Source organism: Paenisporosarcina indica, assembly GCF_001939075.1.
In the GTDB taxonomy this organism is placed as follows: domain Bacteria; phylum Bacillota; class Bacilli; order Bacillales_A; family Planococcaceae; genus Paenisporosarcina; species Paenisporosarcina indica.
The window spans coordinates 576714-692056 of the sequence record NZ_MPTA01000001.1; the positions used below are offsets into that span (position 1 = coordinate 576714).

A 115343-nucleotide genomic window follows, 5' to 3' on the forward strand; every position below is an offset into this window, starting at 1 on the left:
AAAGTTTATCAATTGAACAATATTATGAGCATTTTAATTTTAATCAATATAAACCATTTGTTCGGAGAGGTATGTTAATTCATCGAATTGAACATGAATTAGAACTTGTTAAACAAATGAAAGTTACGCGTTTCCAGGAATCTTTAGCATATAGTGAACAATATCTTGGTTATTCACGAAATTGGCAAGAATTATTAAAACTAGAGCTAGAAAAGCAAAAAATAATAATGATGGATGAAATATCACATTCTCACCTACTCGATAATTCTATCCAACAATTCTTAGTTGAAATGTATGGTCTAAGATTAAAAGAGCAAGTGTTAGTCATGAGAGAAAGGTGATATTGACATGACCCAATCAAAAGAACAACGTGTACATGAAGTATTTGAAAAAATATCTGGTAATTACGATCAGATGAATTCTGTCATCAGTTTTCAGCAACATAAAAAATGGCGTGAAGATACAATGGAGCGTATGAATGTCCAACAAGGAAGCACAACGCTTGATGTGTGCTGTGGCACAGCCGATTGGACGATTTCTATGGGGGATGCAGTAGGTCTTTCAGGAAAAGTCATCGGATTAGATTTTAGTCAAAACATGTTAAACGTCGGTAAAGAAAAAGTTAAAGCATATCCTCAGATTGAATTAATTCATGGGAATGCAATGGATTTACCTTACTCAGACAATATGTTCGACTACGTTACCATCGGATTTGGACTCCGCAATGTACCTGACTATATGCAGGTATTAAAAGAAATTAACAGAGTACTTAAACCGGGTGGGATGTTTGTATGTCTAGAAACATCACAATCAGAATTACCAGTGTACAAGCAATTGTTTCGTTTTTACTTTAAATTTATTATGCCGATTTTTGGAAAGTTTTTCGCGAAAAGTTACAAAGAGTATTCTTGGTTACAGGAATCTGCGAAAGATTTCCCTGGGATGAAAGCACTCGCAAAAATGCTTGAACAAGCAGGCTTTGATCAAGTTGAATACAAACCATATAGCGGCGGTGCAGCTGCAAGACATATTGGGATCAAAAAGATTAGTTACTGAGAGAAGGTTACATGGTGGAAAAGATGAAGTTGAAGATGCTCTATTCTGATATGCGTTCAGATTTAGATCTCATCGAAATAGAATTAGAAAAAGCGGTGAATTCGTCTTCAGACTTACTCAATGAAGCTTCTCTTCATTTATTACTTGCGGGAGGAAAGCGGCTACGACCCGTTTTTGTTTTGCTTGCAGCAAAATTCGGACATTATCAAATTGAACGAATGTTGCGAGTAGCAGTACCGTTAGAACTCATTCATATGGCGTCGCTAGTTCATGATGACGTAATCGATGATTCTGAGATGCGACGAGGACAATTGACTGTAAAAGCACAGTGGAATAATCGAGTTGCCATGTATACTGGTGATTTCATTTTTGCACGTGCTCTTGAATACATAACTGAAATTCAAAAGCCTGAGGCACATCGGATTCTTTCATATACAATGGTTGAAATTTGTGTTGGTGAAATTCTTCAAATCGAAGATAAATTCAAATTAGACCAACGCCTGCAAGATTATTTCAGAAGAATTAAAAGAAAAACAGCCTTATTAATCTCATCCAGTTGCCAATTAGGTGCATTGGTTTCAGATGCGGACCCAAAAACCATCATTCATTTAAAACGTTTCGGCTATTACGTAGGGATGTCATTTCAAATCATCGATGATATTTTAGACTTTACATCGTCAGATAAAGAGCTTGGAAAACCGGCTGGATCTGATTTAATTCAAGGTAATATTACATTGCCGATACTTTTCTTAAAAGATTCACCAGAATTCAGGCCAGCCCTTGAACATGCATTGTCAGGGAATATGACGGAAATTGAACGACTCGAACTAATCAAACGGATACGCGAATCAGATGCTATTGCCAAATCGAAAGCAATAAGTGACCGTTATTTGAAAAAGGCTTTAAAAGAGATTGATGAGCTCCCAGCATCACCTGCCAAAAAATCTCTGCGTGATATTGCCCTCTATATGGGGAAACGTAAATTTTAATAAGTTGTACAAATTTGAAGACAATGGTAATATTTTTAACGGTGGATAAAACCTAATGATAGTTTGAAGGAGTGTTTTTAATGGAAAGAACGTTTTTGATGGTAAAACCTGACGGAGTACAACGTAATTTAATCGGTGAAATCGTAGGTCGTTTCGAGAAGAAAGGCTACCAATTAGTTGGAGCAAAATTAATGCAAATTACACCAGAACTTGCTGGTGAACACTATGGTGAACATAAAGAGCGTCCGTTCTTCGGTGAACTAGTAGAATTCATTACCTCTGGACCAGTTTTCGCAATGGTTTGGGAAGGCGAAAATGTAATTGCTACTTCTCGTTTGCTAGTTGGAGCTACAAACCCTAAAGAATCAGCTCCAGGAACAATTCGTGGTGACTTTGCAGTAACTGTTGGCAAAAACATCATTCACGGTTCTGACTCAGCTGAAAGCGCTGTTCGTGAAATTGGTTTATTCTTCAAAGAAGAAGAGCTTGTTTCTTACTCAAAAGACGCTAACAACTGGATTAACTAATCGTCTAAACAGTCAAATGATTTCTCATTTGGCTGTTTTTTTATATTAATTAGAAAGTATGCATTTTTCAAATATTTTCATACAATTAGAAGTAAAATTATTATACTATTATAGGTAGTAAGGAAAGAAAGGTATCCGAGAGCAATTTCGGGTATCTCAAACAGTCTTAATGTCTAGCTACTAGCGCCACTTCGCGCCTCCGCTTCAGAAAAAAAACGAAATCGGTTTTTGTCGTTTCTTCTGTCGGAGTCGAGCTAGAATGGCGTTTTTCGTTTTTCTATGTGAAAATGAAAATAATTTGTGGTATAGTGTTATTTAAAATACTTTAGCGAGTTGAAGGGGGAAAGTGTTATGCGTTATTTAACAGCTGGTGAATCTCACGGTCCACAATTGACCGCAATTATAGAAGGATTGCCTGCACAACTGAACATTACTGCAGACATGATTAATAAAGACTTAAAAAGAAGGCAAGGAGGTCATGGGAGAGGTAGACGTATGCAAATTGAGACCGATACGGTTGAAATTACATCAGGCGTCCGTCATGGGAAAACTTTAGGTTCACCTGTTGCGCTTGTTGTGACAAATGATGACTGGAAACATTGGACACATGTCATGGGAATAGAGCCATTAAACGAAGGACTTAATCCCGAGGACATTAAACGCCAGATTACACGTCCACGCCCTGGACATGCTGATTTAGTAGGTGGAATGAAATATGGTCATACGGACTTGCGAAACGTCTTAGAACGGTCATCTGCACGTGAAACGACGGTACGTGTGGCAGTTGGAGCGGTAGCCAAGCAATTGCTTTCTGAACTTGGGATCAGTATTGTCTCTCATGTAACAGAAATTGGTGGAATTAAAGCCGATCCATCTAAAGCTGAAGGGCTATCTGTTTCACAAATTCGACAAATTATTGAAACTGACCCTGTTTATTGTGTAGACGAAGAAGCATCAAAACAAATGGTTTCCGCAATCGATGAAGCAAAAGAAAATGGTGATTCGATTGGTGGAGTCGTTGAAATAATTGTCGAAGGGATGCCAGCTGGTATAGGAAGCTATGTGCATTATGACCGCAAACTTGATGCTAAACTTGCAATGGCAGTGATGAGCATTAATGCCTTTAAAGGGGTAGAAATAGGTTTAGGTTTTGAAATGGCACGTAAACCTGGGAGCCAAGTTCATGATGAAATTGTTTGGGATCAAGAACAAGGGTACAGCAGAACTACAAACCGACTGGGTGGGTTAGAAGGCGGCATGTCGACAGGAATGCCTATTGTTATACGTGGTGTGATGAAACCAATTCCAACGTTGTATAAACCTCTACAAAGCGTGGATATCTCTACTAAAGAACCATTTAAAGCAAGTATTGAACGTTCGGACAGTTGTGCGGTTCCTGCAGCTTCAGTGGTAGCTGAACATGTTGTGGCATGGGAAATTGCTAACGCGATTCTCGATAAGTTTCATAGTGATCAAATGCCTCAACTACTTGAATCGATTCATCAACATCGAGCTTACACAAAGGAGTTCTAAGCATGCACACCATATCAATCGATATGCAAGATAAACAGTACGACGTTCATGTAGGATCATCTATATATGAGACTGTATTGCCTCTTTATAAAGATCAATTACTTCGCGCTGATCATGTGGTTATATTTGTAGATGAAGTGGTTGCTAAACTGCATCTAGAGCGATTACTGAAACCGCTCCAATCAATTGTGAGCAATCAGATCGATGTGTATGAATTACCTTCAGGTGAATCATGTAAATCAGTTGAAACATTCATGGCGTGCCACTCATTCCTACTTGAGAAAGGGTGCACAAGAAAATCCATCGTGTTTGCTTTTGGCGGGGGGGCATGTGGAGATTTGGTTGGTTTTGTCGCGTCTACTTTTATGAGAGGCATCCCATTCTTCCAATGCCCGACGACCATTTTAGCTCATGATAGTGCAGTCGGTGGTAAAACAGCAATTAATCATCCCCAGGGGAAAAATATGATTGGTACCTTTTATCAACCGGATGCGGTGCTATTTGATGTATCGATATTAAGCACATTGCCACAACAGGAAATATTATCCGGCATGGCAGAAGTCATCAAACATGCACTTATTTCAGATCATGCTTGGGTAGAAGAGTTGTGTTCACTCTCAACTTTTGATGAACTTTCACCTTCGAAATATTTAACCTATTTAGTAAAAGGTATTCAAGTTAAAACACAAATTGTCGAGGCAGATGAGTTTGAACAATCTGTTAGAAAGTATCTTAATTTTGGTCATACATATGGACATGCGATTGAAGCTTCAAATGGATATGGCAAAATAACACATGGTGAATCTGTTGCAATCGGTTTAGTGTTTGCGCTTATTTTAAGTGAAAAAATTGTTTCGCTTCATAAAGGAACTGCCAGGAAACTATTTGAAGTACTTTCGGAATTTGGCTATTCATTTAATCCCGTCCTACAACATGATTTAAACACACTCCTGAGCTATATGAAACGTGACAAAAAAGCATCTTTCGGTGATCTTCATTTTGTATTACTTGAGAAAATTGGAGTACCTGTTATGAAGGTTGTGTCACTACAAGACATAATATGGGCGGATACACAATTACGAAAATGGAGTAAGGAGGGGTACAAATGATGCGAGGCATAAGAGGAGCAACAACTGTTACTGAAGATTCACCTCAACATATTTTAGAAGAAACAGAAAAACTTATCTTAACGATGGCAAGAGAGAACAATATCGAACCCGAAGATGTTGCATCAGTGATTGTTTCTACAACAACAGATATTCACGCTGCATTTCCAGCAAAAGCCGTTCGCAGTATTCCAAAATGGACTTATGTACCGGTTATGTGCACACATGAAATGGACGTACCAGGTGCAATTACGTTATGTATCCGCGTGTTGATGCATGTAAATACAGATCGTGCTCAACGTGATATTCAACATATCTATTTAAATGAAGCGATGAAATTGCGACCGGATTTAATTTCAACTAAGATGTAAGAAAGAAGAGGCGATTGACTATGAAGTGGAAAAATCAACTAACTGGAATGAAGCCTTACCAACCGGGACATTCCGTAGATGAAGTGAAAAAAATGTTCGGACTTAACGAAATAGTGAAACTTGCATCAAACGAAAATCCTTTTGGTTCATCACCAAAAGTAAATGAGTTTTTGGATAAGTTATCGACGAACCACGCAATTTATCCTGATGGATACGCAAGTGGTTTACGTCATGCATTGGCTGAATCATTAGACGTAAAAGAAAGTCAATTGATGTTTGGCAATGGTTCCGATGAGATTATTATGATCATTTCTCGTGCACTACTACAACCTGGAGTTAATACGGTCATGGCGACACCTACTTTTTCACAATATCGTCATAACGCAATTGTTGATGGTGCAGAAGTTCGGGAAGTCAAACTGAACAAAAACGGATCGCACGATTTACAAGAAATGCTCCGTCAAATCGATGAAAATACTGCAGTGGTTTGGTTGTGTTCACCAAATAATCCAACGGGTACATTAATTGAACAAGCGGAACTTGAAGAGTTTGTTCAAAAAGTACCAAAAGAGGTTTTAATTGTTTTAGATGAAGCCTATTTCGAATACATAAATGAACCAACATACAAAAATTCAACTGAGCTTGTTAAAAATCATGAGAATTTCCTTGTCATGAGAACATTTTCAAAAGCTTATGGTCTTGCTGGATTCCGTGTGGGATATGCAATTGCTCAAGAAGAATTGATCTTCCGTTTAGATCCAGTGCGAGCACCCTTTAATAATACGGTCCTTAGTCAAGCCGTTGCATTAATTGCATTACAAGACACGTCGTTCCTTGATGAATGTAAGGTTAGTAATGAAATTGGCAAAAAGCAATTTGAAGCTTTTGCATCTGCACACAATTTACACATCTATCCGTCACATGGAAATTTTGTGTTATTCGAAGTAAAAGCAGATAGTGATTTTGTATTTGAAGAGCTGATGAAAAGAGGGTATATCATCCGTAGTGGGAATGCACTTGGTGCGCCTCGTTATATTCGGGTCACCATTGGTACGCAACAACAAAATGAAGATTTCTTAGTAAATTTACTAGATGTATTAGTGGAAAATGGAGTTTTTGCATGACGTCACATGTGTTGATTGTAGGATTAGGCTTAATCGGCGGTTCACTTGCTTTAGCCATACAAAAGAATCCAAAAGTCAGTATTATTGGGTTTGATATTGATCCACACACCGTCCGTCAAGCGAAAAAATTAGGTGCCATTCATGAAATGGCTTTTAATTTAAGTGAATCGGCACGAATTGCAGATATCATTGTTTTTGCGACTCCTGTTCATACAACTGTGCAACTGATGAATGAAGTACAAAATTGGACATTGAAAGAAAACGTCATTTTAACAGATACGGGCAGCACGAAAAAAATCATCATGGAAAAGGCGAGATCACTCAGACAAAAAGGCATTACGTTCATTGGTGGACATCCCATGGCTGGTTCCCATAAAAGTGGGGTATTGGCGGCCAAGCCACATTTATTCGAGAATGCCTTCTATTTGCTGACTCCCTTGGCTCATGAAGATGAAAATCAAATCTTGAAATTAAAAGAGATTCTGGAACCGACCAAAGGAAAGATCCATCTTGTGACAGCGGAAGAACATGATCACATGACAGCAGTAGTCAGCCACTTCCCACATATCATCGCAGCGTCGCTGGTTCATCAATTATCAGGTGAAAATGAAGGATTCCCTTTTACAAGTCAACTTGCTGCAGGGGGGTTTCGGGACATTACCCGAATTGCTTCATCAAACCCAGTCATGTGGCGAGATATTACCGTACAAAATCGTTTAGAACTGATTAGCCAGCTTGAGAAATGGCAAGATGAAATGGATACCGTTAAATCATTGCTGATGAATGCAGAGCCAGCTCATATTGAACATTATTTTTCAAGAGCAAAACATGTGAGAGATGAATTGCCGATCACTTCTCAAGGAGCAATATATTCAGTTTATGACTTATATGTAGATGTTCCAGATTATCCAGGTGTTATTTCCGAAGTTACTGCGCTCTTAGCTAAACATTTGATTAACATAACTAATTTACGAATCGTAGAAACGCGTGAAGATGTGTTTGGAATTTTAGTAATTAGTTTTCAATCGGCTGAAGACCGCACACGTGGAGCGGGAAGCATCGAAGCAGAAACAAACTTCGAAACATATATTTCATAAGAAAAGCGTAAAGGGTCACCTTAGCCCGACACTGTGCTGAAAGGATGAAAGGTGAATAAATCGCCTTTCTGACCCCATAGATGTGCCCACTGGCTGGTGCTTGGAGCCAGGCAGGTAATATGAAAGAGAGGTGGTTATGAATTGAAAGATTCCATTAAACTAAGTGCAAACCAATTGCCAATACAAGGTACACTCCGAGTACCTGGAGACAAATCAATTTCCCATCGTTCGATTATGTTTGGTGCGATGGCGCAAGGTCGAACAACAGTCAGTGGCTTTCTCCTCGGTGATGATTGTTTAAGCACGATTTCTTGTTTCCAAAAACTCGGGGTGGATATTCAAGTAAATGACACCAATGTCATTATCAATAGCGATGGAATGGACAAGTGGATAGAACCGATTGAAATACTAGATACAGGTAATTCGGGCACAACCACACGCCTGATGCTAGGGATTCTTGCCGGATCAGACGTTCATGCTGTACTAGTTGGCGATGAATCAATTGCGAAAAGACCGATGAAACGTGTCATTGAACCATTGAGACAAATGGGAGCTCAAATTTCTGGGAGAAGTGGTGGGCAATTTACCCCACTCGCTATCCAAGGAACTGCATTGACTGCTATTGACTACACCATGCCGGTTGCAAGTGCACAAGTTAAATCTGCCATTTTATTGGCGGGACTACGTGCGCAGGGTGTAACGACAGTGAGAGAAATGGAAGTTACTCGAGATCATACCGAGCGTATGCTGAGTAAATTTGGAGCAGTGATTTCATCAGAAAACAGAGTGATAAAATTGCAAGGTGGGCAACAATTGACTGGGACTCATGTAGAAGTGCCTGGTGACATTTCTTCCGCAGCTTTCTTTTTAGTTGCGGGAGCCATTGCAAAAGAAAGTAGAATCCGCTTAGAGCATGTTGGGTTAAATCCGACGCGCACTGGAATCCTTGACGTACTAAACCTGATGGGTGCTAAAATGGAAGTTGAAATGAATGACTCGATAGATGATGAACCAATTGGCAGTGTCACGATTAATTCTTCCGTATTAAAAGGAATTGAAATAGGCGGAGATTTAATTCCTAGATTAATTGACGAGATTCCAATCATTGCATTGCTTGCTACTCAAGCTCATGGAACAACCGTGATTAAAGATGCAGAGGAGTTAAAGGTAAAAGAAACAGACCGCATCTCGGCAGTTGTAGATGAACTGAAAAAATTAGGTGCTGATATTGAGGGGACAAATGATGGAATGATCATACGAGGGCCAGTAACGTTATCTGGGGGGCAATTGCAATCATATGGAGACCACCGTATCGGGATGATGGCTGCGATCGCATCTGTTATAGCGACGCAACCAATCGAAATCGAACAGGCTTCGTGTATTTCGGTATCCTATCCAAACTTCTTTGAACATTTGCACATTATGTCGTCTTCTGGAACTCTCCGCTAGTCGGGGAGTTTTTTCTTGTGAATGGGATAGTCGTGATGTAGCATATGGTAAGAATAGAAAGAGATCGGGTGATAATGATGGAAATTAGTCAACAATTTATTAAAGCAATCGAAAATGGCGATATACAAACGGTCCAATCCCTAATTGAACCATTACAACTTGCAAGCGAACCAGAATTTCAATATGAAATTGCTAATATGCTCGTGCAAGCTGGCTATTTGAAGGAAGGCCAGCAAGTACTTGAACACCTACAATTCCTATTTCCGGAAGAAGCGCAATTAAAAATAGATCGAGCACAAGTGCTAATGGAGATTAATGAAGAAGATGAGGCTCTCTTGTTGTTGACAAGCATTGAAGAACATGCAGATGAATATCCTCAAGCTCTTTTAAGTTTAGCTGATTATTACCAAATGCAAGGATATTACGAAGTTGCTGAGCAAAAAATTAATCAAGCGCTCGCTTTATTGCCAGAGGAACCATTATTGATTTTTGCAAAGGCTGAATTGTTGCTTGAAACGGGAAAATATTTAGAATCTGTCCGTTTATATGAAAATTTGAAAGGACAAATGGATGAAATTGCCGGAATTCGTTTATCTGAACGCTTAGCTGAGGCGTATAGTGCTGGAGCGGCATTTGAGGATGCGATTCCCTATTACGAAGAATCTTTATCTGACCACGTGACACCAGACTTGTTGTTTGGGCTCGCATATGCTGCTTTTCAAGCTGGCCGGTATGAAATGTCTGTACGTAAGTTGAATGAAGTAAAAACATTGGACCCAGACTATTTTTCAGCCTATTTATTGTTGGCACAAGCATACAGCATGGTAGAAGACAATCAACAAGCATACGATGCAATATTAGAAGGTTTAAGACGTGATGAGTATGATAAAGAGTTGTATTTGTTCGCTGGTAAATTGGCTTTGAAATTAGGAAGAACCACGGAAGCTGAGCAACATCTACGACAAGCAATTACATTAGATCCCGAATATATGGAAGCGACAATCACACTTGTAGCTTATCTTCATGCCGCAGAAAAAGATGAAGAAGTCATTGAATTAGTGGAATTAATTTCACATAATCAAGATGATTGGTCAGCATTATATCCCTTCGCAGCCGATGCATATGCCAAAGAAGAAAATTTTCAATGTGCATATGAATTTTATTCTTTGGCATATACTGACCATAAGGAAGACCCAGTTTTCATGGAAAAATACGCTTATTTTCTATTACAAGAAGGAAAACGTGAGGAAGCTCTAGAAATAAGTAAGCAACTAGCTGTTTTGCAACCAAATGAGGAAAGATGGCAAGAAGTGATTGAATCTTTGTCTTGAAAGGAGGAGGAGTATGACCGCATCTGTTTCTGTGACGGAAAAGAAAGAATTTGTTCGTTGGTTTTTGAAACGATATCAAATGAAACGTCGGGAATGCGTTTGGATCCTCAATTATTTATTAAGCCATGATGATTTGCTTCAAAAAGTGCATTTTGTTGAGGAAGCTCATTATTGCCCTAGAGCAATGGTGATGTCTGTGACTGAATCAAATGGTGTCCCGTTTCGCTTTTACAAAGGAAACTTAATGACTGCAGATGCTGAAAAGTCTTTTCACGATTTGCGTTTACATCCAAATGAAGATATGTTTATTCAGTTGAACTTTCCAAATGTCCCACCAAGTTCGGAATATTTAGCGGTATTAGAAGAAAATCCATTTATGCCAAAATTTTTGCATATAAATGATAAAGATCGGCAGATAGCTGAAGAAGTACTGAAAATAAGCATGGATTCATTTAGAGAAGAACATATATTAAAACAAATAGATGCAGCTTTAGATGCTAATAATAAAGAAAGATTTTTTGAGCTATCTAAACTGTTACAAGTGATGAAAGAGCCATCTAAATCTTAACTTCATCGTACATACGATGAAGTTTTTTGTTGAGGGGAAATGAAGAAATGTATTGGAATTCAAAAGATATTAGTGTTTTTTTAGAACAAAAAGAATTTGTTGATACTGCGGTCATTCCATTATTACTAATTGATGGACAAGCCAGCCAACTTAAACAAAGTGCATCAAGTGCTGAATTTTTAATGGCGCTAACAGCGTTTATTGAGAAGCAATTTAAGGGTAGAATAGTATTGATGCCACCTGTTTCGTATACAAAACAGGCAAATCGTCAACTATTGGGAAATGAATGGAAAGACTTGTTGAAAGAAGCTGGTTTTAAACACTTGTTTTTTGTATCATGTGATATGTATTGGGCGACAGAAGCGAATGATTTAAACGTTATCTTTACCCCATCTATTCCATTAGAACATATGGATCAAAAATTGCGTCAAACCGTATTAGACGATCAATTAAGACAAATAATACCAGTGTTTGCTAAGCGATGGTCCGAAACGACTTAATAAGCGTCAAGAAATGTTCAAAAAGTATCGTTTGATGGCATTGGAATATTGACCTTCCTTTTTTATTGAGCTATCATAGAACTGTCCTAGTTTTACTATTTTGTACAAATATGTCCGGTTGGACTGACCTTTAAGTTAGAGGGGGGAAAAACATGAGTAACAATCGTGTATCTAGACGTCAATTCCTAAACTATACATTGATGGGTGTAGGTGGATTCATGGCTGCGGGAATGATGATGCCGATGGTGCGTTTTGCTGTCGATCCAGTATTGCAAAAAGCTGGAGGCGGTGACTTTATACCAACAGCAAAAAAAGTGGCAGATATCACTAATGTACCAGAACGCGTAGACTTTTCCTTTGAACAAGTTGATGCATGGTATACATCGGAAGTAACAAGTACGGCTTGGGTTTACAAAGAAGGCAACTCTATTATTGCGTTATCTCCAGTATGTAAACATTTAGGCTGTACAGTGAACTGGGCTGGTAGTCCAGATCATCCAGAGCAATTCTTCTGTCCTTGTCACGCTGGCCGTTATGAGAAAAACGGTAAAAACATAAAAGGTACACCACCTCTTGGTCCATTGGATGAGTTTGAAGTGAAAGAGCAAGACGGTCTGTTGTATATCGGAAAAACACGACCAAATACATTAGTTTAAGTTAGGGGGTACGACGTCAGTGCTAAATAAAATCTATGATTGGGTCGATGAACGTCTGGATATTACTCCTATTTGGCGTGATATTGCAGATCATGAAGTTCCAGAGCACGTAAACCCTGCACACCATTTTTCTGCATTCGTTTATTGTTTCGGGGGGTTAACGTTCTTCGTCACAGTGATTCAAATTCTATCAGGTATGTTTTTAACAATGTACTATACACCTGATATTGAAAATGCATGGAAATCAGTTTACTACTTACAAAATGAAGTAGCATTCGGTGAAATTGTGCGTGGTATGCATCACTGGGGAGCTTCTCTAGTAATCGTGATGATATTCCTACATACATTACGTGTATTCTTTACAGGTTCTTATAAAAAACCACGTGAACTTAACTGGGTAGTCGGCGTATTAATCTTCGGCGTTATGTTAGGATTAGGTTTCACAGGTTATCTACTTCCTTGGGATATGAAAGCGTTATTTGCAACGAAAGTAGGTATTGAAATTGCAGCATCTGTACCATTTATCGGTGGTGCAATTAAAACCTTGTTAGCCGGAGATGCAACTATTCTTGGTGCACAAACGTTAACACGATTCTTTGCGATTCATGTATTCTTCTTACCAGCTGCTTTGCTTGGGTTGCTTGCAGCGCATTTCATTATGATTCGTAAACAAGGTATTTCAGGACCGTTGTAAGTAACAGCGTCTTTGATAATTTCTAAAAGGAGGGGACACTATGCATCGCGGAAAAGGGATGAAATTTGTCGGGGATTCTCGTATACCAGCTACACGTACGTCTAGAATTCCACGTGACTATTCCGAGTATCCGGGTAAAACAGAAGCTTTCTGGCCTAACTTTTTATTAAAAGAATGGTTAGTTGGTGCTGTTTTCTTAATCGGTTATCTGATATTAACTGTTGCACATCCATCACCACTTGAACGTCAAGCGGATCCAACAGACACAGGGTATATTCCATTACCAGACTGGTATTTCTTATTCTTGTATCAATTACTTAAATATGAATTTGCTTCAGGTCCATATAACGTGATTGGAGCAATTATTGTTCCTGGACTAGCATTTGGAGCATTAATGCTTGCACCATTTATGGATAAAGGACCTGAACGCCGTCCATTTAAACGACCTTTACCAACAGGATTTATGTTGCTTGCAATTGCAGGTATCATGTTCTTAACTTGGGAATCGGTTGCTAACCATGACTGGGAAGCAGCGAAAGCTCAAGGTGAAATTCGTGAAGAAGCACAATTCGATACAACAGCCGAAGGGTATACACTTTACGAAGCTTCATCTTGTATCCAATGTCATGGTAACGCGTTCGAGGGTGGTCTTGGACCAAGTTTAGCTACTACAGCCTACACTGCTGAAGAAATTGCAGACATAGCAGTACACGGTATCGGCACAATGCCTCCAGATCAATGGAAAGGCAGCGATGAAGATTTACAAAAATTAGCTACCTTCATTGACGAATTAAGTCCAGAATAATGCTAGAAAAGAGTCAGGAAACTGGCTCTTTTTTTGTACATAAGGAGTCGTATTTTAGTGAATCTCATAATCACTCAAATTAAATTTTTATTATTTAATCGAACATTTATGTGGCTGTTGCTAATTGTTAATATCGTCGGTACGGCATATGGATATTATTGGTATAAATGGCAACTTGAGATTACTGACCCAATATTTTTAATTTTTGTTCCAGATAGTCCCACGGCAAGTCTATTTTTTTCCATTGCATTACTGGGATGGTTATTAGGGAAACATTTTAAATTAATCGAAGCACTTGCATTAATCACTTTAGTCAAATATGGATTATGGGCAGTCGTTATGAATATTTGGACTCAGTTTGAAGCGGGTCCAATTGGTTTTGTTGGCTGGATGTTAGTTGTCAGTCATTTTGCAATGGCCGTTCAAGCCGTATTGTATATGTCTAAATATAAATTCACATGGATTCATATTCTAATTGCTTCAATATGGACAATCCATAATGACGTCATCGACTATGTATTTGGTCAAATGCCCATTTACAGAAGTCTAAGTGAACATACTCAAGCTATTGGGTATTTTACTTTTTGGCTATCAATCGCTTCCATTGCACTTGCGATCTACGTCGCTAATTCGTCACCCGTTAAAAAAACCTGACAAAATGTCGCCAGGTACTTTATTTCGATTGAAAACTTCTAAGGGTCATTGTCACATCAATGTTCTCAGGTCGCTATGGATGCGTCAATATTGCCCCTTGATTTAAACAAAAAAGAGATGGATGCGGGCCAGTAGGCATCCGTCTCTCGCTTGTATCCCCAATTTGAACAGTAAGTTTTATTGTGGCAACTAAAGAGTTGTTATATACCTTTATCTAACAATTGGTCGAAGATGAAATTTCGATATCCCACGGCTCATCTTTTTACAGGAAGTGTCGATTATCTAGTACCCAAATTTTAAAAAATTGCACGAAACTTTCTAGAGCTATTAGAGATCTAACGTAATATGGTATCTACTGCTAGTAATTCGATAGACTTTAACGTATTTAGAATAGGAAAAGATTTGAACACTGGGTTCGTGGTAGTTTCAAGTCTCTTTCTCATATTTTACTAAACCAAAATAGTTGCCCAAATTCCTTCTGACATATAAAATTAGCGGTAGATAGATATAGGAGGATGGTCCATTTGGAAATTCTGATCTACTTTGCCGTAATACTGATAATCCCACTTTACGCGCAATTCAAAGTTAAACGTACGTATAAAAAATACTCGAAAGTACGATCAACTTCGGGCATGACCGGTGCTCAAGTAGCTCGTTTAATTTTAGATCAAAATGGTTTGCGTGATGTACAAGTAGTTGAAAGTCGAGGTTTTCTTAGCGATCACTACAATCCAATGACAAAAATTGTAGCTTTATCTTCACATAATTTTCATGAGGCAAGTGTTGCAGGTACTGCAATTGCAGCTCATGAGGTTGGGCATGCTATCCAGCATAAAGAGGCATACTCCTTCCTGAAAATACGACATATGTTAGTGCCTGTAGCCAATATTTCATCAAATGCATCGTGGGTTTTTGTAATGATCGGGATATTTGCACAAATGTCCGGTTTATTACTTCTAGGTATAGTTTTACTTGGTGTAGGTGTTGTCTTCCAAATAGTGACGTTACCAGTTGAATTCAATGCCTCAAATCGTGCAATGACTCAAATTGTGTCACATGGGGTTATTCGCAATGAAGAAGAACGCTATGCTCGTAAAGTATTAAATGCTGCGGCAATGACTTATGTAGCTGCAACAGCAGTGGCTGTTTTTGAATTATTGCGTTTGATTCTCATCTTTACGGGAATGAATCGAAACGAATAGAAAAAAACTCACGAGCATGAACAACATGCTTCGTGAGTTTTTTAATCTATTGGGCGTTTTTGTTCGTCAAGTGTAAAACCTTCACCCATAACATCATGTACTTCAGTTACTGATACAAATGCATGTGGGTCAATGGAATTAATAATATTTTTCAGTCTCACTATTTCATTTTTGCCGACAACACAATATATGACTTCACGGTTGTCCTTCGTGAAATGGCCATACCCACGAAGGACCGTGACGCCGCGGTCCATTTCTTCCGCAATCCGATCGGCAATTTCACCCTGGAACTCAGAGATGATGAAAGCGCCACGAGCGGCATAAGCTCCTTCTTGAACAAAATCAATGACACGTGCCCCGATGAATACAGCTACAAGCGTGTACATCATTGAGCGGGAATTCAAAAATGTCAGCCAAGACACAAATATAACGACTGCGTCAAACATAAACATTGTTTTTCCCATGCTCCAACCAAGATATTTATGTGCAAGACGGGCAATGATATCAACCCCACCAGTCGTACCGCCATATCTGAATATAATCCCTAGTCCTATACCGATAAATACTCCGGCAAATAGCGCGGCCAAAAACAAATCATCCTGGATATGAATATCGAATTCGTATATTTGGAAAATTTTCAAAAATACAGAGACAGAAACTGTTCCAATTATTGTATAAACAAAAACTTTCTGCCCAAGAAGACGCCATCCAAGGAAAAACATTGGTATATTTAATACCAAATTCATTATTGCTGGATCTAAATTGAATTCGAAAAACAAAATTAATGTTATTCCGCTAAAACCACCTTCACCTAAATGGTTTTGTATATTAAAGTGTAGGAAACCAAAGCTGAAAATTGCAGAACCAAGCATAATGAATAATACATTTTTTAGTTTAATGCCTTTAAGCATCGAACCACCCCATTTTCTAATAACTATCCTCTGGTAATTATCAATCATTTTCAGTCTTTTGACAACTGCATTCCTTATTATTAGGATAGTATGAGGAGCGTGAAACGAATGAATACTCAAAAAACAATGAATACATTACAAAAAGAGGTCGACGATTACATTGGTCAGTTCAAAGAAGGGTATTTTCCTCCATTTGAAATGCTAGCAAGGATGACGGAAGAGCTTGGTGAACTAGCGAGAGAAGTACAACATGTACATGGAATGAAAAAGAAAAAATCGACCGAAGCACAAAAGAGCATGGAGGAAGAACTAGGGGATTTATTGTTTGTTCTTATATGTTTTGCTAATGCTGAAAAGATTAATATGCAACAAGCTCATGACCGAGTAATGGAAAAATTTAAAGTTAGAGATCAGCACCGCTGGACATTGAAGGAGGAATAGATATGATACGAGTCGCAATAGGTGGCCCCCGAGGCAAGATGGGACAAGAAGCTGTACATACTGTAATGAAAAATGAGAATATGGAGCTAGTAGCAGTTCTTGATCACAAAGAAATTGGGGAATCATTAAGTGAATCACCAGAATTTCCTGCTAGTTATGATGTACCCGTATTTTTGGATTTAGAAAGTTTGATCTTTACAATTAAGCCAGATGTCTTTGTCGATTTGACAACACCTCACCAAGTATTTGAACATACCACGATGTGTTTACAACATGGTGTTCGGCCTGTGATTGGAACGACTGGGTTTACTGATGAACAATTACAATATTGTACGACATTAGCGAAAAACAAAGATTTGGGTTGTATCATTGCCCCCAATTTTGCGATTGGTGCTGTGTTAATGATGAAATTTGCATCGTTGGCGGCAGCTTATTTTCCGGATGTGGAAATAATCGAAATGCATCATGATCAAAAACTGGATGCACCTTCTGGTACCGCTTATAAAACAGCTCAAATGATTGCTGAAGTACGTCCGACACATAAACAAGGTCACGTAGAGGAAAAAGAGACATTACCTGGTGCAAGAGGGGCATCCTATGATGGGATACAAATACATAGTGTTCGTTTACCTGGCTTAATTGCTCACCAACAAGTGTTGTTTGGAGGAGATGGACAACTCTTTACGCTACGACATGATTCATTTAACCGGCAATCATTTATGTCAGGTATATCATTTTCAATAAATCAAGTAATGGACTTGAAAGAGTTAATATACGGACTAGAAAATATTTTATAAGAGATAGGTTGGTGACCTCATGAAAATTGCTTTAATTGCCCATGACCGTAAAAAAGATGACTTGATTCAGTTTGTGACTGCTTATCGAAATATATTAGCTGAACATGAGCTATGTGCAACTGGGACAACTGGACAACGAATTATTGATGAAACAGGATTGTCTGTATTGAGATACCGATCTGGTCCACTAGGTGGAGACCAACAAATAGGAGCAATGGTAGCTCAAAATGCAATGGACATGATTATTTTCTTCCGTGATCCTTTAACAGCACAACCTCATGAGCCTGATGTGACAGCACTCATACGGTTATGTGATGTCTACCAAATTCCGTTAGCTACCAATATGGGCACAGCTGAAGTTTTATTAAAAGGTTTACAAGAAGGATTTATCGACTGGCGATTATTGGAAGGTAGACGATCATAAGAAAGGAAGTGGCATCGTGAAGAAATTAAAAATCGGCGTCACATGCTATCCAACAGTAGGCGGCTCTGGGGTGATTGCAACAGAGTTAGGAAAATTACTAGCTCTGCGTGGTCATGAAATTCATTTTATTACATCGAGCATGCCATTCCGGTTAAACCGTATGGTGCCGAATATTTTCTTTCATCAAGTGGAAGTGAATAGTTATTCGGTATTTCAGTATGCTCCGTACGATATAGCTCTAGCAAGTAAAATGGCTGAAGTGATCAAAAAGGAAAATCTTGATATCCTTCATGTCCACTATGCCATTCCACATGCTGTGTGTGCAATATTAGCCCGTGATATGGCAGGACAAAACGTGGGCATCGTAACCACACTACATGGTACGGATATAAGTGTTCTGGGTTATGACTCATCGCTCACTGGTGCAATTCGTTATGGAATTGAAAAGTCAGATGCAGTGACGACCGTTTCAGAATCCTTGAAAAAACAAACCATGGATTTAATCCAACCAAATCAAAAGCTTGAAACTATTTATAATTTTGTTGATGAACGAGAGTACATGCCCCATGTAACATCAAATGTAAAATCGTACTTTAATATTCAAGAAGACGAAAAAGTAATCGTTCATGTATCGAACTTCCGCAAGGTAAAACATGTTGATGACGTAGTATCGAGTTTTGCTTATATACGAAAAGAAATGGCTGCAAAGTTACTTTTGGTTGGAGATGGACCAGAAATGAACAATATCATAAAACTTGTTGCCTATTTAGGCTTGGAAAAAGATGTGATTTTCTTGGGCAAGCAAGATAATGTGTCAGAGATTTATGCAATGAGTGATTTGAATTTATTGCTTTCAGAAAAAGAAGCATTTGGTCTAGTTTTATTAGAAGCTATGGCATGCGGTGTTCCTTGCATTGGGACAGACGTTGGAGGAATCCCTGAAGTGATAGACCATGGATTGAATGGTTTTATTGTTCCTCTGAATGATGTTGAAGCGGTTGCAGGTTTTGCATTGCAAATCCTGACAAATCCTGACTTGCACAAACGAATGAAAACCGCAGCGGTTCAAACTATCGAAAATAAATTTCATTCATCGATGATTGTCTCTCAGTACGAAAAACTATACGAGAAGGTAGTTAAGTTGCATGTCCACAACTGAGACCAAACAATGGCAAGTTGGAAAAGAAATCATTAAGACTCTTAAGCAAAAAGGATATGAAGCAGTATTTGTAGGCGGAGCTGTTCGTGATTTCGTTCGAAATAAGGTAGCGAATGATATCGATATTGCCACAAGTGCTCTACCCGAAGAGGTAAAAGCGATTTTTAAGCGTACTGCTGATGTGGGCCTCGCGCATGGTACTGTACTCGTAATCGAAGATTTTGTACCAATAGAAGTCACGACTTTTCGAACAGATGGCGAATACGAAGACCATCGCAGGCCAACTGATGTGAAATTTGTTCGCTCACTAGAAGAAGATTTAAAACGTAGGGATTTCACTATAAATGCACTTGCTATGACAGAGGATTTTCATATTATCGATTTGTTCGACGGACAACGTGATCTGGAAAATGGATGTATTCGAACAGTAGGAAACCCTTTAAATCGCTTTAACGAAGACGCCTTGAGAATGCTTCGAGCGATTCGATTTACTGCCCAACTTGGCTTTTCAATCGAATCCACTTCCTTTGAAGCAATCAAATCCCGCGCACATGAGATTTCTTTTGTATCAGTTGAACGAATATCTGCAGAGCTTGAAAAAATATGGATGAGTGCTAATTTATTTCAAGGGATTAAAAGTTTGGTTAAGAGCAATTTGGCAAGTCATCTACCGGGAGATCACGCATTTGCAAATGATAAATGGAAAACTTTAGGTAATCCACAAAATAGCTCTGTTTGCTGGGCATATTTATGTTTATTAAATAAACAACCCGTGGTAGCTCAACTTGCTAAACAATATAAATTATCCAACGACTTGAAAAACCAAATTACTCAACTTGTAAAAGCAACCCAAATTCGCTGTAATGGTTTTTTCACAATCGAGGATTTATACCAGTTTAGTGAAGACGTACTTGTACAAGCAGAGATACTCGCATCCAAATTAAAGGATGATAATGAACCTCTTCAAATTGACAAATTGGTACACCTTAAAAAATCGTTGCCAATTCAATCAATTCGTGAACTTGCGGTTACCGGTCAAGATATAATGGAATGGTTCGATAAACCTGGAGGTCCATGGTTAAAAGAAACACTCACTCAAATTGAACGTGCTGTGCTACACCAAAAGGTAACAAATGATGCTACCTATATAAAGGAATGGCTATTAAATGAATCCAATCATAAAGAATGAGATTACAAAACGACTTTTATTTGCAAATGGTCAACCCATTTCGGGTCAACAACTGGCCGACGATTTCAGCATATCGCGAACAGCAATCTGGAAACATATAAAGGAACTGGAAGATGAGGGATATGGAATTGAGACGATCAAGAAAAAAGGATATGTTCTTACTTCATCACCCGATTCATTGCAGCCTGCAAAAATCGAACAACATTTAAAGACGGAACGTTTTGGTCATAACATTCATTATCATGTAGTGTGTGCATCAACTCAGCCAATCGCACACCAGCTTGCGCAGGGAGAGGCACCCGACGGTACGGTTGTTTTATGTGAAGAACAAACAGCAGGGAAAGGTCGTTTAGCACGTGCCTGGACCTCGACCCAAGGCAAAGGCATTTGGATGAGTGTTGTGATTCGTCCGGAAATCCCACCAACAAAAGCACCTCAATTCACACTGTTAGCAGCGGTTGCTGTCGCTAGAGCAATTGAAGAGGTTGCAGATGTTCGAGCTGAAATAAAATGGCCAAATGATTTGTTGATAAATGGTAAAAAGTGTACAGGTATCTTAACTGAACTGCAAGCAGATGTTGACCGTGTTCATGCGATTATTTTAGGCATTGGTGTAAATGTGAATCAACAACAATCAGATTTCCCTGAAGAAATCCAATCAATCGCTACCTCTATACAAATGATTACAGGACAGCCTGTTGATCGAGCGAAACTCGTAGCACATATCCTGAATCACTTAGAAGTTTATTCGGATATGTATGTAAAGCATGGTTTTGCACCACTAAAAATTTTGTGGGAAAGCTACTCTTGTACGCTTGGAAAACGAATAAAAGCGATTATGATTCATCAACAAATTGTAGGGACTGCACTTGGGATTACTGATGAAGGCGTATTACAGATAAAAACAGATGACGGGGAAATTCACGGAGTTTATTCTGCCGATATTGAAATTCAAAAATAGGTATTCATGAAAAATATTGTGGAATGTGAAATTTGTTTCTGTTATAGTGTACGAGAAGGGCAGTATCTGAGTAGAACTGCACCTGAAGCAACAAACATCTAAACCTAAAAATTAATAGTATTCTGCCTTGATCTTAATCGACAGGGACGGAGGAAACCAATTCATTTACTTACAACACCCTTCTGTCCATTTTGGCCTGAAGGGTTTTTATTTTGGTTTTCTCTCCGAAAAAGAGAGGAGCTAGGAAATGAAAACGTCGACTGATTTTATCAACATGAAAAAAGAAAACAATAAAATTATTATGTTAACTGCATATGATTTTCCGTCTGCAGAACTTGCTGCGAAAGCAGGTGTAGAGGTCATTCTTGTAGGTGATTCACTTGGGATGGTTGTACTGGGATATGATTCAACTGTACTCGTTACTATGGAAGATATGATTCATCATGGAAAAGCAACGAGACGTGGGGCACCAGATACATTTATTGTCGTTGATATGCCATTTGGTTCGTACCATGGATCACTTGATGTGACCTTAGCGAATGCGGTTCGCTTGTTCCAAGAAACGAACGCTCAGGCATTAAAAGTTGAAGGTTCAGAGCAAGTAATTGATGTGATTCGATTACTGTCACGAACTGGGATTCCGGTAGTTGCCCATCTTGGACTTCTTCCTCAAAGTGCAAGCGTCTCAGGTGGTTATAAAGTCCAGGGCAGAACAGCCCTAGCAGCCCAAAAATTAATTGAAGATGCAAAAGCATGTGAAATGGCAGGAGCAATAATGTTGGTACTTGAATGTATTCCATATCAATTAGCCAAGACCATCTCAGAAACACTGACCATTCCGGTTATTGGAATAGGAGCAGGTGCTGAAACTGATGGGCAAGTTCTTGTTTTCCATGACACAGTTACTTACGGAAGTCATCATATGCCGAAATTTGTAAAAGCCTTTGCACAAGCAGGAAAAGAAATCTCTTCTGGTATTCAGCAATATGTTGATGAAGTGAAATCAGGCGAGTTTCCGGCACCAGAGCACAGATTCACCATGAAGGACAATGAATTGAAACAGTTATACGGAGGCACTGAATGATCCAGGTTGAATTAATAAAGGATTTAAAAGAAAACATTAAAATTGCGAAATCATCCAACAAGAGTATTGGATTTGTGCCAACAATGGGATACTTGCATGAAGGACATATGGCACTAGTGAATCAGGCTAGAATTGAAAATGATTTCGTTGTAATGAGCATTTTTGTCAATCCTGCACAGTTCGGACCAAATGAAGACTTAGATCGTTATCCACGCGATTTGGAACGAGACACAAAAATGGCAATAGAAGCAGGGGTAGACCTGTTGTTTTACCCGCAAGCACATGAAATGTATCCAAAAGACGGCGGGATTTCAATTCAAGCGGGACAGCTTGCAAATGTCTTATGTGGGGCTTCAAGACCGGGTCATTTCGATGGTGTCCTAAAAGTGGTGACAAAACTCTTTCATTTAATTAATCCGACACGTGTGTATTTTGGTCAAAAAGATGCACAACAACTTGCCATTATTGAGACACTTGTTCGAGATTACAATTTCCCACTTGAAATTCGAAGAGTTGAAACTGTCCGTGAAGTGGATGGCTTAGCAAAAAGCTCTCGCAATGTATTCCTAAGTGAGGCAGAGCGTAAGCAAGCACCTGCTATTAATCGAGGACTCCATCTAGGGGTCGATTATTTTATGAAGACTTTTGAAGCGGAGAAAGCGAAGCAATTAACAATTCAACATATTGAACAATTCACATCAGGTAAAATTGATTACGTTGAATTGTTAAGTTATCCAGACTTGTCGATAGAATTAGCCGATGCATCTACGATTATATTAGCCGTAGCTGTATTTTTCGAAAAAGCACGTTTAATTGATAATATAATCATTAATATTAATGAGGTGTAACCTATGTTACGTATGATGTTAAATTCAAAAATTCACCGTGCTGTAGTTACAGAAGCGGATTTGAATTATGTAGGAAGTATTACGATTGATCAAAACTTGTTGGATGCAGTCGGTATGTTGCCGAATGAAAAAGTGCATATTGTTAACAACAATAATGGTGCTCGTTTTGAAACATATATTATTGCAGGTGAAAGAGGCAGTGGCGTGATTTGTGTAAACGGTGCTGCAGCTCGTCTTGTTCAAAGAGGGGACGTCGTTATTATTTTATCGTATGTATATATGATGAATGACGAAGCGATTAGTCATAAACCAACTGTTGCGATTATGAATGAAAATAATTCTATTCGTGAAATTATTAGTTACGAACCAGAAGCGACAGTAATGTAATGAATGAAAGAGGTGCCACATTCGGCACCTCTTTTTTAATGGTGTGAATTACACGTGTACTTGGAATTTGTGATACAATTTTTCTGATAGAAGTCTAAATTGTGAGTTGATCCTATATGGTAAGTCCTACTTATGCAGTCGTCGATATAGAAACAACGGGTCATTCACCTGCAAAAGGGGATCGGATGATTCAATTTGCTGTTGTTTTTGTTAGAGACTGGGAAGTTCAATCTACATATACAACCTTTATACAACCTGGTAAAAAAATTCCGTTTTTCATTCAAGATTTAACGAATATCGCGGATGAAGATGTACGTGATGCACCGATATTCGAAGATGTTGCAGATGAAATTTTTAACATGCTTGAAAATTGCATATTCGTTGCACATAATATTAATTTTGACTTTTCTTTTATTCAAGCGGAATTTAAACGTATAGGGTATCCAACATGGAAATGCAAGAAAATAGATACCGTGGAATTGTCGCGTTTACTTTTTCCGACTTCCTTTAGTTATAAACTACAAGACATTACATTAGAACGTGGGATCCAACTTGCAAACGCACACCGTGCAGATGATGATGCATATGCCACAGCAGAACTACTTATTGAATGTAAGAAAGAAATAGAAAAATTGCCCATTTTAACACTAGAACATATTCATAAACGCTCATTCCATTTGAAATATGATATATCTTCGTTATTTTTTGAAGCTCTTCAGAAAAAGAGGAAAATGGCAAAAACTGAAGAAATCGATGTCTATAAAAGGATTGCCCTTCGTAGAAAAATAGTTCAGACAAGCAGCGAGGAAACGTCAAATACGTATCCTGAAACGAAAAACCAAAAAAGATTGTTCTTTTCACAAGGGTTACAAGATTTCAGTGAACGCGAAGGACAATTTCAAATGATGGATGCCATTTGGCAAACTTTCAATACCAATAATGAACTAGCAATAGAAGCATCTACTGGTGTTGGTAAATCCTTAAGTTATTTAGTACCAGCCTATTTTCAAGTGAAGAAACATGGCAAGAAAATCTTGATTAGTACAAATACGACACATTTAATGGAGCAACTGATTGATGTGGAAGTACCAAAATTAGAATCAATCGTCAAAGGCAAGGTAAATGTTGCTGTATTAAAAGGAGCGAGGCACTATATTGACCTGCACCGTTTTGAGGAATTATTGCGTGCTGAAGATGAATCCTATGACGACACATTTGCTATTTGCCAACTATTAGTTTGGCTAACTCGGACAGAAACAGGGGATGTTGAGGAATTAAATGTTTCAAGTGGGGGTCAATTTTTCTTAGATAAAATAAGAAAAAATGCATTTTCAGCGAAATACAAAGAAGTCAAAAACCATGATTTCCACTCATATGCATTGGCTCACAGTCGTCATGCCGACCTACTTATTACCAATCACGCCATGCTGTTTACGGATCAAAATCGGTTGGAGTCACTCTTAACGAATGATATAGGAGGATTTATTATTGATGAGGCACATCAATTCGTCCAAGCAGCAAATTCACGTGAAGAACGAATATTTTCCTATACACAATGGAAGTATATATTCGGTCAACTTGGAACGACTGACCAAGAACAATTAACTTCTTCTTTATCAAATGTTCTGCAAAATCATGGTGTTGATGCAATTCCACTTTTAGAAGAACTTGATCGTGCTTATATTCGTTGTAGCGAAAAATTTGATGAAGCAGTCCAATTGTTGGTGCAAAGTATAAAACGAAAAGGCCAAAGTAAATCGCAATCCAAACAAACGATTTTACTCGATGACTTAGAACTTGATTATGATTTGTTAAATGAAGTGTATCAACATCTGCATCGCTGGTGTAAGTTAGCACAAAGTTTGCATGAAAGACTGTCCAAAAGTTTATCAGATTCAACACATACAGAAAAGTTAATAGCAGCTGAATGGCAATATTGGATCAATGAAATGAAAATCAAAACCGGTGAATGGATCGATATTTTCTTATCAGAGCGTAGCAACTATTCTGTTTGGATTGAGCTTGATCGCCGAAGTATTCCAGGAAGTTTGCATGTCTATAAGAAACCGATTGATAGTACAAATGCAGTGAATCAAATATTCGAAGAATGGAGAGGGCAAACAGGGATTGTTTGGACATCAGGTACACTTACTGTCCCTGGGAATAGTCGTTTTATCGTGAACCAACTAGGACTTCCTGAAACGGTACCAATCAAAACGTATGCGGCCCCAAATGATTTTTATAAAGGAGCTAATTTGTTTGTCGTCGATGATATGCCTGATATTCAACATGTATCGCAGTCTGATTTTATTGAAGCTGTTGCAGATGCGGTAATTCAAACTGTACTCATAACAGAGGGTCGATGTTTTGTCTTATTTACCTCTCAAGATATGCTTAGGAAAACAGTTGAGTTGATTCAGGATACGGGCTTACTAGAAGGCTATATGCTATTTGCACAGGGAATGACATCGGGGAGCAGAATGAAGTTATTGAAGTCATTCCAACGTTTTAATAAGTCTGTCTTATTTGGAACAAATAGTTTTTGGGAAGGCGTAGATGTTCCAGGGGAAGCCTTGTCCGCAGTAGTCATGGTTCGCTTACCTTTTTCTTCACCCGAAGAACCCGTATTCAAAACTCAAGCTGAACGGTTAACCAAACAGGGGATCAATTCGTTTTCTGCATTTGCACTTCCAGAAGCAATTCTGCGATTCCGTCAAGGATTTGGTCGATTAATTCGTTCTTCAACAGATAGAGGCGTTTTTATTGTACTGGATCGACGAATTGAATCGAAGTCATATGGCCAAGAATTTATTCGTGCGTTACCGAATATTTCAGTGAAGAAAGTATCCTTAGAAGATATGGTCTTAGACCTCGAACATTGGTATAATAAGAAAGTATGAGCGTAGAAAGTAGGGTATTCAAATGGAAAGCAAAATTGAAGTATTATCAACAGTAACGGTTGACTATCAATCAGACTTGTATAAAGTTGTGGACGCCTTAAATCGAACGTTAAAAGATAAAAATTTAATGTTCGGTCTTGCACTCGATAAAGACAATCATGAGAAAGCCGTTTTTACAATTTACAAAACGTAGGGTGCTATGATGAAAAAATGGGTAATTTTTATTAGTGTATTTATTATATCTCTCAGTCTGGTTATCAGTATATTTGTCATTTGGACTGCGGGACAGCCATTTAAAGATGTAAAAGACAAAGCTGAACAAATCGCAATCAGTGAAAATAAGCTAGTTCAAGTAACTGATTCAGAAGTTTTCAATGGTAAGCACACCTATACTACAGTTAGTGGGAAAGATGAAAACGGGATCGAAAAAGTCGTATTCATACCCACAACAAATAACAAAGAACTGATCATCGAAGAAGTACAGATGAAAGATGGCATTTCAAAGAACCAAGCCATAAAAATCGTACAAGATGAATTCAAAGTCAAAAAAGTGCTACATACAAAACTCGGATGGGAACAAGACAATGCCATTTGGGAAATCACTTTTTTGAATGAAAATGACAAACTGAATTACGTTTACTTATTATTTGAAAATGGAAAATGGTGGAAACGTATTTTGAATTTGTAAAGGGGACTATTTATTATGAAACTGCAATTAGCGAATCGAGTTCATACTCTAACGCCATCGACTACACTTGCAATTACCGCAAAAGCAAAAGAATTAAAAGCACAAGGTATTGATGTGATTGGTCTTGGAGCGGGAGAACCCGATTATAATACGCCACAAAACATCTTAGATGCCGCTCTTAAATCAATGAATGATGGCCAAACGAAATATACGCCGTCTGGCGGTTTACCAGCCCTGAAAAAGGCGATAATTGATAAGTTGCAGCGAGATCAAGGTTTAACATATGAACCATCTGAAATATTAGTCGGAATTGGTGCAAAACACGTACTATTCACATTGTTCCAAGTATTATTGAATGAAAAAGACGAAGTAATCATTCCCATTCCATATTGGGTAAGTTATCCAGAACAAGTGAAGCTTGCCGGTGGAGTGCCAGTTTATGTTGAAGGTACAGCTGAACAACAATATAAAATTTCAGCACAGCAAATAAAACAGGCCATAACTGATAGAACACGTGCCATCATATTGAATTCTCCAAGTAACCCAACAGGTATGCTGTATTCTGAAAAGGAATTAATAGAAATTGCTGATGTGTGCAAAGAAGCGGACATTTTGATTATTTCGGATGAAATTTATGAAAAGTTAATTTATCATGATGCACAACATGTTTCGATTGCACAAATTTCAGACGATGCAAAAGACCGTACAATCGTCATTAACGGCGTGTCTAAATCACATTCCATGACCGGTTGGCGCATTGGATATGCAGCGGGGAACAAGCAGTTGATTAATGCCATGACTGACCTAGCAAGTCATTCTACTTCAAATCCAGTGACAACCTCGCAATATGCGGCGATTGAAGCTTATAATGGAAGTCAAGATACTGTAGAAGAGATGCGGGTTGCATTTGAATCACGCTTAGAAATTATTTATCCAAAAGTTGTGGCAATCCCTGGTTTTAGAGTAATCAAACCTCAAGGTGCATTTTATCTATTGCCAGACGTTTCAGAAGCTGCACGCATGACAGGGTACGATTCAGTGGATGCATTTGCAGAAGCCTTATTAACAGAAGCAAATGTAGCTGTTATTCCAGGTTCAGGCTTTGGAGCACCTTCAACGATTCGCTTATCATATGCAACTTCTTTAGATTTACTTGAAGCAGCTGTAGAACGAATTCATTCTTTTGTACAATCAAAATGGCAAAAAGACTTGCTGTAATTTATGGAGGAACTTATGAAAAAAATTATGATTCAAGACATGTCGAAACACCTAGGTGAAACAGTAAAATTAGGTGCTTGGTTAGCTAACAAACGATCTAGTGGAAAAATTGCTTTTTTACAACTGCGTGACGGCTCAGGGTTTGTACAAGGAGTCGTTGTGAAAGCAGAAGTTTCAGAAGAGCTATTTGCAAAAGCAAAAACAATAACTCAAGAAACTTCTATGTATGTAATTGGCGAAGTGACAAAAGATGAGCGTTCATCTTTTGGTTTTGAGATTCAAGTGAAAGATATCGAAATTATTCATGAAGCTGTGGATTTTCCCATTACTCCAAAAGAGCATGGGACAGAATTTCTAATGGACAACCGCCATTTATGGTTGCGTTCACGTAAACAACATGCCATTATGAAAATTCGTAACGAGGTAATTCGTGCCACTTATGAATTCTTCAATGACAATGGATTTTCAAAAGTGGATCCTCCGATATTAACTGGTTCTGCACCGGAAGGGACATCTGAACTATTTCAAACTAAATATTTTGATGAAGATGCATACCTATCTCAATCTGGTCAACTATATATGGAAGCTGCAGCGATGGCACTTGGAAAAGTCTTTTCATTCGGACCAACCTTCCGTGCAGAAAAATCTAAAACACGCCGCCATTTAATTGAGTTTTGGATGATTGAGCCTGAAATGGCCTTTACAGAATTTGATGAAATCCTGGAAGTGCAAGAACAGTATGTTTCTTACATTGTTCAATCAGTATTAAAAAATTGCCAATTAGAATTAGAGCGTTTAGACCGTGATGTGACGAAACTTGAACATATTCAAGCGCCATTTCCACGTATTTCATATGATGATGCGATAAAGTTATTACATGAGAAAGACTTCAATGACATCCAATGGGGGGATGATTTCGGTGCACCTCACGAAACCGCGATAGCGGAACACTTTGAAAAACCGGTATTTATCACTCATTATCCAGTTGGTATTAAACCGTTCTATATGCAACCTCACCCAGACCGTGAGGATGTAGTATTGTGTGCCGATTTAATCGCACCTGAAGGTTACGGTGAAATAATTGGTGGTTCAGAACGCATTCACGACTATGATTTAATGAAGCAACGTATAGAAGAACATGGTTTAGATGAAAAAGCATATGCATGGTACTTAGAGCTTCGTAAACAAGGTTCTGTACCACATTCTGGTTTTGGACTGGGACTTGAACGAACAGTAGCATGGATCAGTGGTGCTGAACACGTTCGTGAAGCAATTCCATTCCCACGTTTATTAAACCGTTTATATCCATAAATAGAACAATATCTAATAACAAAGGAGAGTTCAGGTATGCAACAGCAACAACCAGATCGGCTCCGTATGTGGACAGAGCAGGGAAATGTAACCATTTCCCAGCTCTTTTTTCTACATTACAAGAAGTGTGACATCCAAGATGATGAAGCATTACTAATTCTTCATATGCTAGCGTTTATTGATCAGGGAAACCATTTTCCGACCCCGGTTGATTTAGTAGAACGGTCTCATTTCTCCCATGAACAGGTGAGCCGTCATATGCAAAGATTATTCCAAAAGGGCTATTTAACCATTCAACAACGATATGATGAAAAAGGGGTTCTTTTTGAAGCATTCTCATTTCATTCGTTGTGGAATCGCATAATAGATTTATTATTGACAGAGAAAAAGGAAGAACATGAATTGACCCAAAAAGACCATGAAGGCGAGATATTCCGATTATTTGAACAAGAATTTGGCCGGTTTTTGTCTCCAATGGAAAGTGAAACGATTTCGATGTGGATGGATCAAGATAAACAGTCACCAGAGCTTATTCGTGCAGCATTAAAAGAAGCTGTTCTTGCACAAAAAATGAGTTTGCGTTATATTGATCGTATTTTATTTGAGTGGAAAAAGAAAAACGTCAAAACATTGCTTGATGTTGAAAAACAAGCGAATCAATTTCGAACAGTTCCCGAACGAACATCGGCACCTGCACAAAAAACAAATAAAGTTCCATTTTATAACTGGTTGGAAGAACGAGATTAAGGAAGTGTTTGTATGCTAACAAAAGGACAATGGGAGTATTGCTTATCTGAAATGGATCAAATGTTTCCCGATGCACATTGTGAACTTGTTCACTCAAACCCATTTGAATTGACGATTGCAACATTGCTTTCAGCACAGTGCACTGATGTGCTCGTAAATAAAGTTACACCTGGTTTGTTTGCTAAGTATCAAAAGCCTGAAGATTATTTAAGTGTCTCTTTAGAAGAGCTTCAGAATGACATCAGGTCAATCGGATTATTTCGTAATAAAGCCAAAAATATTCAAGCTCTATGTCGAATAGTGATTGAGCAATTCACGGGAGAGATTCCCGCAAATCGTGATTTGTTAACCACATTACCAGGAGTTGGTCGAAAGACAGCAAATGTTGTGTTGTCTGTTGCATTTGATATTCCTGCTCTAGCAGTCGACACACATGTAGAACGCGTGTCAAAACGCTTAGGACTTTGTCGTTGGAAAGATTCCGTTCTTCAAGTGGAAGAAACCATCATGAAAAAAACACCAATGGACAAGTGGTCAAAAACACATCATCAACTCATTTTCTTCGGTCGTTATCATTGCAAGGCCCAGAATCCTCAATGTCCAGTTTGTCCTCTTTTATCATTATGCCGAGAAGGCAAAAAACGAATGAACAAAAAGTTGGGTTCCGTTTGATCCAATTTGATCCCAAAAGGGCACTAAAAGCTCAAGTAGACGACATAGTAAGTGCGTGGATTCCATTACGACAAAGTATTCTTGATTCTCATAAACAAAGGAAAAAAGAGTCCAAAAACGACATGATGATTGGAATTAAGCTGTATGAGAAGTTAATCATTCTAGCTTCAGAAACATCAATTTTCGATGTTCATAAGATAAAAGATTATGAAGTTCTTCCGTTGAATGGAGAGGAACGCTATTTGTTTATCATTAGAAAGCCAGATCACTATGCTGCTTTTTGTCAACTAGATGAATTATTTGAAGAAACACAGAAGAAAATTGCAGGTTTACGCACTAGAAAATAAAAAAGGGCTGTCCCAAAAGTCATAGAAAATGACTTTTAGGGCAGCTCTCTTCATATTAATATTTCCAGTTATAATAATATGCTGCTTTCCGTTCCAACGTACTTTCATGTTTTGAAGCTAGCTTAGCGATGCAGAAACAGGCGGATTCGTTCCGTGGTGCGGGCGGTGAGCCCGCAGGAGTCGCCGCCTTCCACTACAATCTATAAAGTGTTTAAAAATCAAAGGGTATATACAACCTAGCTAAATGAATACAAAATTTAAAACTGTTTATGAATAATTACAATTAATGGCTAAGAAGAAATATAAAGGTAGGGAAAATTTCTTAGTGAAAGAAACAGCAGTTTTATTATATCCTCAATTCAGAGAATATGAATTAAGTGTAGCATTATCCATTTTAATGCAAGGAAATAAACCAATTGTTACTGTTGGATTAACCAAATAATTGATTAAAGGTGAGTCGGGATTATCTTGTATAGCTGACTCATGCTTTGATGAAATAAACCTTGAAGAGATAGATAGTCTATTATTACCGGGCTGTATGGACGTTATGTCTCTAATGGACGAAGAAAGACTTTTTGAGTTCCTTAAAAAAGTGACTACAAAAGAAAAAGTGATTGCAAGTATATCTAGTTCTCCTTTTCTTTTAGCAAAAGCAGGTATTTTAAGATGGAAAAAATATACTGTCGGGATGACTGAGGAGGATAAGGAGAAGGTGGGTGTATTTTGAGAAAGAGAACTATTCAGATGAAATGGTAGTGCAAGATGGAAACATAATTGCAGCAAGAGGGAGAGGGTTTATTAGATTTGGAATTTATTTAGGGAAAGCGTTAAACCTTGAATTTGATGAAAGATGGTATCAAGAATAATTTCAGATTCATATTAACTAAAAAGTTAATTAGGTGAACAAACGGTTGCCATGAAAGGCAGCTTTTTTTATTTAGTAATAATGTCGAGTACTACCTAATTGGGTGTTATGCGCTATACAAATTGGTTCACGTATTGAATCGAGGGGGTTGGGGGACGAATCAACCCGTTTTCCAACTAAAATGACAGGTATGTTGAAGAAGGATACTTTTAATAATATAGAGAAATAAGCAAAGCATGTGGATTTTCTATTTAATAACGGGATCGTTTAATTAAATAAAGAATAATTAATGATATAATTTATTTGAATATTTAATTAAAAGGGAGGTTTTACTTTGAGGAAATTATTTATTCTTGGAGCAAGCGGATTGGTTGGGAAAGCATTGGTTGAAGAATGCAAAGACGGTTTTGATATTTATGGAACCTACTCTTCATCAGCTTTGAAAATGCCTGAAGCTAATCAGTATCGATTACAGATTAATGAAATTGATAAGATGAAAGACATAGTTGAATCAATAAAACCTGACGCAGTAATCTCATGTTTGAGGGGTGATTTCGATCAACAATTGATATTTCATAAAGAGTTAGCTTTAATAATAAAAAATATAGAAAGTATATTATACTATTTTTCAACTGCCAATGTTTTTGATGGGGATTTTTCACAGCATCATTCAGAGTTAGACACTCCTAACGCAACTTCACCCTATGGGAAATTCAAAATTAACTGTGAAAATACATTGCAGGAAATATTAAATGAACGTGCAGTTATTCTTAGAATACCTCAAATATGGGGAGAGAAATCTCCGAGAATGGATATTATTAAATCTGGAATCGAGAACAATCATATTGATGTATATAGTAATTTAGAATGTAATAATCTATCCGATACGTTACTAGCAAAACAGTTAAAATACATTATGGAAAATAAACTTAACGGGATTTTTCATCTTGGTTCTGTAGATATGATGACACATGAAAGATTTATTGGAAAATTAGCTAAAAGTCTTACTTACAAAGAACTTCATTTCAACCATAGCTTGTTTCAACAAATTACTGATAACTGTTATTTTGGGTTAAAAAGTTATAGAAATGATATCCCTAAGAGTTTGCAACAGACAAACGCGGAAATTATTTCAGATTTAGTTAGTTGAGTATGGAGTATGAAACCATTGGCGTTGTCGCGCCTTCGGTTTTTTATTTTGCCTTACTGTTCTCAAACTTAATTCATCCATCTTATTTTCATTTTCTTTTCCATTGCTAACTGAAGGTAATCACTTCCTCATCCATGTGTTATGTCAACCTACTGTGGTTTTACGGAAGGATCATCCAGTCACTTGATTAACTAACGGGGCTTTTTTTGAACAAAAATGTTTAGACTATATCCCAAAAATCCCTATTTTTTATTATACTTAATCAAGAAAGAATTAAATAAAATGCAAGTGGGGTTCTGGAATGGGCTTATTTTTTGAAAAAAGGGTGAAAAAGAAAAGTTCAAAACCATTTATTATTTTAAAAATTTTACTCGTCATAATCAGCTACTTTCAAGGAAAATAAGTGAAAACATAAAAACAGGTGGAGAAAAACGACTCGTTTTTCTTCACCTGTTTCATTTTAGGAACTTATTAGACAGCCCCTTTTTTATTATTGGCTAAGTAAAAGAATGCTGTTTAACTTAGCTTTATCTTTAAGGAGTAGGCGTAGGCGCACCGTCTCCTCCAGTTTCTGGTGGAGGTGGAGGTGGAGGTGTGGTTCCATCTTCAGGATTATCAGACGAACCGCCTTCATCTCCATCATTATTGCCATTGCCATTGCCGTTGCCATTGCCATTGCCATTGCCGTTGCCATTGCCATTGCCGTTGCCATTGCCGTTGCCATTGCCATTGCCATTGCCATTGCCATTGCCATTGCCGTTACCGTTGCCGTTACCTTCACTGCCATTATTACCTTCGTCTTTACCTTTATCATCCCCTTGTCCCTCGCCATTACCTTCGTCAGGATTTTCATTCTCACTTTCATCAGGTATTTCGGCTGCTTGGATCTCAAGAGTTGTTGTTGCAGGTGAGCTTCTAATTTCATCTGCTATTGCCACCACGGAAAATGTATACGTGCTTCCTGGTGCAATACCAGTAACGATTAAGCCTTTTTCACCTGTTGTTTGAAGAACAGTAGGGCTACCGCCATCCACTGAAATGGATACTTCAAAAACTACGTCTAATTCATTGCCATCGCGTTTTGGTGCTTTGTGTTTCCAAGATAGGGTAGCTGAAAGATCGACTTCACTATAATCTGCGTTAAGTTTAGTCGGGCTATCCACTTCAATTTGTTCAAATTCATCCGAAACTTTTGTAGGTTCAGTTCCACGTACAAATAATTCAGTACGTCTTAAGTTTTCAGGCGTAAATTCACTCGCTAGACGAAGAGGGGAAGTACCAACCTCTACAGTAGCCTCTACAACCGAGTTTGGACGCTTGAATCGTGGTGTATCTTTTCCTTCAGATACGTTAGACATTACGTCTTTGAATACGTGTTGTGCAAAAAGACGTTCATCTTTATTATAGGTATTAATTGCATTTCCACGTTTTTCATACCCAGTCCAGATCGCAATGGAGTAATTGGTTGTATAACCCGCAAACCAAACGTCTGGTGCAGCACCTTCACTTAAATTATATTTGGTGAACTCTTCGGATGAATAGTTAGTTGTTCCAGTTTTACCTGCTACATCTAAGCCGGAAATGGCTGCAGCTCTACCAGTTGCTCCATTTCGATCTCCAACAACATCTCGAAGCATATCTGTGACCATAAATGCTGTTGAGTCTTTCATGGCAGGTGTTGATCTTGGTTTGAAAGTTTTTTTAGTTTCACCATCACGATAGACGATTTCACGAATCGAATATGGTTTAGAATACATGCCAGAATTGCCGAATGCAGCAAAAGATGCGGCTAAATCAATTGTATTGATGCCATTGGTAGCACCAATCGCTGCAGATTCATTTGCAATAAAGTCACCAGTAATACCTAAATTATTGACAAACTCTTTTCGATCTCCTTGATCCACTTCTTTAAAAGTTTTCACTGCTGGAATATTACGTGAACGGTACAATGCTTCACGAATCGTCATGGAACCCATGTATTTGTTGTCGACATTGTAGATTTGTTGATCTGAATTTGAGTATGTCATTTTCTCATCAACAATTGTATGTCCGGTAGACCAATCTAAATATTCGATGGCAGGTCCATAGTCCATAACTGGTTTAATTGTCGAGCCAACCCCACGGTCTGTTCGGTCTTGTGCAAAGTTCAAGCCGCGTTCTGAACCAAAATCTCGGCCTCCACCGACAGCTACTATGGCTCCGGTTTTTGTATCCAATACGGTCATACCTGCTTGCATGTTTTCAGTCGGAAAGTTTTCTCCTTTTAAAGCAGTTTCAACAGCAAGTTGAGCCTGTGGGTCAAGGGTAGTATAAACTTTTAATCCGTCTGCTAATGAGTCTCCTTCACCTTTTTGTTCAATTTCGTTTAATACAATATCTAGGTAGGCAGGGAACTTGGTTGTATTCGATACTTGACGATTTTCTTCAGCTATTAAACCCTGTGTTACAGGTATCGCCTGAGCGGTTTCCATCTCTTCTTTTGTAATTTTCCCATGCTGCTCCATTAGACGGAGGACGATGTTGCGACGCTTCTCGGCAGCTTCAGGATGTTTAAAGGGATTAAAGTTGTTCGGACTTTGTGGCATACCAGCTAACATAGCCATTTCGTGTAATTCCAAATCTTTTAATTCTCTACCGAAAAAGTATTTCGATGCAGTTCCAATTCCATAAATGTTACCTGACATCAATACTTTGTTGAAATACATTTCAAAAATCTCTTCTTTATCATATTTTCTTTCCAATTGGAACGCTAAATAGGCTTCCTGTGCTTTTCGTTTTAGTGTTTTTTCATTTTGTAAAAACGAATTTTTAATTACTTGTTGGGTTAATGTGCTCGCACCTTGAGCCCCAAAACCGTCCGTGATATTGGCAAGAATGGCTCCACCTAATCGATAGAAGTCCATTCCACTATGCTTGTAAAAACGGACATCTTCAGTTGCTAAGATTGCGTCTTCCATTTCTTTTGGAATTTCTTCGTAAGTTACGGAATCACGATTTTCTTTTCCAATAGTAGCAAATACTTCAAGATTTTTATCATAAAATTCTGATGATATGGGATCTTTTAATGACTCTTCATCTAATTTTGGAGCAGAACTTGCATAGAACGCGAATAGTCCGGCACCAAATAATAAACCAGCTAAACCGATAATAAGACAGGAAACGAAAATCCGCTTGAACCACATCTTAGTCGAGCTTTGCTTGGTTTTCTTTTGTTGTTGTAATTGTTTTCTTCGTTGTCCACGAGAGTTTACTTTTTCGCTCACGAACGTCTCCTCACTTTCACTGCTCTGCAGAATTCTCTGAGAGCATTCTTGTTACGCCTTGTAAATAGTCAATAGGAGGAAATGCTCCTGGTACTATTTCAAAGGCGTGTTGTTCAAAAGATTCGAACGGTATGGATTTCCGACCACCTTTACTCATTTCATTCCATGCAGTGATTAATGGAAGAAAAGGTAAAATAAAATAACGGTTAATCAATGAAAATCGTACAATTAAAAAGCTCAGACCTTGTTGTTCAGTAACTTGCCACATATGGGATATTTGATGTTCATGGATATTCTTTAATGGAAACGATGTTTTATTTTTTGTTTCTTTTGCTTCAAAGTCCACATGAATCCCTTGCCATATTCCATTGAAATCGGTTGTAGAAGCCGTACGATAATAGGCTTCCTTAATAACAGCTGCACTTCTGGATGGATACTCCACTTTGACTACTTGAATTGGTACAGGTTTTTTATGGATGACGGCAATCCCTTGTTGTAAATAGTATTCATTTGTTTCGTTGATCTCATCCTCTAATGTCTTTCCCCGATTACTAAAAGAATAATCCTTTTTTGTGCGATTCTCATTATACCTTTTTTCAGGTCGATAGATTTTCCCATTCGGGTATTTAATAGCCATGCTCGTCACCTCGCATATCAGTGTATCATACCTCATCATACTAGACGCGTATGTTTTCAATTAGGTTTCATTCCTTTTATGTCGAATTACAAGAAGTATTAGCTTAATCCTTCTTGTTTTGTCGTCGTTGAAGGTATTGATTCAGATATGTAGAACATCACTACAATTGGAGGGATTCGCTATGAAAAGAATTGAAGAATTAATTGAACAACTATCTTTGCTAGAACATATTTTAGAAGCTCGATTCTTACAAGAAAGATCAAATCAAACACAAATGGTAATAGACAAGGGGTACCAGCTGGGACAAGCATTAAAGGAAACAGAACAATCAATGGAATGGAATATCTGTTCGCGTAAAAGTGGTTAATCCCACTTTTTTTTGTTACTATTAAATGTAGCAAAGGAGCTGCTCCCATGACTTTAATCGAACAAACGACATTGATATTAAAAGAAAGTCAATCCTGTTTATCCCGTCATTTAGAAATGCGGGAAAAGGACACAACTCCCGATTTCTTTACGGTGGTAAAGCCCCATGCTGATCAGTGGCAAGCCTACTTACTTGGCTGGAGAGAACAAGCGAGAATTTGGATAGAAGCATACCGTCCGAAACATATGAGAATTCAACAAATTGATGCGGCTATTGATGCATTCAATCAATATGTCGTTCAATCATTTTATAAAGAGACTGGTAAAAAAAGATTTGCGCAATCCATACAATCAACTTGTTACACGTTGCAAACATTTATACACGCTATAGAGCAAGAAGGTGAAAAGATTGATCAAGAAAAAGGCAATCGCTGAACTTCTAAGTGAATGGAAACAAGACCCTGTCATGCGTGAACGCATCGTTCACTGGCATACCATCGAAGAAAAAGAGGCCATGCTATCCGACTTCCCAATAGATTTGGATTCTTCTATTAAAGAAGCACTAAAAGAAAGAGGAATTAACCAGTTATATAGTCACCAGCGTTTAGCTTTTGATATTGCAAGAGAAGGACATTCATTTACTGCAATTACACCGACCGCTTCGGGAAAATCACTTTGTTATCATCTGCCTGTATTGCAATCAATAATTGAAGATCCATCTTCACGTGCACTGTACCTGTTTCCCACTAAAGCACTGGCACAAGATCAAAAATCGGATTTGAATTTATTGATTGAACAAATGAAACAAGACATCTTAAGTTATACATATGATGGAGACACTTCTCCTGCTATTCGTACGAAAGTGAGAAAAGCAGGTCACATCGTATTAACGAATCCTGATATGTTGCATTCTGGCATTTTACCACATCATACAAAATGGGTTTCGCTGTTTGAGAATCTGAAATATATTGTAGTAGATGAACTGCATACCTATAAAGGGGTCTTTGGTAGCCATGTTGCCCATGTGTTACGCAGATTAATTCGTATATGTCATTACTATGGAAGCAACCCTGTATTTATATGTACATCCGCTACCATTGCTAACCCAAAAGAATTAGCTGAATCATTGACAAATGAAACGCATAAACTGATCGATCAAAATGGTGCACCCTCAGGTAAAAAGAACTTTGTCTTTTATAATCCCCCAATCGTTCATCCAACTTTTGGTGTACGAAGAAGTGCTATTTTAGAAGTGAGGGACATAGCAAAGGGGCTCTATAACGAAGGAATTCAGACGATTATTTTTGCGAAAAGTAGAGTACGTGTAGAAATGTTAGTAACCTATCTAAAAGAGTTAACAAAAAAGAAAATTCATGATGACACAATTCGTGGGTATCGAGGTGGCTACTTGCCTTCGGAACGAAGACAAATTGAAAAAGGACTGCGTGAAGGGTCTATCCGAACGGTCGTAAGCACCAATGCGTTAGAACTGGGTGTTGATATCGGTCAGCTGCAAGCATGTATTATGACAGGCTATCCTGGAAATATTGCAAGTGCTTGGCAACAGGCTGGTCGCGCTGGACGCAGACAAGATGAAGCATTAATCTTATATGTCGCACAATCCACAGCACTTGATCAGTATATTGTTAATCACCCATCATTTATTCTTGGTCAGTCTCCTGAAGAAGTACGCATCCATCCAGATAATTTAGTCATATTAATGGACCACTTAAAATGTGCTTCTTTTGAGTTGCCATTTAAAACAACGGATCAATACGGAGAGTTTGAAATTCAAGAACTTCTTGCTTATTTAGAAGAAGAAGGGATTTTGGTTCGTACATCTGATAAATGGCATTGGATGAGTGATCGCTTTCCTGCACATGAAATAAGCCTACGCTCTGCTTCACAAGAAAATGTCATCATTATTGATCAAACGATTCCAGCAGCGACAAAGGTAATTGGGGAAATGGATCGATACAGTGCGATGACCTTGTTGCATGAAGAAGCGATTTATTTGCATCAAGGCATTCAATTCCAGGTTGAAAAGTTGGATTGGGATGAGAAGAAAGCATTTGTCCGAGAAGTGGATGTTGATTACTTTACTGATGCCAACTTAGCAGTTGAATTAAAAGTAATGAGTGAAGATCAAGAAAACTCGTTTGAAAAAGGATCCGTGTTTTATGGAGATGTTTCCATTTTAGCGATGGCTACAATTTTTAAGAAAATACGTTTCGACACACATGACAATATTGGTTCGGGTCCGATTCAATTGCCTCCTGAAGAGTTGCATACTTCTTCAAGTTGGTTGAGCTTTGAAAGACCTCTCGGTTGGACAGATGCCATGTTAACAGATGCGATGACTGGTACAGCCACATCTATTGCTTCATTCATTCCGTTATTCGTCCATTGTGACCGACGTGATATTCATGTGGTACCGCAAGTGAAATCAATTCATGCTGAACTCCCAACATTCTTTGTTTATGATAGTTACCCTGGTGGAATCGGCATTAGTGAACGTGTCTATGAAGTATGGCCAGAACTGCTTTCTCATGTAGAACAGCATGTTAACGCATGTCCTTGTGAACAAGGGTGTCCGGCATGCATAGGTCCACAAGAATCAATCGTGGGTTTGAAAAATGAAGTGTTAAAGCTGCTTGCCTATTTGCGATTAGAAACAAAAGGTGAAATCGATGTCATATGAAAAAAACCTCTTGCAAATGAAAAAATTGATTAAGAAAAAGCCAGCGAAAGCTCAATCGCTGGCTCCTTTTGTCATTCCTCCTAAACCTAGGTATACAGAAGACTGGGAAAAAGCAGGATTAACAGTGATTGAAAATGACTTTGGCGTCGTTTTTGAGAAAAAGAAAATATATAAACCAAACCAGATCCATGGCAAATTCCAATTGAATGAAATATTTGAAGCTTTTAATTTGTGGAATTCTTTCCAGGGAGTTCATCCGATTTCTACGGATAACCACCAGGTCGTGTTTTTTGACACAGAAACGACGGGGTTAAAAGGTACGGGAACATATATTTTTTTGATTGGCAAACTTGTGTGGAAAGATGGACATTTTGAGATGACTCAACATGTTTTAGCTGATCCCAGTCATGAAGCTGCCTTTTTATTTGCATCTGAATTATGGAAACCTAATCTATCTGTCATCACTTATAATGGAAAAAGTTTTGACTGGCCTCAACTACAAACACGTTGGACATTGAATCGAGAACATTTACCGAAGTTGCCAGATCCTTCGCATATTGATTTACTCCATGCATCGAGAAGAGTATGGAGGGATGAGCTCAGTCAGTTCAAACTGACTAAAATAGAAGAAGAGAAACTGGGATTCAAGAGAGTCGGAGATATCCCTGGACATCTCGCACCGATTATTTATTTAGATGCAGTTAAAAGCGGAAATCCAGCCACATTATTAAAAGTCTTACATCATAATGAATGGGACATAATGTCGCTACTGACTCTGTTTATCCATACAACCAAACTGCTTTTACAAGAAGAGTACAAAGACACTGTTGTGACATCCACCAATATTGGAAAATGGTTTTTTGACTTAAAAGCATTTGAAAAAAGTCAAAATGTTTTTGAACAGATTACAGATCAATACGACCCAGTCCAAGCGGCACGTGCATTTTACTATTTAGGTTTTGAATATAAAAGACTTAAGCAAGTGAATAATGCGTATAAAGCTTTTGAACAATCACTTGTTCACTTACAAGATGTCTTGAAAATAAAGGCATACGAAGAATTAGCGAAAATAGCTGAGCATTTCCAAAAAGAATACGAAGTAGCTATTTGTCACGTGGAAAGTGGACTCATTCTTATTAATAACTCAATTCAACTAAATACAAACCAAAGAATACGCCTTTCAGAAGCATTTAATAAACGGGGAAAAAGAATAAAAAAGAAACAAACTATTTCCTGGGAAAGCGCAGGTTTCGACAGAAAATGAGCTGGAGAAATCAACCTCAAATCGTTCTTTATGCTATAATAAATCTATACCTGTAACTAGGGAAGGACGATGTATATGGATACGAAATTAACGCCAGAAATCATTTTGGAAAAAGAATTCAAAACTGGTCTTCGCGGATACAATCAAGATGACGTGGATCAGTTTTTAGATGATGTTATTCATGACTATGGAACTTTCATGCAAACAATTGAATCTTTAAAAACAGAAAATAAACGTTTAAAAGAAGAACTAGAGGAAGCTCCAAAGCGTCAAGTTACAGCACCAGTTTCTGGCACAACAAATTTTGATATTTTAAAACGACTATCAAATCTCGAGAAACATGTTTTTGGCAGCAAGTTGTACGAATAATAGAACATCAGTGTAATGGTTGTTTAACGCAACAATATCAAGTATAATGAGGAAACCAATTAGGAAATTCAGGTAATCGCTGCAATGCTAGACATTGTAGAGGAAAGTCCATGCTCGCACGGTTCTGAGATGACCGTAGTGTTCGTGCTTAGCCAAAAAATAAGCTAAGGCAGTGTTACAGCTGACGGCGGGAACAACACCTAAGTCTTCGGATATGGTCTAGGTTCTCTGAAAGTGCCACAGTGACGGAGCTGACTCGGAAACGTTTCAGGTGGAACGAGGTAAACCCCACGAGCGAGAAACCCAAATTATGGTAGGGGCACTCTCATGAAGGAATTGAACGGATTGAGGGACAGACTTTGTCTGTAGATAGATGATTACTACTCACTTGTACGAGGCGTAAGCCGATTGAGTACGTGATAACAAAACATGGCTTATTGGATTTTCTAATGGTTCAAAGTGATTAATCAAGCTCTCCACTAATACGGAGAGCTTTTCTTAATAAAAAAACATAAATTCAACTGAATTTTTATATGATAAGAAAGGATGAGAAAATGACAACTCATCGCTTAGTTGCTACTTCTGCAATGGGATTAGAATCCATTGTAGCTGATGAAGTAAAAGCTTTAGGATATGAAACGAAAACTGAAAACGGTAAAATTCATTTCGAAGGAGATGAACGAGCAATCGCACGTGCCAATATGTGGCTTCGTGTTTCAGACCGAGTAAAGATTATTGCTGGTGATTTTAAAGCCACAACGTTTGATCAATTGTTCGAACAAACCAAAGCAATTCCATGGGAGCAATATTTACCTGTGGATGCTGCATTTCCAGTTCAAGGGAAATCTGTTAAATCAAAATTATTTAGTGTACCGGATTGCCAAGCAATTGTTAAAAAAGCGATTGTTGAACGACTAAAATTAGCTCATAAACGGATTGGCTTTTTAGATGAAACAGGTGCTACTTTTAAGATTGAAGTGAGTATCTTAAAAGATATCGCAACGATTACCATTGATACAAGTGGTGTGGGACTTCATAAAAGAGGATACCGATTGGGTCAAGGAGAAGCACCTTTAAAAGAAACATTAGCAGCCGCTTTAGTGTACATCTCTAAATGGAATCCAAATCGACCGTTTGTTGACCCATTCTGTGGTTCCGGTACGATTGCAATTGAAGCAGCCATGATTGGTCAAAATCTTGCTCCTGGGTATAATCGCGAATTTCTTAGTGAAGACTGGCCTTGGATGTCTAAAAAGATTTGGGATGAAGTACGTTTAGAAGCAGAAGACTTAGCGAACTACGACCAACACTTAGACATTACAGGTACAGATATTGATCCACGAATGATCGAAGTTGCATCCAATAATGCAGTTGAAGCTGGATTCGCGGATCTAATTCACTGGAAACAACGTCAGTTACGTGATTTTACGACAACTTCACTTGATGGAGTCATGATTGGTAACCCTCCATACGGTGAACGTATCGGTGAAAAAGAAGAAATCGAGCAAATGGTTCAAGACATGGGAAGCATGATGGAGAAGCATCCAACTTGGTCTGTTTATATGTTGTCTTCAATGGAAAAATTTGAAGAACATTATGGTCGAAGAGCTACAAAAAAACGTAAGTTATTTAATGGATTTATCCAAACGGAATTCTATCAATATTGGGGTCAAAAGTCGCCTCGTGCATAACACATTAAACGGATAGGACAACCTATCCGTTTTCTTATCGTTTGAAAGGAGATATTTATGAAACAAACCTTACCATTCACTCTATCTAAAGACCGATCTTTTTTTGAATCACTCGGCGATTGGATGGGTGATGTCCTATATGATGAATTACCTGAAAAAGGATTTGAATGTCGGGATGAGCAAATTTTTATGGCATATCAAATTGAAAAATCATTAAAAGAGAAAAGTGTTCTATTTGCTGAAGCTGGAGTCGGTACAGGAAAAACTATTGCGTATTTACTACCTGCAATCTCTTATGCCCGCTATACAGGGAAGCCTGCCCTAATATCTTGTGCAGACGAAACTCTTATTGATCAATTGGTCAAAAAAGAAGGCGATATCCAAAAGCTTCAAGATACTTTAGGCTGGAACATTGATGTGCGTTTAGCAAAGTCACGCAATCAATATTTATGTATTAAACGTTTGGAAACAGAACAAAAAACAAATGAAGATGACTTTATTGAACAAATAGAAGATGGAATGCCGGACTTTGTTTATGGACATCAGTCCCTGCAAGCTGTTTATCCATACGGTGAACGAAGTGCTTTTCCAAATGTCAGTGATGAAGATTGGCAAAAAGTGAATTATCATCCGATACAACAATGTGGTGTATGTGACATGCGTAATCGTTGCGGTCAAACCATTCATCGACAAAATTACCGTGAAGCGGGAGATTTAATCATCTGTTCACATGATTTCTTAATGGAACATATATGGACAAAAGAATCGCGTTTGCGAGAAGGACAAATGCCATTATTACCTGATGTTTCTATGATTGTTTTAGACGAAGGTCATTTATTGGAATTTGCAGCACAGCGTGCATTGACATATGAAGTACAAAGTCAAACCCTTGTATCGTTAATCGACAAAGTAGCACAAGATGGTGTCCGTGAAAAAACGTTGCGATTAATGGAAAATCTACAAGACTTACATGATGATTTCTTTAAAGAATTACTGGAGCATTCTTATGGTGAGGATGGGGAACGACTGCATATTACAAAAACCGAAAAAGTTCTGCAAATCGGACAACAGCTAGTCCATATTGTAGATCAATTGCTTGAAGAGTTTGTATTCGAATCTGAACTGTATACGATTGATGAATACGATCTTCGTATGTTTGAAGAGTATTTAGAGCAATATGTATTTTCATTGCGATTGTTTGTTCAGAACGGGGAAGCAGTGGATTGGTTAGAAGAAAAAGATGGAATTGAGACTCTTGTCATCATGCCTCGTCTTGTGACAGATATTTTGAATGAAAAACTTTTTTCAACTAAATTACCTGTCGTTTTTTCTTCTGCAACGTTGTCCGTTAATAAAGACTTTTCATATATTTCGGATACTCTGGGTATTGATCAATTCCATTCGTTTAGTGTCCCTTCACCATTTGATTATGAAGAGGTCATGAAAATATATGGCCACTCATGTGAAATCGATACGAAAACGCAAAAAGCAAAGGCTTTATTAGCGCAATCATCAGAGCCTACCTTGATATTATTTAAAACGAAAAATGACATGGTTAATTTTGAACAATCGCTTACTTTTGAAGAGAGGCAGCGCATTGTATTTGAAGGCGAACGTGAATTATCATCAATTGTCCGTGATTTTCAGTCTGGTAAAATTTCAACTTTATGTTCTTATCATTTATGGGAAGGACTTGATTTACCTGAGGAGGCACTGACACGCGTAATCATTTTTGATTTACCTTTTCCTCCGAAAGATCCTTTGTTTGATGCAAAACGAAAATTCTCCAACAATCCTTATGAAGAAGTGGAACTACCATTTATGTTACTTCGACTTCAACAAGGAATGGGACGCCTGATTCGAACATCGGAAGATCATGGTTCGATTCACTTATTGCTTTCGGTAGATGAAATGAAATTAAGCGACACATTTAAACATGTACTTCCTGTAGAGGTTACTTGGATATAGATTTAATAGATTGCCTCGATTGTCTAAATGATTTAGACAATCGGAGTAATCTTTTTTTATTGGAAAATATTAAATTGGGGACGACCCCGAACCCAGAGTTCAAAGCTTTTCCTACCCTATATAGATATCACTGAAAAAGTTTACCATTATAGACTGGACAAAATATCCCCTATTATAACGCTTCGGCACTTTATAGATGCTTCCCCCGAGAAGCCAAGAGAAAGTAATTGTCAGTCTTTTCGCTCAGGATGCCATTTGAAAGGTGCCTATGCTGGTGTTGCATAGGTATATTGATACCATCTAATTTAGAATATGAATTTTGATAGCTTTAGAATTTCTTTTTTGTGTAGGTAGGGCATGGTCAAGAAATCAGCCAGCCATTGCGACCTGAAAAACTAGATGTGATAGTGATCCTTAGTCTTTTCTTGTAATAATTAATATATTTTTCAGTCAATATGTTAAAATGAGGAAGATCTTTGAATAGCTAAGGGGGATTGACATGGAAAATACAGAGAAGTTTTTAGAGTATGTTAAGAAAATGCAAGCGTATTCTGAAGCAATAAATCTTATCTATTGGGATTTGCGTACGGGTGCACCTAAAAAAGGGATTGACCAGCGTTCACAAGTGATTGGGACATTATCGTCTGAAGTATTTGGCATGCAAACATCAGATGAATTAGCAAAGTTGTTAGAAGAGCTTGAGAAAAACTTGAATTCACTTGATCCGATTACAAAGCGTACGTTTGAAGTGGTGAAAAAAGAATATGATAAGAGTAAAAAAGTTCCAGCTGAAGAATATAAAGCATATGTCATTTTGACATCAAAAGCAGAATCAGTATGGGAAGAAGCAAAAGAAAAATCGGATTTCGCTTTGTTCATGCCTTATTTAAAGGAGATCGTTGAAACAACTAAACGATTCATAACCTATTGGGGCGTTAAAGAAAACAATCCCTACAACACATTACTCGATGAATACGAGCCAGGAATGACGACAGAAATTTTAGATCAAGTATTTGGTGAATTGCGAAAAAAAATTGTGCCTCTAGCCAAAAAAATTGTAGATTCATCACATCAACCGGATACAACTTTCTTATTTAAGCATTTCCCTAAAGAAAAACAAAAGCTATTTAGTTTAGAAATCCTAAAACAATTGGGATATGATTTTGAAGCAGGTCGATTAGATGAAACCGTTCATCCCTTTGCGACTGGCTTAAACAGGGGAGACGTCCGAATTACTACGAAATACGATGATCATGATTTCCGTTCAGCTGTATTCGGCACGATTCATGAATGTGGACATGCCCTTTATGAACAAAACATTTCAGCCGATTTAGAAGGGCTACCTATTTCAAGCGGAACGTCAATGGGGATTCATGAATCCCAGTCTTTATTTTATGAAAATTTTGTTGGACGCAATGAGAATTTCTGGACACATAATTATGCCTGCCTTCAAGCATACGCCCCTGAGCAATTTGGGCACGTTGCAGTGGAGGACTTCTTGGCAGCAATTAATGAATCCAAGTCTTCGCTCATTCGAATTGAAGCAGACGAATTGACGTATCCTCTTCACATCATGATTCGCTATGAAATTGAAAAAGGATTATTTAATGGTGATTTAAAAGTGGAGAATTTGCCTCAAATTTGGAATGATAAATATGAAGAGTATTTAGGTGTTCGACCAACAAACGATGCTGAAGGTATTTTACAAGACGTCCACTGGTCTGGCGGTGCGTTCGGATACTTCCCATCTTACGCATTAGGCTACATGTATGCTTCCCAACTAAAAGCGGCAATGTTAAAAGACTTACCGAATTTTGATGAGTTATGTGCCACTGGTGATTTAGAGCCGATTAAATTGTGGTTAACTGACAAAGTTCATCGCCATGGAAGTATGAAAAAACCACTTGAAATTTTACAAGAGGCTACAGGTGAAGGATTAAATGCATCTTATTTAGCTGAGTATCTAGAAGAAAAATATGGACGAATCTATCAATTGGTTTAATCAAAAATAAAAGTAACCGTCATTCCTCTCAAAAGGGGACGGTTACTTTTTAATTAGAAGCGGTTTTTCCAAGGACAGCCAAAATATTCTCCTTAAATTCGGGATAAATAATTCCTTTCTCAGATATGATGGCAGAAATATATTTGGCAGGTGTCACATCGAACGCAGGATTATAGACTTTTGTATTAGGCGGTGCTATAGGAAGGTTTCCGATATGGGTAACTTCCCGTGATTGACGTTCTTCTATTGGAATTGCACTTCCGTCCGAGATGGAAAGATCAAAGGTTGAAGAAGGGGCAGCCACATAAAAAGGAATGTTAAAGGCATTTGCTAATATGGCTAAGTTTAGAGTGCCAATTTTATTGGCTGTATCACCATTTGCAGCAATTCTGTCAGCACCGACAATGATTGCCTCGATTTTTTTAGTCTGGATTGTGTGAGCTGCCATACTGTCAGTAATTAACGTGACATCAACACCAGATTGCTGTAATTCCCATACAGTTAGCCGAGCACCTTGGAACACTGGCCTTGTTTCACACGCATAAACACTAAAATCTTTTCCGCGTTCACGACCTAGATGAAATGGTGCTAATGCAGTACCATACTTTGCAGTTGCGATAGATCCTGCATTACAAATCGTCATGACAGTTGATTGACCTTCTAATAATGTCAACGCATATTCTCCGATAGTTCTACAAGATTCTTCGTCTTCAATATGAATTTGTCGAGCTTCTTTTAATAGAAGCTCCTGTGCTTCATGGACAGTTTGGGCAACCTTGATGGATAAAAGTGTTCTTTCAAGTGCCCAAAAAAGGTTGACTGCAGTAGGACGTGACTCTGCTAAATATTCCACGTCCTTTTGCACATATTCTCTGAAATCTAACATATTTTCAGTATGATGATTCATCGCTGCAAGGGCAATACCATAGGCAGCAGTTATCCCAATAGCAGGTGCTCCTCTTACTTTTAGGGTGACAATTGCATCATAGACAGATTCAATCGTATCTAGCGTCAGATAGTCAATTTCATGAGGCAATTTTTGTTGATCCAAAATAATTAGGCGGTTGTTTTTCCATTCAATTGAAACAGGAATTGTCATACTCTTTTATTCTCCAATAAAGCAATGACTTCTTGTATGGTTTTCAATTCCTGACGTCCCAAAATAAGTGTTTCACCTAACTGTAAAGTCTGTTTCTTTAACGAAATCCTTCTTTCTTTTTCTAAGATGCCATCTAAATCTTTCACATGTGCCAAACCAATCGTACGTCTTATTAATTCACATCCAGAAAAGCCAAGTGTATCGCTGAAAATTTGCTGCAAAATATGGTTTTCAAAACCTTCCATTCGAGCGTATGGGTCAATGTAATCTTTTTTCCAAAGTTCAGAGAAGGTTTTAGAGAAGGTCTCCCATGTGTTTGTGATATGTTTTAGGATGGCAGGTCGATTAGTGCTGTCTCTTGTAATTGCTTGAATGATTAGATTGCCAATAAATTGACCAACATCGAAACCAATCGGACCGTAAAATGCAAACTCAGGATCAATCACTTTTGTCTCAAGCTCACTCGCAAAAATACTTCCAGTATGAAGGTCGCCATGTAACAATGCTTGTGCTTCAGTTAGAAAACTGTATTTTAATTTGGCAGTTTCTATTTTTAGGGATTGATTATTCCATAGTGCTTGGACTTCATTCTCAAGTTCTGGTTCGAAATCATTTGAATCATGTTTAAAGAACGGATCGGTAAATACTAGATCTTCCGTAATTTTGCACAATTCAGGATTAGAAAATTCGCGTACTAATTGTTTCTTATCAAATGGATGTAGAGCAAAATCGGAAGTATAAAAGAGTGTTTTTGCCAGATATTCACCGATATGAGTTGAAAGTTTAGGGTAGGATTCACCATTGATAAGCCCTTCACGAGCTACTGTTAAGTGAGACAAGTCTTCCATGATAGTGAAGGCAAGTTCCTCATCTGTCACAAATACTTTTGGAACTAGTGTAGGGACAAACTCTCCGTGCTTTTTAAGTACATTTGCCTCAATAGTTGCTCTCTTTAGAGTTAGTGGCCAGCTCTCACCAATAACTTTTGCATAAGGTAAAGCTTGTTTGATAATCATTCTTTTTCCTGTCAAGGCGTCAGTAATTTGAAAGACGTAATTTAGGTTACCATCCCCAATCTCTTTACACATTAGTTCAGAATGTACATTAAATAAATTTAATTCTTTTATAAGATTGATAGCGGTTTTTTCATTCAATGGTTCATATGTTTTTTTGGTTAAACTTGTCATGGAATACATCCCTTTCTTAAACAATTAAAAAGCCTCCTTCAGACAGAAAGAGGCTTGAGAAATAAATTTCCGTGCCTCTTATCTTTCAGAAAACTTTCTTTCTGATGGAATTAGCACCGTGTCTTACAGGATTTTATCCTGGCGTACTTAACGCCCCGTTTCACAACGGTATTACGATCGGTTGCTGGGCGTCATAGGGCCAATTTCCCTCTGCCTGCTCTTGATAAGAGTATTTTATGAATTTGTACTGTTACTAAAAAGAATCCTAGCATTTGATGAAAAGTTCTGTCAACTAGTTTTTTCAAGAAATAAAATAATGAAAATATAATTGACAGGTAACCAAAATAATGAAATAATCGAAATTAATTTAGTGGAAAAACGAATTGAATATCAATTTTTCTTATTTAGAGTAGGTGGAGGGACTAGCCCGATGATACCCGGCAACCGATCCCATAGTGGACACGGTGCTAATTCTTGCAGCGAATGCTGAGAAATAAGAAGACGTTAGCTTATTAACCTCTTCTTATTTGAAGCGGTTTTTTTGTGCCATTTAATAGGTGTTATTGAATCAGAATGATAGTTACTAGAAGGAGAATAGAACACGATGAGTGAAATAACAGCAAGCTATCAGCTATTTGGAAGACCGGGTTCTTTCGAGAAAAAGGCAGAAGGAATAGCACTTGGCCTGACAATTGGTTCTTGGACAGACTTGCCATTGCTCGAGCAGGAACAGTTGAAGAATCATAAAGGGTATGTGGTTTCAATTAAAGAATTTCCTGATTCTTATGACCCTCAACAAAATGATGAAATAAAAGCGGTAGTTAAAATATCTTATCCAAGTGCAAACTTTTCGCCAGATTTACCTGCAATCCTGACGACTGTTTTTGGGAAACTGTCCCTGGATGGAAAAGTGAAGTTATTGGATCTGGAATTTGGACCGAAACTATTGCAGGATTTTCCGGGCCCCAGATTTGGCGTTGAAGGTATACGCAAAAAACTGGAAGTACATAACCGCCCGCTTGTAATGAGTATTTTCAAAGGTGTATTGGGCAGGGATATGGCCTATTTGACGTCTCAATTGCGTGAACAGGCACTAGGTGGGGTGGATTTGGTCAAGGACGACGAAATCTTGTTCGATAACCCATTAACTCCATTTGAACAGCGGATCTCGAGGGGGAGGGAAGTGCTCCGTGAGGTATACGAACAAACCGGACATCGCACCTTATATGCAGTGAATTTATCGGGACGGTCATCACAACTGAGAGATAAGGCGAAATTAGCCAGAGAACTTGGTGCAGATGCCATTCTTTTCAATGTTCATACATATGGACTGGACGTCCTCCAGGAATTGGCGGAAGACAAGGGAATCCAGTTACCAATATTGGCTCATCCAGCATTTAGTGGTTCTTTTACTAGTTCTGAATTTTACGGGGTATCACATCCACTCGTCCTTGGAAAACTGACTCGCTACGCAGGGGCTGATTTTTCTCTCTTCCCATCGCCATATGGGAGCGTAGCCCTGGAAAAAGAAGCTACACTTGCAATTGGTGATGAATTAACGAAAGAAACAACTGCAATTAAGAGAACTTTACCAGTTCCTTCCGCTGGCATTCATCCAGGCCTTGTCCCACTGTTAGTCAAAGACTTTGGGAATGATTGTGTCATCAATGCTGGAGGCGGTGTCCACGGACATCCACTGGGTGCTACTGGAGGTGGCCGAGCATTCAGGCAAGCACTCGACGCCGTATTGGCTGGAAAAACATTGCTTGAAGCGGCGGAAGAACAACAGGAATTGGGAATCGCCCTTGATTTGTGGGGAGGTAAATGATGAGTAAACCAATGATTTTTTGTGACTTTGATGGGACTATAACGACTCACGATAATTTAATTCATATCATGAAGAAGTTTGATCCACCAGGATGGACCAAGATAAAAGATGATATCTTGTCCGAAAAGATTTCCATACAAGTGGGAGTAAGACAGATGTTCTCCATGCTGCCTTCGTCGCTGAAAAATGAAATAATCTCGTACGTGATTGAAGAAGCGCAGATTCGTGAAGGATTTGTAGAGTTTGTTGCCTATACAAAAACACACAAGATTCCACTTTATATTGTGAGTGGGGGAATTGATTTCTTTGTCCGTCCACTTCTCGAGGAATATGGTCCATTTGACGGCATTTATTGCAACGAGGCCGAATTTTCAGGAGAAAATATAAATATTGTCTTTCCGAATGGATGCGATCATCACTGTTCAAGTCAAGGCTGTGGTTGCTGCAAGCCTTCCATCATGCGAGAGTACCTTTCTGAAGGGACTATCAGCATAGTGATTGGAGATTCAATCACAGATATTGAAGCCGCCAAACTGGCTGATATGGTTATTGCCAGAGATTTACTCATTGAAAAATGTGAGGAATATAATTTACTTTATAACCCCTTTGAAAACTTTCATGATGTCATCTCTATTCTTGAGACGCATGTGGGGGTGAAGAAATGAACACCATTACCGAGAAGTGGATGGAACTTGCCGATATAAAGGACGAATTGTCGATCCGAGATTGGTTCATGGGAACAAGCGGAAATCTTTCGATTAAGGTTAATGACAGCCCTATTCAGTTCCTGGTCTCAGCCAGTGGAAAGGATAAGAAGAAGAGGACAATGGAAGATTTCTTGCTCGTGGACGCTGAAGGGAAAGCTGTCGGCGTAACGAAATTAAAACCGTCTGCTGAAACTTTACTGCACTGTGCGGTTTACAGCACAACAAGTGCTGGTTGCAGTCTTCATGTTCATACAGTGGCGAACAATGTTATTTCCGAAAGGTATGGGGATGCAGGTAAGATTGAGTTCCAAGGACAGGAACTTATCAAGGCGTTTGACCTATGGGAAGAAGACGCTGTATTGACCATTCCCATCATTCGGAATTTTGCAGATATCCCTAGGCTGGCTGATGAGTTTCAAGCTCAGATCCATGCAGGAAAAGGGGCTGTTTTGATACGGAATCATGGAATCACGGTTTGGGGAAAAGATGGCTTTGAAGCCAAGAAACTATTGGAAGCCAGTGAGTTTTTATTCCAATATCAGCTGACATTGGATCAATTCAATCTAAAAATGAGAGGAAGAGTATAATGGCGATCATCAAAATTCAAGGAACAAACGAAGTAATTGAATCACAAAACGAGGTAGCGGTATTTCTAGAGCAGCAAGAAGTTATTTATGAGCATTGGGACATAGAAAAACTACCTGAAAACCTTCGTGAAAAATACGATTTAAGCGAAGAAGAAAAAGAAGAAATTCTGGTAGCCTTCAAAGTGGAAGTGGACGATATATCTCAACGTCGTGGGTACCAAGCTGCTGATATTATTTCGTTGTCGGATTCCAATCCAAATTTAGATGTGCTGTTAAAAAACTTCCAACGAAAACACATTCATACAGACGATGAAGTCCGCTATATCGTAAGTGGACATGGTGTGTTCATTATTCAAGGAAAAGACGAACGATTCTTTGAAGTGCATCTGGTTCCTGGAGATTTAATATCGGTTCCGGAAAACATCACTCATTATTTTACTCTAGCTGAAGACCGTAAAGTTGTTGCAATTCGTATATTTGTAACTTCTGAAGGTTGGGTACCAGTATATCAGGAAAGTGTTGAAGCTTAACTAGTATGAATAAATAGTTAGATGAATCATTCTTGTGAAGGAATATAAAAAAATAGTGTAATGTGCATAAAGATCAGGACCCTTTCATTGTAGAAATGGTCCTGATCTTTATTTAAATAGGCTCTGTTAATGGAGAAGGTTGATTAATAATGAATGCATGTGGAGAATGGGGTTCCATATATAATTTCGCACTGGATATTCATGTTAACGAAGCAGGTAAGTTCAATAATTGTCATTGGCTTTTTTACAATATGCAATTTATAGGGTGTTGCTATGAAATGGAGTTCCAACTTAAAACGATCTCCAAGTCGAGCATCGTTTTTTACATATAAAATCTTTAAATTATGCCAAAATGTAGTCCCCCCTACAACCCGATACCCCTTCTGGATCTTGACGAGAAGCTTTCCAAAAATCGTCCAAAAATCCAATAAAACTAAAAAGAATGTAAGTAATAGACAAGAAATACATGAATGGAGTAGGAGAAAAAAGAATTGATACTATAATTCCTACAAAAAGAATAATTCCAAACATTAACGGAGTGCCTTTTTTTAATTGATGATCTGAAGGAAGTTCTTTTCTTATCGGTTGAATGAGCCTAAGTTGTCTCAAAATAGCGATTAATAGCGGAGATAAAATTGAAACAACTACAAAAGAGATTAACGCTGGAATTATTTGTTCTCTCACTTTTCACTTCTCCTTTTCTCTTTTCTAACTAATAATAAATTCTATAAAACTCATTCATTACCTCTATTCCTTACAATACAATATTATAATATGTATAAAAATCAGATTTAATAGAAAACAACTAATTGCTATATAAATAGTAATTCAAGAAAAGGGCGTGTTTCATAAGTAAAAAGGCGTCTTTTTAATACACCTCTATACATTGATGGATTAGATTCTGTTAAGGCGAAAAAAATATTGTGAAAAATTCCACTTAAACTACCGGGTGCTTTAGTAAAAAAGGACAAAAAATAAAACGAGCTTGGAGATACATTTCCCAGCTCATTTTTTATGCGCATTTTTAAATCAACCTTTACATTTAACAAAGCCTTTAAATAAAAGAAAAAGTTATTTCTTTTACAAAATTCATTACATCATTAGCTATTTTGGTCACTCTATTTTTATGGATATAGTCTTGTTATCTTACTGAAAATGATCTGTAACGGAATTCCAAAACTCCCGTCTAATAAGTTAGATAGGAGTTGGAAAAATGTATTTATTATTAAAAAGGGTAATTACTACTATTTTAGTTGTGGTTTTAATAACGGGTTGTGGCGTTAGTGAGAAACAGAAAGTCTCTTTAGCAGGTACAGCAAGCCCTAAAGAGGTTTCACAATCATTTTCTGAATTCAGTCTCATAGAATCGGTAGGAGAAGATAGAATATTAATTGGATCAACGTATTATACAATCAGTGAAAAGACAAAGATGGAAAAATCAAACAAAGAGAAACTGACTATTGATGAGCTTCATGCTGGTGATCTAGTCAATATAGAGGATGAAGGGTACATCCTCGAATCTTTTCCTGGTCAAGGATTTGCAACTTCTGTTGTGCTGCAAAACGATATTGAAAGCCTGAAAGTGAGTGAATCCATTCGACACTTTTTCGAAAATCAAGAAACCGGAAATATTCTTTCAACAACGATTGAAGACGTAACGGAGCAATCAATCATATTGCATTTTTTCGAATGGGAAATTCATGGGAAGAAATATGAAGCGGAAATTGATCGTGCTGACAATTCATTTAATGTGAAAGAGATTGTGAACGAACAAGCACTTGAACAGGAGCGACGTAATAAAGAAATGGCAGCAGCCCATCCCGAAGGTAGTACATCGGGACATATAACAGAAATTTATGACAATGGATTTCGGATTAACATGGCTGACTACATATTTGCGGAAGATATACAATTTAACAATGACTTGGGAGATAAGCTAATTAAAGATCAATTCCGAATTGGCAGTTTCGTCAGCGTCGATTACGACAAGTTGGAATACAACTCAACCATTGGAAAAGGTATTTTATCTAATTTAACTTTATTAACAAAAGAAGAAAATCCAGAAGTCCGAGAATGGATTGAGATGATTATGACCGGTGACTTGTATGAGCAACCAGTCGTAATGATGAGCTATACAAACCATGAACAATCCTACTATGCAATCCGAGTGGCAGATTTAAAGGACGATACAAGGGATACATTTGAGATGAAATATGATATTGGGTCTGGGACTCATGAAACCACCGTGAATAAAGAATGAAGCAAAAATAAGTGCACAAGTATAAGTGCACTTGTTTCTTATCAAGTAGAAGTTGGTGTAGACATAAGTCATTCAAGGCTGATTATTAGATGTATGTTAACAAACAATGTATCATTTCCTTTTAGAGAGTCTAAAAGGAGTGAACAAAGATGCTTCCAAATAAAGTGAGAAAGTTTAACAATATACCATTATCTGTTCTTGACCTGTCCCCTATAAATGAAGGCAGCCATGCTGGACAGTCATTTGAAAATAGTGTGGAATTGGCACAGCATGTTGAACGATGGGGATTTAACCGCTACTGGTTGGCGGAACATCACAATATGCCAGGTATCGGAAGTTCAGCGACATCATTATTAATCGGACATATTGCAAATGCCACGGAACGTATTCGAGTCGGTTCAGGTGGAATCATGCTTCCGAACCATGCGCCACTAGTAATAGCCGAGCAATTTGGTACGCTGGAATCAATTTATCCTGGCAGAATCGATCTTGGACTCGGTCGTGCACCCGGCAGTGACCAAGCAACTGCCTATGCATTACGACGGAGCTTACAAAGCAGTGGGGATGATTTTCCAGACCAATTAGCAGAGTTGCAATCTTATTTTGATCCAAGCCAAACCGCTCGAGTTCGTGCATTTCCCGGAGAAGGACTTAAGATTCCCATTTGGTTACTTGGATCTAGTGGCTTCAGTGCACAACTCGCTGCTCAAAAAGGATTGCCTTTTTCCTTTGCTAGTCATTTTTCGAGCGATTTCACAATACCTGCTCTTCAGATTTACCATCAACATTTTACGCCATCCAATGTTTTAAAAGAACCATATGCAATGCTTGGTGTAAATGTGATTGCAGCTGAGACTGACGAAAAGGCAATGTGGTTAGCAACATCACAACAGCAACAGATGTTTAGTCTTATGCAAGGTAAACCAACACAATTCAAACCCCCAATAGATGACATTAATGCTACCTGGACACTACAAGAACAAGCGACTTTCCAAAAAACATTAGCCACAAATTCAACAATTGTAGGGAATCCTGATACGGTCAAACGAAAAATGGAAAGCTTCCTGAACCAAACCAAAGCGAACGAGCTAATCGTAAATTCGGCGATTTTCGATCATGAAGACCGAATTCGGTCATATGAAATTATAGCGAGTATGATGACTTAACATATATAAATGGAAAGGGGCAGAATGTTTTTATTCTGCCTATTTTTTTGTGCGTTTAAGAAACTTTTAAAAACAGCCCCATTGATTTTCAACCCAGCAATAATGGCTATTGTTGTTATAGCTAATTTTACCTACCATCATGAAGTGGTTATTTTTACTTATTTTCGCTTATGGTAAATATTATTAAAACGATATTACTGATACTAATATTTAATGATATGTCTGATTAGTCAGATATTTAGGTTAATTTAAATTATTTAACTATACTATTAAATTTTATTTTTATAAATTTCCTTATTAGGTATTTACTCACATTTTGAAAGTATGTTGACTGAGTGGTTATTATCAATCTTAAGAGACTAGTAGTTTTTACTTATTTTCTAAATTTTCTAAAATTTAACAGAAAAATCCCATAACAAGATGAAATTAAAAACGCTTTAGTACCAACGCACCACAGTTTTTATGTGGTTATATTGGAAAATTTAGTATATCTTTTTTCCTATATAAGGAAGTTTAAAAAATAGGAATAAAATACCAACTTTGATTATGGTGAAATATTTCGACAAAAACAGACAAATTTTAATCTAGTTTTCTTTTATAGTTATATTTACATCCAGAGATTCACGAATTACACCATTAGACTGATTACCTAAATTACTGATTTGGGAAAGGGGGAAGGTGCAATTATGTGGTCTTTTTTTATTGCATCGAAAAGACTACAAGCTTCATTGGAGAAAAAACGATACTTGAAAATCAAGGGGAGGAATGAAGATGGTAAAAAAGCGTAATTCTAAGAAAAATTTAAGCGTGGTAGCATCTTTACTAATGACGTTTTCACTAATTGCACCTGGGATCACGAATGCTGAAACCACTAGTAAATTGCATCAATCTGCCAATAGTGGAAGTATAACTGCAAAAGAAAAGTTAAGTGAAAGGTTACTTTCCGACTTTAAGGATGATGAGAAGGTCACGTTCCTGATTAAATTCAAAGAGAAAGCAGATACTCAAAAAGTTGCTGAATCTGCCAGGGAAAGTGCTGAAAAAGAGAATTTATCTTCACAAAAATCATTGCTTGTCCAACGTTCTGCAGTAGTTTCAGAATTAAAATCCACTTCCCTCGAGGAACAGCAAAATGTAAAACAATATTTGGAGAAAGAAGTAGCTAATGGAAATGCTGAGGATATTAGCTCTTACTATATCGTAAATGGAATGTCTGTTACTGCAACGAAAGAAGTTGCTGAGAAGGTAGCTACATTTGCAGAGGTTGAAAAAGTACTACCGAATGAAACGCGTCAATTATTTACAACGAAGACGATAGATGCAGTAACTCCGAAATCTGAAGTTGCCAATGTTGAATGGAATGTTGATAGAGTCAAAGCTCCAGATGTTTGGGCAATGGGTATTGACGGATCGGGTACAGTGGTCGCAAGTATCGATACTGGTGTTCAATGGAATCATCCAGCATTGAAAGAAAAGTACCGTGGATACAATGCTCAAACAGGTGAAGTTAATCATAACTTCAACTGGTTTGACGCTACAGCAGGACAATCTTCACCGTATGATGATCAAGGTCATGGTACACATGTTACTGGAACAATGGTCGGTAGTGAGCCTAATGGTTCCAACCAAGTTGGGGTTGCGCCAGGAGCAAAATTCATTTCCGTTAAAGCATTCACGGCGGCTGGTGGTTCAGACACTAATCTATTGGCTGCTGCACAATGGATTTTAGCACCAACTGATGCTCAAGGAAATACACGTGTTGACTTGGCTCCAGATGTTGTAAACAACTCATGGGGTGGTGGAGCTGGTCTTGACGAATGGTATCGAGATGTTGTTATTAACTGGCGTGCTGCAGAAATTTTCCCTGAATTCTCTGCGGGTAATACAACTTTATCGAATCCAGGTGGACCTGGATCTGTAGCGGCACCAGCAAATTACCCTGAATCATTTGCTACTGGTGCAACAGACATTAATAATAATGTGGGAAGTTTCTCGTTACGTGGACCTTCACCATATAATCAAATTAAGCCTGATATCTCGGCACCAGGAGTGAATATTCGTTCTTCTGTTCCAGGTAGTGGGTATGAAGGCGGTTGGAATGGGACGTCGATGTCAGGTCCTGCTGTATCAGCTGTAGCTGCTCTTTTACGTCAAGTAAATGCAAATTTGACAGTTGCTGAAATGGAACAAATTTTGAAAGATACAGCAATTCCTTTAACTGATACACAGTATACTACTACTCCAAACCATGGATATGGATATGGTTTAGTTGATGCTTATGAAGCAGTAACATCAATAATGAATGGCATCGGCAAATTGGAAGGTCAAGTGACGAAAGAAGGAGAAGATAACACGGCTCCTGAGTACGCACATACTGCTCCTACTGAATCATACGCAGGAATGGATTTGAACTTGTCAATTTCAGTTACGGATAATATCAGTGTAGCATCCGTTGTATTGAGCTATTTAGACGAAAATGGAGCTTGGCAATCACTTGATGCAGCACGTAAATCTGGAGATTTCAAATCTGGAGAATATGCTGTAACAATTCCGGGTGCTTCCATTTCAGGAAATTCGTTCATCTATAAATGGACAATCAATGATTTTGGAAACAACGAAGTTCAAAGTGAAGAATACACAATGGAAGTAAAACAAGGCATTACGGTTGGATACTTCGAAGATTTTGAAGTTGATGTAAATGGATGGACGTCATTCGGAGAAAAGAATAGTTGGGAATTGGGTGTTCCAACATCTGGTCCAGGAAATGCGGCATCTGGTGAAAACGTATATGCAACGAATTTAGATGGTCCTTATGACTCTGGTATGAACGCAACACTTGTATTACCACCTGTTGACTTGCCTGAAGGTCAATCATATCTTCAATTCAAACATTGGCATAGTTTTGAACAATCTTCATCAGGTAGAGCATGGGATTATGGTCATGTATTTGTTTCCACAGATATGCAGGAGTGGACTCAATTACTTAAAATCCAAGGAGAGTCTGGTGATTGGCTGAATGCTGAAGTAGATTTATCAGCGTACAGTAACCAACGAGTTTACTTGGCTTTCAACGCATTTTCAGATGGTAGCGTTGTGAAGGCCGGCTGGTATATCGATGATGTTGGATTAGCTGATGTGTCATTAGTAGGCACACCTGATAAAGGGAAACGCAAAAAATGGGATATCACCGACAATAACCTTGTAAATGAAAAAGTTAAACGTGAAATTCATGAAAAAGATCCAATTGACCCTACTAAAATCAAGCCTTCAATGCCTGTGACAGAAGACTTGCCAGTAGCAGTATCACCGATCAATCCGACATTGTTGCCATTAGGATCACAAGTCAGTGTTCTTGAATCAGGACGGTCTGTTTATTCGAATCCTGCAAATGGTAATTATTCAATGACGCATGCTCCAGGTGAATTTACAGTAAAAGCTGAAGCTTATGGTTACCATTCTGAGTCACAGACGGTGACGATTGCAGCTGAAGAGTCAACACAAGCTAACTTTACTTTGGAAGAAATTGCGAAAAATACAGTGAGTGGAACAGTTACTGATGAAGCTACTGGTGAAGGAGTGGCAGGAGCGACAGTTCTTCTTGTAGAAGATGCTAACATTACCCCGGTGGAAAGTGATGAATCAGGAAATTATTCAATCACTGCTTTTGAAGGAGAATATACGCTTAAAGTATTTGCACGCGGTTACCACGGTAAAGAAACTACGGTCACAATTGGGGCAGATGCTCTAGAATTGAACCTAGCTCTTGAACCATACTACACGTATCCAGGTGGGGAAATTGGGTATGATGACGGAACAGCTGAAAATGCACGTGCATTTAATGCAGCAGGCAATGGCTGGGCTGTGAAAATGTCTCTACCGGAAGGTAAAGAAAACGCAATCGTTACAGATGGTGTATTCCGTTTCTGGGATACTGAATGGCCTGTCCCAGGTGGAACAGCATTTGCTGTAGAAGTGTGGGATTCAAGTGGTGCAAACGGTACACCTGGTAAAAAACTTGCTGGTCCTATTGATGGGAAGGCACTTCGTAATGGTCAGTGGACTGTCGTTGATTTGAGTGAGCACAACATTACCGTTAATGGCGACTTCTATATGGTATACAGTCAAACTTTTGCAAATCCTAACACACCAGGTCTTGCAACAGATGAAAACGGAACAAATGCAAAAAGAAGTTATCAATATGTTTCAGGAGCGTGGTCACCATCACCTGCTGCAGAAGGTAATTACATGATTCGTGCACGTGTCAGTTACGAAGTGAATGAACCTGTTATTACTTCACCTGCTACTGGTACAACTACAAATGAGAAAAACCTTACAGTGGAAGGAAATGCTTCACCAACCACTACCATTTTACTGAAAAACAATGGGAAAGAGGTTGCATCAATTTTAGTTGGCTCAAATGGTAAATTCGCTATTCCAGCTGTACTTTCTGAGGGAGTAAATGAATTTAAAGTAACTTCAATACTTGATGGCAGAAAAGTTGGAGAGTCGGCACCTGTCACGGTGACACTTGATACGAAGAAGCCAGAATTGACGATTACTAATCCAATTAATGGCGATAAGACGAACCGTGAAACAGTAACTGTCGAAGGTACAATTGCAGATGCAAACATTGACTGGGTTAAAGTTAACGGTCAAAATGCAACTGTAGTTAATGGTAAGTATTCAAAACGAGTACTACTGGATCATGGCGTGAACGAAATCACGGTTGTAGCCAAGGATAAAGCAAATAACCGTGTTACCAAGAAAGTGACAATTACAGCACAATACAATGCGCCAGTAGTTGAAAACTTGACCCCAACTGAAGATTTGAACCTAACAACAGGAAGAAGCGTGAAGATTGAATTTGATAGTGCGCCAGGATTAGACGCAACTTTTATAATTCATATGCCTTTAACAAATGTCAGAGGTAAAGTTCAAAATGCTACTGAGTTACCAATGATGGAACAAGGTAATGGCCATTATGTGGGTTACTGGACAGTTCCATTCGGTACAATGGCTGATGGTGCGTCAATTGAAGTTAAAGTAGTAGATGACTACAATAATGAAACTCGCCAAATTGCTAAAGGGAAACTGTATATTAATATTCAGTAATCCTACTCAGTTAACAGAGAGTATAGGAGAAAGCCAAAGAGGATGAACAATCCTCTTTGGCTTTTTTAAAATTTACAAGAAAGAATAAAATTAGACACTACCACGAACCAAGTGTTCAAAACAGGTAACCCTAAATAGAGGTCCCTAAATAAGTTCACCGTTATAGACTAGACTGCGCCTTGTGGATGGCTGCCGCGAGAGGCTAAGGATTAACCACTACCAATCTTCACTCACTTCGGCTACCACTTGAAAGACGCCTACGCTGGTTCTTGCTAGGCATATTGATTCCATCAAATTGAGTTACAGTGTTTACAAATAACAAACGAGCCATTCCACGATTTAGGCTCGCTTGTTTAGAATGAAAGGTCTATTTCAGTGAACACCCCACAATACGGTAAAGTCTTTAGAATTCCTAGAAAACAAGATGAGCAGGATTTGTCACTTCGACACCGCAATGGGACTACAGAACGGACACCAATATAAAGAGTACAGGGGGATAATTGATATTAATAAAAATAATTTTCTGCGTTTCAACTCATACTGATCTGTGAGGTGAATTTTATGTATAGATTGCTATCGCATAATGATTTGGATGGAGTTGGCTGTGGTATTTTGGCGAAAATCGCCTTCGATAAACAAGTAAAGGTAAAATACAATTCGGTATCTAGTCTAGATCGTGAAGTTGAGTTATTTCTGGAAAAAGCTGACAAGAACTCGACTTTGTTTATTACGGATCTTTCCGTAAATGAAGAAAATGAAAAAAAGTTGGAAGCCTTTTATCAAGCTAAGGGAAATGTTAAGTTAATTGATCATCATAAAACTGCACTGCATCTAAATAATTACGATTGGGGACATGTGATTGTCGAGGTTGATGAGGGAATGTTAACTTCAGCAACTTCCTTATATTATGAGTTCCTTGTTGCAGAAAAATTACTGGCTCCAACAGATGCAATTGCTGAATTTGTCGAGCTTATAAGACAGTATGATACGTGGGAATGGGAAAAGAATGAGAATTTTCAAGCTCAGCGACTTAATGCTCTCTTCTATTTAATCACAATTGAAGAGTTTGAAGAAAAAATAATAAATCGACTTAAAACGAACGAACATTTCAGCTTTGATGAGTTTGAAACGAAAATACTGGATATGGAAGATAATAAAATCGAGCGCTATATCCGTCGAAAAAAAAGAGAAATTGTCCAATTAGAAATAGGTGGACTTTTTGCTGGAATCGTTTATGCAGAATCGTATCATTCTGAGCTTGGAAATGAACTTGGTAAAGCATATCCACACCTAGACTACATCGCAATAATAAATATGGGTGGAAAAAGATTGGGATTTCGAACAAGTCACGATGATGTGGATGTGTCAGAAGTAGCGGGTCAGTTTGGTGGTGGTGGGCATGCAAAAGCATCCGGGTGTTCTTTAACCGACGAAGCTTACAAACAGTACGTAGTGAAAGCATTTCACTTAGAACCACTACGAGAAGATGCACATCGAAATCGCTATAATGTGAAACAATCCACTTTCGGCTCACTTTATAAAGATCGAAAAGAAACGCTGTACTTTCTACATCCTATCAACGATCGTGAATGGGCAATTGAACAAAATCAAGCTAAAATGGAAGCCATCTATTCAAGTTTTATCGATGGCGAAGAATTCCTAAAAAGAAACTATGCTGCTTGGCTAGTTAGAGACGATCATTTTGTTAACTATATAATGGATGATATAAAGATTCGGAAACATAATAAATAAGATAAACATTCAAGTTGTATATGTGTATTTATTGAAACGCACTTCTTTTATAACTTGCCACACAGTCTCAGTTTTATTCTTGCAGTTCACGGGCATGCTATTATCGGAAGGAATTTGAAGGAGGTTAAGGGATAAATGACATCAAGCAAGGAACTTCAGAATTTGAGAGATTTTCACAGTGGCACACGTGGCGTGATGAGTGTTTACTTAAACACCAATCCAGGCGACCCGGAACAGCTTAACGGTGCATGGGATATTCATTTGAAAAATGGATTGAAACAAATTGAAAAGTCGTTATCAGATTCCCAAAAAGAGGATGAACTTAATTATTTCAGTAAAATAAAGAAGAAAATATTAAAGGAAATTGATGATAATAAGAAAGAATTGAATAAGGGACTCGTTATTTTTGCTTCTGAAGAACCGGAGTTATGGTCGGTCCATTATGTACAAGTTCCAGTAAAATCGAGTTTCCACTGGGAAGACCATCCTGTGATTGAACAGTTGGAGTATATGTACAAAGCATATCCGGAGGCTGGGATAGTCCTGCCAAGTTTTGGTGAAGTTCGCATTTTGGATACGGCCATGGGCGTGGTTAAAGAGGATATGACTTACATTTTCGATGCAAACCTTGAAGTATGGGGTGAACATAAAGACATGGATCCTGATGGTAAACATGTTATTGGAAACAGTCATATAGAATTTTTAGATGACCGTCTGAAAGAAAACTTGTACAGGTTCTTTAAAGGCATGGCTACCAATTTAGAACGTTTGAAAAAAGAACGGGGTTGGATAGAGATTCATGTTTCTGGTGAAACTGAATATGCCCTCGCTTTTGAAAAAACCTTGCGAGAGAAACCGGCAAGCTGTATATTTAAAAACTTGAATAACAGCAAACCAGCAGAAATAATTAAGCATGTACTTGAAAAATAAGCGGTAAGTTTTCCATTCAATACTTAATATACATTTATAAAACAACCACGGATTCACTTCCGTGGTTGTTTTTTGTCATATAACAAATTTTTGGTTTTAATAGTAATCTCTCAATTCTTTAATTTCAGTTTATTCGAAACTTGTTAGGGTATTGTTGGGGTAAATAGAAGGAGGCGTGAATCATGAGGGATCAAAAAGAGGAAGTCCAAAAAGAGCAACATGATAAGCAGATCCATCCTGCAGAAGAAAAGGCAAGTAATACAAGATCACAATACGATCAAGACAATAATATGAATCGAGAAGAAATTCAAGACAGAGTTGGACAAAACAGCTATAAAAATGCAGATAATGAAGGCAAGGAAAATTAAATTATTTTTTTGAAGGCCTTGATAAAGAAAACTGTGTATTTCGAACAATAAAGTACATGTGCGTCTAGCACACATCTTCATCTTCCTGTATAGTTTTTTTAGAACTAACATCGGGGGGTGAGGATGTGTTTGATCTGCAAGTTCTTGGTGATCAAATCGTAATGGAGCTTTCAACTTTAATTGAACAAAGTGTTATTGTTACCGATAAGAATGGATTTGTGATTGCCAGTAAAGATCCGACACGTTTGAATTCATACCATGAAGGTGCCTCCATTTCAATGAAAAGTCATAAAGAACTTCATATAACAGCAGAAATGTGCGATAAACTCCAGGGAGTAAGACAAGGGATTGTGTTACCTATTGTCATATCGAAAAAACCGATTGGCGTAATTGGGATAACTGGAACGCCGTTAGAAATCGAGAAATATGCAAAACTTGTTAGAAAAGTAGCAGAGCTTTTTGTTACAGAGTTTATGATGCGACAAGAAAAAGAACGAGGGATTCGAGAAATCGAGTTTTTTATTTTTGATTTGTTTACGACAGAAAATAGTATGGATTCGATTGAAAAGCGGGCAACTCTTTTGGATATTGATATTTCTCTGTATAACCGAGTGGCGATTATCCAGACATTTAAACAGTTTGAAATTACGGATATAGAGAACTTATTGCATATCCAAACCATTCATCCTGACTTGAAAATCGTGCGTTGGGGTTTGGAAAAACTTGTGTTATTGATTCCAATTATATCGAAGAATCATCTACAAGCAGGTTTGGAAAATTTAGCGTTAAAAATTCAACGAATATCCAAACAACAAGTATATATTGGAGTGGGGGAAACAAAAGAGTTTAATGAACTCGCTCAGTCATTTCAACAAGCGGAAATTGGAACTGCAATATCTTCGAGACAAAATAAGATTATTTTCGAAGAAGATTTAAAACTCGAATTGTTGTACTATTCCATACCAAAAGAAATTAAATCAGAATTTTTAAGACGCACAATTGAACCACTTCTTGCGGAAGAAGAATTATTACAAAATCTTGAAGTATGGCTTTATAAGAAAGGTTCCCTTCAAGAAATTGCAGATGAGCTGCATATACATAAAAACACATTAAAGTATAGACTAAATAAAATTGAAAACATTCTTGGGATTGATTTAAATGATAAAAACGATCTGACCATGATCTATACAGCCGTTCGCATATTAACAAAAAAATAGTGAAACACTCTCAATATGAGAGTGTTTTTTGTCTATTCGGACAAAAAATGTGTCAAATATGAGAGTAAAAATGTTTTATCTTCTATAGAAGTCCGAACTATTAAAATATTATAATAATATAAGCGTTATCAAACGATTTTACTAGAGAGGGGGAGGAACAATGAATGATGAGATGATTCAGTCATTTGTAAGAATAGTTGGAAAAGAAAACATCAAGTATTCAAAAGCTCAACTTCTTGCTTATTCTTATGATGCAACAGCAAATTTCCAGTCGAAACCCGATTTAGTAATTTCTCCAAAAAACACTGAAGAAATCGTTGAAATTGTAAAGCTTTGTTCAAAAGAACATATACCAATCATTTCGAGAGGGTCTGGAACTAATCTTGCTGCTGGAACGGTTCCTACTCAAGGTGGGGTTGTACTATTATTCAATCGGATGAATGAAATGATTGAGTTGGATGAAGAGAATTTAACAATAACTGTTCAACCAGGAATGATCACACTTGATTTAAGTACATATGTAGAAGCAAATGGTCTTTTTTACCCACCTGATCCAAGTTCCATGAAAATTTCCACAATCGGTGGAAATGTCAGTGAGAATTCTGGAGGACTACGTGGATTAAAATACGGTGTTACGAAAGATTATGTAAGAGCACTTACCGTAGTTCTTCCAAACGGATCTGTATTAAAAACGGGTGGGAAACTCGCAAAAGATGTTGCAGGTTACGATCTTACTTCACTACTAGTAGGGTCAGAAGGTACACTCGGGATTATTACTGAAATTACATTGAAACTGATTCCACTCCCAGTCTACAAAAAAACGGGAATTGCTTACTTCAATTCATTGGAGGATGCTGCAAGAACGGTATCATCCATCATTGCGAATAAAATAATACCAGTCACTTTAGAATTCATGGACCGTGGCACGATTGGGGCAGTAGAGGATTTCATGAATATCGGTTTGCCACGTGATGCTGAAGCAATGCTTTTAATGGAGCAGGATGGGGACGTGGAACTCGTACAAAAAGATATTCAAAAAATGATCGAAATCGCAGTAGCAGAAGGGGCAACCTCTACATCAATCGCTGCTTCTCCTGAAGAAGCGGATGTCCTTAAGACAGGTCGACGAGTAGCACTTTCCGCTTTGGCACGAAAAAGACCCACGACGATTTTAGAGGATGCAACAGTTCCACGCTCCGAAATTGCAAAAATGGTGCGTGCAATTCAAGAAATTGCGATTAAACATGATGTTCAAATATCAACATTTGGTCATGCGGGTGATGGGAACTTGCATCCGACTTGTTTGACAGACGTTCGAAACAAAGAAGAAATGATTCGAGTTGAACATGCATTAGCAGAAATTTTTGAAGTAGCGATCCAACTGGGTGGAACGATTACTGGCGAACATGGTGTAGGGGAAATGAAAGCACCATATTTGGAATGGAAACTCGGTGAAAGTGGCATCAATCTCATGAAGCAAATAAAACAGTCAATCGACCCGCTTAATATTATGAATCCAGGGAAGATTTTTGCGAAGGAGACCAAGACAAGGCTGGTGATTCACAATGGTTAGTGAATTGCAGCAAAGAATGCAAGATAGTTTCCGAGAACATGTAGACGAAGAATATATTATGGATTGTATGCGCTGTGGTTTCTGTTTACCGGCTTGCCCCACGTATTTGGCTACTAATCAAGATGAAACACATTCACCCCGTGGCCGTATTGCCTTAATGAAGGCGATGAGAGATGGGGATGTTGTTTGGGACGGCTCGGTGGCAGACGCGTTTGATATGTGTTTAGGATGTCGAGCTTGTGAACCAGCATGTCCTGCAGGTGTGCAGTACGGTGCTCTGATCGAAGAAACAAGAGTCGCCATTCAACATGCGAAACCACAAGGCATGAAAGAGAAAGTGATGCGTAAAACGGCATTTGATGGTTTGTTCGCCGACCAAAATAAAATGGCAACGACTATAAAGTTAGTTCAATTTTATCAAAAGTCTGGTTTACAAACAGTTACTCGTAAGATTGGTTTCTTAAATCTTTTTCCTCCTTTCATGAAGGAGATGGAAGGGGTATTACCAGCCATTGAAAAGAAAAAGGAACGAGTAAGCTCACTTAAACCGAAAACAACCAAAGTGGCCTTTTTTACAGGATGTCTAATGGACACTTTGTTCCAAGAAACGAATAGAAAAACGATTAAACTTTTAGAATGGCTTGGAGCAGAAGTAATCATTCCGCGGGAACAACAATGTTGCGGTGCTCTACACGGACATAGCGGGGAGTTAGAAAAAGGGTTGAGAAATGCAAAAATAAATGTAGATGCGTTCGATTCAAATGAATTTGATTATATAGTCAATAACGCGGGTGGTTGTGGTGCATTTCTTTCAGAATACGAAAAGCATTTACAAGAAAATTCCAAATATGCAGAAAAAGCAAATCAATTCTCGCAGAAACTAATTGATATTTCATCCCTCTTTATCAAACTCGGGATGAATGCAAGATTAAAGGAAATGAGATCTGAAGATGTCGCAATCGTTACCTATCAAGATTCCTGTCATCTACGCAATGTTAATAAAATATTTTTAGAGCCAAGGTCACTCTTAATGGATGCACCTGGCTTTGAATATAAAGAATTAATCGATGCAGGAAGTTGTTGTGGATCAGCAGGGATTTACAACTTACTTCAACCGGAAATGGCAAGACGGATTCTTATCTGAAAATGAAAGGGGTGAAAGATTTACAACCAGCGAAGTTGGTTACTTCTAATCCAGGGTGCTTGATGCAAATGCAATTGGGAATCCAGCGTGAGGGATTGGAAAAAGAAATACAGGCGTTACATATAGTCGACTTTCTATATGAAGTAGTTCAAAAAAATCAAACATAGGTGTGTTGGGAATGTTTTAGAAAAAACTCAACCTTGGGACAATAGATTTCTTAGCAGCATTATTGTTAAGTTCAAGGGATATTGGGTTATTTACACCACCAGTAGGATTGAACTTGTATGTTGCGGCAAGTATATTGAATACCAACATAGTAGAGATACCGAACAGCGTTGTCCCATTCCTCATTTCATCAATAATTGTGCTGATGCGAGTTACCTATATTCCTGTATTATCAGCATTCCAACCAGTCTTATTCGGAGTTAAAAAAGGAGATGATTTTTTGAAATTCAACCACGAAGTAGCCATCATAACCGGTAGGAATATGAAACCGTTTTAGTAGCTGGTGTTGAAAAAATGAAACACGCCTCTACTGCCAATGTCACACAAGGCTTTAATGCCGCAATGGATACAAACTCAAATGAGAAACATGCAGGTCTAGACCGAGTAGAAGATGGAGTATATATTTATCAGAAATTGTAGATCGTGGTTTTAATCAAACGATTCAAGGAAAACTAAAAGAATATATGAAAAAGGATCCCGTGAGTATCCTTTTTTCATATATTAATGATTAAGATTTATGCAAAATAAAGAGAGACTTCAAAATATAAATATCAAATCTCTTTGCTCACAGGATCAACTGCAAGCCTTTCAATGATTCTCCGTTTGCGATATAGCATTTTCCCCGCTTCAGCAATATCATGGACAGCACCTCGATTGATAAATGCACCAAACACGAGACCAGCAATAGGAATCATTTGAAATAGTTTTTTCCATCCCATTCGATCACGATAAGAGAATACAACTTCACGCCATCCTTGTAGTTCGGAAAGAACTTCTCTTTTAGCAGTTTGATCTTGATGATCAAACTGAGATAATTGTTTAAGAATTGCTTGTTTTCCTACAATGTCAGCAGAAACAAATTGGAGACATTTCACGATGAATAGGCGTTCCTCCTTTGCCTTAGGATCATATCCATAACAAATTGCAATATCTTGTAAGGTTTTTAATTGCAAACCCAGGAGAAGTGGAATATCTATGGATAAGGTGAAAATTCCACCAATCCCAGTGCTAGCACCTTGAAATGTTGCAAGATTTTTTCTAGTTCCTGTTAGTTTTCCTACAGCTTCATCCATTGTGGAAAGGGGGAGTTTTGCTACTTCTTCTAATTTTGTAATGGATAATTTTGAATAATAAGACGAAATCGCTGATACTGAACTTAAATAGCTACCACCAGTTTGAACATATTTACCAAGTTCATCCAAGATTAAGCCAATCTTATTCTGAATGAATGCAGGAGTCCATTTATCAATTAGCTTAAATGGTAAACGACCAATCTTTTCCCAAAACCATAAATCACTTTGATCTTTCTCCCATGCCTCTACCGTTCTTAATTCTTCTATCAACCATTGTTTAGATTCCTTCATACTTTTCGCCTCTTTCACTAATTAATACTAATACGATACAATTGATAAAAAAGTTTCATGATTCGCTAATCAAAGCAGTAATACATACATATCATCATCTAGTATGATTAACTTAATGAGTGATTATTGAATGTAACTTCTCTATTTATCAAAAATTGCTTCAACGAATATGTTCATGAAAGGATGAATCATTTGGGCTTTGAACAACCAGAATTAAATAATTGGTTAAAAAAATTCCCTTTACTAACCCAAATAACTAACTTGGAACCAGTTGTTTGGTTGAATCCTAACCTGAAAAAAATGAATCACATTTCTATTCTTCCTGTTAATAAACAAGACATGGAGGAAGCAGCGGAATTATGGGATCGTTTTGCTCCATTTTTGGCACAAGAATTTCCAGAAACGAATGATTCGAAAGGAATAATCGAATCGCCCTTAAGAAAAATACCAAACATGAAAAATGCACTTAATAAAAAATATATGGACAAGATAAAAGGTGAACTCTTGTTAAAGTGTGACAACGAACTGCCCATTGCTGGGTCGATTAAAGCACGAGGTGGCGTGTATGAAGTGCTTCAATTTGCTGAAAAGTTAGCGATTGAAGCGGGGTTAGTTACCAAAGAAGATGATTACTCCATATTTTCAAGTGAACAATTCAAAAAGCTATTTCATCAGTATAACGTGGGAGTAGGATCGACTGGTAATTTAGGCTTAAGTATTGGCATAATTGGTGCGAAACTGGGTTTTCGTGTTTCCGTCTACATGTCAGCGGATGCAAAACAATGGAAGAAAGATTTACTGATAAGAAAAGGTGCGACTGTGCATGAGTTTATCGGGGATTTCAGTGAGGCTATCCTTGCTGGTAGACAACAAACGACGAAAGAACGACATGGTTATTTTGTCGATGATGAAAATTCCAGACACTTATTCTTAGGGTATAGCGTGGCTGCAATTCGACTGCAAAAACAGCTAGAACATGAAAAGATTCAAGTTGATGCAAAACATCCTTTATTTGTTTATCTACCATGTGGAGTTGGAGGATCTCCAGGTGGAATTACTTTCGGGTTAAAGCAAGTATTCGGAGATCATGTCCATTGTTTCTTTGTCGAACCAACCCATTCTCCTGCCATGTTAATTGGTTTACTAACTGGTGAAAAAGAGAAAATCAGTGTCAAGGATTTTGATATAGACAATCGTACAGAAGGGGATGGATTAGCAGTTGGCCGTCCATCAAGTTTCGCATCATCCATATGTGAAAAATTAATAAGTGGGGTTTATACAATAGACGATGACGACTTCTTTAAGATGCTAGTCAAACTGGTCGATAGTGAAGAGATTTATTTGGAACCATCTGCAGCTGCTGGATTGATCGGACCAGTTAAAATCATACATTCAGACTATGCGAAAGAAAATAGCTTGAACATGAAAAAAGCCACACATATCGTATGGGCTACAGGTGGATCACTTGTACCTGAAAAAGAAATGAAAGAATTTTATGAGCAGGGGAAAAGTTTAATAGAGACTGAATAATAGTGAATTTCTTACCTGTAAAGCATGTAAAAAATGAATGTTTGGAATTATTCATCAATAAAAATACGCATTGAAAATCTTCTTTTGCGTGATATACTGAAAACAATCTAATAGCATTTACTCATATAATAGCAGGGATATGGCCTGCGAGTTTCTACCAGTTTGCCTTAAACAAACTGACTATGAGAAGCAAAGAATAGATTATTTCATGCGTATTTTTCGCATGTTTCTTTTCTGTTCCTTTCGAATGATCAGCTCGAAAGACATTGCTCCACTCATGGTATGAATGGATGCACGGTCTTAGGGCTTTTTTTATTGCCCTTTGACGTGATAGATAAGAAGGGAGACGAATTAAATGAAAAGTTTAAAGAATAAAATAGTAAAAGAAGGTAAAGTATTGTCAAATACAGTATTGAAGGTAGATTCTTTTTTAAATCATCAAATTGATCCACCTTTAATGAAAGAGATAGGAGATGAATTTGCCGTTCGATTTGCAGATGCAGGTATCACAAAGATTCTATCGATTGAATCTTCTGGTATTGCACCGGCTATGATGGCAGGATTAAATTTAGGTGTTCCAGTGGTATTTGCAAGAAAAAGAAAATCAGTCACATTAAAGGATAATCTATTTACGTCAAGTGTTCATTCGTTTACAAAAAACGAAACGAACGACATCTCTGTTTCAAAAGAGTTTATTGATGAGGACGATGTGGTGCTTATAATAGATGATTTCCTAGCAAATGGGCAAGCAGTACTCGGACTGACAGATATTTTGGATCAAGCGGGTGCAAAATTGGCAGGTGTCGGTATTGTGATTGAAAAAGGATTTCAATCCGGTGGGAAAATGATACGAAATAGTGGGATCCGTGTAGAATCCCTAGCAATAATTTCTTCGTTACAAAATGGAAATATAGAATTTTTTGAGGAGGTAACGGTCTCTTGAAGAATTCATTTAAAGCAACGGCTTTAGGAATCCAACATCTGCTTGCTATGTACGCAGGCGCAGTTATTGTGCCTTTAATTGTCGGAGATGCGCTTGGGCTTTCTGCTACTCAACTTACATACCTGGTTTCCATTGACATCTTGATGTGTGGGATTGCTACAATCTTGCAAATAGTCAATAACCGTTTCTTCGGAATCGGACTTCCAGTAGTGTTGGGCTGTACATTTACTGCAGTCGGCCCGATGATTGCAATTGGTGGTGAATATGGAGTTTCTGCAATTTATGGTGCGATCATTGTCTCTGGACTGTTTGTAATCGTCATTAGTCAATTCTTCGGGAAAATGGTTAAATTCTTCCCGCCTGTTGTAACGGGTTCTGTAGTAACGATTATTGGGATTACATTAATACCAGTGGCAATAAACAATATGGGTGGGGGCCAAGGAGCTAGTGATTTTGGTTCATTATCCAATGTCTCTCTAGCATTTGGTACATTGGTTTTCATCCTGCTTGTTTACAAATTTTCAACTGGTTTTATGAGAGCCATCTCAATACTACTTGGACTGATTGTAGGGACAATCGTTTCAGTATTTATGGGGAAAGTTGATTTTTCTCCGGTTCTAGATGCATCGTTTTTCCATATGGTACAACCATTTTACTTTGGAATGCCTACATTTGAATGGTCAGCCATTGTCACAATGATTTTAGTAGCAATGGTTTCGCTTGTGGAGTCAACAGGTGTTTACTTTGCATTGGGTGATATTACCAATAAGCGAATTTCGAAAGAAAATTTATCAAAAGGGTACCGTGCAGAAGGGATTGCCGTTTTACTTGGCGGTATTTTCAATGCCTTTCCGTATACGACATTCTCGCAAAATGTTGGACTAATTCAAATGTCCGGTGTTAAATCGAGAAAAATAATATTATTAACCGGTCTTATGCTAATCATGCTTGGGTTTGTTCCAAAAATTGCTGCCATTACGACAATCATTCCAGAGGCAGTTTTAGGTGGTGCCATGATTGCGATGTTTGGTATGGTTGTTTCCCAAGGAATTAAAATGTTAAGCAAGATTATTTCTGATTCCCAAGAAAATTCGATGATTATCGCGTGTTCAATCGGGATGGGCCTTGGAGTAACGGTTGTCCCGGAAATATTTGCACAGTTACCATCCAGCTTTCAAATTTTGACGAGTAACGGAATTGTTGCAGGAAGTGTAACAGCAATTATACTCAACATTGTGTTCAATATGATACCGTCAAGAAAAGAGAAACTAACGATCGTTTCTGAACAAAAAGCAGCATAAAATAAAAAAATCAACCATGATTGGATTGTCATGGTTGATTTTTTTTGCATATTTTTTTGATCAAATCAGCAAAGTCATAATAGTAGTTTCTTCTATATCAAAGATATTTAGCATAGCGTTTCTCCAAATAGTTCTGTAATACAGTCATGATTGAGCAAATTGCCCAATATAGTAATGCTACAAGAATAATAACTGTTAACAAATCATATTCGCGTGCACCTACAATACGAGCTTTCTGAAACATTTCCGGTACGGTAATCATGGCTGCTAGTGAAGAAGCCTTGATTAAATCCATCAACACATTTGACAGGGGTGGAATGGCGATTCTAACAGATTGTGGCAAAATGATTCTCTTCATCGTTTGCCAGTAATTCATTCCAAGTGCTTTTGAAGATTCCCATTGTCCGATATCAACAGATGACAAGGAGGACCGAAATATTTCAGCCATATAAGCTGCACTATTCATGCTGAAGCCAATTAAAGCTGCCTGAATTGCGGTAAACTCGATTCCAATCACCGGAAAACCAAAGTATAACAAAAACAAGATTACCAGGATTGGAACACCACGCATAAATGATATGTATAATCGAGCTGGCCATTGCAATACCGCAAAATGCGATGTGCGGGCAAGAGCCAAGAAAAAGCCGATAAAAAGTCCCACTGCCATACTGACTAATGAGATAAGGAGCGTAAACCAAATCCCCCCAAGAACATATGGAAGTGAATCAATAGCCAGCTGAGGATCAAACAGAAGTTCCCATTTAATTTCACTCATCAATTGTTCCCTCGAATCTATTAATCAATATCAGGTTTTTGAGAAACATCCGCACCATTAAAGAACTTGGCTGAGATTTCTGTGATTGTACCGTCAGTTAGCATTTCTTTGAGCACTCGATTGACATTTTGTTCAAGTTCCTTATTTTCTTTGTTCATTACAAGTCCGACTTCAGAAGGACTGTATTTAATATCAGGGTGAATGGTGATATTTAAATCAGGAAATGCTGCTACACCAAAGGTTGAAAGATAATAATCATTTAAGATAACATCAGTTCGCCCAATCGATACATCGCGTAAGTAGACTTCATTTGTTGCGTTATCGTAGGTTACTTCTTCTGCACCCAATTCTCGTGCGATTTCCATATAAACAGAAGTTGAAGCTCCTGCAGCTTTTTTGCCTTTTAGGTCTTCTAATGTTTTGATTCCAGATAAATCATCTTTTCGAACAACTGCAGTCCCATATGAATGTTTAAATGGTGTAGAGAAGATGAAGTTTTCTTTTCGATCTTCTGTAATTTCAATATCATTTGCCGCTATATCAATTTGTCCTGTGTTTACACTAGTCAACATTTCATCGAATCCAAGTTCTTTAAATTCAATTTCAAGATCTAATCGGTTCGCGACTTCACGAACAACTTCAACTTCAAATCCAGTCAACTTATCTGATTCTTCATCTCGAAAAGAAGTAGCTAATAGAGTTCCAGATGTAGCAACCGTAATAGATCCCTCTTCTTGGATTTTTTCCCAAGCAGTTGCAGATTCGGTTCCTTTCTTACTATCATCGTTACCGCAAGATGCTAAAAGTCCCATAGACAAGATACTAGTTAGTACAATCCAACGGTGTTTTTTAAAAATGGTATTCATAATAAACCCTCCCATAAATGTAATCCGTAAAAAACATACCATTTATGAGTGAGGTAGAGCAATCTTTATATTTTTATTAACTAGAAGTAGAAATTAATTGAAGAATGTCGAAAAATTAAGATAATTAACGATCCATTTAAATAATAAGTTTCACGCTGAATACAAATAGTAAACATGCCGCCTAATTTCGGAAATCAGTTTAAGCAAATGATTATTTTAATTACTGATGGACCTGAAATTTTTGGTATTTGTTTAGTAACGTATCTAACTCTTGACTGCAAGTGATGACGCATGGATGGGTATATCCAAAATATTTTGCTTTCTTATACATATCTCTCTTCTTAACATGTATTTGTCCTAATAATTTTATATTATTTTCTAGCACTCTCATTAGTAAGTTTCCCTCCATTAGATTTTTTTTGATGCCAATTCGACAATAAGTAGGTTTTAAGCGACGGGTTTATCGTATAACATGGATTATGTATTAAATGTCGAACCTTGACCGAAAAGTAAAGTTCATTTTTTTGACACATTCAGCTGGAACAAATGTACAAAGTAGTTGACTTTTGTTTGGTTAATAAGCCCATTGTGAGAAATTGAACTAAATATAAGTAACAAAATATATTGCTCTTTCGAATACTCTCACCTTTCGCCAAATACAATGAATAAACATGATTTATGTTTAACGAGAAAGGGGAGATGAAGGAGTGGCAATCAAATTCATTAAAGTTTCCGTCGTTTATTTTACTGTTGGCGTAATTTTAGGAATGTATATGTCAATGCAACATGATTACACGTTAACTGGTGTTCATGTACACATTAATTTACTTGGCTGGGCTTCATTCGCATTAGCTGGAATTATTTATTTTTTATTTCCAAAAGCGGGAAATCATGTGCTCGCGAAGGTACATTTTTGGGGGGCAAATATTGGACTTCCACTGATGATGGGGGGCTTAGCAACATTATTAGTTAGTGGTGCAGAACAAGCAACAATTTTCATTTCAATCGGTGCAACATTAGTTGTGCTAAGCGTTATTCTATTTGCTTACAATGTTTTAATGAATGTACGAGTACCGGTAGTGGTGGAAGAATCAGATTGAATATAGCGCTTCAACTGAAGTATCATCATTAATTCTTGGTCTGTTATTCTTCATTGAATAACAGATTTTTTTGAAATATAGAAAGTATAAAATGTTAGACTACACAGAATCTTGTGTTCAAAACTTCTCCTACCACCGCACGTTACCTAATGAATGACAAAGAGGAGCGAAGTGACTTCGTCACGTGCTCCCTCTCCGATTTTTAAGTAATCCTGCTTTGCTCCTGTTTCCATCGACGTAACTTCGTGCAAATTGTTTTTACTTTTGGGTTACTATAGAATCGACACTAACTTCAATAAGCTGAGCAGCCGAAGATGAAATTTCGGCTGCTTTTGAATTTCTTTAATTGAATGCTATTTTTACGTTTTTATCCATAAGTGCGAGTGGATTATGAAATCGATAAAGAAAATACTAAAGTGACTATTAACAGATGGTACAAATTAAAATAAGGAAGCAGTGGGAGGTCGAAATTTCATCTTCGATCGATTGCCCTAATTAAGTGGGCATCTATTCTTTCGTTACCCGAATAAAAAAGATTGCTTATTTGTAGGATATATCGAACCGACGGATGCACACCCGCCCATGGCGACCAGCAACCCTTCCTAATTCATTAATCGCTGCCAACAAAATAAAAAAATCGGACGCTTTGCTCAATTTTTCTTATTGGAGGAGCGACTATATAAATTCATTTGTGTTGAAAGTCCAAAAGGTGACACTGAACCTAACTAACGGATTTGGCAGAATTTCGCTATAATAAATATATATGATTTGCAACCTTTGTGGAAAGATTACAACATATAAATCAATCGCAATAATTGTTGAAAAGGGGAAACAAATGAATGGAATTTTTTCTAATTATATTATTATTAATAGCAATAATTGGTCTTTCAAATATCTTAAATCATTTCACACCATTTATTCCGGTGCCAATTATACAGATCTCACTTGGTGCTTTGCTCGCCTTAATGCCACTAGGTATACATATTCAGCTGGAGCCTGAACTATTTTTTGTTTTATTTATTGCCCCTTTATTATTTCATGATGGAAAAAATGTACCAAGGGCGGCATTGTGGAAATTACGTCGCCCAATATTATTACTTGCTCTCGGATTAGTGTTTGTTACCGTGTTTGCAATCGGGTATTTGATTCACTGGTTAATTCCCTCCATCCCTCTACCTGCGGCATTCGCACTAGCAGCGATATTATCGCCTACAGATGTTGTAGCCGTAGGAGCGATCTCAAGTCGGGTGAAGATGCCAAAAGATATCATGCATCTTCTTGAAGGGGAAGGATTGATGAACGATGCATCAGGTTTAGTTGCGTTTAAATTTGCTATTGCAGCAACTGTGACTGGAATGTTTTCATTTACAGAAGCGAGTTGGAGCTTTTTGGTTATTGCCATTGGTGGTTTTGCAGGAGGTGCAATTCTAGCATTTTTAATCATCCGATTAAGAATCTTTATTCGAAAACTTGGGATGGAAGATGTAACTGTCCATATGATTATTCAAATTCTTACACCGTTTGTCATTTTCTTGGCGATTGAACATTTTCATCTGTCTGGGATTTTATCTGTTGTAGCAGCTGGTATTGTCCATGCAATTGAGCGTGATCGGGAAGAATCACCTGTCCTCCAATTGCAGATTGTTTCGAAAAGTACATGGACAGTTATAATTTATATATTGAATGGCTTAGTTTTTGTTCTATTAGGGTTACAAATACCAAGTGTAGCAAGAGAAATTTTCGAAGATCCGACATTCAATAACTTTGTGGTGATTTGGTACATTCTGATCATTACGACATCACTACTATTTCTTCGTTTCTTGTGGATTTATGTATCTTGGTCTGCAAGTTGGATGCTGAAGAAGTACCAAGTCAAAAAGCCTGGTATTAGACCGATTGGAATAACAACAATATCCGGTGTAAGAGGAGCAGTTACTTTAGCCGGAGCATTTTCCATTCCTTATGTTATTGCTGATGGGAGCCCATTTCCGGAACGTTCATTAATCATTTTTATTGCAGCTGGCGTTATTCTAGTTACGCTATTGGCAGCAAGTATATTATTACCAATACTAGCGAAAACGGAAAAAGGCAAGATGGAAGAGAAAAAGGTGGAACTTGAAAGGATTGCAATGATTCGTTCCTATGATGCTGCAATTAAATCAGTGAGAGAACTTATGAATGAGGAAAATCAAGTAGCTGCATTAGCTGTTATATCATCCTATAACCAAACCCGTAATAACCTTAAATATATAGGTAATGAAGAGAATATGAAAAATTCAAAACAGAATGAAACCGAGATCCGAATGAAGGCACTAGATGCTGAGTCAGATTATATAACGAAATTGAAGAAGGAAGGAAAAATAGACAGAGAACTGGTTTATCTTTTAGAAGGACATATTCATCGAATGAGATCGGCTGTTACGAATCAAATGAAATATCGGAGTTTAATGATATGGAAGATTTTCAATCGTAGTGTATATCTTCTAGCTCTACTATTTATGCCCAACAAACAAGAACGACGCAACAATCGAAGTACTATCAATAAAAAACTTCTACGCTTAAAATTAGAAATGGCAGAGCTGGCTATTAGGGTAGTGAAAGAAGAATTGACGAAGGAAAACGAGGATGTTTCTTTACTTGTTATTGGAGATTATTCCAAACTGATTTCAAAAATGAAACGTACGAAGAAAATAACAGTATCCAAGGTATTTACCCATGTGGAACGTGAACTTCAAAATAAAGCATTTCAAGCAGAACGTGATGAAGTTCAGAATTTGTATGAGCAAGGGTTCATTTCAATGGATCTTACACGAAAATTGCGCAAGCATATAAATATAAGGGAAGCCTACTGGATGGAAGAAAGTAGTCTACATCAATAAAAAATAGGTATTACACAGTAGCCTGATTTACAACGAGTTTAAATAATCGTTGTGGTTTGGGCTTTTTTTATATGCATTAATTCATTTGCACAATGTCAAATTCTTTAAATCAGGTTTTCCTTTTAGGAATCTGAAGAGGATTTCAAATGTATAAAGTCACGAAAAAAAGTTAATGATACCTATTATCTAGTGGAATAAATAACCATCATATTATTCCCGAATTATTTGACTTGTTGTTATCTCATATTCAATTGAAACAGTTAAGGAGGAGACTATGGGTTTTTTTAATAAGAAAGAAAACAAAGAAACAATAAAATCCTCTTCCTCGGTTCAAACAAACGAGCATAACCCTAAAAACGTATTAACAACAAACCTCCAAGAAAATATCCATAAAATAAAAAGTTTACTTGGTAAAAGCTCGGATATTATTTTTCGTGAAATTAGAATCGGCAAAGAAGGTTCAATAAGTGCGGGAATTATCTATACTGATGGATTAACCGATACACCCTCATTACAAAACTTTATTTTAGAAACCTTGATGATTGATACTAAAATGGTTGAAATTCAGAGAAAAATAAATCCAGACAAAAATCTAATTACCATTTTAAAAGATTATGCGATGACTGTAGGAGAAATTAAGGAAATGACTGATTTTGATTTGTTATTAACAGGTCTCTTATCAGGGGATACGATTATTCTGATCGATGGGTATGACCAAAGTTTAATGATTTCCAATAAGCATTGGGTAGAGCGTGGGGTAACTGAACCTTCGTCTCAAACGGTAGTAAGGGGCCCGCGAGAAGGTTTCTCTGAAAATGTGCGTGTTAATACGGCTTTAATAAGACGAAAAATCAAAGACCCCAATCTATGGCTAGAATCAAAAGTGATAGGTGAACGCACGAAAACAAACGTCGCTGTAATGTATATTAATGGAATTGCAAATGACAAAATCGTTAAGGAAGTAAATCTGCGTCTGGATAATATAACCATTGACGGAATACTAGAAAGTGGAAATATCGAAGAATTGATTCAAGATGCGCCATTTTCTCCTTTTCCAACAGTTTACAATTCGGAACGTCCGGATATCGTCGCTGCAGCATTATTGGAAGGTCGCATCGCGATATTAGTCGATGGCACACCCTTTGTGTTAGTCGTACCTGCACTATTTATTCAGTTCTTTCAATCATCCGAGGATTACTACCAACGTGCTGATATTGCAAGTCTTGTTCGACTATTGCGATTTTTTTCATTTGCGATTGCTTTGCTTGCACCAGCATTATTTGTTGCAATCACTACTTACCATCAAGCAATGCTCCCACCAGCACTCCTAATTAGTCTAGCAGCCCAACGAGAAGGAGCTCCATTTCCAGCTTTCTTTGAAGCTGTCATAATGGAAATCACGTTTGAGATTCTACGTGAGGCTGGTATAAGGATGCCTAGATCCATTGGTTCAGCTATGTCAATTGTGGGAGCATTTGTAGTTGGGACGGCAGCTGTGGAAGCGGGTATCATTTCAGCTGCTATGGTTATCGTTGTGTCCATAACTGCCATTTCAAGTTTCGTTTCACCTACATACGACATTGCAATTGCGGTAAGGATGTTGCGTTTTGGATTTATGGCCATAGCTGCTTCGTTTGGACTATATGGGATTACGATTGGTTTAATTGCACTTATTCTGCATTTATGTAGTTTGCGTTCTTTTGGTGTACCTTATATGTCTCCACTCGCACCTTTTAATATTTCTGATCAAAAGGATACGTTTATCCGTTTACCTGAATGGAAAATGTTCTCTCGACCTCGTCTAATCAATCAACAAAATGAAGTTAGGCAACAGAATTCGGAATCGGCTAAACCGGAAGCACCAAAAAAATAATGAGTATAAAGGGGTTTAAACGATGAAAAGATGCACGTTTGTTCTCCTAATACTCTGCTTATTACTAACTGGATGTTGGGATCGAAGGGAATTAAATGAGATATCCATTACACTGGCTATGGCAATCGATAAAGTCGAAGATGAATACCAGTTAACGGTCCAAGTGGTTGTACCTTCTGAAGTATCAATGAAGACAGGTACTGGTCGTTCAACAGTAACTCTATTTCAGGCTAAGGGAGAAACAGTTTATGAAGCCTTACGTAAAATGACAGTTGATTCCCCGCGTAAAATATACCCGGGTCACCTTCAGATGCTCGTTCTTGGTGAAGAACTTGCTCGAGAAGGGATTAGCGAGTCCCTGGAATTACTGTCAAGGGATTGGGAAATTCGATCTGATTTCTTTGTTGCCGTTGCAAGGGGTGTGACGGCGGCAGAAATTCTCAATGTAAGTACGACGCTAGAAAACATACCAGCCAATAAAATGTTTAACACGCTTAAAACCTCGGAAGGTGCCTGGTCTGCAACAAATGGAATATCATTGAATGAGCTGATAACAGATTTAGTGAGTGATGGTAAAGAAGCTGTATTGACAGGTATTTTTATAACCGGGGATCAAGAAATTGGATCAAGCAAACAGAACGCGGAATCGATTACTCCTGCTGCTCGAATACAATACGATCATTTGGCGATTTTTAAAAAAGATAAACTGGTGGGATGGCTAACTGAAAGTGAAAGCAGGGGGTACAATGGCATCACAGATTCGGTAAAAACAACAGTAGGACCTATATCCTGTCCAAATGGAGGGAAAGCCACTATAGAGGTAATTAAATTTAAAACGAATGTAAAAGGGAAAATCAATAATGGAAACCCCGAAGTGGATATTGAGATTAAGGTGAATGGAAATGTCGGTGAAGTACAATGTCACATTGATCTGACAAAACAAGAATCGATTGATGAATTAGCTAAAATTTATGAAGATGAATTACGAAAAAACATTAATCAGACCATTGAAACAGCACAAAAAAAATACAAGACGGACATTTTCGGTTTTGGTAATGCTATACATCGTTCGAATCCACGTGAGTGGAAAAAGATCAAAGACCAATGGGATGAAAAATTTTCTGACTTGAATGTGAATATTAAAATAGATGTCAAACTTCAACGAATGGGTACATTAGACAATTCCTTTCTTGAAAAGATGAAGGACTAAATAATCATGCTAAAAAGTTTAGGAATACTCCTTATTGCTGCTGTCATTCTATGGATTGAAGTTCCACCCCTTTTGAAGAAAAAACAAAAAAAGAATTGCTTGTGTTCTCCATTATTCTGGCTGTTGGAATCGTACTATGTATTGCTCTTGCTTTTGGAAAATCTATTCCAAATCCGCTCGAATTCCTTACATTTATTTTTAAACCAATCGATGATATATTGTCTCGTTTTCAAAATTAATAGAGCTAATGAGGTGAAATGGCTATGATGAAGGATGTCAAAATAAATGCGTACCAATTTCTAGTTTTAGTCATTTTTTTCACAATCGGTACTAGCATTTTAGTTATCCCATCAAATTTAGCCGCACAAGTGAAACAAGACGCATGGATATCAGCAATTATTGGTACTGCAATTGGATTATTAATTGTATGGCTATTTTGCACAATTGCACAATGGTTTCCAAATCTCACATATGTTCAAATCATTGAAAAGCTGCTAGGGAAATGGATAGGGATAGCCGTCTCTATTTTGTTTATTCTCATGTCTTTTCTCTATACGGCCGATCTTTTATATCAATCCGGAACATTCCTGAACATCCATGCGATGCCGAATACCCCAATGGCAGCACTTAATATTCTTATGGTCATGATTATCATAATGGGAGTCCGACAGGGGTTAGAGACAATTGCTCGATCTGCTGAAATTCTAATTCTTGTTTTCTTTATTCTTTTTATCTTTCTAGTGATTTTTGTTGCACCGGAGGTAAAGTTTGAAAATATACAACCAGTATTCGAGGTAGATACAAAAGCGATTTTCACTTCATCTTTCTTTTATGTAGCCATATCTACAATTAATGCTGTAGTTTTATTAATGATCTATCCTGCATTTATTGACAAATCTAAACAAGCTAAAACTTCTTTTATAATAGGGAATTTAATAGGTGGAATCATCATCATTGTTCTTACATTACTTTGCATAACGGTATTGGGTCCTGACAGAACTGCGAGTGAGATTTATCCTGGCTACGAGTTGGCGAAAAATATTAACATTGCGGATTTTATTCAACGGATTGAGGGTCTAATGGCTGCACTTTGGATTATTTCGCTTTATTTCAAGGCGACCCTTTATTTTTACGTCTCAGTTTTGGGGCTTGCACAAATCTTGAATTTAAAGGATTATCGCCCATTAACGCTCCCACTGGGAATGATCGCCGTAGCACTTTCACTCATTTTGTACCCCAGTCTCGTTTTCCACCGGGAATGGGATACTACAACAGGTATCTCTATCTCGTTGTTAATTGGACTTTTTGTTCCTCTCATGTTGGTAGTCGCTTATCATATAAGAAAAATTTTTAATAAAGGCCGAAATGAATAATGTATAATAAACCGATAAAAAAAATAATAGAGCCGCATGGGATCGAAGGTATGGGTATGGATGCGTCAAGTGGATAAAAATAAATTCGTACCAGATTATCGTGCGCGTCATATTATTCACAATAGGATCAGCATAATAATTGTTCCTTCTGGTTTGGCTACAGATGCGAAACAAGATGCTTGGAGTGTTATTATTAATGAATTAAATATGTAAACAAACCCATTCTACTATGCAAGATTTTGTGGAATGGGTTTTATTTAGTTCTAAATATTGCTTCTGTTGTTCCAAAATGAATTAAGGTAATACAAAAGCGGTATGATATGACAGTTTCAAACATGATATGATAGGAATAGTTTTAAATAAAGGAGTTTTCGCACGTATGCAATCATTTAACGAAAAATTAAATCAATCATTGGAGCAAACAGCTCTTGCTTTTACATTATTTAAAGAATCGAATGATGTTGAACGTTTAAATAAAACATCTCTATTTGCTCAAAAGCTAATAAATCGTGAATTCACAATCGGATTTGCAGGTCATTTCTCGGCAGGAAAGTCCAGTATGATTAATGCATTGACAGGTGAACAACTTCTACCATCTAGTCCAATCCCAACGAGTGCCAATATCGTGAAAATACATAAAGCAACAGAAGACTATGCGATTGTTTACATGCATGGCCAAAAACCAGTAAAGTTTTCGGGTGATTACAACTTCGAAACAGTAAAAGCCTTTTGTAAAGATGGTGAAATAGTATCCCAAATAGAAATCGGCCACGAGACTTCTGTATTACCTGAAGGAATCACCGTAATGGATACACCAGGAGTGGATTCGACAGATGATGCTCATCGAATGTCGACTGAATCTGCACTTCACTTAGCAGACATTGTCTTTTACGTGATGGATTATAACCATGTCCAATCCGAAATGAATTTTGGTTTTACGAAACAACTATTAAAGTACAATGACAATGTCTATTTAATTGTTAATCAAATTGATAAACATCGTGACAATGAATTATCTTTTGAAGCATTTAAACAATCTGTTTACGAATCTTTTAATGCTTGGGGGGTAGACCCGAAAGGCATTTACTTTACAACACTAAAAGAACCTACCCATGCCCATAATGATTTCTCGGATGTTCAAAATATTGTGATGGATAGCATGAAAGATTGGCAACAGCAGTTATTGAACTCAGCGGAACGCACAATGAAAAAGCTCCATGATGAGCATTTATCTTATTTAGAAGATGAAAAAGAAGAATGCCTTCAGACGTTTTCACAGGTATTGTCTGAAACAGAATGGCAATCAAAGGATGATATTCGTTTAGTAGCGACTCGTTATTCTAAACAATCATCATTACTGTCCTCAACATCATGGATAGATTCGTTTGATCAAAGTAGAAAAACTCTATTAGAAAACGCGACATTAATGCCATATGAGTTAAGGGATACATTGAAGTTGTATTTAGAATCGAAACAGGAAGATTTTAAAGTGGGTCTTCTATTCAGTGGAAAAAAGACGGAGCAAGAGCGGTCGATTCGAGCAGGAAATGTCATGAAACAATATAGCTCAGTGGTGCAATCACAGATAGTTACACATCTAAAAACACTGATGAAGCAATCTTTAAAAGATGTAGGTTTATTAACGGACACTGAATCAATGGCGATTGATGAACTTATTTTCGAACCAACTCAGAATGTTATTGACGACCAAATTCAAAAAAGTGCATTACTAACGGCAGATTCGGTATTGAACTTTGCGAATGGGGTAGCGGATGCTACACGCAGATGGTTTATTCGTGAAACAGAAGCCTGGAAAAACGAAAAAGCCATTGAAATTGATAATCTACCGGATGACGAAACTGTGTTAGCTGATGCAAAGTCACTTGAATATCAAGAGAAGGTATTAGCTATCAATACCATTGAAGAGATGGAATTTAAACTTAAGACATATATTGAAGAACAAAAAAATCCTTCAACAAAGAAAATTAAATTAGCCATTCAAATAAAAGAAAATTGGTTGCAAGAACATAGTTTGGCATCCCAAAATATTCAACCATATGATGAGTCAATGTTACAAAAAGAGCCAACTGAAGTCATAATGGAAGAAAATATGACTTTTGAAGAAACGACTAATCAATACTCGATAGAACAAACAATAAACAGTGCTAGAAAAGTGTCATCAGTCATTTCATCTATTAATGGGTTCGAAGAGGTTTCTAGTTATCTTAAGAAAAAAGCGGACCGGTTAACGAAACAAGACTTTACGATTGCACTTTTTGGTGCATTTAGTGCAGGGAAATCATCTTTTTCAAATGCATTGATGGGAGCTAATGTATTACCAGTTTCACCAAATCCCACTACAGCTGCGATCAATAAAATCCGTCCTGTATCGGAACATCATCCGCATGCAACTGCTGATGTGAAATTAAAAACAGCAGACCAATTATTACATGATGTTCAACTATCTTTTAAAGAAATGGGAATGTCTGTTTTAACTCTCCAACAAGCATTTGAAAAAAGTCGGGAAATTGAACAGGTAAAACTAGAAGATGAAGGACTACATGTTCACAAAGCCTTTATCCGAGCATTTTCTGCTGGTTATTCCACTTTCAAAGAGCAATTGGGTACGACTATTCGAGTAGATCGTCCAGAATTTGAGTTGTTTGTTGCTCAAGAAAATAAGAGTTGTTTTGTAGATACCATTGACTTTTATTACGACTGCGAACTAACTCGTATGGGCGTCACCTTAGTAGACACGCCAGGAGCTGACTCGATTAATGCTCGTCATACAGGTGTGGCCTTTGATTACATTCGCAATGCTGATGCCATATTGTTTATTACCTACTATAATCATGCATTTGCTCATGCTGATCGTGAGTTTTTAATTCAGCTAGGTCGTGTAAAAGATGCATTTGAATTAGATAAAATGTTTTTCGTCGTTAATGCCATCGATCTTGCCTCGAATGAGAAAGAAGCAAATGAAGTGAAAAACTATGTAACAGACGAATTACAGCGTTTTGGAATTCGTTTCCCTAGAGTTCATGGTGTTTCAAGTCTTCAAGCGTTAGAGGAGAAAGTGACTTCAATAGATTTACGTTCTGGAATGGCAGACTTTGAACAGTCTTTTCATCAGTTTTTATCAGAAGACTTAAAAGCTCTGGCTGTTCAAGCCTTGGCTGAGGAAACTGAAAAAACGGTTGGCCGTTTAGCGACTTTGATTGAACAAACCGAATTGAACTTAGTAAGAAAAGAAGAACGACTTCAAGAATTGAATATGCTAGAACAGACATTACGCAAAAGATATGGTACATCAGCAGCAGCCGTCATCACAAAAGATGTTTTCCAAGAACTTGAGGAGTTATTGCATTATGTCCTGCAACGGGTGTATTACCGATATCCAGACTTTTTCAAAGAATCGTATAACCCTTCAGTTTTTTCGAATAAACCGTCAGTTGAAGCACTCCAATATGCATTGAAAGAAACGCTTGCAATGTTAAGTTTTGATTTTGAACAAGAAATGCGCGTGACGAACTTCCGGTTGGTGCACTGGATTTCGAAAAAAATAACTGAACGACAACAAGAAGAAGTGTATGCACTTAAAGAACTGAATGGTGGTTTTTCTTTACTTCCGTATGAAATCACTGAACCAACAATCCTTGAATTTGAAGGTCCATTTAAAGATAGTGAGACTTATCAACATGTGAAATCACATTATAAAAATAACAAAGCCTTTTTTGAGAAAAACGAAAAAGAAAAACTTCGTGATGCTCTACAAAATGCAACGAAACCCGATGCGGAACACTATTTAAATAGTCAAAAAAGACGAATACAAGAATGGGCAGAACAAATCGTGGATCTGGAAGCTGAAGGATTGCGACAACATTTGCTTCATCAAGCGTTAGAGCAAATCGACTCGGAACGAACACTACTTCAAGAAGAAAACCGATTAAAACAATGGAAATCCATTTATACAGAATTATCATGGGGAGTGTGAATCACGGTGAGCAACGTATGGATCGCAGAAACGCAGGTTGATCACGAAAACGTACGATTTGTTGATACAAGATTTTCATTACAAGACAGCACAGCAGGTCAAACCATGTACGATAATGGTCACATAGAAAATGCGGTTTATCTGGATTTGGAGCGGGATTTATCGGATATGAATCGTTTTGAAGGCAGACATCCTCTCCCTTCAAAAGAACAGTTAAAAGAGTTATTTGAATCAAATGGTTTTCTATATACCGACCACATTGTTATTTACGATCAAGGGGGAATGCCGTTTGCTCCCCGTGCCTATTGGTTATTTAAGTACGCTGGTTTTCCAGACGTATCTATTCTCAAAGAAGGCTACAACCAGCTAAAAGAGCTCGGATACAACATATCTACAGTAAAACCAACAGTTAACAGGTCAAAACTGACGTTGGATTGGAATGTAGAGATTTTGTCAGATCGTCAGTCTGTAAAATTGATATCTGAAGGTGTCGCTAGAGGTGTTCTCCTTGATGCAAGGTCAGCAGAAAGATACGAAGGAATAAACGAACCCATTGATTCCATTGCGGGCCATATCCCAACGGCACGAAATTTTGATTGGGAACAACTAAAAAACGAATCAACGTTCAAATCGAGTTCTGAAGTACAAGATTTATTGCAAACAGTGGTAAGTAAAGAGGAAGAAATTACGGTTTATTGCGGGAGCGGGGTAACAGCTGCCCCTCTTTATGCGATGTTAAAAGAAGTAGGATACCAGAGAGTTAAATTGTACGTAGGGAGTTATAGTGATTGGATTACTGAACATCCAATAGAAAAGTGATTAAAAGCGAGAGCCTCAATTTCAGTCGGGTACTCGCTTTTTTGTGGAAAAATGAACAAAAAAAAGAAGAGGCGAGGACCTCTTCTTTTAAGCCATTATGAAAATACTTTATAATTTTTATGTGAAACAACAGTTAGGTTAGAAGCTGCCCCAATTTTTTTGGCATCTTCTTGAGAAATTTCAACGATACATGAATTATCAAGGATTTTAAAAATTTCACCTTCAACTTCTACATCACGACGTACGAATGTAATTTTTTCGCGAATTCTACGTGCTTGAACAAATTCCGATACTACTTTTTCATGTTTTTGAAACGTCATTTGAATTCCCCATTTCTATAACACTGATTTCAATTTGAAATATATGCTCAGTTGAGCTCAAATAATTCTGATGAAAATTTTGTCGTATTATGAAGTTAATATTCTTTGATTATAACATAGTTTTCTGTTATAAGCTATCACTCCCGATTAATTGGTATACTAAATGGACAGAAGAGATAATGAAAACTCTTACATCAAAGGAGAACGTAATGACAAACACACAATTTAAAGATCTTGGTATTTCAGAGAACATTGAACGAGCACTGGAAGGTTTAGGATTTACTTCGCCGACAGAAGTCCAAACAAAAGTTATTCCAGCAGCACTAAGTAAAAGAGACATTTCAGTGAAGTCCCAAACAGGAAGCGGAAAAACTGCTGCTTTCGGTATTCCGATTTGTGAAATGGTGGATTGGGATGAAAACAAACCACAAGCGTTAGTATTAACACCAACACGAGAATTAGCCATGCAAGTTTCACAAGACATCATGAGTTTCGGACGTTTTAAGCGAATTAAAGCTACGGCAATTTATGGGAAACAACCTTTCGCTTACCAAAGTGCTGAGTTGAAACAAAAATCCCATGTAGTTGTAGGTACACCTGGACGCGTGATGGATCATATCGAGCGACATACATTGGATTTGAGTAAAGTCGAAATATTAGTTATTGATGAAGCCGATGAAATGTTAAGTATGGGTTTTATTGAACTGGTGGAATCAATCATTAAACAATTACCGAAAAAACGATTAACAATGTTATTTTCAGCAACACTTCCGAAAGATGTCGAAAAGTTGTGCCATAAATACATGGACAATCCTTTGGACATAGAAATTGAGAAAACAGATCTCGTTAATCAACATATCGACCACTCAGTTTATGTGGTAAGACAAGAATTGAAATTTAGTCTGCTAAAAGATATTACAGTTGTTGAAAATCCAGACAGTTGTATTATATTCTGTCGAACGAAAGACAATGTCGATCAACTAGTCGATCAACTTGATGAAGAAGGATATACAGTAGATAAAATACATGGTGGGATGGAACAAAATGAACGTTTTGACGTAATGAATGATTTTAAACGTGGAGATTTCCGTTATCTAATTGCAACGGATGTTGCTGCAAGAGGAATCGATATTGATCGAATCACGCATGTAATCAATTACGACATGCCGATGGAAAATGAAAGTTATGTTCATCGTACAGGTAGAACGGGAAGAGCAGGAGCAGTCGGAAAAGCAATAACGCTTGTTACACCATACGAAGATAAGTTCCTTGCGTCAGTTGAGAAGTATATCGGTTTTAATATTCCGCAAAAAGATGCACCATCAAAAGAGCAAGTGGTAAAAGCACGGACTGCTTTTAAAGAAAAAATGAAACAACAACCAGAAATAAAAGTCGATAAAAAAGAACAGTTAAATGAAGATATTACAAAACTGTATTTCAATGGCGGTAAAAAGAAAAAAATCCGTGCAGTTGATTTTGTGGGAACGATTGCCAAACTTGATGGGATCTCTGCTGAAGATATTGGGATAATTACAATTCAGGAAAATGTATCGTACGTTGAAATCTTAAACGGAAAAGGGCAACTTGTCTTAAAACAAATGAGAAATACAACTGTTAAAGGTAAGCTGTTAAAAGTTCACGTAGCACATAAATAATATTATTATGTAAACTAATTTTTAAATTTCTTTTAGCCATTCTGCATTAACATGTGGGATGGCTTTATTTAAGACCTTGTTAAAGTAGGCTCACGGAACATGCGGCCAGGGCAAATGTAGGATAACAACAGTTGGATAAGTTAAGGAAGTTTGCTGATAATAAAGCGAGAGAGTGCATTTTTGTCTATGCATGCCACATGAGGAATAAGATTGAAATCCACAAAAATGTCAATTGTCGCAACTCTTGGAGATTTGGTCGCAACTTTCGCCTCGTTTGTCGCAACTGTGAGATTTAATCGTAACTTCCGGCTAATTACACCAAAATGAGAAATTACCTCACGAATAAACATCTGTTATACTGATAGGTATGTAAAAATCGTTGTCTTTTGAAGATGACGATTTTTTTGGTGTGAAAAGGAGTTTTTAGAATGATGGATTTTTTTGAAAGACAAGAAAAACTAAATAATATCCGACTGAATAACACTCAACAACGAGCGGTGCTTCATTCAGATGGCCCGCTTCTGTTATTGGCATGCCCTGGATCAGGGAAAACAACTACTCTTATTATGCGTATTGGCTACTTAATTGAAGAAAAAGGTATACCAGCTAATAGGATTAAGGCGATTACGTTTAGTCGTGCAGCGGCAAACGATATGAAATTACGTTATCAACATTTCTTTCCAAGTCTTGGAAATGTTGATTTTTCAACAATCCATAGCTTGGCTTTTTCAATTACTTCACGCTATTTAAAGTCACAAGGAATCGCTTTCACATTAATAGAAGGCAATAACAATCCTCAAGTTCCTTCAAAATCCCTAATATTAAAGGATTTATACAAAAGGAATTTAAAAGAGGATTGTACAGATGACCAATTGCAAGAAATGTTGCATTTCATTAGTTTTATTAAAAATAATAGAGTGCCACAATCAGACTGGGGACAAATGAAGCAGCCAAATAAAGAAGCTGTGAAAATAGCGATTCAGTATGAAGCAATTAAAACCAAAAATCCATACCATACTTTATTGGATTTTGATGATTTACTTGTCTATGCTTTTCAAGCATTGTCAACAGACCGACATATTTATTCTACCTATTCACAGTCATTTGATTATGTGTTGACGGATGAAAGTCAGGATACGTCACGATTGCAACATGCGATAGTAGAACAATTGGTTTCCAATCATCTGAATTTATGTGTGGTAGCGGATGATGATCAAACCATTTATTCATGGCGTGCTGCTGATTCAGCATATTTATTGAACTTTAAAGACACATATCCAACCGCAAAAATCTATAAAATGGAGCAAAACTATCGATCATCTCACAATATTGTGTCGGTCGCCAATCAATTTATTAAGCGTAACTCTAAACGTTATAAGAAGGAAATGTTCACTGAAAATGGAGAACAACAAGATATCATATTAAAACAATTGCCTGACGATCAAGCTCAAATGCGTTATGTCATTTATGAATTATTGAATACTAAAGACACAGGGTCTTCGGCTATCCTGTTTCGCAATAATGCCAGTGCCATTTTATATATTAGTGAGCTAGAACGTCGAGGTATTCCTTTTTATATGAAAGATGTCGATCAACGATTTTTTTCTCACTGGGTAGTAGAAGATATATTGAATTTTATGCGACTTAGTTTTAATTTAAAGCGAAAAGATGTTTTCCTAAGAGTGGCTAGGAAATTTAATTTATATTTATCCAATGACCAAATCCGAAAATTTGAACGAATTCAAGAAGAAGGGGATGTATTCGAACTTCTCTCCCGACATATTGATTTAAAAGATTATCAAATACAATCCGTTCTTGCATATTCAAAAATTTACAAGCAGTTTACGGGTGCACGGCCAAAAATGGTCATTCGTATGATTAGGGAAGATCTCGGTTATGAACAAGTGTTGAATAAACGTGCTGAGAAATTTGGCTTCAATATCGATGTGCTGCTTGATATAATGCGAACGTTGGAACAAATAGCGGAGTCCTTAACAAGCATGGAATCATTCGCTAAGCGTTTAAGTGAATTAGACAGTCTAACCCAAAGTTCAAAAAAAACCAAAGATCCACGAGCAGTAACATTATCTACTTTCCATAGTGCCAAAGGGTTGGAATTTAATACTGTTTATATGATTGATTGTCTATCTGGAACGATCCCATCGGAAGAAGATATGAAGGATACAGACAAACTGGAAGAAGCGAGAAGATTGTTTTACGTGGGGATGACACGGGCAAAAAAACATCTGGAATTGTTAACATATGCATCGAAAGATGGAAAAGATAAAAGTGAATCACGTTTTATCAGTGAAGTCAGAAATATTGTATTGAAAAAGCTAAACAAAGAAGTTAAGGTGAAAGAAAGTACGGAACCAGCAAACCCAAATACGATTCAACAGGTTGAGGAACTTTCAGTTGGGTTGGCCATTGTACACAAGACATTTGGTGAAGGGCATATTATCAGTTTAAATAATGACCGAATAATCCTTAAGTTTCGTGAAGTCCAGAAAGAATTAGCTGTTAATATGGTCGTTGATAAAGGATTATTGGCAAAGAACCAGCCATTCGTAAAATGAAAATAAAATGCGTTGAAACTGTAACGGAATTCGTATAAAGGAATCTATAGAAGTTGGTGGTTTTGGTGAGTAAACGTATAAATTTAAGTCAAGGCAAATTGGAGAAATGGGAAGAATCATTCATACCGGAGAAAGACTTGTTTTTCTTTCGAGAACAAGATCAGCATTTAGTGAAAGAGTTAGGCATTAATTGTTTAATTTTTTCAAGAGAAGAATTCTTATGGCATCCCAAGTACGCAGACATTTCATATTCAAGCAGCTATACGTACTGGACGCTAGACACTGACATAACTACTGTTGTCGTATTGCCACATCGAATATTTCCATCTATCAATGATTCGATTAAGACTGAAATCTTAATCGTGCAGCAACAGGTTGGTCGAGGTCTTATTTTTGAATCACGATATTTTGAAGGGATTTTAAGGGAACCTGCAAAGTCATTACTAGCTCCCTATGAGTTTATTTCAGAACATCGAAGCTACATAGCCTTACAAAGAGAAGTCTGGAGTAAACTTCCAAAATCACTGAAATCAGATTTATTAAATCGCATCGCTCTTGATTATGATACTCCTGGCGAACGGGATCCATATGTTCCAGTGGAAAGTTTCACAAGTTCATACGTCAATACTTATCCGAATGAACATGGTGCAAATTGTTTGTCTTCCACATTGTTTGTTGTAGCTTCAATTGAAGCAGGGGTTACGCTCGACTGGATTATAAGGGAATGGGTGCATCCGGTGACGTTTTTCAACGGAATAACGCGACTTGGGTATAAGGAAGTGCCGCTAGCAAAAGATGCAGTTTTTCCACATGACATTCTCATATGGAAAGACAGTAATGGACGAATCATACATGCAAGCATCCATGTAGATAAACATTATTTCTTTAATAAAAATGGTCAAACATTCTTCAATCCTTGGAAGATGGTTCATATGAGAGAGCTTGAAGATGAGTGGGGTAGCCACACCGTACATGTTTACAGAAAATAGGGAAAGTCAAACAAATTGTTGTTGTTAATAGGCAGGGTTTTCACTACACTTGATGTAATAAGAATGAGAGGAAGTACCCGCATGAAACAATGGACAAAATCAATTGAGATAAATGCACCCATTGAAGAGGTTTGGCAATACGTAGACGGTGATTTAGAGAAAATGCAACAAATAATGCCGAACGTTGTTAACAATACACCTGTCACCGTTACAGACGAGGTAGTGGGAAGTGTTTTTCGTCAAGAATATCGTGAAGGAAATCGTGTTGAATCTTATGATGTGCACGTGATTGAATACGAAAATACGCCCACTCATAAAAAAATGAAAGTAGCGTTTTCACTGGCAAAATTATTCGATATCACAGCTAAGTACGAATTGACAGCAGTTTCTGACTCCAAAACCAGTCTTACATACACAACATCGAATAAAGCATTAAAATGGTTCGTTCATTTGTTTTTATTATTTGCCAGCGAAAAAACGGTCGTGAAATTTGTTGAACACGTCAAGAAAGTGGCTGAAAGAAACCGACTTTAATAACATGAGTTTTTCAAAGTTGTGTTCGCTATTATAAACGTGTTTCTGAATGAAAAACTCTAACGTGGGTCAGACTTAACTGGCTTATACTACAATCCACTGAGTTGTACTAGCAGTGCATTTTATGCTTTTCTGGTGTATTTAAAGGAGAATAAATATGGTTCAAGCAATTGGAATAGATGTTGGTGGCACATTAACAAAAATCGCTTATTTTACGAAAGATCAACAGTTAAAATTAATTCATTTTCCATCTGTGAATTTACAAGAAGTAAGTGATTGGATTGTTTCGATGAAAGAAGACGTCCAAATTGGATTAACGGGAGGACGTGCCGAACAATTAAAGATGTTCTTACGTTCTCATGAAAACCTACATTATTTGGTGGAGTTTGATGCGACGGTGGCAGGCGTTAACTATCAATTAAAAAAAGATGGTCATAACTTTTCAGATGCAATTATTACAAATATCGGAACTGGAACCTCGATTCATTTATTAAACGCAAATCAGCATAAACGAATTGCTGGAACAGGGATCGGTGGTGGTACTTTACTAGGGATGTCCACATTAATGACTGGAATTCATCAGTTTGATGAAATCGTCCAACATTCTGCAAATGGTAGACGTAGTGAAGTTGATATGTTAGTTAGTGATATTTATTTTGGCAATAAAACACCGATTGATGGAGGATTAACTGCCAGTAATTTTGGTGATGTCGGCCTGACTCCACACTTGGTACGCTCGAAAGAGGATATATTAGCGACGGTCCAGGGTTTAGTCGGCGAAGTGATTTCAACATTAAGTATTCAATGTGCAGTTGCCGAAAATGTTGAGCACATCGTATATATTGGTTCAACTTTAAGCGGAAATGAACCACTTCAGAATGTTATTGGCAACTATACGTCACGTAAAAGTCGAACCCCTATATTTTTAAGTGATAATGGCTACAGTGGTGCTATTGGTGCCTTATTAAGTAAATATGATGTGAATTAATTTTTAGTAAAATCATGCAAGTTTGAAAAATACATAAATATTTCATTTGCATTTGGATGAAATCCGTGTTACATTTATGAAGGATTATTTTTGTTCGGATATGAGTAAGACTTGTAAGAGATTTATCTCCACGATTTGAGCAAGGATAGTAACACAATGTGTACTTAGTACACGAGGAGGATATACACACATGGAACAAGGTAAAGTAAAATGGTTTAACTCAGAAAAAGGTTTTGGATTTATTGAACGCGACGGCGGAGACGATGTATTCGTACATTTCAGCGCTATCCAAAGCGAAGGTTTCAAATCTCTTGACGAAGGTCAAGAAGTAACATTTGAAATCGAACAAGGCCAACGTGGTCTTCAAGCTACTAACGTAAACAAAGCTTAATTAAAAGCAAACTTTCAAAACAGGCTCTCATTATGAGAGTCTGTTTTTCTGTGCACAAAAAAGAGTGACCACATTTATCTTTTGTGGATCACCCTTTTTTGTGATTTTCGTAATTATTAAGCAAACGCTGCAAGGATCATGCCCATTACGGTTAAGGCAACAATATGATATCCAGCACTGATTACAAATAGTGTCATTTTACGTGCTTCAAAAAACGTTGGTGAGAGTTCGCGTGCTGCAGCAATACCAAACCCTGCTAAAAACCCAATTAAGGCTCCATTTCCAATCGATATTGAATCAAGCAATGAAATAAAATAGGACAAAACAAGTGCTGAAACAACTGCCGCAATCATCGTTAGTGCATAACCAGTATTTGCTGAACCCGTGTTTAATTCTTCTCTCGTTTTCTCTAGACTTTTCATCCAAATATTTGCGAACAGTAACGGGGAATACCACATTGCACCAATCAAGGTGTTAGCAATGACTGCCAGGATAATACCTAAAATATGAATATCGAATAAGTGCATAATTACATCTCCTCATTTTAAGTATTCTTACAATTTTATATTATCATTAGAATGGAGCATCACAACATACTGCGTGGTATTCTCTGGAAGAGTTAGTAAAGATGACTCCAAAAGAATTATTCGAAATAGGTTATCCTAACCCTTACGAAGACTTTAGCAAATATAGCAACTACCTAAATCATTTTCCTAAATTCAGTGCAGGATAAGGGATTAGAAGGTATTCACGAAGAACTAGCCCCAAAATTAGCCAAACTTGCTAAAATTTCAGCAAATAAACCTCTGCTTTTTCTTCTAATTCTTTCAGTACATGACCATGGAAAGTGTAAATCATTTCAACCGTATTCCCAAGTTTTTCTGCAATCACTTTCACGTATAGCCCTCTATTAATAATATGGTAGCGTGAGTGTGTCTAAAACCATGGCAAGGGATGGCTAGTTCCCCCAACCTGATAATAATCGGTCGAGTAGCATCGGTAACGGAGAATTTAAGAGTAGGTTCAGGGGTTATGTTACTCTCTCATTATTGATAATTATAATACAGTTATAGTTATTCGTGAAGTACATATAAGTCATAAGACACATTCGTTTTTTTCATTGTTATAAGGGTAACTCAGCTGAAATATACTGAATAAATTCACGAACTGCAGGTGAAGCGTGTTTCTTTTTTTTGATATCAATCCTAAGTTCCAAGGAAAGCTTGGATTATCAATGGGAATCGCCTTGATTAAATCCTGATCGACTTTTTTTGCCATGGGTTTTGGGAAAATACCAATTCCTAAATTTTCGCCAATCATTCCACTAATAAATCCCCACTCAGAAACTTTGTAAGCAATTTCCGGACGAAAACCAGCTCGTAGGCATTCTTGAATAACGAGTTCATAAATATATTCTTGCTTAAATAGAATGAAGGTTTCATTTTGTAACTCTTTCATTTCAATTTTTTCCATCTGCGCTAATGGATGGGAATGATGAACGAAGAGCGACAGTTCTTCATAAACAAAGGGAACAACATTAAACTCCTTGTCATCCACCGGTAGAATAACCACACCAAGATCTAATATTCCGTCTTTGACTTCCTGTGTAACCTTTTTTGAATCATCTTCAGAGATTTTTATTTTGATATCGGGGTACAGATTATTGAATCCTTTAATGATTTTTGGGAAAAATAAGAAACCAATTATTGGCGGTATGCCTATTTTTATTTTCCTTTTTTTAAGTTCATTAAATCATATAGGTGGATCGATAAATCATTTAGCGATTCCATAATTATTTCCCCTTCCGCCAAAACGATTTCGCCTGCGTCCGTTAATTTAATTTTCTTTGCGGAACGGTCAATCAGTTCTACATTTAATTCTTCTTCCAAACTTTTGACTACTTTACTTATTGTAGACTGTGATAAGCTGAGTGATTTTGAAGCTTTGGTAAAACTTTTGTATTTGGCTACTTCTATAAAGTAAGTAAGGTGACGTATGTCCATGAATGTAATCTCCAATCTGTGAAATATATGTATAATTTGTATTCCTACCATTCATTTTATCCACACTAATTTGAGATGTATACTCAATGGGAATAAAAAACTAAATTAGGAGTGGTGAAAACAAAGAGTCTGTAATTACGGGGGCAACATAAAATCGGTTTTGAAGGCTTAGGTGAAATGGATTACCTATGGCGATAAATATACAAAAGTCATGTTTCCGGATATATGCTTATAATCTTAACCTAAGCATTTATAAAAATGACAACAACAAGTATTATCTGTTGTGATTCCATTAAATGCGTAGCAGAAAATTCATGATTATGCTGTTATATCAAAAGTTCGCACAGCAACTCAAACAGACAGTGTAATTGTCGTTTTCTCTTAAAATGCTAGCTTGTGGGATATTTTGATCAATCTTTATTACAAAGCGACACTAGTTACCACCAGTTCTTACGCTTAAAAGTTTCTACTTTCGTCTGTAGGTCTGGCCATTTTTTTCTCCGAATTTAACTTCTGTAAACCCTATGATCTTGATACCGAGAACTAATTACATGAGGGCTTTGCAACTTCCTCTAATCTACATTAATGCCTCATATCCAAATATATTCAAAAAAACAATTACGCTTCACCTGCAGTTCGTGAATTTATCCAGTATATTTCAGCTAAATCACCTTTTTAATTATGAAAAAAAGGAATACATATCATGAATTATATATACTTTACGACTTATGAAAGCTGCGTTATAGTTGTTCCTGTCAAGTACACGTAGATATTATTTGCTTTAATATTTTAAGGAAAACGCATACATGGTATTACTAAACTTAGGGAAAAGAGGTGAACATTAATACATGACTAATATGTATCATCCTTTATTTTTTATGAATTTCTAGGATTTAGGTTTTGATACTTTAAAAACGGTTCAACTTTTTTCAAAACAATCAAAGTCTATTTCAAACCCACAAATGGTTTAATTTGGTTGCTATAACTATTGCGGATTGCGATTCATTTTGAACAACCAAAGGATGCATCCAAATTAGAAAATAAATAGCACCACAATAGGTTTTGAGATAGATTTTAGAAAAAGTATGAATAATTAAGGAAAATAGTTGCCTACTTTATATCCTTATCAACTAGAGAATAACGAGGTGTAATAAAAATGGATATATTAGGTGTATTTGGGATATTGTTAGGAATATTAATAATAATTATCTTAATTACAAAAAAATTCAGTATCATAATTGCTGCACCCATAGCGACGATTGTCGTGTTGCTGTTTAACGATGTACCTATACTAGAAACTGTATTTGGCAAAGAAAATTCTTATATGACTGCCCTTGCTGGGTTTATTGCATCAAATTTCGCTATATTCTTATTAGGTTCCATATTAGCGAAATACATGGATAAAAGTGGGGCAACGATTTCAATTGCAAATAAAGTATTGTCGGTGGTAGGAACTAAGAACCCGTACAACGCATTAGTGGCATTATTTATTATTTCTGCCATCCTAACTTACGGTGGTATTAATGTATTCGTCATCATATTTGCATTAATTCCAATGGCTAAACCGATCTTCAAAGAACTTAATATTTCGTGGAAGTTAGTTGTCATTCCTGTGTTTGGTGGGACTTCAACGTTCACGATGACGATGTTGCCTGGTGCACCTTCCTTACACAATATTGTGCCTTCAACGGCTTTGGGAACCACATTAACTGCTGCGCCACTTATCGGAATCGTCACTTCTATCGCAGCAATTGTCTTCATACTCGTATTTATGAAATTCTCGTTGTCCAAAAGCTTGCGTAATAACGAGACATTTAAAGTGGATGAGAAGGTTGAAAGTAATGATGCGACAGTTGAACGCAAGCGCCCATCATTCATTATCAGTTTACTGCCGATCATTGTGTTATTAGGCATAATCCTACTATTTAGTTCTGTGGGTAACATAATTATTGTCGCTTTAATTGTTGCTGTTGTATTGAGTGCGATCTTATTCCGTAAACAAATTGCTCAGCAAAAAGAGGTATTAAATCAAGGGGCTAACGAATCATTAGCATCAACGTTTACAACTGGTAGTACAATTGCATTTGGTAGCATTGCAACAAATGTTCCTGCGTTTAAGGGTGTATTCCAATTGATTCAATCAATTCCTGGGCCACCCGTACTCTCATTAATGATTGGTACAGGTCTTATAGGCGGCATTACTGCTTCTGCAGTTGGAGCAATTGGCATAGCTGTTACGAATTTTGCCCCTATATATTTGGAAATGGGATTAGATCCGGAAACGATTCACCGTTCAATCGCAATAGCATCTGGAGCTCTAGCAATTGTTCCTTACTCTGGATTCTTGATTATATTTAACAATTTAACGGGATTAACAATGAAAGACACTTTCAAAAATGGATTTATCAGTATAAGTGTTACCAGCTGGGTAGCAATGGCCGTTATCGTTGTCATGACCCTCTTAGGTTTAGCTTAACCATGTACCTATAGCAAGTTTTCATACTTGTTATGAATTATTCAACTATAACGTAACATTCAAAACTTTATACAAACACTTATTATGATATCGATGATAAAAAATATATAGTACAATAGGAGGAAATAAACATGAGTAAAAAAATTGGATTTGTAGGATTAGGAACGATGGGCTTCCCGATGGCAGTTAATTTAAAGAAAGCTGGTTTTGAGGTAATCGGTTATGATGCTTACAAAGGCGTTTATGAGAAGGCAGAAGCTGCAGGCATAACAATGGTAGAAACTTTAAAAGAAGTGGCGGAACAAGCTGACGAAGCAATTATTTCCATGGTTCGTGACTATGCCCAAAATGTTGACCTTATTTTTGGTGAGGGCGGTCTATTATCTGTACAACCAAAAGATAAAACAATTATTGTTATGAGTACACTTGACCCTGATACTATGAATGAATTAGGCAAAAAAGTCGAAGAAGATAGTGATTTGAGATTAATTAGCGCAGCGGTGAGCGGTGGTGCTTCAGGTGCGCAAGCTGGCACATTATCGATTATGACATCAGGTTTAGAAGACATCGTGAAATCTTTCCAACCATACTTTGACGCAATTGGATCCAATACATTCTACTACGGCGAAGAACCAGGGAACAGCCAAGTAGCAAAATTAGTTAATAATATGATTTTAGGTATTAACATGAATGCTTTAGCTGAAGGACTTAAATTAGGAAATCACTATAACTTACCTCAAGAAGAGATCTTAAACTTATTACAAGTAAGTACAGGAGATAGTTGGGTAGTTAGAAATTGGAGCGATATTTCTGATTGGACAGCAGATACTGCTTTAGCGGTTTTACTAAAAGACTTAATCGCGACTTATAACGAAGGTATTAAACATAATATTTCTATGCCATTTAATGCCTTATCATCTACACAATTATTTAACTCTATGGGAAAAGAGAAAAAATAATCGAATTTATTTACCACTTAATTGGTAAATGGCAACATGAGCATGGGAAGATGCTCGCGTTGCCATTTTTTATTGTTTGTAAGAGGAGAGTAAATCATATTTCACTCTTAGTTGGTTCGGAAAGTGAGCGCTGGATGTACTTACATTTCTTGTATTTTCCTCTGCGGCTTGAAAATTCTTCACATGTAATTTCCCACTCATTTTCTCTCTCATAACTGCCCGTTTCATTTCATGTTAACACGTTTTTACCCATGCAAAAACACCTCCGATGTAGGTACTTATTACAAGTGTACCTTTTCGAAGGTGTTTTATATTGTCTTACTAATTTAAGTTCGTCCATGTCATACATAGGCTCATTCGAGTTTATTTTGTTGGAGTGCTCTCCGTGCTAATTGATCTGCAGCAAGATTCTTACTATCGGGAATCCATTTAATGAAGAAGAACTCAAAAGAGTCAGCAATCTCAAATGCTTTGTCCAACAACTCTTTATAAACAATATTCTTTGCATACTTTTTTTCAACTGCTGCCACGACTATTTGAGAATCAGATCTGACTGAAACAATCCCGTTTGATAGCTTTTGAGCTTCCTCAAGTCCACGGATTAGGGCTAAAAACTCCGTTGTGTGATTATCATATATTCCGACATACTCGGAAATTTGAAGATGATGACCTTCTCCTTTTATAAAAATGCCGATTCCGCTAGGACCGGGATTTCCAGCACTTGCTCCATCAATGTAAACTTCAAGCATTTGTCCAACTCCTCACTTTTCGTCAAGTGGTGTAATGCGTTTTGCCATATAACCAAATGGTGTGCCGATAATTGATACAACAAGGAATTTCAAAATATAAGTTGAAATGAATATACTGAGCCAAATGTCAGTTGATAATTCACCTAAAAAAGCAATTGAAGTAAAAATAAGTGTATCTAATAATTGACTTAGCATGGTCGAACCGTTGTTACGAATCCAAAATGCACCATCAGAAGGAAATAGTTTGCGTAAGAAACTAAAAATAATTACATCGGTATATTGACTAATGATATATGCAATTATACTTCCTAGTGCGATTCGAGGAATTAACCCGAAAATAGTTTCTAATGAGCTTTGGGTAAAGTCATCAGGCGATGGTTGAAACTGGAGAACAACTTGCATAATGAGCGTCATCATAAGTAGGGACATAAAACCTAACCATACAGCTTTTTTCGCTTCTTTCTGCCCATACTTTTCATTATCGGTAACCAAGAAAATACTGCCATATATAGCATTACCCAAAGTTGCAGTTAACCCAAGAATTTCAATGAGCTTGGTTACTTGAATATTGGCGGAACAGTTGCGAATCCTACCCAAACAAATAATCCTGATCTACCGAAAAATTTATACATGATTAATACGAATATCATATTTAAAACAGCGAAACCTAATCCTAATACTTCATTAAACATACGAATCCTCCAATTTTATTTCTACGGAGTTTACTGATTACTTATAACAATCGGATGATTTTCAACCTAATTATTATAAAGTGAGTTGCAAGCAAATGCAATACCGAGGTAAACTTAATGAATGGCTATAATGAAAGGATGAAGTAATTGAATAAGCTTATTGTAATTAGGGAAATTGATGAAATGCTTGAAACCTATTGCGACGGTTGCTTCATTAAAAGAGAGCTCAAGACAAATGGAGGAAAAGCGGTGGCACATCGTTTTTGCATTGATCATTGTACCGTAGGAGAACAGTTGAGATTTTTGGGTATTGAACTAAATAAAGTGAAAAATTAATTATATAGAACATACAAAACCCACCAAAGTATATTGGTGGGTAATCTAATTATGCCATTAGTTCAACACTTGCAGCTTGAGGACCTCTATTGCCTTCTATTATTTCGAAAGACACTTCTTGACCTTCATCTAATGTTCGGAATCCGTCTCCTTGGATACCCGTAAAATGGACGAACACATCTTCACCATCATTGTATTCGATAAAACCGTATCCTTTTTCATTGTTGAACCATTTTACTTTGCCTTGGTGCATTATGGTTCCTCCTCACAAAATTTGAGTGAAATGTCAGTTTCTTGGTTCCGAAAGCGCAAAATATTCAGTCAATAGATGGATATACTATACATGAAATGTCGAAACTAGTCAATTTAATATAGACTGGTTTGTTGCGAACAGGCAGTCGTTTATGCAATGATACAATAAGTTAGTCTTAATCTGTGCGACTAGGAAGGAAGAACATTTTGAACGTCATTGAGCATTGTGAGCATTTAGTAAAAGATATATATAATCAATTTGATGCAAGTCATGATTTTCAACATATTGAACGTGTAAGAAAGAATGCACAAATCATTAGTTCGCAAGAAGGTGATGTACGACACGATATCATTGAACTTGCTGTTCTTCTTCACGACGTGAGTGATGTGAAGTATAACGGTTCAGAAGGTAAGATAAAAGAAATTGCAATACTTAGTCAACTGGACTTGTCTTCAGCTGATCGAGATTGGATTGTTGCGATTATCGAAGCAGTATCTTTTAGTGGTGGAAATGAAAAGGTAGCCGCAACAATAGAAGCGAAAATTGTACGGGATGCTGATCGACTAGATGCAATTGGTGCAATTGGAATTGCTCGTACCTTTGCATATGGCGGAGCAAAAGGAAGAAAACTCTACGATTGGTCTGAACTAGCGAGACGTGATATGTCTGAAGAAGATTACCGAACCAAAAAAACAGCGTCAGTTACACATTTTTATGAAAAATTACTTCTTCTAAAAGATTTAATGGTTACTGATACAGGAAAGAAATTAGCCTTACAACGACATGAATTTATGCTGAGCTTTATGGAACAGCTAAAAATAGAAACGAGTGAAGAATTATGAGTCATTTAATCGTATCCAACCTAACAAAAACAGTGGGAGAAAAAACATTGTTTGAGAATATTGATTTTACAATTTACGCTGGCGAGCGTGCTGGATTAATTGGCGTAAATGGAACTGGGAAATCAACTTTTCTATCTATTCTTGCAAATCGAATTGAAGCAGATCAACTATCTATGGATCATCCGAATCAATACCGCATTGCATTTTTAGAACAAGATCCTAAGTTTGACAAAGGTTTGACCGTTTTACAAGCAGTGTTCAGTGGAGATTCGCCTGTCTTACAGATTAATAGGAAATATGAAGAGGCACTTGAAAAATTAAATGAGGATTCTTCTTCAGTCGAATATCAAAATTTATATATGGATATTCAACAAAAAATGGATGAATATAATGCTTGGGATATTAATGCTATGGCGAAAACAGCATTAAACAAACTTGGAATTGATATGTTCGATCGCCAAGTAAACGAACTTTCTGGCGGTCAACTTAAACGTGTTGCTCTAGCGAAAGTTCTGGTAGAGCCAGCAGACCTGATTTTGCTAGATGAACCGACCAACCATCTTGATGTCCAATCGTCAGAATGGTTACAAGAAAGTCTTGCCAAATTATCAAGTGCTATAATATTCGTTACGCATGACCGATACTTTTTAGATGGAGTATCTACACATATCTATGAAATCGCGGATCAAACAATGTACACACATAGAGGAAATTACGGTGACTATTTAGAAGCGAAAGCAATTCGTGAAGAAATGGCTGCCTCTTCCCAGTTAAAACTGCAAAATCGATTCCGTTCTGAATTGAAATGGATCCGACGGGGTGCTAAAGCACGAACAACTAAACAAAAAGCTCGAATCCAGCGTTTTGATCAATTGGATGAACAAATGGAACGGAATAACGATAATACATCGTTAGATATGAAGTTAGCAACTACGCGCCTAGGTAAAAAAGTGCTTGAAGGAATTGAACTGTCAAAAGCATATACAGATAAAAAAATCATTCAAAATTTTTCATTCCTTCTACAACCTGGCGATCGAATTGGTATTGTCGGACCGAATGGAGCAGGGAAAAGTACACTGATCAACATGCTAGCTGAGAAAATCCAGCCGGATAGCGGCGAACTTCAGGTAGGTCAGACTGTTAAAATTGCGCACTTTGAACAAACAATCCCTCCAATGAATCCGAATACCCGAATGATTGAATATGTTCGTGAGTCTTCAAATGATATTGAAGGATCAGATGGTGTTAGGCATTCAGCAGCTCAAATGTTAGAGCGATTCTTATTTCCACTAAAAGTCCATGGAACACCGATTGGTAAATTGTCTGGTGGAGAACGTAAAAGACTTCATTTATTGAAACTATTAATGGAACAGCCAAATGTTTTACTATTAGATGAGCCGACTAACGATTTAGATATTCAAACGTTGTCGGTATTAGAAGATTTCATTGAACAATTCCCTGGCGTCGTGATCACTATTTCCCATGATCGTTTCTTCTTGGATCGAATTGCGAAAAAATTATGGGTATTAGACGGCAAAGGAAATACACGTGAAGTACAAGAAATTTATTCTGATTTTCTTGAACAAACACCTGAAGTTGAGGTGGAGGATGTTGTCATTGTTGAGCCTGAGCCAATAAAGCAAAAAGAACAAAAGAAAAAACTGACATTTAAAGAACAAAAAGAATGGGAAACAATCGAAGATGATATAGCTAAAGTGGAAAAATCAATCATAAGTGCTGAAAAAGAAGTAGAACTAGCAGGAGCGGATTTTGAAAAACTTCAAAAAGCCACCCAACATTTAGAAGCATTAAATGAACAATACAATATGCTAATTGAAAGATGGTCGTATCTTCAAGAAATAATTGGCTAATGATACACTAAAAATAGGGGGGATTAGCGTGAAAATAATCACAGTTGAACCAACACCAAGTCCAAATACAATGAAAATAATTGTGGATCAAGAACTTCCCTTTGGAAAAAGCTTTAACTACAAAAAGAATGAACAACAGAACGCACCAGAAGAAATACTCTCGATATTAAATATCGATGGTGTAAAAGGGATTTATCATGTTGCGGATTTTCTTGCCATCGAACGTTTTGCGAAAAACGACTGGGAAGAGATATTAGGGGACGTGCGAAAAGCGTTCGGTGAAAATCATTCCGATTTAAATAATGAAAAAAGATTACACGAACATTTTGGGGAAGTCTATGTTCATGTTCAGCAAATCAAAGGTATCCCACTTCAAGTCAAAGTGTTCGATCAAACTTCCGAAGAGCGGGTTGGTCTTTCATCAAGATTTGTCGATGCCATGAATGTAAGTATGAAAGAACATGATGAAAACTACATTCTACAACGAAAATGGGTAGATTTTGGTGTTCGGTATGGCGATAAAAAAGAAATTGCTGAGCAAATAAGAGAAGAAGTCGAAGCAACTTATCCAGAGACTCGTTTACAGCAATTGATTGAAACAGCGAAGAGTCCAAAAATTGGATCGATCGTACACGGTCGTCAAGTAACATTGGAGGAATTCCAAGCAGAAACTTGGCAAGAACGTTTCCAATTGCTTGATCAAATGACTGATCCTTCAATCCACGATTTGCCACTTCTAAAAAAAGCCTTGCAAGATGAACAAATGTCGATTCGTCGTTTAGCTACCGTTTATCTTGGAATGATTAACGACGATGCGGTAATTCCGTTTATGGAAATGGCTCTACAAGACAAAAGTCCGTCTGTAAGACGTACTGCAGGTGATTGTATGAGTGATTTAGGTTTCCAACAATTTGAATCAGCAATGATACAAGCCCTGACCGACAAAAATAAGTTAGTTCGATGGAGAGCGGCCATGTTTTTGTATGAAACTGGCACACAACAATCCCTTAATGCACTTCATCAAGCAAAAGAAGATACTGAATTCGAAGTGAAATTACAAGTGAATATGGCAATCGCTCGAATCGAGCATGGAGAAGAAGCAAAAGGCTCCGTATGGAAACAAATGACGGAATCTAGAAATCAATAAGTTGGCGTGTATATGCATTCGATAATCGAATCGCTCACAATGATTTCAATATTTTTTGCAAAATTAGCATCTGAGAAGGTGCTTTTTTTTGCGGGGAATTTTAGAACAAGAATAACCCCAATCAAATGGTTCGATCATGATTGGGGTAAAACCATAGAGCTATTAAGAGGTCTTTGCCTTTGCAGTCCTTTTTCTTGGTACGGGTTTTTTCTTTTTAGTTTTATCGAGAGATGCTTGGAGAGCTGACATCAAATCGGTAACATTTGACGGTACAGTAGCTTGTTTCTCACTCGCAGAGACGGTATTGTTACCTGCTTTCTTCTCTTCAATTAATTCCATTAAAGCAGTACGATAATCATCTGTATATTTATCGGGTTCAAATGCAGTTGTTAATTGATCTACTAACATGAGAGCCGTATCAAGTTCTTTTTGTACTACTTCAGATTCACTTGGAATGTTAGGGACTTCTGAAGAATCTCGGACTTCATCGGGAAAATGAATGGTTTCCATGATTAACGTCTCTTTGTAGACTCTCACTACCGCTAGTTGTTCTTTGGAACGTATCATAATTTTTGCAATTCCTATCTTGCCGGACTCCAGCAGTGCTTTTCTAAGTAGGGAGTATGCTTTTCCTCCACCACTATCAGGAGCCATGAAATAACTACGTTCAAAATAGATTGGGTCTATTTCTTCCAGTTTCACAAAATCGATAATTTCCACGGCTTTATCTTCATTTTCTTTTTTTAACTTCTCAAGTTCACCTTCATCTAATACCACGAACTTGTTTTTTGAGTACTCATATGCTTTTACGATATCTTCATTTTTCACTTCTTTTTTACATCCTTCGCAAACCTTTTGATAACTAATAGGTGTATGGCATTCCTTATGGAGTTGTCTTAATTTAATATCTTTATTTTCTGTTGCGGAATGAAGTTTAACAGGAATATTTACTAGTCCAAAGCTAATACTGCCTTTCCAAACTGTATGCAATAGTGTTCACCAACTTTTTCATTTTCTTTTACTATGCAGTATTTTACGCATTTTTATGTATCAAGTAAGGGAAATGGTCAAAAACTAGAACAAATCAACCGAAAGTAGGTTCAAAATTGAAACCGATGCTATTAACGGCTGCAACCGATATTCCTATAGGGAATGAATGGCTATACGAAACAAAATATGATGGCTTTCGATGCATATTAGAATGGGAGAGGGACGAGCTCATTCTAAAAAGCAGAAATGGAAAGATTTTAAATCAAATGTTTCCAGAGATTATTAGCTACTGTAATGAAATTCAAGAGCGAATTACTTCGTTCTTACCTTTAACATTAGATGGCGAATTGGTCAGTCTAACAAATAATTATCAAAGTAACTTTTCAAACGTACAATTAAGAGGACGAATGAAGAAACAAGATATCATCTTGAAACATGTACAACAGTTCCCATGTCATTATGTAGTATTTGATTTTCTGAAATATAAAGGAAAAAAACTTACAGATCTTACACTTACGAAACGTAAACAAAAGCTTAATAACCTTTTTAAGAAGCTTTATCTTCCCACAACAATTAGTTATGAAGACTGTAATCGGATTCAGGCGATTGATGTGTTCGACGATAGTGAAGTATTGTGGAATAAAATTAATGTAAGCAATGGTGAAGGAATCATTGCTAAACAAAAAACAAGCTATTGGATTGGTGATAAGAGAACAGTGGACTGGATAAAAATTAAAAATTGGAGAACTGTTAGTGTCATTCTAACAAAATATGATAAAAGCAATGGTTTTTTCCATGGAGCTGTTTATAAAAAGGATGACCTAATTGAAATAGTTACCTTTCGGCACGGTTTAAAGGAAGAAGAGTTAAAAACATTAAGTATATTGTTTCAATCGAACGGCACAAAAATAGGTAAGGAAATATGGGAACTGGAACCATCAATTTGTGTAGAGATCGACTGTATTAGTTTCGAAGGAAAACATCTAAGAGAGCCAAGATTCCATGCATTTGATTTTGAGAAGGATATTAGTGATTGTAATTGGCAGCAAATGCAAAGACAACTCTCTCCACTTCCACCAAGCATACAGCTTACACATCCAAAAAAGCCGATTTGGCTCGCAAGTAATATCCAAAAAGACGACTACTTGCATTACTTGCAGGTAGTGGCACCATATTTTCTGCCGTTTTTAAGTGACCGTCTATTAACTGTTATTCGCTTTCCACACGGGTCATCCGGAGAAAGTTTTTATCAAAAAAATAGCCCTGATACTATTCCGGGTTTTATAACTATCAAACAAGTTGAAGATATTCGTTATATTGTGTGCAATGATATCGAATCATTACTTTGGTTAGGGAATCAATTAGCGCTAGAGTTCCATATTCCATTTCAAACGATTCATTCAAACAAACCAAGTGAAATTGTTTTTGACCTTGATCCTCCTTCCGTAAATGAATTTTCTTTAGCGATTGAAGCAGCATTACGAATGAAAGCCGTTTTAGACCAGTTTGGACTACAATCTTTTGTGAAAACCTCAGGTGGGAAAGGGATGCAAGTATATATTCCATTACCAATCAACACATTTTCTTATGAAGACACACGGGTTTTTACAGAGTTTGTTTGTAACTTTTTAATTGAACAAGATCCACAATGGTTTACATCCGAACGACTGAAAAAGAACCGTCAAAAAAAATTATATTTGGACTATGTCCAACATAGTGAAGGGAAAACGATTGTTGCCCCTTATTCACCGAGAGGGAACGAAAAAGGTTTAATAGCCACACCTCTTAACTGGGATGAAGTATGTGGTTCACTGAAACCAGAGTTATTTACCATTCCATCTGTTCTTGATCGATTAAAAACACAAGCCAATCCATTTCGTGATTTTCGTCAAGGGGTTGAGGAACAAAAATTTGCTGACGTACTAACACAACTAAAAGAATTAATTGAAAAACAAACTATTTAAAGATGATTGATAATATTCAATGCAATTAATTCACATAAAAAACGCGATTACGTGAAAAGAATCGTTAATCAAGTTATGATAGATAATGAAATATCTTGTACTAGTAGCAAATACAAAAGGAAATGAAAGTGGGGAAAAACATGAATGCATATGATGAATATATGAAAGAAATCGTAAAACCAATGAGAAGTGAATTAGTGAACGTAGGATTTAAAGAGCTAACGACAGCCGATATGGTGAATGAACATATGGAAAAATCACAAGGAACTTCGTTAGTCGTTATTAACTCTGTGTGCGGATGTGCAGCGGGATTAGCACGACCAGCAGTTGCTGAAGCCCTACTGGAAGTAAATCAAAAACCAGATCATCTAGTGACTGTATTTGCCGGTCAAGATCAGGAAGCAACATATCAAATGCGGGCTTTTTTTGAAGAAGTACCAGCAAGTTCACCATCAATCGCCATACTAAAAGATGGACAACTGTCATATTTCATCCCACGCGAACAAATTGAAGGCTATCCAATGGAGCAAATAAAAAATCATTTAGTTGAAGTACTTAATCAAGTAACGGCTTCGTGAAAACAATTGTTACGACAGCAGGTCGACCAAATGGTTACACGACCCAACTAGCAAAAAATGCGGGAGGTTACTTACATTTGCCGTTCGTTGATCGTCAAAAAAGGACCGTTATACAATTGCAACAACAGTACCAATGTGATGTATTGGTTGCAGCGAAAAGTCAATGGGAGTATTATGGTCTGAATTCAACTGAACCTTTCTTCTTTCATCCGAGTTCTGCGATGTTTCGTGTAAAGCGGGTGGAGAGAGGAGAACGGGATCCTTTTTTGGAGGTTTGCCAATTAACTAAAGGTGATACCTTTGTAGATTGTACGTTAGGGTATGCCTCAGACAGTTTATTAGCTGCGTTAGCTGTTGGGGAAACTGGTAAAGTTGTTGGATGTGAAGCAAATCCAGTGTTAGCGTTTATTATGCAGGAAGCATTTCACAACGGGCGAACGAATTATGTGGAATTTCAAAAACTAATGGATCGAATACATATTGTATCCTCCGATGCGATTTCCTATTTGCAACAGTTAGATTCCCATTCCGTAGATGTGGTATATTTGGACCCAATGTTCGAGACCACAATCGATGAATCTGCAAATATCAGTCCTCTACGCTCTGTTGGCGTTCAAGATGCCTTGACATCTGAGTGGGTGAAAGAAGCATTGCGTGTAGCAAAAAAACGAGTAGTGTTGAAGGCTAATTATCAGTCACCTTGGTTCAATGAATTTAACTTCAAACAAATCATTCGACCCAATACCAAATTTCATTATGGATATATAGAAAAAAGCTGTCCCACGAATTAGGGGACAGCTTTTTATCAATCTGTGAAGTTTAAAGAGGTTAAATACCCAAGTAATACTAAAAATCCTATTCCAATCACTGTATGCATATCCATAATAAATCCTCCTTACTTTAAAAAAACGGACTCTTTTCTACAATTTTATTGTACAATGAATATTAGAAAGATGAAACCTTTTCATCTTTGATTTCGTATTAGAAATATAAGGTTGTTAAAATTTGTACATACTTGTGGGTGATTAGAAATGAAAAATTGGATTCAGAAAACGCTAGTTATTACAGTAGCACTCTTAACGTTTGGAGTTATTTCACCTGATCATAGTATTTGGGAAAGCTTACTAGACGAAAAAGCCAATCAAAATTCGACACAAAATACGTCAAATGCCTATGCTGTAGATTGGTCTTATGAAGAACCCTCTACGTTTATTGAAGATGCAATAGCTCATGCAAAAGAACAATCCATATTGAAATTCGGGACAAAAATTGGTCCAGTCATTTCAAATGAATTTGAAGAGGTTATTTTCCCGAAAATTCAAGAAGCTATTGAAATGACTCTTGTTGAAATGGATCAAGATACACTCAAGTCTTTGGCAATAAGTGAAAATCCTTCAGGTGATCATAGTGAAAAGATTTTTCATATTTTCGACACAGAAACTCAATCTGATATCATTCGTTTCCATGTAAGAACTGATCGCAAGCCTCAAGATGGGTATTTCTTCAATTTTCATTATCACACTGTGTCTGACCAATACGTCAAACACTACTCGTTGGGTGATATATACTGGTCCAAAAACATGCCACCTAAATGGTTGTCATGAATGTAAAAAAACCTTTTCAGTGTTAAGATACTGAAAAAGGTTTTTTTATTTTCCGGAGGGGTTATTCATGAAACAATATTTACAATTGTGTCAAACAATATTGGCGGACGGCACTTATAAAAACGATCGCACCGGCACTGGAACAAAGAGCATTTTCGGGTATCAAATGCGATTCGATTTATCTAAGGGGTTTCCTTTAATGACGACTAAAAGGACTGCAATGCGTCTAATTACTTCTGAATTGTTGTGGTTTATTAAGGGTGATACAAACGTCAAAACATTAATTGCCCAAAAAAACCATATTTGGGATGAATGGGCTTTTGAAAAATGGGTAAACAGTAAAGAATATGATGGTCCTGACATGACTGATTTTGGTTTGCGGGCAGCTGCCAACGAACAGTTCCAAGCCATTTTGGATGAACAAATGACTATTTTTAGAGAAAAAATCCAGACAGATGACGTTTTTGCAGATACATACGGAGATTTGGGACCTGTTTACGGTAGACAGTGGCGATCTTGGCCGACACCTGATGGAAAATCAATTGATCAGTTAAAAAATGTCATATCTTCAATCAAAAACAATCCTGATTCCAGACGACATATTGTCACTGCTTGGAATCCTTCAGAAGTAGATCAAATGGCTCTTCCGCCATGTCATACATTTTTTCAATTTTATGTAGCCGAAGGTAAACTGTCATGCCAATTATATCAAAGAAGTGCAGATGTTTTTCTAGGTGTACCGTTTAATATTGCTTCTTATTCCTTATTAACACACTTAATTGCAAAAGAATGTAACCTAGAAGTTGGTGATTTCGTTCATACTTTAGGTGACGCTCATATTTACTCCAATCACATGAATCAAATAAACGAGCAATTATCTCGTGAACCACGGGCATTACCGAAACTTAAAATATCAGATGAAAAGGTGTCCATTTTTGATTTGGAAGCTGAAGATATTGTAATAGAGGGATACGACCCACATCCGCGAATAAAAGCCCCAATCGCAGTATAGAAAGTAGGGAGTTCATGATTTCATTAATTGTTGCACATGATCTTAATCAAGTCATCGGGAAGGACAACAAAATGCCTTGGCATATCCCGAATGAACTGGCTTATTTTAAAGAAAAAACGATGGGAAAAGCAATTGTGATGGGACGTAATACATTTGAATCCATTGGACGCCCATTACCTGGCCGATTGAATGTAGTAATCACCCGGAATACTTCTTATCAACAAGAAGGTGTGACTGTGGTACATTCTGTTGAGGACGCTATTGCTGTAGCTCAAAAATATCATGAAGAGGTCATGATTATCGGCGGAGAACAGATTTTTAAAAAAGTGTTGGCAAATGCGGATATAATGTATGTTACATGTATAGAACATCAATTTGAAGGTGATACCTTCTTTCCTCCATATGGAAACGAATGGGAACTTTTATCGTCATCTGAAACTTTTTTAACTGATGATGGATTACAGTACAAGTATTTAATTTATCATAGAAAAAGTTGAAGATTGGTTTACGTTTTATTTCAATCCTTAGCCATCCTTAGTAATGCTTGGAAGTAGATGCTAAATAGCAGCATCTACTTTTTCTGGATTACCTTACTATCACATGCAATTAGTTTACATATATCCAACATATTTTTATAATGTGAGTAGAGACAGAAGGGTGTGACCGAAATGACCAAGATC

The 115343-nt window shown here is 37.3% G+C and carries 106 protein-coding genes, 1 other RNA gene, 4 pseudogenes and 3 riboswitches (2 of these 114 cut by a window edge); of the genes and pseudogenes, 94 read left to right on the plus strand and 17 right to left on the minus strand.

The window, feature by feature from the left end:
• The 18 genes from GY23_RS02745 to GY23_RS02830 form a co-directional block, all read left to right on the plus strand.
• A protein-coding gene (locus GY23_RS02745; protein ID WP_245827546.1) for a heptaprenyl diphosphate synthase component 1 crosses the window boundary here: on the plus strand, positions 1-341 show its 3' portion. Its footprint begins 316 nt before the window's first position; the window shows 341 of its 657 coding nt (coding positions 317-657); the start codon falls outside the window, past its left edge; the stop codon is at positions 339-341.
• Positions 342-348: 7 nt separating this feature from the next.
• Positions 349-1056 (plus strand): demethylmenaquinone methyltransferase, encoded by a 708-nt coding sequence (locus GY23_RS02750; protein ID WP_075617673.1) that lies wholly within the window; start codon positions 349-351, stop codon positions 1054-1056.
• A gap of 14 nt (positions 1057-1070) precedes the next feature.
• On the plus strand, positions 1071-2045 hold the full coding sequence (gene hepT / locus GY23_RS02755) for a heptaprenyl diphosphate synthase component II (protein WP_075617674.1): 975 nt from the start codon (positions 1071-1073) through the stop codon (positions 2043-2045).
• 80 nt (positions 2046-2125) lie between these two features.
• Positions 2126-2572 (plus strand): nucleoside-diphosphate kinase, encoded by a 447-nt coding sequence (gene ndk / locus GY23_RS02760; protein ID WP_075617675.1) that lies wholly within the window; start codon positions 2126-2128, stop codon positions 2570-2572.
• 351 nt (positions 2573-2923) lie between these two features.
• On the plus strand, positions 2924-4105 hold the full coding sequence (gene aroC, locus GY23_RS02765; RefSeq protein ID WP_075617676.1) for a chorismate synthase: 1182 nt from the start codon (positions 2924-2926) through the stop codon (positions 4103-4105).
• Positions 4106-4107: 2 nt separating this feature from the next.
• Entirely contained in the window at positions 4108-5214 is a 1107-nt protein-coding gene (gene aroB / locus GY23_RS02770) for a 3-dehydroquinate synthase (protein WP_075617677.1), read from the plus strand.
• Positions 5211-5582: a chorismate mutase gene (gene aroH, locus GY23_RS02775; RefSeq protein ID WP_075617678.1), complete on the plus strand. Its 372-nt coding sequence runs from the start codon at positions 5211-5213 to the stop codon at positions 5580-5582. Before aroB ends, aroH begins: the two co-directional genes overlap by 4 nt.
• A 20-nt stretch (positions 5583-5602) precedes the next feature.
• On the plus strand, positions 5603-6706 hold the full coding sequence (gene hisC, locus GY23_RS02780) for a histidinol-phosphate transaminase (RefSeq protein WP_075617679.1): 1104 nt from the start codon (positions 5603-5605) through the stop codon (positions 6704-6706).
• Positions 6703-7803, plus strand: a complete 1101-nt coding sequence (locus GY23_RS02785; protein WP_075617680.1) for a prephenate dehydrogenase — start codon at positions 6703-6705, stop codon at positions 7801-7803. The genes hisC and GY23_RS02785 overlap by 4 nt, the downstream gene beginning before the upstream one ends.
• A gap of 141 nt (positions 7804-7944) precedes the next feature.
• Positions 7945-9252, plus strand: coding sequence for a 3-phosphoshikimate 1-carboxyvinyltransferase (aroA, locus tag GY23_RS02790; protein WP_075617681.1), 1308 nt, complete (start codon positions 7945-7947; stop codon positions 9250-9252).
• 77 nt (positions 9253-9329) lie between these two features.
• Positions 9330-10583, plus strand: a complete 1254-nt coding sequence (locus GY23_RS02795) for a tetratricopeptide repeat protein (protein ID WP_139311076.1) — start codon at positions 9330-9332, stop codon at positions 10581-10583.
• A 13-nt stretch (positions 10584-10596) separates the two neighbouring features.
• On the plus strand, positions 10597-11151 hold the full coding sequence (locus GY23_RS02800) for a ReoY family proteolytic degradation factor (RefSeq protein WP_075617683.1): 555 nt from the start codon (positions 10597-10599) through the stop codon (positions 11149-11151).
• A 47-nt stretch (positions 11152-11198) separates the two neighbouring features.
• Positions 11199-11651, plus strand: a complete 453-nt coding sequence (locus GY23_RS02805; RefSeq protein WP_075617684.1) for a YpiF family protein — start codon at positions 11199-11201, stop codon at positions 11649-11651.
• Positions 11652-11803: 152 nt separating this feature from the next.
• Positions 11804-12307 (plus strand): QcrA and Rieske domain-containing protein, encoded by a 504-nt coding sequence (locus GY23_RS02810; protein ID WP_075617685.1) that lies wholly within the window; start codon positions 11804-11806, stop codon positions 12305-12307.
• Between the two features lie 19 nt (positions 12308-12326).
• Positions 12327-13001, plus strand: coding sequence for a menaquinol-cytochrome c reductase cytochrome b subunit (gene qcrB, locus GY23_RS02815; protein WP_075617686.1), 675 nt, complete (start codon positions 12327-12329; stop codon positions 12999-13001).
• Positions 13002-13041: 40 nt separating this feature from the next.
• The gene (locus tag GY23_RS02820) at positions 13042-13806 is read left to right on the plus strand and encodes a menaquinol-cytochrome c reductase cytochrome b/c subunit (protein ID WP_075617687.1); all 765 of its coding nucleotides are present in this window, start codon (positions 13042-13044) and stop codon (positions 13804-13806) included.
• Between the two features lie 57 nt (positions 13807-13863).
• Entirely contained in the window at positions 13864-14460 is a 597-nt protein-coding gene (lhaT, locus tag GY23_RS02825) for a lipoprotein heptaprenylglyceryl N-acetyltransferase LhaT (protein ID WP_245827548.1), read from the plus strand.
• Between the two features lie 515 nt (positions 14461-14975).
• Positions 14976-15662, plus strand: coding sequence for a zinc metallopeptidase (locus GY23_RS02830; protein ID WP_075617688.1), 687 nt, complete (start codon positions 14976-14978; stop codon positions 15660-15662).
• 41 nt (positions 15663-15703) lie between these two features.
• On the opposite strand, the gene GY23_RS02835 is transcribed toward GY23_RS02830, so the two are convergent.
• Positions 15704-16573 (minus strand): YitT family protein, encoded by an 870-nt coding sequence (locus GY23_RS02835; protein ID WP_075617689.1) that lies wholly within the window; start codon positions 16571-16573, stop codon positions 15704-15706.
• A gap of 108 nt (positions 16574-16681) precedes the next feature.
• Between GY23_RS02835 and GY23_RS02840 the strand changes: the two genes are divergently transcribed.
• The 21 genes from GY23_RS02840 to GY23_RS02930 all read left to right on the plus strand — a co-directional run bounded on the left by GY23_RS02840 (position 16682) and on the right by GY23_RS02930 (position 33761).
• Positions 16682-17014 carry a nucleotide pyrophosphohydrolase gene (locus GY23_RS02840; protein WP_075617690.1) on the plus strand — a complete coding sequence of 111 codons (333 nt, stop codon included), beginning with the start codon at positions 16682-16684 and terminating at the stop codon, positions 17012-17014.
• Between the two features lie 2 nt (positions 17015-17016).
• Positions 17017-17811, plus strand: coding sequence for a 4-hydroxy-tetrahydrodipicolinate reductase (dapB, locus tag GY23_RS02845; RefSeq protein ID WP_075617691.1), 795 nt, complete (start codon positions 17017-17019; stop codon positions 17809-17811).
• A gap of 19 nt (positions 17812-17830) precedes the next feature.
• Positions 17831-18235, plus strand: a complete 405-nt coding sequence (gene mgsA / locus GY23_RS02850) for a methylglyoxal synthase (protein ID WP_075617692.1) — start codon at positions 17831-17833, stop codon at positions 18233-18235.
• Positions 18236-18251: 16 nt separating this feature from the next.
• Positions 18252-19394, plus strand: a complete 1143-nt coding sequence (gene bshA, locus GY23_RS02855; protein ID WP_075617693.1) for an N-acetyl-alpha-D-glucosaminyl L-malate synthase BshA — start codon at positions 18252-18254, stop codon at positions 19392-19394.
• Entirely contained in the window at positions 19381-20583 is a 1203-nt protein-coding gene (locus GY23_RS02860) for a CCA tRNA nucleotidyltransferase (protein ID WP_075617694.1), read from the plus strand. The genes bshA and GY23_RS02860 overlap by 14 nt, the downstream gene beginning before the upstream one ends.
• A complete protein-coding gene (locus GY23_RS02865) occupies positions 20561-21544 on the plus strand; it encodes a biotin--[acetyl-CoA-carboxylase] ligase (protein WP_075617695.1) in 984 nt (327 codons plus the stop codon). The genes GY23_RS02860 and GY23_RS02865 overlap by 23 nt, the downstream gene beginning before the upstream one ends.
• Before the next feature lie 247 nt (positions 21545-21791).
• Entirely contained in the window at positions 21792-22628 is an 837-nt protein-coding gene (gene panB / locus GY23_RS02870) for a 3-methyl-2-oxobutanoate hydroxymethyltransferase (protein ID WP_075617696.1), read from the plus strand.
• A complete protein-coding gene (gene panC / locus GY23_RS02875; protein WP_075617697.1) occupies positions 22625-23476 on the plus strand; it encodes a pantoate--beta-alanine ligase in 852 nt (283 codons plus the stop codon). Before panB ends, panC begins: the two co-directional genes overlap by 4 nt.
• A 3-nt stretch (positions 23477-23479) precedes the next feature.
• Positions 23480-23863 (plus strand): aspartate 1-decarboxylase, encoded by a 384-nt coding sequence (gene panD, locus GY23_RS02880; RefSeq protein WP_075617698.1) that lies wholly within the window; start codon positions 23480-23482, stop codon positions 23861-23863.
• A 116-nt stretch (positions 23864-23979) separates the two neighbouring features.
• Positions 23980-26763: an ATP-dependent DNA helicase DinG gene (dinG, locus tag GY23_RS02885; RefSeq protein WP_075617699.1), complete on the plus strand. Its 2784-nt coding sequence runs from the start codon at positions 23980-23982 to the stop codon at positions 26761-26763.
• 22 nt (positions 26764-26785) lie between these two features.
• Complete coding sequence (locus GY23_RS02890; RefSeq protein ID WP_075617700.1) at positions 26786-26956, plus strand: YpmA family protein; 171 nt, start codon at positions 26786-26788, stop codon at positions 26954-26956.
• Positions 26957-26965: 9 nt separating this feature from the next.
• Positions 26966-27451, plus strand: a complete 486-nt coding sequence (locus GY23_RS02895) for a cell wall elongation regulator TseB-like domain-containing protein (protein WP_075617701.1) — start codon at positions 26966-26968, stop codon at positions 27449-27451.
• 15 nt (positions 27452-27466) lie between these two features.
• Positions 27467-28669 (plus strand): pyridoxal phosphate-dependent aminotransferase, encoded by a 1203-nt coding sequence (locus GY23_RS02900; RefSeq protein ID WP_075617702.1) that lies wholly within the window; start codon positions 27467-27469, stop codon positions 28667-28669.
• A 15-nt stretch (positions 28670-28684) separates the two neighbouring features.
• Complete coding sequence (gene asnS / locus GY23_RS02905) at positions 28685-29980, plus strand: asparagine--tRNA ligase (RefSeq protein WP_075617703.1); 1296 nt, start codon at positions 28685-28687, stop codon at positions 29978-29980.
• A 36-nt stretch (positions 29981-30016) separates the two neighbouring features.
• Positions 30017-30727, plus strand: a complete 711-nt coding sequence (locus GY23_RS02910) for a DnaD domain-containing protein (protein ID WP_075617704.1) — start codon at positions 30017-30019, stop codon at positions 30725-30727.
• Between the two features lie 12 nt (positions 30728-30739).
• Entirely contained in the window at positions 30740-31399 is a 660-nt protein-coding gene (nth, locus tag GY23_RS02915) for an endonuclease III (protein ID WP_075617705.1), read from the plus strand.
• On the plus strand, positions 31396-31746 hold the full coding sequence (locus GY23_RS02920) for a YpoC family protein (RefSeq protein ID WP_075617706.1): 351 nt from the start codon (positions 31396-31398) through the stop codon (positions 31744-31746). The genes nth and GY23_RS02920 overlap by 4 nt, the downstream gene beginning before the upstream one ends.
• 286 nt (positions 31747-32032) lie before the next feature.
• Complete coding sequence (locus GY23_RS18640; protein ID WP_245827549.1) at positions 32033-32188, plus strand: hypothetical protein; 156 nt, start codon at positions 32033-32035, stop codon at positions 32186-32188.
• Positions 32189-32473, plus strand: coding sequence for a DJ-1/PfpI family protein (locus GY23_RS18645; RefSeq protein WP_245827551.1), 285 nt, complete (start codon positions 32189-32191; stop codon positions 32471-32473). It begins immediately after the preceding gene.
• Positions 32463-32612 carry a type 1 glutamine amidotransferase family protein gene (locus GY23_RS18650; RefSeq protein WP_245827553.1) on the plus strand — a complete coding sequence of 50 codons (150 nt, stop codon included), beginning with the start codon at positions 32463-32465 and terminating at the stop codon, positions 32610-32612. The genes GY23_RS18645 and GY23_RS18650 overlap by 11 nt, the downstream gene beginning before the upstream one ends.
• 333 nt (positions 32613-32945) lie before the next feature.
• Positions 32946-33761: a sugar nucleotide-binding protein gene (locus GY23_RS02930; protein ID WP_075617707.1), complete on the plus strand. Its 816-nt coding sequence runs from the start codon at positions 32946-32948 to the stop codon at positions 33759-33761.
• 533 nt (positions 33762-34294) lie between these two features.
• Here GY23_RS02930 and GY23_RS02935 read toward each other — a convergent pair.
• Positions 34295-37024: a PBP1A family penicillin-binding protein gene (locus tag GY23_RS02935; protein ID WP_075617708.1), complete on the minus strand. Its 2730-nt coding sequence runs from the start codon at positions 37022-37024 to the stop codon at positions 34295-34297.
• A 16-nt stretch (positions 37025-37040) separates the two neighbouring features.
• Complete coding sequence (gene recU, locus GY23_RS02940; RefSeq protein ID WP_075617709.1) at positions 37041-37661, minus strand: Holliday junction resolvase RecU; 621 nt, start codon at positions 37659-37661, stop codon at positions 37041-37043.
• A gap of 181 nt (positions 37662-37842) precedes the next feature.
• On the opposite strand from recU, the gene GY23_RS02945 reads away from it, so the two are divergent.
• The 9 genes from GY23_RS02945 (at position 37843) to GY23_RS02985 (ending at position 48022) form a co-directional block, all read left to right on the plus strand.
• On the plus strand, positions 37843-38028 hold the full coding sequence (locus tag GY23_RS02945) for a hypothetical protein (RefSeq protein ID WP_075617710.1): 186 nt from the start codon (positions 37843-37845) through the stop codon (positions 38026-38028).
• 47 nt (positions 38029-38075) lie between these two features.
• The gene (locus GY23_RS02950) at positions 38076-38462 is read left to right on the plus strand and encodes a DUF1798 family protein (RefSeq protein ID WP_075617711.1); all 387 of its coding nucleotides are present in this window, start codon (positions 38076-38078) and stop codon (positions 38460-38462) included.
• A 31-nt stretch (positions 38463-38493) separates the two neighbouring features.
• Entirely contained in the window at positions 38494-40728 is a 2235-nt protein-coding gene (locus tag GY23_RS02955) for a DEAD/DEAH box helicase (protein ID WP_075618217.1), read from the plus strand.
• Positions 40718-41992: a ribonuclease H-like domain-containing protein gene (locus tag GY23_RS02960; protein ID WP_075617712.1), complete on the plus strand. Its 1275-nt coding sequence runs from the start codon at positions 40718-40720 to the stop codon at positions 41990-41992. Before GY23_RS02955 ends, GY23_RS02960 begins: the two co-directional genes overlap by 11 nt.
• A gap of 75 nt (positions 41993-42067) precedes the next feature.
• Complete coding sequence (gene gpsB, locus GY23_RS02965; RefSeq protein WP_139311060.1) at positions 42068-42361, plus strand: cell division regulator GpsB; 294 nt, start codon at positions 42068-42070, stop codon at positions 42359-42361.
• 64 nt (positions 42362-42425) lie between these two features.
• Positions 42426-42803, plus strand: an RNA gene (gene rnpB / locus GY23_RS02970) — RNase P RNA component class B.
• A gap of 112 nt (positions 42804-42915) precedes the next feature.
• Positions 42916-44052: a THUMP domain-containing class I SAM-dependent RNA methyltransferase gene (locus GY23_RS02975; protein WP_075617714.1), complete on the plus strand. Its 1137-nt coding sequence runs from the start codon at positions 42916-42918 to the stop codon at positions 44050-44052.
• A gap of 57 nt (positions 44053-44109) precedes the next feature.
• Entirely contained in the window at positions 44110-46020 is a 1911-nt protein-coding gene (locus GY23_RS02980) for an ATP-dependent DNA helicase (protein ID WP_075617715.1), read from the plus strand.
• Between the two features lie 499 nt (positions 46021-46519).
• Positions 46520-48022: a carboxypeptidase M32 gene (locus tag GY23_RS02985; RefSeq protein ID WP_075617716.1), complete on the plus strand. Its 1503-nt coding sequence runs from the start codon at positions 46520-46522 to the stop codon at positions 48020-48022.
• Positions 48023-48071: 49 nt separating this feature from the next.
• Here GY23_RS02985 and mtnA read toward each other — a convergent pair whose 3' ends face one another.
• Positions 48072-49121 carry an S-methyl-5-thioribose-1-phosphate isomerase gene (gene mtnA, locus GY23_RS02990; protein ID WP_075617717.1) on the minus strand — a complete coding sequence of 350 codons (1050 nt, stop codon included), beginning with the start codon at positions 49119-49121 and terminating at the stop codon, positions 48072-48074.
• Positions 49118-50308, minus strand: a complete 1191-nt coding sequence (gene mtnK, locus GY23_RS02995; protein WP_075618218.1) for an S-methyl-5-thioribose kinase — start codon at positions 50306-50308, stop codon at positions 49118-49120. Before mtnK ends, mtnA begins: the two co-directional genes overlap by 4 nt.
• A 75-nt stretch (positions 50309-50383) precedes the next feature.
• Positions 50384-50538, minus strand: a riboswitch (SAM riboswitch).
• A 167-nt stretch (positions 50539-50705) separates the two neighbouring features.
• A riboswitch (SAM riboswitch) is annotated at positions 50706-50808 on the plus strand.
• Positions 50809-50912: 104 nt separating this feature from the next.
• Here mtnK and GY23_RS03000 point away from each other — a divergent pair.
• From GY23_RS03000 to GY23_RS03015, 4 genes are read left to right on the plus strand one after another with little or no spacing between them, the layout of a single operon-like run.
• Entirely contained in the window at positions 50913-52136 is a 1224-nt protein-coding gene (locus tag GY23_RS03000; protein WP_075617718.1) for a 2,3-diketo-5-methylthiopentyl-1-phosphate enolase, read from the plus strand.
• Complete coding sequence (locus tag GY23_RS03005; RefSeq protein WP_075617719.1) at positions 52136-52801, plus strand: 2-hydroxy-3-keto-5-methylthiopentenyl-1-phosphate phosphatase; 666 nt, start codon at positions 52136-52138, stop codon at positions 52799-52801. Before GY23_RS03000 ends, GY23_RS03005 begins: the two co-directional genes overlap by 1 nt.
• A complete protein-coding gene (locus GY23_RS03010; protein WP_075617720.1) occupies positions 52798-53430 on the plus strand; it encodes a methylthioribulose 1-phosphate dehydratase in 633 nt (210 codons plus the stop codon). The genes GY23_RS03005 and GY23_RS03010 overlap by 4 nt, the downstream gene beginning before the upstream one ends.
• Entirely contained in the window at positions 53430-53960 is a 531-nt protein-coding gene (locus GY23_RS03015) for a 1,2-dihydroxy-3-keto-5-methylthiopentene dioxygenase (RefSeq protein ID WP_075617721.1), read from the plus strand. The genes GY23_RS03010 and GY23_RS03015 overlap by 1 nt, the downstream gene beginning before the upstream one ends.
• Before the next feature lie 342 nt (positions 53961-54302).
• Here GY23_RS03015 and GY23_RS03025 read toward each other — a convergent pair whose 3' ends face one another.
• A complete protein-coding gene (locus GY23_RS03025; protein ID WP_075617723.1) occupies positions 54303-54644 on the minus strand; it encodes an MraY family glycosyltransferase in 342 nt (113 codons plus the stop codon).
• A gap of 529 nt (positions 54645-55173) precedes the next feature.
• Between GY23_RS03025 and GY23_RS03030 the strand changes: the two genes are divergently transcribed.
• The 11 genes and pseudogenes from GY23_RS03030 to GY23_RS18905 all read left to right on the plus strand — a co-directional run.
• The gene (locus GY23_RS03030) at positions 55174-56220 is read left to right on the plus strand and encodes a hypothetical protein (RefSeq protein WP_075617724.1); all 1047 of its coding nucleotides are present in this window, start codon (positions 55174-55176) and stop codon (positions 56218-56220) included.
• A 149-nt stretch (positions 56221-56369) separates the two neighbouring features.
• Positions 56370-57386, plus strand: a complete 1017-nt coding sequence (locus GY23_RS03035; RefSeq protein WP_075617725.1) for an LLM class flavin-dependent oxidoreductase — start codon at positions 56370-56372, stop codon at positions 57384-57386.
• A gap of 771 nt (positions 57387-58157) precedes the next feature.
• Entirely contained in the window at positions 58158-62498 is a 4341-nt protein-coding gene (locus tag GY23_RS03040; protein ID WP_075617726.1) for a S8 family peptidase, read from the plus strand.
• Positions 62499-63059: 561 nt separating this feature from the next.
• Positions 63060-64250, plus strand: a complete 1191-nt coding sequence (locus GY23_RS03045; protein WP_075617727.1) for a DHH family phosphoesterase — start codon at positions 63060-63062, stop codon at positions 64248-64250.
• Between the two features lie 135 nt (positions 64251-64385).
• The gene (locus GY23_RS03050; protein ID WP_075617728.1) at positions 64386-65180 is read left to right on the plus strand and encodes a VLRF1 family aeRF1-type release factor; all 795 of its coding nucleotides are present in this window, start codon (positions 64386-64388) and stop codon (positions 65178-65180) included.
• Positions 65181-65362: 182 nt separating this feature from the next.
• A complete protein-coding gene (locus GY23_RS03055) occupies positions 65363-65548 on the plus strand; it encodes a hypothetical protein (RefSeq protein ID WP_075617729.1) in 186 nt (61 codons plus the stop codon).
• A gap of 125 nt (positions 65549-65673) precedes the next feature.
• Complete coding sequence (locus tag GY23_RS03060) at positions 65674-66765, plus strand: CdaR family transcriptional regulator (protein ID WP_075617730.1); 1092 nt, start codon at positions 65674-65676, stop codon at positions 66763-66765.
• A gap of 160 nt (positions 66766-66925) precedes the next feature.
• Positions 66926-68338, plus strand: coding sequence for an FAD-binding oxidoreductase (locus tag GY23_RS03065; RefSeq protein ID WP_075617731.1), 1413 nt, complete (start codon positions 66926-66928; stop codon positions 68336-68338).
• A pseudogene (locus GY23_RS03070) lies at positions 68331-69649 on the plus strand ((Fe-S)-binding protein). Before GY23_RS03065 ends, GY23_RS03070 begins: the two are co-directional and overlap by 8 nt.
• Before the next feature lie 62 nt (positions 69650-69711).
• Entirely contained in the window at positions 69712-69984 is a 273-nt protein-coding gene (locus tag GY23_RS03075) for a TRAP transporter large permease subunit (RefSeq protein ID WP_075617732.1), read from the plus strand.
• Positions 69966-70085, plus strand: a pseudogene (locus tag GY23_RS18905) (thiolase domain-containing protein); the annotation flags it as partial. The gene GY23_RS03075 and the pseudogene GY23_RS18905, both read left to right, overlap by 19 nt.
• A gap of 173 nt (positions 70086-70258) precedes the next feature.
• Here the strand turns inward: GY23_RS18905 and GY23_RS03080 are convergent.
• Positions 70259-71071 carry an EcsC family protein gene (locus tag GY23_RS03080; RefSeq protein WP_075617733.1) on the minus strand — a complete coding sequence of 271 codons (813 nt, stop codon included), beginning with the start codon at positions 71069-71071 and terminating at the stop codon, positions 70259-70261.
• Positions 71072-71263: 192 nt separating this feature from the next.
• Here GY23_RS03080 and GY23_RS03085 point away from each other — a divergent pair, with 192 nt between their 5' ends.
• The 3 genes from GY23_RS03085 to GY23_RS03095 all read left to right on the plus strand — a co-directional run bounded on the left by GY23_RS03085 (position 71264) and on the right by GY23_RS03095 (position 74845).
• On the plus strand, positions 71264-72601 hold the full coding sequence (locus tag GY23_RS03085; RefSeq protein WP_425434955.1) for a D-serine ammonia-lyase: 1338 nt from the start codon (positions 71264-71266) through the stop codon (positions 72599-72601).
• 101 nt (positions 72602-72702) lie between these two features.
• Positions 72703-72804, plus strand: a riboswitch (purine riboswitch).
• A gap of 152 nt (positions 72805-72956) precedes the next feature.
• Positions 72957-73544 (plus strand): xanthine phosphoribosyltransferase, encoded by a 588-nt coding sequence (locus tag GY23_RS03090; protein ID WP_075617734.1) that lies wholly within the window; start codon positions 72957-72959, stop codon positions 73542-73544.
• The gene (locus GY23_RS03095) at positions 73541-74845 is read left to right on the plus strand and encodes a nucleobase:cation symporter-2 family protein (protein ID WP_075617735.1); all 1305 of its coding nucleotides are present in this window, start codon (positions 73541-73543) and stop codon (positions 74843-74845) included. The genes GY23_RS03090 and GY23_RS03095 overlap by 4 nt, the downstream gene beginning before the upstream one ends.
• Positions 74846-74942: 97 nt before the next feature.
• Here the strand turns inward: GY23_RS03095 and GY23_RS03100 are convergent, their stop codons facing one another.
• The 3 genes from GY23_RS03100 to GY23_RS03110 form a co-directional block, all read right to left on the minus strand.
• Positions 74943-75620, minus strand: a complete 678-nt coding sequence (locus GY23_RS03100; RefSeq protein WP_075617736.1) for an amino acid ABC transporter permease — start codon at positions 75618-75620, stop codon at positions 74943-74945.
• A 20-nt stretch (positions 75621-75640) separates the two neighbouring features.
• Positions 75641-76432 carry a transporter substrate-binding domain-containing protein gene (locus GY23_RS03105; RefSeq protein WP_425434960.1) on the minus strand — a complete coding sequence of 264 codons (792 nt, stop codon included), beginning with the start codon at positions 76430-76432 and terminating at the stop codon, positions 75641-75643.
• Positions 76433-76706: 274 nt separating this feature from the next.
• Complete coding sequence (locus GY23_RS03110; protein WP_342742381.1) at positions 76707-76895, minus strand: aspartyl-phosphate phosphatase Spo0E family protein; 189 nt, start codon at positions 76893-76895, stop codon at positions 76707-76709.
• A 298-nt stretch (positions 76896-77193) separates the two neighbouring features.
• Between GY23_RS03110 and GY23_RS03115 the strand changes: the two genes are divergently transcribed.
• From GY23_RS03115 to GY23_RS03150, 9 genes are all read left to right on the plus strand, one after another.
• Complete coding sequence (locus tag GY23_RS03115) at positions 77194-77586, plus strand: cytochrome-c oxidase (protein WP_075617739.1); 393 nt, start codon at positions 77194-77196, stop codon at positions 77584-77586.
• A gap of 839 nt (positions 77587-78425) precedes the next feature.
• The gene (locus GY23_RS03120) at positions 78426-80465 is read left to right on the plus strand and encodes a Na+/H+ antiporter (RefSeq protein ID WP_075617740.1); all 2040 of its coding nucleotides are present in this window, start codon (positions 78426-78428) and stop codon (positions 80463-80465) included.
• Positions 80466-80739: 274 nt separating this feature from the next.
• Positions 80740-82338 carry a spore germination protein gene (locus GY23_RS03125; protein ID WP_075617741.1) on the plus strand — a complete coding sequence of 533 codons (1599 nt, stop codon included), beginning with the start codon at positions 80740-80742 and terminating at the stop codon, positions 82336-82338.
• 22 nt (positions 82339-82360) lie between these two features.
• Positions 82361-83548 (plus strand): Ger(x)C family spore germination protein, encoded by a 1188-nt coding sequence (locus GY23_RS03130; RefSeq protein ID WP_075617742.1) that lies wholly within the window; start codon positions 82361-82363, stop codon positions 83546-83548.
• A 101-nt stretch (positions 83549-83649) separates the two neighbouring features.
• Entirely contained in the window at positions 83650-83787 is a 138-nt protein-coding gene (locus GY23_RS18655) for a hypothetical protein (protein ID WP_245827555.1), read from the plus strand.
• 24 nt (positions 83788-83811) lie between these two features.
• A complete protein-coding gene (locus GY23_RS03140; protein WP_075617743.1) occupies positions 83812-84921 on the plus strand; it encodes a GerAB/ArcD/ProY family transporter in 1110 nt (369 codons plus the stop codon).
• 36 nt (positions 84922-84957) lie between these two features.
• Positions 84958-85134, plus strand: a complete 177-nt coding sequence (locus tag GY23_RS18165) for a hypothetical protein (RefSeq protein ID WP_161487558.1) — start codon at positions 84958-84960, stop codon at positions 85132-85134.
• 166 nt (positions 85135-85300) lie between these two features.
• The gene (locus GY23_RS03145) at positions 85301-88915 is read left to right on the plus strand and encodes a dynamin family protein (protein ID WP_075617744.1); all 3615 of its coding nucleotides are present in this window, start codon (positions 85301-85303) and stop codon (positions 88913-88915) included.
• 6 nt (positions 88916-88921) lie between these two features.
• Positions 88922-89734 carry a sulfurtransferase gene (locus tag GY23_RS03150; RefSeq protein ID WP_075617745.1) on the plus strand — a complete coding sequence of 271 codons (813 nt, stop codon included), beginning with the start codon at positions 88922-88924 and terminating at the stop codon, positions 89732-89734.
• 95 nt (positions 89735-89829) lie between these two features.
• On the opposite strand, the gene GY23_RS03155 is transcribed toward GY23_RS03150, so the two are convergent.
• Entirely contained in the window at positions 89830-90054 is a 225-nt protein-coding gene (locus tag GY23_RS03155; protein ID WP_075617746.1) for a DUF2187 family protein, read from the minus strand.
• 209 nt (positions 90055-90263) lie between these two features.
• Here GY23_RS03155 and GY23_RS03160 point away from each other — a divergent pair, with 209 nt between their 5' ends.
• From GY23_RS03160 to GY23_RS03185, 6 genes are all read left to right on the plus strand, one after another.
• Positions 90264-91709, plus strand: coding sequence for a DEAD/DEAH box helicase (locus GY23_RS03160; protein ID WP_075617747.1), 1446 nt, complete (start codon positions 90264-90266; stop codon positions 91707-91709).
• 428 nt (positions 91710-92137) lie between these two features.
• Complete coding sequence (locus GY23_RS03165; RefSeq protein ID WP_075617748.1) at positions 92138-94285, plus strand: ATP-dependent helicase; 2148 nt, start codon at positions 92138-92140, stop codon at positions 94283-94285.
• Positions 94286-94350: 65 nt separating this feature from the next.
• Positions 94351-95274: a hypothetical protein gene (locus GY23_RS03170; RefSeq protein ID WP_075617749.1), complete on the plus strand. Its 924-nt coding sequence runs from the start codon at positions 94351-94353 to the stop codon at positions 95272-95274.
• Between the two features lie 81 nt (positions 95275-95355).
• Positions 95356-95808: an SRPBCC family protein gene (locus tag GY23_RS03175; RefSeq protein WP_075617750.1), complete on the plus strand. Its 453-nt coding sequence runs from the start codon at positions 95356-95358 to the stop codon at positions 95806-95808.
• A 157-nt stretch (positions 95809-95965) separates the two neighbouring features.
• Positions 95966-96796 (plus strand): type II pantothenate kinase, encoded by an 831-nt coding sequence (gene coaW, locus GY23_RS03180; protein ID WP_075617751.1) that lies wholly within the window; start codon positions 95966-95968, stop codon positions 96794-96796.
• 190 nt (positions 96797-96986) lie between these two features.
• Complete coding sequence (locus tag GY23_RS03185; protein WP_016427350.1) at positions 96987-97187, plus strand: cold-shock protein; 201 nt, start codon at positions 96987-96989, stop codon at positions 97185-97187.
• A gap of 116 nt (positions 97188-97303) precedes the next feature.
• Here GY23_RS03185 and GY23_RS03190 read toward each other — a convergent pair whose 3' ends face one another.
• Positions 97304-97714, minus strand: a complete 411-nt coding sequence (locus GY23_RS03190) for a DUF1761 domain-containing protein (RefSeq protein ID WP_075617752.1) — start codon at positions 97712-97714, stop codon at positions 97304-97306.
• 596 nt (positions 97715-98310) lie between these two features.
• Positions 98311-99190, minus strand: a pseudogene (locus GY23_RS18660) (LysR family transcriptional regulator).
• A gap of 1156 nt (positions 99191-100346) precedes the next feature.
• Between GY23_RS18660 and GY23_RS03200 the strand changes: the two are divergent.
• Positions 100347-101666 (plus strand): GntP family permease, encoded by a 1320-nt coding sequence (locus GY23_RS03200; RefSeq protein WP_075617753.1) that lies wholly within the window; start codon positions 100347-100349, stop codon positions 101664-101666.
• 131 nt (positions 101667-101797) lie between these two features.
• Entirely contained in the window at positions 101798-102625 is an 828-nt protein-coding gene (locus tag GY23_RS03205; RefSeq protein WP_075617754.1) for an NAD(P)-dependent oxidoreductase, read from the plus strand.
• Between the two features lie 353 nt (positions 102626-102978).
• On the opposite strand, the gene GY23_RS03210 is transcribed toward GY23_RS03205, so the two are convergent.
• The gene (locus GY23_RS03210; RefSeq protein ID WP_075617755.1) at positions 102979-103374 is read right to left on the minus strand and encodes a reverse transcriptase-like protein; all 396 of its coding nucleotides are present in this window, start codon (positions 103372-103374) and stop codon (positions 102979-102981) included.
• Positions 103375-103386: 12 nt separating this feature from the next.
• A pseudogene (locus GY23_RS03215) lies at positions 103387-104066 on the minus strand (queuosine precursor transporter).
• Between the two features lie 147 nt (positions 104067-104213).
• Between GY23_RS03215 and GY23_RS03220 the strand changes: the two are divergent.
• Positions 104214-104402 carry a zinc-finger domain-containing protein gene (locus GY23_RS03220; protein WP_075617756.1) on the plus strand — a complete coding sequence of 63 codons (189 nt, stop codon included), beginning with the start codon at positions 104214-104216 and terminating at the stop codon, positions 104400-104402.
• 49 nt (positions 104403-104451) lie between these two features.
• On the opposite strand, the gene GY23_RS03225 is transcribed toward GY23_RS03220, so the two are convergent.
• On the minus strand, positions 104452-104655 hold the full coding sequence (locus tag GY23_RS03225) for a cold-shock protein (protein WP_075617757.1): 204 nt from the start codon (positions 104653-104655) through the stop codon (positions 104452-104454).
• 206 nt (positions 104656-104861) lie between these two features.
• Between GY23_RS03225 and GY23_RS03230 the strand changes: the two genes are divergently transcribed.
• Genes GY23_RS03230 through GY23_RS03240 form a run of 3 tightly spaced genes read left to right on the plus strand, consistent with a single transcriptional unit; the run spans position 104862 to position 108515 of the window.
• Complete coding sequence (locus GY23_RS03230; protein ID WP_084543949.1) at positions 104862-105497, plus strand: HD domain-containing protein; 636 nt, start codon at positions 104862-104864, stop codon at positions 105495-105497.
• Positions 105494-107368, plus strand: coding sequence for an ABC-F family ATP-binding cassette domain-containing protein (locus tag GY23_RS03235; RefSeq protein WP_075617758.1), 1875 nt, complete (start codon positions 105494-105496; stop codon positions 107366-107368). Before GY23_RS03230 ends, GY23_RS03235 begins: the two co-directional genes overlap by 4 nt.
• Positions 107369-107396: 28 nt before the next feature.
• Entirely contained in the window at positions 107397-108515 is a 1119-nt protein-coding gene (locus GY23_RS03240) for a conserved virulence factor C family protein (protein ID WP_075617759.1), read from the plus strand.
• A 162-nt stretch (positions 108516-108677) separates the two neighbouring features.
• Here GY23_RS03240 and ku read toward each other — a convergent pair whose 3' ends face one another.
• Positions 108678-109505: a non-homologous end joining protein Ku gene (gene ku / locus GY23_RS03245; RefSeq protein WP_075617760.1), complete on the minus strand. Its 828-nt coding sequence runs from the start codon at positions 109503-109505 to the stop codon at positions 108678-108680.
• A 116-nt stretch (positions 109506-109621) separates the two neighbouring features.
• Here ku and GY23_RS03250 point away from each other — a divergent pair, with 116 nt between their 5' ends.
• The 7 genes from GY23_RS03250 to GY23_RS03280 all read left to right on the plus strand — a co-directional run.
• The gene (locus GY23_RS03250) at positions 109622-111469 is read left to right on the plus strand and encodes a DNA ligase D (RefSeq protein WP_075617761.1); all 1848 of its coding nucleotides are present in this window, start codon (positions 109622-109624) and stop codon (positions 111467-111469) included.
• Positions 111470-111609: 140 nt separating this feature from the next.
• On the plus strand, positions 111610-112047 hold the full coding sequence (locus tag GY23_RS03255; RefSeq protein WP_075617762.1) for a BrxA/BrxB family bacilliredoxin: 438 nt from the start codon (positions 111610-111612) through the stop codon (positions 112045-112047).
• Entirely contained in the window at positions 112044-112838 is a 795-nt protein-coding gene (locus GY23_RS03260) for a class I SAM-dependent methyltransferase (RefSeq protein ID WP_075617763.1), read from the plus strand. Before GY23_RS03255 ends, GY23_RS03260 begins: the two co-directional genes overlap by 4 nt.
• Positions 112839-113078: 240 nt before the next feature.
• Complete coding sequence (locus GY23_RS03265; protein ID WP_075617764.1) at positions 113079-113651, plus strand: YpjP family protein; 573 nt, start codon at positions 113079-113081, stop codon at positions 113649-113651.
• 67 nt (positions 113652-113718) lie between these two features.
• Positions 113719-114663 carry a thymidylate synthase gene (locus GY23_RS03270; protein ID WP_075617765.1) on the plus strand — a complete coding sequence of 315 codons (945 nt, stop codon included), beginning with the start codon at positions 113719-113721 and terminating at the stop codon, positions 114661-114663.
• 14 nt (positions 114664-114677) lie between these two features.
• Positions 114678-115160: a dihydrofolate reductase gene (locus GY23_RS03275; protein WP_075617766.1), complete on the plus strand. Its 483-nt coding sequence runs from the start codon at positions 114678-114680 to the stop codon at positions 115158-115160.
• Between the two features lie 171 nt (positions 115161-115331).
• Positions 115332-115343 carry the start of a DegV family protein gene (locus GY23_RS03280; RefSeq protein ID WP_075617767.1) on the plus strand. It continues 828 nt past the right edge of the window, so 12 of the gene's 840 nt are visible here — the first part of the coding sequence; the start codon lies at positions 115332-115334; its stop codon lies beyond the right edge, outside the window.

Bases quoted from the DNA above. Each gene is read 5' to 3' on its own strand.
- GY23_RS03130 (WP_075617742.1), top strand. From the start codon at position 82,361: ATGAAAAGATGCACGTTTGTTCTCCTAATACTCTGCTTATTACTAACT.
- aroH (WP_075617678.1), top strand. From the start codon at position 5,211: ATGATGCGAGGCATAAGAGGAGCAACAACTGTTACTGAAGATTCACCT.
- GY23_RS03105 (WP_425434960.1), bottom strand. From the start codon at position 76,432: ATGGGACTTTTAGCATCTTGCGGTAACGATGATAGTAAGAAAGGAACC.
- GY23_RS03205 (WP_075617754.1), top strand. From the start codon at position 101,798: ATGAGTAAAAAAATTGGATTTGTAGGATTAGGAACGATGGGCTTCCCG.
- nth (WP_075617705.1), top strand. From the start codon at position 30,740: ATGCTAACAAAAGGACAATGGGAGTATTGCTTATCTGAAATGGATCAA.
- GY23_RS18165 (WP_161487558.1), top strand. From the start codon at position 84,958: ATGGGATCGAAGGTATGGGTATGGATGCGTCAAGTGGATAAAAATAAA.
- GY23_RS03065 (WP_075617731.1), top strand. From the start codon at position 66,926: ATGAATGATGAGATGATTCAGTCATTTGTAAGAATAGTTGGAAAAGAA.
- GY23_RS03200 (WP_075617753.1), top strand. From the start codon at position 100,347: ATGGATATATTAGGTGTATTTGGGATATTGTTAGGAATATTAATAATA.
- GY23_RS02840 (WP_075617690.1), top strand. From the start codon at position 16,682: ATGAATACTCAAAAAACAATGAATACATTACAAAAAGAGGTCGACGAT.
- GY23_RS03235 (WP_075617758.1), top strand. From the start codon at position 105,494: ATGAGTCATTTAATCGTATCCAACCTAACAAAAACAGTGGGAGAAAAA.
- GY23_RS03055 (WP_075617729.1), top strand. From the start codon at position 65,363: ATGAGGGATCAAAAAGAGGAAGTCCAAAAAGAGCAACATGATAAGCAG.
- GY23_RS03175 (WP_075617750.1), top strand. From the start codon at position 95,356: ATGAAACAATGGACAAAATCAATTGAGATAAATGCACCCATTGAAGAG.
- GY23_RS03090 (WP_075617734.1), top strand. From the start codon at position 72,957: ATGAAAAGTTTAAAGAATAAAATAGTAAAAGAAGGTAAAGTATTGTCA.
- GY23_RS03140 (WP_075617743.1), top strand. From the start codon at position 83,812: ATGATGAAGGATGTCAAAATAAATGCGTACCAATTTCTAGTTTTAGTC.
- GY23_RS03155 (WP_075617746.1), bottom strand. From the start codon at position 90,054: ATGACGTTTCAAAAACATGAAAAAGTAGTATCGGAATTTGTTCAAGCA.
- panC (WP_075617697.1), top strand. From the start codon at position 22,625: ATGATCCAGGTTGAATTAATAAAGGATTTAAAAGAAAACATTAAAATT.
- recU (WP_075617709.1), bottom strand. From the start codon at position 37,661: ATGGCTATTAAATACCCGAATGGGAAAATCTATCGACCTGAAAAAAGG.
- GY23_RS03050 (WP_075617728.1), top strand. From the start codon at position 64,386: ATGACATCAAGCAAGGAACTTCAGAATTTGAGAGATTTTCACAGTGGC.
- GY23_RS02955 (WP_075618217.1), top strand. From the start codon at position 38,494: ATGCGTGAACGCATCGTTCACTGGCATACCATCGAAGAAAAAGAGGCC.
- GY23_RS03210 (WP_075617755.1), bottom strand. From the start codon at position 103,374: ATGCTTGAAGTTTACATTGATGGAGCAAGTGCTGGAAATCCCGGTCCT.
- GY23_RS03035 (WP_075617725.1), top strand. From the start codon at position 56,370: ATGCTTCCAAATAAAGTGAGAAAGTTTAACAATATACCATTATCTGTT.
- GY23_RS02805 (WP_075617684.1), top strand. From the start codon at position 11,199: ATGTATTGGAATTCAAAAGATATTAGTGTTTTTTTAGAACAAAAAGAA.
- aroC (WP_075617676.1), top strand. From the start codon at position 2,924: ATGCGTTATTTAACAGCTGGTGAATCTCACGGTCCACAATTGACCGCA.
- GY23_RS03045 (WP_075617727.1), top strand. From the start codon at position 63,060: ATGTATAGATTGCTATCGCATAATGATTTGGATGGAGTTGGCTGTGGT.
- panD (WP_075617698.1), top strand. From the start codon at position 23,480: ATGTTACGTATGATGTTAAATTCAAAAATTCACCGTGCTGTAGTTACA.
- GY23_RS02960 (WP_075617712.1), top strand. From the start codon at position 40,718: ATGTCATATGAAAAAAACCTCTTGCAAATGAAAAAATTGATTAAGAAA.
- GY23_RS02830 (WP_075617688.1), top strand. From the start codon at position 14,976: ATGGTCCATTTGGAAATTCTGATCTACTTTGCCGTAATACTGATAATC.
- panB (WP_075617696.1), top strand. From the start codon at position 21,792: ATGAAAACGTCGACTGATTTTATCAACATGAAAAAAGAAAACAATAAA.
- mgsA (WP_075617692.1), top strand. From the start codon at position 17,831: ATGAAAATTGCTTTAATTGCCCATGACCGTAAAAAAGATGACTTGATT.
- GY23_RS03040 (WP_075617726.1), top strand. From the start codon at position 58,158: ATGGTAAAAAAGCGTAATTCTAAGAAAAATTTAAGCGTGGTAGCATCT.
- GY23_RS03145 (WP_075617744.1), top strand. From the start codon at position 85,301: ATGCAATCATTTAACGAAAAATTAAATCAATCATTGGAGCAAACAGCT.
- GY23_RS02750 (WP_075617673.1), top strand. From the start codon at position 349: ATGACCCAATCAAAAGAACAACGTGTACATGAAGTATTTGAAAAAATA.
- dapB (WP_075617691.1), top strand. From the start codon at position 17,017: ATGATACGAGTCGCAATAGGTGGCCCCCGAGGCAAGATGGGACAAGAA.
- GY23_RS02835 (WP_075617689.1), bottom strand. From the start codon at position 16,573: ATGCTTAAAGGCATTAAACTAAAAAATGTATTATTCATTATGCTTGGT.
- GY23_RS03000 (WP_075617718.1), top strand. From the start codon at position 50,913: ATGAGTGAAATAACAGCAAGCTATCAGCTATTTGGAAGACCGGGTTCT.
- GY23_RS03015 (WP_075617721.1), top strand. From the start codon at position 53,430: ATGGCGATCATCAAAATTCAAGGAACAAACGAAGTAATTGAATCACAA.
- GY23_RS03110 (WP_342742381.1), bottom strand. From the start codon at position 76,895: ATGGAGGGAAACTTACTAATGAGAGTGCTAGAAAATAATATAAAATTA.
- mtnA (WP_075617717.1), bottom strand. From the start codon at position 49,121: ATGACAATTCCTGTTTCAATTGAATGGAAAAACAACCGCCTAATTATT.
- GY23_RS03010 (WP_075617720.1), top strand. From the start codon at position 52,798: ATGAACACCATTACCGAGAAGTGGATGGAACTTGCCGATATAAAGGAC.
- GY23_RS02910 (WP_075617704.1), top strand. From the start codon at position 30,017: ATGCAACAGCAACAACCAGATCGGCTCCGTATGTGGACAGAGCAGGGA.
- GY23_RS03190 (WP_075617752.1), bottom strand. From the start codon at position 97,714: ATGCACTTATTCGATATTCATATTTTAGGTATTATCCTGGCAGTCATT.
- GY23_RS18640 (WP_245827549.1), top strand. From the start codon at position 32,033: ATGGCTAAGAAGAAATATAAAGGTAGGGAAAATTTCTTAGTGAAAGAA.
- GY23_RS02900 (WP_075617702.1), top strand. From the start codon at position 27,467: ATGAAACTGCAATTAGCGAATCGAGTTCATACTCTAACGCCATCGACT.
- GY23_RS03120 (WP_075617740.1), top strand. From the start codon at position 78,426: ATGGAATTTTTTCTAATTATATTATTATTAATAGCAATAATTGGTCTT.
- GY23_RS02865 (WP_075617695.1), top strand. From the start codon at position 20,561: ATGAATCCAATCATAAAGAATGAGATTACAAAACGACTTTTATTTGCA.
- GY23_RS02975 (WP_075617714.1), top strand. From the start codon at position 42,916: ATGACAACTCATCGCTTAGTTGCTACTTCTGCAATGGGATTAGAATCC.
- GY23_RS03080 (WP_075617733.1), bottom strand. From the start codon at position 71,071: ATGAAGGAATCTAAACAATGGTTGATAGAAGAATTAAGAACGGTAGAG.
- GY23_RS02800 (WP_075617683.1), top strand. From the start codon at position 10,597: ATGACCGCATCTGTTTCTGTGACGGAAAAGAAAGAATTTGTTCGTTGG.
- GY23_RS02820 (WP_075617687.1), top strand. From the start codon at position 13,042: ATGCATCGCGGAAAAGGGATGAAATTTGTCGGGGATTCTCGTATACCA.
- GY23_RS03265 (WP_075617764.1), top strand. From the start codon at position 113,079: ATGAAAAATTGGATTCAGAAAACGCTAGTTATTACAGTAGCACTCTTA.
- GY23_RS03005 (WP_075617719.1), top strand. From the start codon at position 52,136: ATGAGTAAACCAATGATTTTTTGTGACTTTGATGGGACTATAACGACT.
- GY23_RS03100 (WP_075617736.1), bottom strand. From the start codon at position 75,620: ATGAGTGAAATTAAATGGGAACTTCTGTTTGATCCTCAGCTGGCTATT.
- GY23_RS02860 (WP_075617694.1), top strand. From the start codon at position 19,381: ATGTCCACAACTGAGACCAAACAATGGCAAGTTGGAAAAGAAATCATT.
- GY23_RS03185 (WP_016427350.1), top strand. From the start codon at position 96,987: ATGGAACAAGGTAAAGTAAAATGGTTTAACTCAGAAAAAGGTTTTGGA.
- GY23_RS03125 (WP_075617741.1), top strand. From the start codon at position 80,740: ATGGGTTTTTTTAATAAGAAAGAAAACAAAGAAACAATAAAATCCTCT.
- GY23_RS02795 (WP_139311076.1), top strand. From the start codon at position 9,330: ATGGAAATTAGTCAACAATTTATTAAAGCAATCGAAAATGGCGATATA.
- mtnK (WP_075618218.1), bottom strand. From the start codon at position 50,308: ATGACAAGTTTAACCAAAAAAACATATGAACCATTGAATGAAAAAACC.
- gpsB (WP_139311060.1), top strand. From the start codon at position 42,068: ATGGATACGAAATTAACGCCAGAAATCATTTTGGAAAAAGAATTCAAA.
- hisC (WP_075617679.1), top strand. From the start codon at position 5,603: ATGAAGTGGAAAAATCAACTAACTGGAATGAAGCCTTACCAACCGGGA.
- GY23_RS03225 (WP_075617757.1), bottom strand. From the start codon at position 104,655: ATGCACCAAGGCAAAGTAAAATGGTTCAACAATGAAAAAGGATACGGT.
- GY23_RS02980 (WP_075617715.1), top strand. From the start codon at position 44,110: ATGAAACAAACCTTACCATTCACTCTATCTAAAGACCGATCTTTTTTT.
- asnS (WP_075617703.1), top strand. From the start codon at position 28,685: ATGAAAAAAATTATGATTCAAGACATGTCGAAACACCTAGGTGAAACA.
- dinG (WP_075617699.1), top strand. From the start codon at position 23,980: ATGGTAAGTCCTACTTATGCAGTCGTCGATATAGAAACAACGGGTCAT.
- GY23_RS02890 (WP_075617700.1), top strand. From the start codon at position 26,786: ATGGAAAGCAAAATTGAAGTATTATCAACAGTAACGGTTGACTATCAA.
- GY23_RS03165 (WP_075617748.1), top strand. From the start codon at position 92,138: ATGATGGATTTTTTTGAAAGACAAGAAAAACTAAATAATATCCGACTG.
- GY23_RS03160 (WP_075617747.1), top strand. From the start codon at position 90,264: ATGACAAACACACAATTTAAAGATCTTGGTATTTCAGAGAACATTGAA.
- ndk (WP_075617675.1), top strand. From the start codon at position 2,126: ATGGAAAGAACGTTTTTGATGGTAAAACCTGACGGAGTACAACGTAAT.
- GY23_RS02945 (WP_075617710.1), top strand. From the start codon at position 37,843: ATGAAAAGAATTGAAGAATTAATTGAACAACTATCTTTGCTAGAACAT.
- GY23_RS03275 (WP_075617766.1), top strand. From the start codon at position 114,678: ATGATTTCATTAATTGTTGCACATGATCTTAATCAAGTCATCGGGAAG.
- GY23_RS02950 (WP_075617711.1), top strand. From the start codon at position 38,076: ATGACTTTAATCGAACAAACGACATTGATATTAAAAGAAAGTCAATCC.
- GY23_RS02785 (WP_075617680.1), top strand. From the start codon at position 6,703: ATGACGTCACATGTGTTGATTGTAGGATTAGGCTTAATCGGCGGTTCA.
- aroB (WP_075617677.1), top strand. From the start codon at position 4,108: ATGCACACCATATCAATCGATATGCAAGATAAACAGTACGACGTTCAT.
- GY23_RS03255 (WP_075617762.1), top strand. From the start codon at position 111,610: ATGAATGCATATGATGAATATATGAAAGAAATCGTAAAACCAATGAGA.
- GY23_RS02985 (WP_075617716.1), top strand. From the start codon at position 46,520: ATGGAAAATACAGAGAAGTTTTTAGAGTATGTTAAGAAAATGCAAGCG.
- coaW (WP_075617751.1), top strand. From the start codon at position 95,966: ATGGTTCAAGCAATTGGAATAGATGTTGGTGGCACATTAACAAAAATC.
- GY23_RS03030 (WP_075617724.1), top strand. From the start codon at position 55,174: ATGTATTTATTATTAAAAAGGGTAATTACTACTATTTTAGTTGTGGTT.
- GY23_RS02810 (WP_075617685.1), top strand. From the start codon at position 11,804: ATGAGTAACAATCGTGTATCTAGACGTCAATTCCTAAACTATACATTG.
- GY23_RS03270 (WP_075617765.1), top strand. From the start codon at position 113,719: ATGAAACAATATTTACAATTGTGTCAAACAATATTGGCGGACGGCACT.
- GY23_RS02895 (WP_075617701.1), top strand. From the start codon at position 26,966: ATGAAAAAATGGGTAATTTTTATTAGTGTATTTATTATATCTCTCAGT.